This window comes from Desulfonispora thiosulfatigenes DSM 11270 (assembly GCF_900176035.1).
GTDB classification, from domain to species: domain Bacteria; phylum Bacillota; class Peptococcia; order Peptococcales; family Desulfonisporaceae; genus Desulfonispora; species Desulfonispora thiosulfatigenes.
This window is the reverse complement of record NZ_FWWT01000016.1, coordinates 1-115,343: the sequence shown is the minus strand read 5'-3', so window position 1 is coordinate 115,343 and position 115,343 is coordinate 1. Positions and strand designations below refer to the sequence as shown.

Below are 115,343 nucleotides of genomic sequence, written 5' to 3'. Positions count from 1 at the left end.
AGCTCAAGATTTACACAGCATGGAAATTAAATCCTTTAAATCTGGTGCTACAGTGCTAGCAACTGGTGGTATTGGAATGGTTTATGGTAAAAGTACTAACTCTGTAATTAACACAGGTAGTGCTCATAGTGTTACTTATCAATATGGTGCTTATTACGCTAACGGAGAATTTATCCAGGTTCATCCTACTGCTATCCCAGGTGATGACAAATTACGTTTAATGTCTGAGTCTGCTAGAGGCGAGGGTGGTCGTGTTTGGACATATAAAGATGGAAAGCCTTGGTACTTCTTAGAGGAAATGTACCCAGCTTATGGAAACCTAGTGCCACGTGATATTGCAACTAGAGCAATCTTTGATGTTTGCGTTAATCAAAAACTTGGCGTTGACGGAAAAAATATGGTTTTTCTTGATTTATCTCATATTGATTCTAAATTACTTGACCGTAAATTAGGCGGAATTATTGAAATATATGAAAAATTCATTGGTGATGATCCACGTAAAGTTCCAATGAAAATATTCCCAGGTATGCATTATAGTATGGGCGGATTATGGGTTGATAATAATCAAATGACCAATATTCCAGGACTATTTGCAGTTGGGGAAACTGATTACCAATATCATGGGGCTAACCGTTTAGGAGCAAATTCACTTTTATCAACCGTTTATGGTGGAACTATTGCAGGACCTGCTGCAGTTGAATATATGTGTGGCGTAGATGTTAAAGACACTCCTTCTTCTGTATTTGAAAGAGAAACGAAAAAGCAACAAAGATTAGTTGATGATATTTATAAAATGGATGGTAAAGAAAATCCATTCAAATTGCACGAAGAATTAGGAAACATCATGACTGATAATGTGACAGTTGTTAGATATAATGATCGCTTAAAAGCAACAGATGATAAACTACAGGAATTTTTAGAAAGATATAAAAACATTGGTTTAGCTGATACGAGTCGTTATAGTAATCAAAGTGTTCATCTTACTCGTCAACTGAAAAATATGATTGAAATGGCACGTGTTATTACCTTAGGCGCTCTAAATAGAAACGAAAGTCGTGGGGCTCACTATAAACCAGATTTCCCTGAAAGAGATGACGAACAATTCTTAAAAACAACTAAAGCTAAATATACTAAAAATGGTCCCGTGCTTAGTTATGAAGACGTTGATGTTTCTCTTATCCCACCAAGAAAACGTGTTTACGATGTAGATAAACAAGGAACAGAAGCAAAGGAAACAAAGGATGCGAAGGGAGGAAAAAAAGACGATGAAAACTGTGCATCTTAAGATAAAAAGACAAGATAGCCCTGAAACTAAACCTTATTGGGAAGAATTTAAAGTGCCTCAGTCTAGTAATATGAACGTAATTTCATGTCTGATGGCAATCCAGAAAAATCCAGTTAATTTAAAAGGTGAAAAAACAACACCAGTTGTCTGGGAATCAAACTGTTTAGAAGAAGTATGTGGTGCTTGCTCTATGATCGTTAATGGTAAGGCTAGACAGTCTTGTACGGCTTTAGTAGAACAATTAACTCAGCCTATTACCTTAGAGCCTTTAAACAAATTTAAAATAATCAGGGATTTATATGTAGATAGAGCCCCTATATTTGATGCTTTAAAAAGGGTGCGGGCTTGGATATCAATAGATGGAACTTATGATCTAGGCCCTGGACCAAAACAAAACTCTAAACAACAAGAAGTTACGTATAATTTATCTCGTTGTATGTCTTGTGGCGTATGTGCCCAAAGTTGTCCAAACTATAGCGAAAAAACTGACTTTATTGGTCCAGCTGCTGTAGCTCAAGCACATTTAGCAAGTCTTCATCCAACAGGTCATATTGAAAAAGAAGAACGTATCGCTGCCTTAATTCAGCCTGGAGGAATCCAAGAATGTGGTAACTCTCAAAACTGCGTAAGGGAATGTCCAAAGCAAATACCACTTACAGCATCCCTTGCAGAGCTGAAAAAAGAAGTAACAAAACATGCAATTAAATCAATATTCAGAAGTAATTAAATTAATATTTAGAAATAATTAAAAAAAGTCAGAGATATGCCCCTTATCGTAGACAGTATGAAATATAACTGCTTACTATAAGGGGCTTTTTATTGTTTAATTATTTTCCTTATATTCTTTGATTGCTTCTCTTAAAGCATCTATTCCGATGTTAGAGCAATGCATTTTCTTAAGTGGTAATCCACCTAATTCATCAGCAACCATTTCATCAGTGATTTCTAAAGCATCGTCAATGCTTTTTCCTTTAACCATTTCAGTTAATTTACTGCTAGTTGCTACTGCTGCCGCACAACCAAAAGTATCAAACTTTACATCTACGATAATATTATTTTCTACTTTTAAGAAGATTGTAGTAGCGTCCCCACAATCAGGATTTGAAATTTCACCAACAGCATCTGGGTTATCCATTCCACCTTGGTTACGAGGGTTTTTAGCATATTCTATAACTTTTTCATTATACATAAAGACATCTCCTTTAAGCTATATTAAGAATCAAATTTATTTTCATCATTATTAAAACATAATTGCATATTAATATAATACCACTCTTGTACCCATTTTTGCTATGATAAATATCACAATATTTTTTGTAATTTAAAGTTAATTCTTAAATTAAGTTAAATTCTTATTCTAATTTACATTTTTATTCCAGTCTGAATTCTTAATTTAGACGAAATTCTTCAGGCTTTTCACCCTTGCCGAAATAATGTAGGATAGCCTCAACTATGCGTTTTGAAGCCTTACCATCACCATAAGGATTCGCAGTCTGAGCCATTTTTAGATAACTTTCCTCATTAGTTAATAATTCTTTTGCTTCACTATAAATTAATTCTTCATCCGTACCCACAAGCTTTAAAGTTCCTGCACTTACCCCTTCTGGTCTTTCAGTTGTGTCCCGTAAAACCAAGACCGGCTTACCTAAAGAAGGCGCTTCTTCTTGTAATCCTCCTGAGTCCGTTAAAATTAAATACGCCCTATTCATAAAGTTATGAAAGTCTAGTACATCTAAAGGCTCTATTAAATGAATTCTCTCTTGCGTACTTAAATATTTATCAGTAACCTCTCTAACCCTTGGATTTAAATGCACAGGATAAATCACTTCAATATCAGGGAATTCCTCAACTAAGCGTAAAATAGCCTTACAAATGTTTTCTAAAGGTTCACCTAAGTTTTCCCTACGATGAGCAGTCACTAAAACTATTCTCTTATCTTTAGAGATCTTCTCTAAAACCTCATGATGATATCCTTCATCCACAGTAGTAGTCAAAGCATCGATTACCGTATTGCCTGTAATGTAAATTGCGCTTTCTGGTTTGTTTTCCTGCACTAAATTATCCCTCGCCACCCCCGTAGGTGAAAAATGAAGGTCAGCTAAAATTCCAGTCATTTGGCGATTCATTTCCTCAGGATAAGGAGAATATTTATTATATGTCCTTAGGCCCGCTTCCACATGACCAACTTTGATTTGACTATAAAAGGCTGCTAAACTCGATGCAAAGGTCGTGGTCGTATCTCCATGCACTAAAACCATGTCAAACTTGTCCTGTTCAAAGATTTCCTCAATTCCACTTAAAACCTTGTTAGTCACGCCGGTTAATGTTTGACGATCTTTCATAATATTTAAATCATAATCAGGTACTATCTTAAAGGTCTTTAACACCTGATCAAGCATTTGCCTATGCTGCGCTGTCACACATACCTTAGAGTCAATATATTCACTCTTTTCGAGCTCTTTTACCAGAGGTGCCATTTTAATAGCCTCCGGGCGAGTTCCGAAAATTGATAATATCTTTAACATTTGGTTTACCTCATTTCTTCAAAATATTTAATTTTTTCTAAATTTATTCTCTTCTATCTCAAATTTTAGAAAATTTTTATTGTACTTGTAATCTTTAATTAGCTTACACTCTTTCTTTAATGAACAGAAGAATTTTTCGCATATTATAAATATTATTTTAAACCTCTCATATAATTAGTTTTACTATTTATTGAATTAAGCTTATTTTATCATATTTAAGGTTAAATTAAACGTTATACACGGCTTTTATAGTTATAATTTTAAAGCAACTCTCTTTAATAAGGTAGCCACATATTCCCCCTTAACCATACCACCTAACCCCAAGTTTTTATGCCAATACTCCGGTGAATTAATTATCCCCTGTTGATGTAATTTTGTAATAGCACTGCAAACCTCAAAGTAATGAGGATCTAAAAGGTCGGTATCTTCATACTTTTCCTTGTTTCTTTGATTAATCTGCTTATTTAATTGTGCTAAATCTTTCTTAAACTCATGCCACTTCCGCCAATTTTCCGTGCTCATACTCCCAGGGCATATTTTTCTACTAGCATCAAAATGACGCACTACCTTTTCATTGCTAATTCCATGCTTATCTTGCAGAGAATTAATTAAAACTAGTGCATTTTTTAAAGTCTGTTCATAGTCCCCATCAGAATTAAGGCAAATCTCAATCCCTAGTGAATTATAATTTGTAATCCCATATTTACCCTTTCCATCGCCGCAGTGCCAGGCTGCATTACAATCCTCGACTACCTGAATTATTTCTTTATCATCGACAAAATAATGCGCAGAAGCCCCTCGATTGCCACCATTAAAATAATTGAAATGTGCTAAGGCATTTGCACCCTTTCTCCTATTACCAGTATCATGAATCACTAGATACTCTGGCTTGTTTCCTGTGCTGAAATTATATTTAATTAATTTTTTTATGATTTTTGCCATTTTATTCTCCTCCTAATTGATATTTTCATAAAGCTTACTAAAGAAGAAAATAAATAGCAAAAAACGACTCACCCTGGGGTAAGCCGCTTTTAAAATTCAAAACCTATTCCTTTTCGTTACAATATAATACTATATTCACTACTGCATCTATTATATATACAGGTACTTTTTCACAAAATTAGAATTTTCTAGCCGCTATATCTAATGCTTTAGCTTGTTCACACATAAGTACACCAGTAGTTTTTGTGGGTCGAAATCTAAAAGAAAAATATCGCCTTGTTCAGGTAAATATAACATTAGAGTACCTCTTCTCCTTGAGGCTTACCTGTATCCCACTCAGCACATTTATAATCACCGGTATAATTACTAATTCTTTCTTTTAGTGTCTTATGTTTTTTAACAGGAATTAGCACCATTATCCCCTCTTGAACCTTTAATTCTACTTGGTCATTTTCATTTAATCCGGTCATTTCTAATATATATTTTGGTATCCTGACTGCTTGACTATTACCCCACTTTTGTATAGTAGAATACATCATCATCACCCCTGTAAGTCGCTTTTAAAATCAGTTGTGCAAGTTACCAGCAAGTTAAAAATACGCCTTTTTACTTATATTTGACGTCTTTTTACACTCTTTTAGATCAGTTGTGCAAGTTACCAGCAAGTTAAAATTAGAATTTTAATCAGCATTAAGCTATATTTTATGATTAACTACGCCCAGTAAGGAACATATTTCATGTATCTTGGTGCGGTATTAGGATCAAGTGGCTTAACTTTGTTTGCATCTACAGCATCCCTTATAATTCTGGAAGCCGTCGAACTATTTTTATCATCTAATCCAAAACGTTGTCTAAGACTAGCGTTAGTCATATAGTCCTTTGAAACATATTTTAGACATGCGTGAAAATAACAAGCTTGTATCTTTTCCTCTTTCTCCATTTCATTAAATGGCTTATAACTATATAAAGTAACACGTGTATGTTCTTCTGTTACTTCAATTACAGGAGCGGGTAATTGATAAAATTCAGTTTGAGAAACTACCTTATCTATCCCACTTCCTCTTTCCTCACAAACACCTACTCTTCTCATAAAGGACGCTAAAGATTCATTTCTTGATCGTGGAGGACTATCTAAAAAACGTTCTGTATTCACTAAAGGAATTCCTGGATTAGTTATTTCCATTCGATCTGTAAATATTTCAATCATTGGACCTGTCCCTCGTAATGTTAAATCTTGATGAATTATTGCATTTGCTACTAATTCACGGACTGATAATTCAGGATACATAGGAACCTCTTTCCTAAGGGCTTTCTCAATCACTTCATTTCTTGGTAAAAGGTTATCAATAAACCCAATTAATCCTTCAAATCCTGAAGCATAACCCTTGCCTCCCTCTTGTTCACGTACAGTTTCAATTCTATTTTTTCCTTTATAGATTATTACCCGCACTGATTTTCTTTTTAAATTAGGGAATTTAGATAATTCTTTTGCAAGCAAAATCGCTCCTAAATTTGTTATATCATATCCAGCTGCAGAATTTTTCATTATCATTTTATCTTCAACAAGTCTTTCTAAGATTAAATATCTATTTTCTGGTAATGGGATATCCTGTAATTCAAAGTATTTACTATAATCTAAGTAATTGAGCACTTCATCTTCTGGAATATTTTGTAATGATATCAAATCTTCATAGGGTTTCTGATCAAAAATGCGCCAAAGTTCACGCTCCTTTTCAGGATATTCCTTTATATTTTTTTTATAAGACCCTATGCGAATATATTCTTGACCTTGAAACTGAACTGGCTTATTAGAAGCTCTTTCAATTTGTAGTATGACAACTAAACCATCATCAGTCTCAATTTCAAAAAATCTAAACATAATACGTGGTGATAAAAGCCTTAAAAGCCAATTTTCAAGTTCTTCATTACCCTTTTTAACGGCACTTGGACGAAAAGTCGTTCCTATGATATTATGAGTTTCATCTTCTATACCCCATACTAAATAAGCATCCTTTTTTCCTTCTAATGCTGCCGAATTACTTAGAGCTGAGATATACTCACCGATCATTTCAGGCTGCGCATTGTTCTGTTTAAATTCTACCCATCCTGTTTCTTTCGGAAGCCCTCTTAGTTCCGTAAGTAGACTTATCAGAAAACCTCCATCTCGTGACATTTAACTCCCCCTTAAAAAAATTACTTTTTCTTTACTTTTTTAAAGTTTATCTTGAAATATGCAATTTTCTACCACTCAAATAATTAGCTATATTTTAATTTGTTTTAAACTTAATCCAGTTTATCTTATTTCAATTCTATTATATCATATCCAAGTTTAGGTTCTTTAATTTAGTCTAATATATCAATTATTTTGTAATATTTGGTCTATTAGATAAATTACCTCCTATCTAACTTAACTCATGTCTTAATAATTTAAATAATTTCTTTTACCGTAAATCATCCTGAAAGATAACCCTTTAAAGTCCATAAATAGCAAAAAACGACTCACCCATGGTAAGCCGCTTTTAAATTTAAAACCTATTCCTTTTCGCTAAAATATAATACTATATTCACTACTGCATCTATTATATATAGATACATGAACTTTTAAATATTAGCCTATTAAACATTTTAATCATGCTATCCATTTTAAGCCTTTTATTACTTTTATATATTATCCAGCTCCTGCTCTGTCAACTCTTCAAAGGTCTTTAGCCCTGTAACCTTTGCTGCAAGTTCTGTTAACGGCACGATGTCCGTGCGGTCAATATGTTCTAGCATGAATTTACGATTTAAAGCCATTAACTGCTGCACACCTACGGAAACTCTATTTAAATAAGAATATAAACCAATTGCCCCAGGCGAGATTTCTGTGGTTTTATCTCCATAGGTTAACTTTAATTGTCTGATATCATCAAATATTTCTTCCACGGTTGAGCCAAACCTTTGATATTCCTTGGGTACTGTGCCTTTTTCTAGTAAATCACCAATTTGTTTTCCAACTAATGCTGCTGCCATCGCCGCTCTACCTATCCCGACTAAATTAATATAAGGAGCTCCAAAGTCAAATTTCTTAGATTATTATGAACCCTCAAAAAATAATAACCATAATATATCATAGGAATAATTTCAAAGTAATTTCAAAAAGGAGGTTATCAAAATGCAAAAGTATACTGTTCAGTCTGGTGATACTCTAAATAGCATTGCCGAGAAATATAATGTTACTTTAGATCAATTATTACAAGCTAACCCTAATATTAAAGACCCTGATAATATATATGTCGGCCTAGTTGTCATGATCCCTGCGCCAGAAGAAAAGCCACCGGCCTTTTGCCCAACTTTAAGAATGGGAAACCGTGGAGCTGCTGTTAGAAGATTACAAATTGCCTTAAGATATTCTGGTTTTTATTATGGACCAATCACCGGTTATTTTGGCTCTATGACTGATGATGCTGTGAGAAGATTACAACAGGCTAGAGGATTACCAGTTACTGGAGTGGTTAATGTTGCTACTTGGAAGGCTCTAGGAGTTAATTGCGGATATGTCCCTATCCCCCCTATGCCGCCAACACCTGTTTTTAATTATTTAGTTCAGCCTGGCGATACTCTTTATAGTATTTCTCTTAGATTTAATGTACCCATACAGAGCATACTCATGGTAAATCCAGAAATCATAAACCCTAATTTCATTAGCCCTGGACAAATAATTAGAATACCTGCTAGATAATATCTTAAGAATATCTACTAAATAGTATAATAAGAAGAAGTGCTGTATTAATCAGATCCAAGTAAAGAATACAATTAATTTAATTAAGATATTACACAACTGGATGCATGGTGCCGCTACTTTAACGGGCCATGCATCCAGTTTTTTGTTAATTTCCGCTATGGGTCAAGGTAAGCCCTGCCTCAGGTTTTATTTCCTTAGTTAGGGAAAGTTTCTTTTTATAAAATACGGCAAAGCAAATCCCAGTTGTAATACTTGCGGTAATGTCGGCAATTGGAGCTGCTAGTAATACTCCAAAGGGTTTATTTTCACAGAAATGGGGCAAGATAAAGATTAACGGAATTAATAAAATTACCTTTCGCAGTAAAGCAAGTAAAATAGAAATCCGCGCTTTTCCAAGGGCGATAAAGGTCATTTGGCATGATATTTGTACGCCTAAAGCGAAAATGCCAGCAAAATAAATTCGAATACTCCACGTTGCTATTTTTAGTAACGCAGGATCATTATTAAAAATCAACACAAATACATGAGGTAGCGTCATTAATAAAGTATAAATAACAACTGTATAACAAAGTGCACTCTTGACTAAAATTTTAAACGCCGCCTGCACTCGGTCAAATTGTCTTGCCCCAAAATTATAGCTAATAATTGGTTGGGCACCATTACTTAAGCCCACTACAGGAAGTAAAATCATCTGCATAATGCTCGACATAATAGTCATCGCACTTACAGCTAAGTCTCCGCCATGAAGCATTAACATATTATTTAAAGAAATTAAGACAAGGCTTTCTGTGGATTGCATTACAAAAGGCGATATCCCTAGAGCTATCACGGACTTCATAATTTTAAATTCAGGAATTAAATAGGCTTTTCTAATCTTTAATTTACTTTCACCACTAATTAAAAATTTCAAGACCCAAATTGCAGAAAGGGTTTGTGCGATAACCGTAGCAAGGGCTGCTCCCTTTACTCCCATATTAAGGCCAAAAATAAAAATAGGATCAAGAATTATATTAGCCACAGCACCAATCATAACCGTCTTCATACCTATTTTGGTAAACCCTTGCGTATTGATAAAAGGGTTCATGCCAAGGGCTATTTGCACAGAAATTGTTCCTAGCATGTATATAGTTAAATAATCTAATGTATACCCAACGGTCGTGGTACTTGCTCCAAAAAGCCAGACTATTTTACTTTTAAAGAGAATAATCGCTGAAGTCAGAATAACCGAAATAATTATTAAAGTGACAAAACTATTACTGAGTATCTTTTCTGCGCCATCATTATCCCCTTCACCCATTTTAATCGCAACCAAAGGGGCACCCCCCATGCCAATCAGACCACTAAAGGCAGCTACGATAATAATAATCGGGAGCGCTACCCCCACCCCAGCCATCGCAATTTCACCATTTGCCATTCTACCGATATATATCCTGTCAACGACATTATATAAAAGGTTAACTAACTGAGCCATTATTATAGGAAGCGATAATTTAAATAATAAAGGTAAGACTTTATCATTTCTTAAATCTGGTTTATTTTGCACCATTTTATTTCTCATCTCTTTTCATATTTTTAAAATCCTGATCCTTGCTATTTTAATGCCTAATTTAACGCCTATATACAGTATAGCAAATTATCTGAAAACTTATAATTGGCTTGCTAAGTTGGGGGGGGGTTGCTAAGTTAATGGCTTAAGTCATAAAAAAAGGGTACTATAATACAAATGATATTTTAGAGCCTTGCTGCCAAACAATACCCCAGTAGAAAGTAGCAATAGCTTGTTTCACTGGAGTAAAATTAATTCTTCTTTTAGTAATTGTTTTTCATCACTATTCATAGTAAAGACCAAATGTACCTCCCAAAGGATAATTCCTATTAATTCCTTGAATAAAATACTGACATGATTTTATGTTTTTTTGTATAAGTATTTCATATAAGGAAAAAGATATCTATATAAAATTCAAAAGGAAGTCAGTGTAATGTCAGTAGAATATTCGCAAGAAAAGGTTAATATCTTAGCAGAGCTTGCTGAACTTGTAAGTCAAGATGATGCGGGTATCAGCTTTATGACCAATAAACTTCATGATATTATAGTTGGCACAGGGAGCATTTAGAAAAACACCCCTACCCTGGTCTACTTGATGATTTAGTATGGAAGGAGAAAAATAAATGACCAAAGCAAAGGTAGTAGTAATTTCCACAGGCGGAACAATTGCCATGCGTTATGATCCCGTAAAGCAAGGGATTGTTCCCGCAGTGACAGGAGCTGAATTAGTTGAAGCTGTCCCTCCACTAAAAGATATTTGCCCGATTGAAGTAATGGAGTATTCAAATATACCCAGCCCACATATGACACCGAAAATTATGTTTACACTTGCTAAAAGGGTAGATGATATTTTAGCGCAAGAAGATGTAGCAGGCGTTGTCATTACCCATGGTACAGATACCTTAGAAGAAACTGCTTATATGTTAGATTTAGTCATTACTAGTAATAAGCCGGTCTGCTTAACAGCTGCGATGAGAAGCTCAGCTGAAATTAGTCCTGATGGGCCTAAAAATATCCTGGATGCAGTTAAAACAGCCTATTCTAAAGATGCCGCGGGTAAAGGGGTTTTAATCGTATTGAATGAAGAAATACATACCGCGCGTGATGTCACAAAAACTCACTCTGCTAATATTAAAACGTTTGCCTCTCCTTTTTGGGGCCCAATTGGTTATGTAGATAATGACCAGGTTATCTTTAAGCGCTTGCCCCTTGGAGTACAAAAGCTTAACATAAATGATTTAGTAGAAGATGTGCATTTAATTAAATTAGCCTCGGGAGTAGATGATACGATTATCAAATTACTCGTAGAAAAAGGCGTAAAAGGCATTGTGCTAGAAGGTTTAGGACGGGGTAATATTCCACCTGGCGTAATCCCAGGGATAAAACTGGCAATTGCTAAAAACATTCCCGTCGTACTTACTACCAGAGTACATGGTGGGCGCGTACTTGATGTTTATGGCTATGAAGGTGGAGGAAAACATTTAAAAGAACTAGGGGTAATCCTGGCTGGTGAAATTTCCGGGCAAAAAGCGAGATTAAAATTAATGCTAGCCCTAGCACAGACAAATGATCCCAAGGAAATTGCAGAAATTTTTGTGGATTAATGGTGCAGGCGCTTGTCGCCGATGTTTGTAAATTAATCATGTAAGCGCTTGTTACAGAGAATTTATAAGATTTTAAATACTAAGTAACCCCTGTAGAGAGCGGTAATGTACTAATGCACCAACGTGCTGAGTATATTTTATGCTCCCTCTACTGGTTTTTTTGTAATTTTCCATAACAAATATCCAAAAATAATTACTTCTCTATTTCTGGATATTTGCTAACAATAGTCCTACCTTTTTCAATCATATTAATTAACACAATTTTTATACAGTTCCTCTATATTTTCATCAAGGAAAGAAAATCTTGATTCGATTGCAGTTTTTAGTTGCAAAATGGCGTCGTCGTAATTTCTTGGCTCTCTTTCTTGTTCCCCTTTTTTGAATAGTAAGGTTAATCTAAAAGAATAACCCCACACGTCAAAATTCCGATCAATGGCACTACCTAGTTCCATCTGATAATCATCAATATGCTGATGGATATTTTCTGTACTTAAGATATCTTTGCGCAGTTCACGATACCGGTGAACGACCTTTTCGACAAATTGCCGATCCTGTAATAGACGATCAAACCACGGGGAATCTGTTAGGAAAAATTGGTCATATTTATGATAAGACCATTGATAATGATTATACGAGTTATTAAAATCCCACACTGTCATTTTAAGTTTTTCATTAAGGTCTTTATAGGCGTAGACCGAAAATTTACCTGCATCATAATTCATGGTAGCTTCATTAATAATTACATAATCCACGAAGGAATCCACATCAATATATTTTGCATAACCTTTTTCTGGATCAGCAAACTTATCTCCATAAAGCACAGTTTCAAAGGTACTTAGATCATTTTCGATAAATTTTCTTTGAGCATGGGTTAAGTTTTTACTAGCTGGATATTCGATTGAAAGTTCTTGTGACGTATGTCCTGCTATTTCTCCATAAGTTGAAATGCTTTCTATTTCTGTATCTATGCGCTCCCTTTTTACAATATAGGGAGTGTTTCCAGATACTAGACCAAATGTATTTAAGCGAAGTCTTGATGCTCCACTTGTCACGGGTTCTACAGCTAAATAAACACCTTGATAATAGCCATTAACAAATAGTTCCATAAACCTCGAATCAGGTGCCCAGTCCATAATTTCTCCTGCTAGGCCATAAATTAGATGATTTCTCATTAAAGTTCGATCTAAAAAAGGTCCATGCAGCACCCACTCACTATCAGGCTCCATTCCGGCTAATTCATAATTTAGCTCTTTTGTGCTATTAGTATCTTTAAAAAATTTAATTCTATATTGACGCTTGTCAAAGTAGGCATAAGAGGAAGCACCGCGATAATTTATTTGAATATCCATTACTTGATCTGGCTTACTGAGAATACTTTTTCCTCCTGGCACCTTTTCTAAAACAGCTGCCTTTGCCCATGTTTTTGTATCTTTATCTATCATTTGCTTTTTTGTATCAATTATAATAACTGGCAAATTCGTAGTAAAGTCATCTTCTAAAGCCTTTTGGTATTCTATATTCTTATCCGTAAAAGGTGGTTTTACATCTATTTTCTTGATACCTATAATGATTTGCTCCAAGTTAACTGCAAGGATAATAATTAAAAGGGCAAAAAGCAGAAGTGCTATGGTTTTTTTCATGAGGTTTACCTCCTCTTAACGCGAGATGTCATCTAGCTGTTCCACCACATTTACCCGATGCACACCTTCAATTTTAATCAATTTTTGGACAATATCCACCATCTGGATTTGATTTGCCTTTTCTAAAGCTCCCTCGGAGACTGTATAAACCATTTCACATGTTTCCTTGGTTAAGTTTTTCATGGTCAAGCGTACCTTTTTGCCTAAATGTTCCGTAATTGCTCCTTCTACCTTATTTTGAACAGCTGGAATAGTTTGAATTATAATAAGCTGACGATTATCGGGAGATATTTGGCGCATGATTAAAAGAAATACAAATAAAACAAAGCTACCAATAGCAATGAGCATATATTGACTTACCCCACACCCAATCCCTGAAGCAATGGCCCAAAAGATAAAGGCTGAATCCCGTACATCTTTAACTGCTGTACGAAAACGAATAATAGAAAGTGCACCGACCATACCTAGTGAAAGTGCTAAATTATTACTAATAACACTCATAATCATTGTTGTAATAATCGCAATCATCCCAAGAGAAATATTATATTTTTTACTATAAGCTGTTCCTGTATAGGTGATTCGATATGTGAGCATAATAAAAGCTACTACCGCTAAAGCAACAATATTATTTAGTAAAATTACCGAAACTTTTAATGATTCTGTGTTAGTCAAATTTTCAAGAATAAATTCGTTCATCTAAATCTCCCCTTTATACAAATAATCTTGAAACGGCATATTTACTATTTGCTACGGCTACATGATCTAAAGGTGCTATTAATTCTTTAATAATCGTTGGAAGAAACCCACTATATTTCACCTCTAAAACCCCTAAATGTGGCATCATAACAGGTATTCCTAAAGGTGCTGATTCATAAAGTCCAAATGGGGTGCCGCTTGTTCGTATATCTGTGTCAAAAGATATGCGGACATCACTCACAGGATAAATATAAGCTAGCCTTTGATACTCGATAATAGTCTTTGGGGTGTAGGCACCTGAGAGCAGTCTTCTATATATTTCCCAGGCAATTTCTTCTGGTCGATCCATTAAAAATGAATAGTCCATGTGTTCCATTTTATGCACTTCTTCTCGAGTTATTTGTAATCCATTTTTTCTACCATCAGTACCACTTTTACATTTATACTCAAGCTTTGCCTTTTCTTGCTCTGGATTGTATATCCGAATTCGTATCTTTCTTTTTTCTAGGACACCATCTAACACATCATTTAGGTCTCTATCATAGAGTGAGTCAAAATAAAGAGATCTCACCAGATATCCATCAGGCCCACCATGAGCATCCTTTTCTAAGACTGCATCTAGATGCTTTTTAATCCTTAAAAAGTCCGATCTATAAATTATATATTTGATTTCTTTTCGAAAAACTGTTTGCATTCTACACCTCCTATTCTTTATCCATATTTTTATCTTTATCCTAATTTCACCTTTATCCTTAATTCAATCGTTACCTTAATCCTAATTTTTCCCTTTAATATTACGACCATTTATCGTATATTTGACCCTTTTCCATCGTATATACTCCTTCTAAAATCAGAACATCCTTAATATTATATTCCGTAAAAATTTTCTGAAATTCGTCCTTATCACCTTGATAATAAATGCTGTTTGCAAAATATATCTTTTCATAATAAGGAAGCAGCCAGGGAGCAAAAACTTTCGCATCGAAATTACCTATTAGGAGCAAGGTTTTTTTATTGTTTCCACTTCCTTCTAGCATTGAATGGGAAAAGATGCCCCCTACAAAAGTGTCTATACCCGTGCGAGAAATTGAAATAATAGGCTCTCTTGACATCACATACTGATTTTCTTTGTTTCCTACTACAATATTCTGCCAAAAAATGTTCTCAGTATTTCTATAATGATATATTTTATCTTGGAGATTATGAGAGATCTTCCACTCTTTATCTAACTTTCTTGCCCCGGTGTATAAGTTACTCCAAGTCTCCTGATAGTCAGCTAAAGTATAGATAATATCCGTATTACTAGCCTTTAAAAAATCTTGTGCTCCATAATATGCTCCCCTAGCTGTCCAAGCATTATCAGTTCTAAAAAAGAGATACTCTGATTTATGCTGTGCTAAACTTTCTGAAACATCCACTATTTTCACACTAGTATTTAAAAGGTCTTGAAACTTTTCTTTTGTTTGCCACATTCCCTTTGCATATTCTGTGAGACCTGGCTCATATCCTATTCTCCCTGGTACCAACATAAAATACTTTTGCACTGACCCTGGGATCATCTCATAAAATCGATTAATTTCAGAAGCTTTTGTTGTTATTTCTTGTTCATTATAATTAATGCGCTTAATAACTCGTTCTGGATAATAAATCCATTCATCCGTAATGCTATCTGGCTCCATCTTTATTTTATAATCTGCCTCTAGACCTTGATTTTGGTTTGGATTTTGGCTTTGGTTTTGGTTTTGATTTGGATTTTGGTTTACAAGTTCCACGTGACTCACCTTTGATTCCTTTAAAGATTTCGTTTTATCAAGATATGTATGAAGGAGTGAAAAAACAGAGGTCAAAATGATTAAAATAAGGGCACCTGCTAAACCCATCAGGGCTAATTTTTTTCTATTCAGCTCCATCTGCTAAGACACCTCCTTCTTTCTTTATTAATTCTATTTGATCTAAATCCTTTTTCTTTCTTAATTCTACTTGATCTAAACCTTTTTTATTTATTAATTCTGCTTGCTCTAAACCTCTTTCTTTAATCACGGTATCTAGCTGGTCACACCCTCTAAATGCACTGATTCCTATTTCAATTTCTCCTGCGGGCAGTTCTAAATTTTGAAGATTTATACAGTTCATGAAAGCATGGCTTCCAATCTTATAAAGACTTGCAGCAGGTTCCTCGATAATTACTTCTGTTAACATAGTGCATCCAGAAAATGCTGCTATACCAATTTCCTCAAATCCTCCTGGCAAGATGACGCGTTCTAGGCGAGTACAACCTTCAAAAGCAGAAGTGCCAATTTTTCTTAACCTTTTTAAATCAATTAAAGAAAGCTCTTTTAGCTGAGCACATCCTTTAAAAGCAAAATCATGAATTTCTGCTAAAGTTGAAGGCAGTTTAAGTTCCCTTATTCCGCTGCATTCATAAAAAAAGGAACGAGGTATAAAGAGTACACCTTCAGGGATTTCTACTTTTTCAATTTCTTTTTGGCGTCTAAATCCTTGAGGGTCATGATTTACAAAGCTTTCCGCATTCTTAAAGATAAGACTTTTATTTTCTTCTACCTTAGCTAGATAGCTATATTGTCGCACGCCTTCTCCCTGATTTTCTTTAGCTGGCGATGTCCTTCCACCATGTTCACAGCTTACAAGTCCATAAACAAAATTATCTCCTTCAAAAATAATGCCTTCCCGGGCAACAACTGAGGATATCCGCCCCCTTTTCCCTACTACAGCGCCCTTTTCTAGGATAATTGTCTCCTGCGAAAATAAATTGCCCAGTACACAGCTAAATTCACCCAAAATAATTTTTCCTTCTGCAAATACATTTCCACAAATAATAGCACGATCTAAAATTTTAATACTTTTTTGTCCTCTTACATCTCCATGAATAATTGTATCCTCGGTAATCTGCAAATCTTCAGTAGCTATAACTGACCCTAAAAGGATTTCCTCATCTTCAAGATATTGCCATAAAGATGTTTTTACTCGATAAATCGCATCAGGAATTTCTTCTAGACAAAAGTTATTCTCCTTAATACGCTGAGCCACGTTATTTAAAGCTTCCTTTCCAGCATGCTGACCTAACAGAATCTCTGGTGCATAGAGTCTACGAAAAGAACAGTCATAACCAATACTTATCCTTATTGCACTAGTAGCACTGACCCCTAATTGACAACTATCAAAAATAGCTACAGTTCCTTCTGCATCTAACCACCGGAAAATGTGAGTATTATTTCCAATCATCATATCTTTATCACTATAAATGGCTCTTAGCTCCGTTATACCTTCTAGCCACACCTGACCCCTAGCATATATTTCCTTTAAAAAGCGATGCTTCTTTACTGGATGGAATTCATCTTCTTCAGCAATTACAATATCCTCCACATCTTCTAAAGACCCCAGCACCTCTGAACTAATGGTTTTTTCTAGGCGTGAAAGCATCATATAACCTTCCAGGTCCCGTGTATGCCACTTTTCCTTAATCATTCTAGAGAAAGAAATCCCAAAATATCGGGGATCCCTGTCTCTATTTTTATTAATATACGGCGCATTTGCAGAGTCCTTTTTAAAATATATATAAGCAATCCATACTGGCGCCGTCAAAAGCAGGATAAATACCATAATCAGTAAAATCATATTTTCCATCAAGAGCGCACCTCCTCAGAGGGCTGCTTTGTAAATCTATTAGTTTTAGCCCATTTAACATTTCGCCTAGTAATAATATCTACAATAGCATACAAAAATCCTAGACTAATATTCCACATATAAAAGAAGAAATTAAACATGACAAGTGGTAACAGAAGCACTTCCTTTCGAGTTCCATCCATCATCTGTGCACTACCAATTTGATAAAAAGGTGCAAAATTTCCAAATGTACTATAAGCACCGATAAAAAGTAATACCCACCATCCAGCAAAAATATTCATTTCTCCTAGAAGAAAGAGTACCAAGGAGTCTAGGATACCTAGGGCTAGCAAAAAGGGAATCGCATAGACCATTAAAAGAAGAATGCCATCTACCTTTTCCCGAAAATTCATATTAGTAGTAGTAAGTGTCTTAAAAAAATACCTAAACAAAACATTATTGTGCCCACGCGACCATCTTAGAATCTGGCGTGCTCTAACTGACCACGTTTCAGGGGCTTCCTCATAACATTCTGCCGAATTAGCATAAATAACCTTCCAGCCTTTGATATAAAGGCGATAAGTCAACTCAGTATCTTCAGCTAATACCGATGGATTAAAGCCTCCCATTTCCATGAAAATCTCTCTGCGAAATCCTCCTACAGTACCACCATATTGTGGAATTAATCTCATATTGTATCGAGCTTGCTGATCTACCTGATATCCTCCTGAACGCTCTAAAGTTAATAATCTAGTCAAAAGATTAGTATTGGTGTTATATGGTATAACTCGCCCCATTACAGCTCCAACCTCAGGATCTCCAAAAGCTACAGCCAATTGCTTTAGCATATCCTTTGCTGGTCTATAATCAGCATCAAAAACAATAATAATATCACCCTTCGCTATTTCCATAGCATCATTTAGTGCTGCTGGTTTCCCATTGAGCTCTGAATCCCTATTTAGAGGACGGATGAATTCATACTGCTGACTGTACTCCTCTAAGATCTCCCACGTTCTATCGGTTGAGTTGTCATTTATAGGAATTATTTCCATTCTATCCTTGTCATAATCACAAGCAAGAAGTGACTCCATTATATAATGGATAACTAGCTCTTCATTATGCATAGGAATTAGGATAGATATACTAGGCATAACACTAGAAATAATATCATTATAGTAAATTCGTTGTTTCACGAATACTCTATTGTAGGAAAAAACCATATGTCTGCCAGCATAAATAAGCATTATTACTATGATCAAGAACATATATAGTTTTAATACATTTATGACCATATCCATCTTTCCTTTCCACGTTTTAACTCGTAGACATTAATCATTCGATTCATAAAGAAAGAGTAAATGGCAACAAGATACAAAAAGTCAAAAAATGGACCCAAGAAAAAAAACATTATTATCATGTATAATATGGAAAACTCAAGAAGGATGTATAAAGAGACAATGTAGCGAATAACTCCAAAAATAAGTGAATAAGTCATGATGCCTATCACTGTAGCCATTCTGGTTATAAAATATCCACTGCCCATAAATGCTGTAATTATTCCAGTAAGAACTAGGAAAAAAATCCAGATACCCACTTGCTGCTTCATATAAAGTTCTGAAAAATCACTCGTAGAATAGGGAAAGTACTTGGCTGCGAAGAGAAAATATATGCAGCTAACCAAATGGAAAAAAACTAAAATCACAAGATAGATTGAAATGGGTTTTGTCTTTCTTTTACCACTAAATAGGAAAAGTAATAGTACAATATTAACAATAATATTTATATAAATTTCTTTTAAACTAGGCATTACAGTTATAGTCTGGACAGCACTAACATCGGTTAGACCCCTGACGAGCTCAAATTGCGCGATTGAAAAACTCTTATTTGGCCAGATTTCTTTAAGAAAACTTATAGCCATTTTGCTCATAATAATTGTTACATCACCATATAAAAAGAGTAGCAAAACTAAGATGGGAATTATAAAAAGAAAAAGATAAAGCAAAGACTGCTTCAAGTTCCCTTTTAAGTGGCGATATGTCCTAGCATAGTAAATCTGCTGCTTATTTACTTCTTTTCTACTTTCCATCCCATCACCTACCTTTATATGATTAATTAGTATAATTTATGTAGATTAATGTGAAAGATGATAAATAATATTGCATAATTTTATGTACGCATATTTTGTCTTAATAATAATTCAATTTAGTATTGCGTGTCAATAAATATAAATTTAAAGTATTTCTCACATTATCCACCGCACAACACTTTGTCTGCAAATAACAAAAACACCTACCAAAATGGCAGGTGCATAGATGGAATTAAAATAATGTAAAAGGGATACGCTAAACCTAGATAAGATGTATTTTATTTATTCCCCTGCTCAAATCTCCAGGCGTCTTTACACATTTCTTTGATGCCTTTTTTTGCTTTCCATCCTAGTTCTCGTTCTGCTTTAGCTGCATTAGCATAGCAAGTAGCGATGTCGCCCGGACGTCTGTCTACGATTTCATACGGTACATCTACTCCATTTACTTCCATAAAAGCATGAACAAGTTCTAATACAGAGGTACCCTGGCCTGTCCCAAGATTATGAATATGTACACCAGGTGCTAAATGTTCCATTGCTGCCACGTGACCTTCAGCTAGGTCCACCACATGAATATAATCCCTAACCCCAGTACCATCTACTGTATCATAGTCATTACCAAAGACACTTAACTTGTCACGTTTTCCTTTTGCCACTTGGGTCACAAAAGGCATTAAATTATTCGGAATTCCATTAGGATTTTCGCCAATTAAACCACTTTCATGAGCACCCACGGGATTAAAATAACGCAAAAGGGATACGCTAAACCTAGGATTAACCTTTGCAACATCCATTAAGATACGTTCACTCATGGCTTTAGTTTCCCCGTATGGATTAGTGGTTGGAAGTAAATCCATTTCTTCGTGAAAAGGTGAAATATTATCGCCATACACCGTAGCAGAGGAGGAAAAGACAAATCTTGGCACATTATATTTTAGGCATGCCTTGGCAAGAATCAACGTACTTACGACGTTATTATAATAATATTCTAGAGGTTTTGCTACAGATTCGCCCACTGCTTTAAGGCCAGCAAAGTGAATTACGCCATTAAAAGTATGCTTAGAAAATACTTCATCTACTTCACCTTCTTCTGTTACATCTATTTGATAGAATGTTACGTCTTGACCTGATGTTTGTTTTATTTTTTCTAAGCTTTCCGGCTTACTATTAGAAAAATTATCCGCTATAAATACGCTATGGCCTGCTTCTAATAAAGCCACACAAGTATGTGAGCCAATATATCCAGCACCACCAGTTACTAGTATATTCATAATATTAGTTCATCCTTTCTTTTTTTAAAAATAGTGCTTAACTAATATTTTTATCTTTCAAAAATATGCTAAGAAATCTATATATCCTATTGCATTACGGCAATACAGCTTTACTTATATTTAAATACCAGCACTAAATATTTTGATTAAATCTATGTAATATGAGAATTTATGTTTTTTCAAATCTGCTTTTTCAGTAAATAATAAATAATCATAAAAGTACAAATACCCACACTCGCCCCGGCGCTATCAATCAAGACATCCTTTAGCCCTGGCCCCCTGCCTGGTACATACATTTGGTGTAATTCATCTAAAATAGCATAAATAATGCAAAATACTAAGCCAATAAAAAAGGCCTTAAAGCCATGAACGCCGAGGGTTTTTAAGGCATAAGCAACTAATAATCCGAGTACTAAATACACAAAGAAATGCGCATTTTTGCGAATTAAATGATTTATATTTTTTATTTTAAGGTCTGCCTGTGGTACAACCTTTTGCACTGTTTTAGCAATTATTTCTGTGATACCAGTACTTAATTGATTAGATTTGTTAGCAACTTGAGCTGAAAAGCTAAAAATAACTCCCATCCAAATGACAACTAAGACCCAGGCAATAATTTTTTGAAACGACATAGAAAAACCCTTTCTAGGCTAAAATAAAAACACTATATATATTATACACTAAATCTGTCTTAGATGCTAATATATACCAGTTAGTTGCAAATTTACATCACTATTAGTCTTAGACTTTATCTCATTTTTATACATCTAATGCTCACTTCTATACACCTTTGCGCTTAGCTTATATAAATTAACCCTAATATATCGCAAAAATAATCCCCTCTAAGTAGTCAAGTTTTATTTCTTAAACCTTCTACCTAAAGGGGAGCTTATCATTTTTACAATGAGGTAAATCTCCAACCGGTCCTTAAGTGTTTTCTATCTCTAGTTTTAAATCCCGTTACTTTAGTGATAAACCAGGCTGGAATTGCAAATATTCCGAAAATGGAAAGACCTACAATTATAGGCATAATAAATAAAACAAAACAAACTCCAATAAAGGCATTGTGTAAAAGTTTATTTGACATCACTAAAAGTGCTAACCAGTTAAATTCCTCTTTTGCTTTAGGTTCGAAGTATTTTGCTGAATTTTCGGAAATTTCAAATTTCATCATCTTAAATCCCTCCATTTTATAATTAATTCATTAATTCATTAATTCATAGTTCATAATAGTTCACCAGTTCAATAGGAAATGTCTGTAAAGGTAAACGTGTAAATCTCCTTTGTAATTTTTGATCTTTTTAATATCTATTAACTCTTTATCTTATATGTATAAGTAATTCTACTAATTTAGTCTAAGTTCCTACTTATCTATAATCAACTTTGTTAATGCTCATTATAAGTTTTATTATGTTTATATATGAATTATCTTGATTTTCTTACAAATTTGCTATTCTGCGCCAGTTGACGTGGTTTTATACCTAGGTTCTTGTGCAGGAAATGGATAGCATAAAAAAAGACCCCATGGCAATTTATACCTGAGGTCCATCTAATCATTAACTTACTAATACATTATTTGCTTCATTTGATTTAAAGTCTAAATCTTGCTCATTTACTTCTTCTTGCTCGTCAAAGTCGGCTGAATTCTCTGCACATTTTTCTCTAAATGATGGAATTAAATTCTTTAAGTATATTTCAACGCCTGCTTTATTTACAGGTAAATTATCTGTCATGATACCGAGGATTATTTCTTCCATTACAGCTACATCAGGCTCGGACGGCTTTTCGACAAAAATCCTTTTATGCGTAGTAGCATCGCACACGTCATCAGCTGTTAAGAGTTCTTCATATAATTTTTCTCCAGGTCTTACGCCTGAAATCTTTATGTCTATATCGACATTAGGCTCAAAGCCGGATAATTTTATTAAACTATTAGCTAAATCCATTATTTTTACAGGCTCACCCATATCAAGGATAAAGATCTCGCCACCTCTTGCCATGGCTCCTGCTTGGATAACGAGCTGGACTGCTTCTGGTATAGTCATAAAGAAACGCACCATTTCTGGATGAGTCACAGTTACAGGGCCACCATTTGCTATTTGCCTTTTAAATAAAGGGATAACGCTGCCCTTACTGCCTAAAACATTACCAAAACGAACAGCTACAAAGCTTGTCTTACTAATTTTATCCATGTGCTGAATAATCATTTCACCCACGCGCTTAGTTGCTCCCATTACGCTCGTTGGATTTACGGCCTTATCGGTGGAAATCATGACAAACTTTTGCACATTAAATCTATCTGCGGCTTGGGCTACATTATATGTACCCTTAATATTATTTTTAATAGCTTCTTCAGGATTATGCTCCATTAAAGGTACATGCTTATGAGCTGCTGCATGAAAGACTACCTGTGGCGAATAATCACGGAATACATTTTCCATGGATTCTTTTTCTCTGATATCTTTAATCAATGGATAAATTTTAAGTTCTGGAAATTCATTACGTAATTCTATTTCTAAATCATATATAGTATGCTCATAAATGTCTAATAATAACAGCTTTTTAGGTGAAAATCTAGCCACTTGACGGCACAGCTCTGATCCAATCGAGCCTCCTGCCCCTGTTACAAGGACTGTCTTATTATGTGTATACTCTGTTATTTCTTCTAAATCGACCTTCACAGGCTCTCTACCTAATAAATCTTCAATTTGCACTTCCCGAATATTATTTACGGAAATCGTTCCATCGATTAAATCAAACATACCTGGTAATATTTGCACCTCAGCACTTGTTTCTTTACATATTTCGACTACTTTTCTAACTTCTTTTCCCTCGGCTGATGGAATGGCTAAGATAATTCTTTCAATTCCATACTTTTCTACAACCTTCGCTATATTCTCTCTATCTCCTAGGACAGGTAATCCTAATAATTTAAGACCACGTTTAACATGATCATCATCAATAAATCCCACTACATTTATTTGCGTCGAAAAATGATTGCGCATTTCTCTAGCCACCATGACTCCTGCATCTCCAGCTCCATAAATCACAACGGGCTTGCCACCTTTAATATGCCCTCCTGCTTTATGCTCCCTATACAATCTCCAAATTAAGCGAGATCCACCAATCATAAAGATAGTCATAAACCAAGTTAAAAGGAGTACACTTCGTGGTAAAAATGGACCTTCTGTATTTACAATTAAGTAGCCAAAGGTAATTTTTAAAGTAGTCCCTACCGTAACAGCTAACATTATCGTGATTAATTCACCGATGCTAGCGTACTGCCACACACGTTTATACAGCCCAAACATGGCAAAGCAAGCTAAACTAATAATGGTAAAAAGTAAAGCATATTTATTAACTAGTTGTAAATAATTAAGAGGTATTGCCCAGTCAAAGCGAATCAGCAAAGACCCAAATAATGAAATATTAACTATGAGTGCATCAATCAACATCAGCGACAAAACCCTGATGTTTTTATTTATGTTATTAAACATGTTACTTAATACCTCCACCACACTTTATACTAAATAATATTATTTTTGGTTAATATTATATATTTGCAGAGTTAGAATTTAATATTCTCTTTGATAATACTTACTTTTTTACAATATTTAACCTATTATATGCATCATATAACATCTAGTCAAAAAATAATGTCGAATTTTGTATCAATTAGTATTAAATTACTATATAGTTATTATCTAAATTTCGGTTATTGATAAATTAAAATGACCCCTGGTAGTAATAATTATCCAGGGGACCATTTAATTGTAAATTTAACTTACTTTGTTAATGCTCTCATAATTACAGAAGCTGCTTCTGCTCTTGTAGCATTGTTTTGTGGGCCAAATGTATTATCTGGGTATCCTCCAACAATTTTACTTGCTGTTGCAGCACCAACTACGTCAACTGCCCATGCACTTATTTTTGCTTTGTCTGTGAAGTTAAGTTCACCTTTTACATTTTGTAAACTAGCTGCATTAACTACCATTGCTGCCATTTGTTCACGTGTAATTACATCATCTGGACCAAATTTAGTAGCACTATATCCACTTACGATACCATTACTCTCTGCTGCTGCGATATCATTTTTAGCCCAGTGGTTTTGAGTATCAGCAAATACTTTGCCATTTTTATTATCAATCTTATATGCTTTTACTAAGATTTTAGCAAATTCTGCTCTTGTAATTTTGTTATCTGGTTTAAATGTCTTATCAGCATAACCACCGATAGCACCTAATTCTACTAATGCTTTAATGTCTTTTTCTGCCCAATGTCCTTTGATGTCTGTAAGTTCAATTGCTATAGGAATTTCATTTGATGTTGCGATAACAGCAAATTTAGTAAAGTGAGTTACTTCACCGCTTACTACATTCTTATCAGTGTCTACTTTAACATTATCTAATTTAACCCATTTCTTAGTTGTTTCGTTTAACCAGTAAATAGCTACGTCAGACTTAGTTAAATCTACTTTATTGTTGTCATATTTTAAGCTCACAGTTACAGGCTTTTTGAAGTCACCTTTTACATCTTTAGTGATTTCTACTACATCACTTACGAACTTTTGATTAGCTGCATGTGGTAAACTGCTTGTGCTTGTTAATTTCTTGATAGTTACTTTGATATTATCTGCAAAGTCAAATGCATTTGTTAAGAAGTTAACTGTTGCATTTCCGTGAGTGAAGCTACCACCATTATAAGCGCCGATTTCTTGTGTTTTAGAGGTGTCAACTGAAGCGCTTCCGCCTCCACCGCCTCCGCCTGATCCACCAGAGCCGCCACCGCCACTAGATGACTTAGCAGGAACTACTACGGTAAATTCTGGTGTTGTAGCTGTTTCACCTTGCTTATTTTCATTTGTAACTTTAATTTTAAAGGTTACTGTTTGTTCAGAGCTCTGAGGGATTACTTTACCCGCTGTACCATTTTCAATTACGCTCTCATTACTTGATTCTATAACTTCTACCTTAAATCCAGCAAAGCTTGGTAATTTTAAGCTTTCTGCGTTTTTAGCAGGATTTGCAATTTCGGCAATACTATCAGCCATTAACTGAGCTGATTTTGCTAAAGGACCATAGATAGAGAAGTGGTGCACTCTTGCTTCTACATATAATTTTCCATCTACAGTGATAACTTCAGATTTTTCTTGTACTTCCCACTTTTGTCTTTCAGTGTTGAAATATGAAAGTACTGCGTCTTTATTAGTAGTAGGTATTCTAATTACAACACCTTTTTTCTTTTGCTCATCTGTTAATTTAATATCGAACTTTAATGGTTTTCCAGCTGGAGCAATACCACTTGGAACTACTGCTTCATTTGCTGCTGGTGTATTTACTGTAATTGTTATACCTGCTGGAAGTCCTTCAAGTGTTGTACCACCTTCAATCATAACAGGCATTCCCTCTACAACCTTTACAGGAGTACCTAGTTCAACTGGAGCTAAAACGTATACAGTTCTAGTTACTGTCTCAGCTTTATTGCCTAAGCTATCTTCGACATTATATTCGACAATATTCTTACGTACTTTCGATGTATTTACATACTTTACCTTTTCACCGTTAACTGTGCAATATACATCTTCTGTTATGTCTTGCCCAAATACATCTACTGCAGTATATCCGTTAAGCACGTTATAACTAATATCAGAATCAGGGGCTGGCTCTGTTTTTTCTAAATAAACCTTATCTGTTCCCTTATCAAGCGTAATTACTGGTTTTGTTTTGTTTTGGTCATATAAGTTATAGTTTGCTAAGATATTTTTTAAAGTTTGCTTTTGCTCAGTTGTTAATTTGTCATTTACAGCTTTTTCAAATTCATCAGTCATTTCAGTAAAGCTTGTGTACTCAAATCCTCTAACATTAATGCCTTTAAGAGCTGTATCTACGGTATTAATGAACTCAGCTTTAGCCATTTTGCCAATTTTATCTGGAATTACTACCTTAATATTACCTTCTGCTGCATCAGTAATTACTGGCGTTTGTGACTTGCTTTGTAATGTTGTTAAAACAAAGGCATACATACTTAAATCAAACTCTGTATTAAAGCTTTTAAGAGCTTTTTCTAATTCAGGAAGCTTTTCATTTAATTTTTTTACTAATCTTTCTTCATCTTGATTTAAGTTTGCTGGGATTTCTCCATTTTCCATTTGGTTAACCATTGTTATTCTATCTTCAATTGTGAATATGTTAAATAATTTAATTAATTCTAAAGAAGTTTTCAGATCGTCGTCTGAAATACCTTCATTATCCATATAAACGATGAACTTTTTGTTATATGAAGTACTTTTTTCATCATACATATCATTAATCATACCAGTGGCTATGGTGATAAATCCTCCTATTGCATCACCTTCACCTGTTACGCCTGCCTTTAGTGCACTATATAAATAATCTTTCTTTTCACTTTTACTCTCAGCAACTTTAGTTAATAGCTTAGTAACTGTTGCTTTAAGTTCCGAAAAACTCATCTCTGAATTTATACCACCACTGCTTCCTGCGCTACCAGCTGCCTGTACACTAGCTGCCCCACTAATTGCGACAATGTTAAACATAAATAAAAAACATACTACTAATGCAATAACCTTTTTGTTTCTCATTTTCATCCTCCTCATTTTATTAAACTTTAGGCTGTAAAATATTTTTCTTATCGTACAGCCTTAAACCCATCTTAATTTATTGTTTTTATTTTACTAAATTATAAACTCTTTCTAAAATTGTTACAGCTTCTGCTCTTGTTGCAGTTCCTTTGGCCTCAAGTGTTTCTTTTGTTTTACCTGCGATTAAACCTAGGTCTACACCTTGCTGCATTGAATCTAATGCCCAATTTGAAATCTTATTATAGTCTTTGTAAGCTTTTAAATCTTTTGAATTCGTTACATCTAAATTAATATTTTTATACTTTAAACCATTCATAACCATAGCCATCATTTGTTCTCTAGTTACTGGTTTATTTGGTTCAAAGGTAGTAGCTGAGGTACCACTTGCTAATTTAGCCGCGTACGCTGCCTGTACTACATTATAGTCCCAGTCGCCTTTTTTAAGGTCTGTAAAAGGTAGTTCCCCTTGGCCAGTTGTTTCTTTTACATCGAAAATTCTGGCAATTAAGGCAATCATTTGACTTCTAGTTACTGATGACTCGGGAGCAAAGGTGTCATTAGTCATTCCCCCAACTAGTTTTAAAGCCGCCATTTTTTCAATGTTCTTTTGTGCCCAGTGACCTTTGATGTCTTTAAAATTAGTAGCCTGTGGTACATTTGGAGTTACAGTTCCTGGTTTATTTGCTTCTGGTTTGGTTGTATCTGGTTTAGTTGCATCTGGCTTGTCTGCTGGTTTATCTTCTGTTTTGTTATCAGTATTAGCTGCAGCACCGCCTCCACCTGGCTTAGAAGGAGTATTACTTTCTACAAGGCCTTTGCTTTTAATTAGGTCTTTTGCTTTGTCCATTTGATTGTTTTTTACATAGTTAACAAGATCTGCTCTTTCAGAAGGCGCCCAAGATTTTAAATCATCTAAAGAATTTTTAATATCTTGTTCAGAAATTCCTTTATCATTTAATTTTTGTTTTTCTTCCTTAGATAATGTACTATCTATCATTGCTTTAGCAAAATCAATACCACCATCAGTTTTTAAACTTTCCCCAATCACACCTAAAATTTCGTCTTTGCGTGGATGATCACTTGCTTTGTCTAAAACATCCACTAGTACACCTTCACTTACATCTGCAGCATAAGAGACCATCGTTCCGCAGAGGAATATTCCTAAAACTGCTAAAGTTAAGATCTTTTTAACCATAATCATTCTCCTTTTTAATTCAAGTAGTTTTCTTACATTCATAAAAATATTTAAACCTCTTATTTAAGGGTCTAGCATATTTCATGTTAATCCTTCATTTTAATGCTTCATTCTAATACTTCATTTTGTGATTATATCTATAACCCAAACTATTTCTTGCGTCTTTTTTTAGAATGAGTAGGCTTGTCTTCTGTATCATCATTTTCATAATATTCGTGATAATAATAGTAAGAATAATATCCTCTGCTGTCGTTTGGTATTTTATTAAGTAGTACCCCTAAAATATTTGCCTGTACTCTTTCTAAAAGTTCCTTAGAACGCTGAGCTCCTTCAATAGGAACTTGTCTAGCTGCTACTACTAAAATAACTCCATCTGCAAAGCTTGCTAAGATTCCAGCATCTGTTACTACTCCAATTGGCGGGGCATCAATTAGCACTCTGTCATATTCTTTAGACATTTCTGCGATAAAATCCTTCATTGCATTAGAACCTAAAAGTTCAGAAGGATTTGGGGGCTTAGGTCCTGCTGTTAATACATCTAACCCTTCAATTGCAGTTTTTTGAATAATATCTTGATGCGGAATTTTTTGGGCTAGTACATTTGTAAGTCCTTTACTATTACTTAGTTCAAACCTTTTATGTAGCTGCGACTTTCTAAGGTCACAATCAATTAATAATACTTTACTATTTGCCTGAGCCATCGTTACGGCAAGATTACAAATACTCGTAGTCTTTCCTTCTCCGGGTACGGAACTGGTGATAATAATTGTTTTTAAAGCTTTATCAAGGTCAGAAAACTGAATATTTGTTCTAAGAGTTCGATATGCTTCAGCAATTGGTGATTTAGGATTTTTTAGTGATATGATATCTAATAAACTCATTTTGCCTCCCCATTTCCGCGCTATGCTGATCCTGTTTTTTCATCCATCATAGGAATAGCTCCGATAATGGGTAAATCTAAATACTTTTCTACATCACTTGGTGCCTTAAATGTATTATCTAAATATTCTAAAATAAAGATAATTCCGATGCTAATCATTAGTCCTAATATTCCGGCAATAGCAATATTGAGTAGTTTATTAGGCTTAATTGGATTTTTTGGCACTTCTGCCTGGTCTATTACTTGCACGTTATCGACCTTCATAAAATTCGTCACATGCTTCATAAAAACCCAAGACAAATTATTAGCAAGTTTAGCAGCGAGTTCGGGGTCTGTATCTTGTACTTTAATCATGATAATTTCGGTATCTCCTACCGGACTTACAGTAACCTTGTTTTTCATTTGCTCTGGTGTGATGTCTAGACCAAAGTTTGCGATTACTTCTTTAGAAACGGTTTTACTTTTCGCTATCTCCCCGTATGTTTTTACTAGCTTTTGACTTAAGAGCACATCATCATACTCCACCATTTGCTCTGGTGCTTTGGTCTTACCTACCATCATTGTGGCAAAGGTTTCATATACAGGCTCTAATACATAAAAACTTACGATAGCACTTATAGCCATAGCTACTGTTGTGATGATAGCAATGAGCCATTTCCTTTTCCACAGTACTTCTGCATATTCCCTGAGGTCAATTGTGTCCATATCCTCCATCCGTGTTCTTCCCTTCTGTAAATAAACTAGTTAAAGGCTGCCTTTTGCCTTTGAAAACATTTGTGCCTTGGTTGCTTGTTTTTTGTATCTATAATAGCTATCAATTTCCCCTACGATTTTTGTATCATAGGAGTATTTCTTTAACTCACTTTCAAACTGACCTTTTAACGCATTGAATTCGCTATCAGCCTGACCTTCCATTTTATTGATTAGATTTAGATATTTAGTGCCTATTTTCATGACAGATGTACCATTATTTTTGGCTGCTACATACTCTGCCTTGCCTTGAGCAATTACTCCATTTATCTTGCCTTCTTGTTTTGCTTGGAGGCTAGCAAATTTCCCTTTATAGGTACCTACTATTTGCTCATAAGATGGTTTGTTAGAATTAGTGCTTGGTGCATTATTTGATCCGTCATTTGCTCCATTATTTGCATCACCTTGGGATCCTTGTGCTCCATTTTGTGAGCCGTCTATTTGTCCATTTTCATCCTTATCAATCTTGCCCTCATCTGTTCCCTCTATTTTGTCGAAAGGATTTTCCACTACAACATCGCTGGCCTTATCATTAGATGGATCAGCTACGCTTTTATAGATTTGATAATAATTATAAAAGAATCCTCCTGCTACAAGTACAACTACTAGTAAAAGTAGTGATATGTAAGTTCTAGGGCGTTTAAATAAACCTTTCATATTTCACCTCATTTTTTGATCTTTGCTTTTGCTTTTTTGTTTTAATGTCAAATTTAAGCTCGATTACTACTTGTCCAGATGTTTTTGCGTTTTTTGATATTAAATATACTCCTGAATTTTGCTAAAAAGGCGTTCCTATTCTGGTAGATCAAGGGTTCTAAGACAATTATTTCCTCACCACTAATAAGATTATAGCCATTTTTCAGGATTTTTTCTAGATAGTTTTCATCTGTCCATTTTTTCATTTGTTCAATGGCGCCTTGAATCTTTGGCGACCTTGCTCTAGGTGAGTGAGCATCAGTTCCAATAAAGTGAACCATTTTATGTTTTAACAAGATTTGGGCTGTCTTTTTGACCCTTTCGCCTAACCCTCCGGTGATACTCATGCTATTAATTTGCACATAATTTCCTTGTTCAATTAAACTTTTTAAATAATTTGGGTCTTCCATTACCTTGCTATAACGCTCTGGATGAGCTATTACTGGTTTATACCCGAGCAATCTAACTTCATATAAAATATCTTCTGTATAAACTGGGATGTCACGCATAGGAAATTCAATTAAAATATACGGGCTGTTATTTAAAGTAGAAATCTCTCCGGCTTTTAATTTTGCGGGTAAACTAGGTGAAAGGTAAACTTCAGCGCCAGGTAATACTTCTAATTTGATATTCTCTTTTTGAAAGCAAGCATTAACGCGTTTAATTGTTTCTAAAAGCTTGTCCTTTGTGATGGTATACTCGCCTTCGATATAATGAGGGGTGGCAATAATTTTATTAAAACCTTGCGAGGCTGCAATTCTACCCATCTTTAGGGTTTCTTCCATGCTTTTAGAACCATCATCTATTTCAGGTAAAATATGACTATGTAAATCAACCATTATACAATACCTTCTTTTCTTAGTTGTTCGACCTTTTTTAAATGCTATTTTAGGGAAATTGTGACTATATTTGTCAACTATTATAGTATAACAACTAAATTGTGTAAAATCAATTAGTGAAAATTTTAAAGTCTACCATAATTCCCTCATTCTTACTCTTTATTATTTATCTTTACTGCTCGTATATCGCTATCCCATTTAACTTCCATCCCTAAGCTCTCTGCTACAAATCTTATAGGGACCATTGTAGATCCTTCTATTATAAGAGGAGGTGTAAGTAAGCCTACAGATTCTCCATTTACCACGGCCTCTTTGCTATCAATTGTTAATTTATAAGAGTAATCATCTTTTCCCCCGGTAATAGTTGAAGTTGATGGATCCCATTCTATAAATCCACCCAGAGACTCTGTTACTTTTCTTAAGGGTAGCAATGTGGTATTATCTTTAACAATCGGGGTAACCCCTTCAAATGTAATGGGCTCATCGTCAATAAAAACAGAAATACCTCTCTTTGGCGTCACCCTGATTTCTCTTTCTGTTCCGTCATTAAGTTTTAAAACAGCCTTTATATCTCCTTGATTTAAAATATCCTTGTCCAAATTATTAGTTATAAATATAATCTCTTTGTTTTGGACTAAATTTATGTATTTTGGCGTGAAAACGGAAAGAGTATCTGTAGCTATAAATTCAATGGGTATATACTCATCTGAATTAATTAGTGAGTACCCTAAGATTTCTCCTTTTTTTATGACAATTTGCTCTTCAAAATTATTTAAGCCATATTCTAAGAGCCTTTTACTATCATCATTTCTCTCTTTTGCTGTTTTCCCACCCATTATAACTGCAATAAATCTATTATCTGTATCTTTAACTTTCGCACTTGAAACTAAACAAAAACCTGCCAAAGTGGTAAAACCCGTTTTTAACCCGTCTGTATAAGATGTGGTCTCTAATAATTTATTTGTGTTTTTCTGAGAATAATTCCTATAAACCCCATTAAAGTACTTTTGACTTGTAATGCTTATTAAATGATCTCCATACTTATCCAGAGTATATTTAGCTAATAGCGCTAGGTCTTTAGGGGATATGTGATTTTGACTGCCATTTTTTAAAGGTATGCCATGAGGATTAATAAAATAGGCACTAGTTAGTCCAAGCGATTTTGCTTTTTCATTCATTTTTGCAGCAAAATCACCCACACTACCCCCTACATATTCGGCTAAGGCAACGGCAGAATCACTGGCTGAAATTATTAACATGGAGGCTAAAAGTTCATTTACTGTTACTATATCACCCTGTTTTAAATTATAAGCTGAGCCTCCAGAATTTGCTGCATTTTTACTTATTTTCACGTTATCACTTAATTTAATTTTCCCCTCGTTAACTGCCTCCAGAGTCAGTAAATAGGTCATTATCTTGGTTGTACTTGCCATTGGCCTTGGGGTGTTACTATCTTTTTCATATATAATTTTTCCCGTTTTAAACTCAATGAGAGCTGCAGCTGGCGAATTTATATCTAATGCATATACAGCATTAACATTCAAAAATAAGATAGCAAAAATGATTAATGAACAAATAATCTGCTGTTTTCCTTTTCTACTATCTTTCATCCCTAGTATTAAGTTTCTTAACATTTTTAATCCTTTCCTTTCCTTGAACTTTATTAATCCATTCTTATATATCCCTATTATTATCTATTTACAGAGTAATATTGTTGTTTTGGACTCCTAGGTTTATCAGGTATTGTTAGTTTTAATAATCCAACTTTGATCAAAGGATTAAGTATTTTTGTTCTAAAATGTTCCCTGTGATTAATTTTCATAAATACTTGCATTTCACTCCTGGTTTTTGGATCCTTGCAAAAATCTAATAATTTTTTAATTGATTCATCAACTTGCTCGGTAACTTGCTCGGTAACTTGCTCGGTAACTTGCTCAGTCAAAGGAATAATAGTGTTAAATACATCTCCTTCCATAAAAGTAGGATCCGCTCCCGAATAAATCTTATTGTACTTATAAATATTTCTAACTCCCGAACCAAGTTCATCCACCCAACCTATTTCCTTGAAAAATTTTGCGATCGTAGGATTTTTAGGAAACGGTGAAAAATTATCTGGATCAATGATACCATTACCATGTGGCTTATTGCTATTTTCTGTAATAACTCGATTTTTTTCAATTACTAGTTTTGCTGGAAATGGATTTGCAAACTCTCTGTGAATTAATATATTTGATATGACCTCTCGGAATATCTTATCCCTAACACTAATCCTCTGATCATTTTCCAGAAAGAATTTATCGTTAAGGTGTTTTGCAACAAACTGCATTAATCGTTCATAACTATCTATTAAATTAATCCTTATATCGTCCCTGTCATCATAACGGTCAATATTTTCTCTACGCAGAATTGCATCAGTTCTATAGTGTGGTAATGCCGCATGAATTAATTGGTCACTACCAAAGATAAGAATCCCGCCTAAAGTAAGTCCTTCTTTTCCACTTTGCAAATCTTTTAAATATAGACCCGCACTTTTTAAAAGTTCTAAATCGTCCATTGATTTCCATGGATGATTCGGTTTTTGATTAGCTGCTAATTTTCTAACTTTTATAAAAAGCTCACTTTTTAGTTCTGAAATTTCTGCAAAGGGAAATATTTTATTTTCTGTATATGTTCCTTGTTTTCTCATATACAATCCAGACACAATATTTGTATTATTAGTAATATCAATATCCCCATCTTCATTTCGATCAAAAATTCTTCCATTACAGCGATGGACTTGGGAGCTCTCTGGGATAAAGATATAAAGAATTTGTTTTCCATCAATTTCAATCTCTTCGACTGATAAGTAGAAAGTTGGGCTGATTTTTTGAGGATTATTCATAGAGGTTACAAAATCTTTCTTAACCTTTTCAACCGATTCAGGGTCAATACCAGTAATTCCACCTTTATCCTCAACACCAAGAAACAGGTGACCCCCATTCCTATTTAAAAATGCACAGACTGATTCGAAAACGTCTCTGTTTAATTTATCTCTACTTTGCTTGAATTCAACAGTTATGCCTTCACCTTCGTTAAGGATCTCTTGTAATTTTTTCATTTTCACACGCATCAACATCCCACTTTAATTCTATAGAAACACGTACTCTTTTCTTATTATAAGCTATTTATACTCTTTTAAGTCCCCATTAATAATACTAAACTTCTTCATATTTTAGAAACTTCTTAATAATTAAGTTCTATCCTTCAGATTTAAAACCCTTTTATATTTATTTTGCTATAAACTCAATTTGCTATATACTCATCTAAATTAATTTTGGGGAATAGGTTAAATGCCTGGCGCAGTTACCAAAGTTAATTTACTATTGACAAAACCATAATAACCATCTACTATTAATGAAAATATATGTAAACACGATGATGAAGAAAAGTAGGCGATGCCCAGCTTTACAGGGAAGTGGTACCGCGAAATAGAACCTTTCGTCCCTTTTATGGGATGGAGGGTTTTTTTTATTTTTAAACTGAAAATAAGGGGTGAGATAAGTAAATCCAAGAAGTATGCTTTACGTCTAAATTTTCAAAATAGAATGTTAATTTTAAATATTCAAAGGGGTGGTTTTTATGGAGAGACAGGTTAATGTAAAATCTACGGATATTAATGTTAAATCTGGGCATGGTAATATTAAATCTAATCAAATATTATCGAGTCAGGTTAACACAAATCGCTGGTTAATCGTGCTAGCTGGTCTTGCTATTCAATTATGTTTAGGGGTTGCTTATATTTGGGGGGTATTTCAGCCAGAGGTTGTGAAGGTTTTAGATTGGTCACAGAAAAATGCAGCTTTGTCCTTTTCATTTTTATTGGGAATGTTAAGTTTTGGAAGTATGGCAGGTGGGGCTATTCAGGAAAAACTTAGTCCTCGGGTGGTAGTAATTGGGGGCGGGGTGATAATTAGTTTAGGATTTCTCCTTGCATCTTTTGCTAGTCCAAAAGCTCCTTGGATTATGTGGCTGACTTATGGAATTTTAGGCGGATTTGGTAGTGGAACAGTTTACACGGCGACTATTGCTATTTGTCAAAAATGGTTTCCTGATAAAAGAGGATTAATCACAGGCTTAATTGTGTCGGCACTTGGTTTTGGTGGATTAGTTTTAACGCCTTTAGCTCGTAGTTTAATGAAAAATGTGGGCGTACTTGAGACATTTGCTTGGCTTTCTTTAATCTTTTTAGTCGTGACGGTAGTAGGTGGAATGTTTATGAAAAATCCTCCAGAGGGATATAAACCAGTTGGCTGGACACCTCCTCTAAATCAAAGCTCTAAAAAGGGGCAAGACTTCACGCCTGGACAGGTTTTAAGGTCGAGCCAGTTTTATCTCATCACCTTTTCTTTTATGTTAGCTAGTATGGCAGGGCTTATGGTTATTCCTTTTGCAAAGGTGCTAGGCCTATCTGGGGGTCTTACTGACAATGTAGCCACTGTGGGGGTAATGGTTATTGCTATCTTTAACTCTTTTGGTAGGCTTTTTTGGGGCTACGTTTCAGATAAAATAGGCCGGGAAAATACACTCTTAATACTCATGATTGTAGCGGGTGTTAGTATTTTATTTGTTGCTGCTGCAAAATCATACCTTATCTTGTTTTTAATCGCTATTGTAGGGTTTTCATATGGTGGATTTTTAGGGGTATTCCCTTCTTTAGCTGCTGATTTATGGGGCACTAAGCATATGGGCATAAATTATGGGCTGGTTTTAACAGGATTTGGAATGGGGGCAATACTTTCTTCATATGTTGCTGGTTACTTCATGGATTTAACAGGGAAATTTACCACTCCATTCATGGTAGCAGCCATTTCGAGCTTATTTAGTGCGGCAATGATTTTGATGTTAAAAAGAAAAGTGGCAAGGTAATTTTAAGGGAGGCGTAAGATAAATGTACGTCTCCCTTTTTATTAGTTTATCAAAAATAAGTTCAATTTTATCTTCTTATAAATAAAAAAACATAGTCATTTAGTTAATTTTGACTATGTTTCTGCTAAAGCAGATGCTAGTGTAAAGCCTCTGCCTTATATTGTATAAGACTTTTGGATAGGATTTTTTAAATTAAGACAAACTGGACTCTGTGTGTTTTCTCTCTTTGGTTCTAATTCTCAATGTTTTAGTTATAAACCATGCGAAAATTCCAAATATTCCGAATATAATAGCGCCTATAAATACAGGTATAAAAAACCACGCAAGACAAACTGCAATAAGAGCATTGAATAGGTATTTAAAAGGCATCAAGAAAAGCATTGACCAGTTAAACTCATTTTTTACTTCACGTTCGAAATAATTTGCTGAATTTTCGGAAATTTCTAATTTCATCATCTTTAACCCCTCCATTTTTATGATTTATCATATCACCCAAAAAATCAGGAAAATAAACTTAATATCCTCCTTTGTAATTTTTGAGCTATCAGCATTAACTATTAGCTGTATATTATAATATGTATATATATTTCTACTACTTTAGTCTTAAATCCTACTTATTTGGAATCAATGTTCTTAATATGAGAGATAAGTTTTATTAAGTTCATAGTTGAAGATGATTTTTGGGGTTAAAGATTAGGAAAATTATTAATTGAATTTAAAAATTAAGAGCCTGTGAAATTATTTCACAGACTCGGCTTCACAGGCTCTTAATTTAACATTTCCTCTCGTATATCTTCGATTTTTTCTCTACTTAGTTTAGATGCTTTTATTATGAGTTCTATATCTACGCCATCTCTAATTAGGTTTTTAGTCATTTCAATTATTCCTTGCTGTATTCCTTTTTCTATTCCTTTTTGTTCTCGCTCTTGTAAGATTGTCATAATTCTCTCCCCCTTTCCTCCTAGTTCTTGAACTTTCCTTAATATATCTTCTTCTGTTAAGTTTTTATTTACTGACGAATAATATATTAATAATATGTCGATATATTTATTAAATTCTTCTTCTGTTACTGTGGATTCTATTTCATCTACTGATATTACAAATGCTTCTATTAGTTTTTCTTTGTCTTCAAATATATATTTTAATGATCTTAGTACCATTCTGGTAACTGGATTGTATTGTTTAATGTCCTTTTCAGTGTATTCTCGGATATTTATGAATTCATGTCTTAGTACGGGTAACATTTGTAATGTCATGTGGTTTAGATAGTTCGTTTGTGTCTTTTATATTATTTTTATTATTTTCGTTATCCAATGGCTCACCTTTTTTCTTGTTCTACTATTAGTTTAATTTTATCATTACTACTCTATTTTAGGTAGCTGCTTATTAATTATTTTATCGACGTTCTAAGTGGAGATTTTCTATATTTTCTATATGTGCACTTTTAACAGCATCATCAACGCAAGCATAAGATTTTAATTTTAGATAGAGATTGTCCACTTCTTCTTTTGAGAGAATATGCTGTAAATGCTCTAAATCTTTTTTAATAGTTTTAAGTAACTCATTTCGCTTAATCACTTTAATGTCTTGAGAATTAACTGCAATTTTTTTTAAAGTACAACGCTCGCTAAATATAATATAAGATCTAAACAAACATTTATCACAAGAGTCTAAGGTTTTTTTGACTGCGCTAATATGCCCAGCATTTTGCCATATTGGGTTGAAAAATCGATTTTTAGATTTATTTGGGAGAGATTGAGTCCAGGTCTTATTCTTTTCATCACCAAATATCCACCCACTATAATTCTTGGATTCAAAAACAAATATACCCTTCTCAGTGATCATTAGTACATCAACTTCCGTAGTGGTTCCATCTTCTTTTGGTATGTATAAGTTAGCCATGATTTTATGGTAACCTTTTAGCTTTTCAAGATATGAAAATGTTAAAAATTCGCCGTAGTTACCTTTGTCAAATAAGGTCTTAAAAAAGCTATTTCCAGTCTCGGTTTTATAGCTTGATTTTTGGTATGTAAAATACTTAGGCAATAATAGCAGTGCAAAAAATAATAAGGGAAAAAACATTATAAATCCCATCTTTATCCCCCCAATAACACAAATATTTAATACCACGAATATTTAACCCCGTGATATTAGCATAGATTATAAAGAAATCCCTTATAGATTATAAATTAATCTCTTTATATTTATCATTGCCTTTATCTTATTTTTTAATCCATTATTACGCATTTCCTTTTTAGTTAAAGGGTAGTTGGCACCAATACTGGTTTAATCCTTCATATAATAACTAGTTTAAAAGCCCTCGGCATTTAAGGGAATTCTTGGGCCTAGTTAATACTTTTACTCGCCCCATTTTCTAGTTTTAGGCACTACTAAATGTTTATATATCAATGGATAGTTTTTTCATTTCTTCATCTCTTTTGGTTTATTTGCCCTTCACTATCTAGCCTTTAAGGATCAGAGATTCGTAACCCTAGTGCAAATAACCCCAGTAGAAAGCATGGTTAATTTGCTTTCTACTGGGGCTGGGGATTAAAATATACGCTAATTTAGAGAAAATATTGAGCCTGGAAAATTATTTCACAGGCTCTAAAACAAAAATAACGAGGTTTAAGCTGGTAGCCTTTTATAAGTTATTTTTGCCTTTGCCTGCGTCTTTATCTTTACTTTTGTTTTTTGTCTTTATCTTTGTTTTTGCTGTCGTCTTTAAAAACTGTTTTGCCACCTACTATAGTTTCAAGTACTTTAATATCTTTTATGTGCATTTTATCAACTTTTAATGGATTTTCAGCAAGAATTACAAAGTCTGCTCTTTTACCTACTTCAATTGAGCCTGTAATATTTTCTTCAGCGTCTTGATACGCAGCATTTATTGTTATACCACGTAAAGCTTGCTCTGGAGTTATTCTTTGGTCAACTGAACGATATTTTGTGCCTTCTTTATAATTTTCAGTGAATATTTCTTGACCGGTAAAAGAAAGTCTATTTACTGCTCCCCACATTATATGAAGTGGATCTTGTGGAAATACTGGTGTATCACAGTGTAAAGTAAATGGTAAATCGCGATTGGCAGCATCTTTTGTAGCACTCATACGATAAGATCTTTCAGGTCCAAAATATTCTGCCATATGTCTATCACCTAAGTAATAAGCGTGATGCATTAAGAATGAGGGTATGAGACCCAAATCTTTCATACGGTCAAATTGATCTTCTCTACTAAATTGGGTATGAATAAGAGTGTGTCGTAAATCACTAGGCTTAGCTGGCTGTCTATACTCAGGTTTTCTTACCTCTTCGTAAGCATTTATTAAAGCATCTATAGCAGCGTCACCATTAGTATGAACATAGATTTGATTAAAACCAGCTTGATGAGTTTCTATAATTTTTTCATTGAGCTCCTCTTGGGTATAAGTAGGATAAGCAACCCAATCCTCAGGATATTCCCCTGTTGTAAAGTAAGGATCAGTCAAATGTGCTGTCCTAAGCTGGGGTGATCCATCTTGGAAATATTTAACTCCATTTAAGACAACCAAGTCTTTATAGTATTGGTTTTTGCCTCTGACCTCTTTTCCTCCAAACTGATCATAAGCTTTTTTCGCAGCATCTACAGATCCAAACCATAAAGTTGATCTGATTTTCAAATAATTATTATCAAGAGCTTTTTTGAAAAGCTCAAAGTCAGATCCTGCTCCATCATTTGCAGTCGTTACTCCTTTTGCAGCATAAATATCACTAACTAAAGCAATAGCCTCTAACCGCTGCTGCTGTGTAACTGGAGGAATATGATCGCTTACCATTTTCATAGCATTTAGCTCCCATAACTGTCCATTTGGGCTTCCATCAGCAAAGTGACCTATTTCTGAACCACTTGGATTAGGAGTATCTTTAGTGATTCCACCAATTTCTAGAGCCTTACTGTTAACTACAGAATTGTGACCAGAGAAATGAGTAATAACAATCGGAATCTCTGTGGATACTTTATCTAAATCCTCACGAGTTGGATGACGGCCTTCTTCTAATCCTCCATCATCATAACCTCTACCGATAATCCATTCACCTGGCTTTATAGTTTTAGCCCTTTCGGATAAAGCAGCAAGCAATTGATCCATATTTTTTATAGTTCCAATCGGTGGGCTTTGTAGTTGTACAGATGTAAGAAGGCTTATTCCAGTAGACAAGAAATGACTATGAGCGTCATAAAATCCTGGTAACATAGTTTTGCCTTGAAGATTTATCTTCTTAGTATTCTTCCCAGATAAGGGCATTATATCCCCCATTTTACCCACAGCCACAATTTCATTACCAACAACTGCTACTGCTTCGGCAGAACTCATGTTTTTATCAACAGTAACTATATCTCCATTATAATAGATTATATCCGCTTCAATTTTCTGTGATTTTTTCTTTTCACCCTTAGATGGTTCAGCACCTGCGGCAAGGCCAGGAATAGATAATGAGAATATTAATGTCAGAATAAGCATATAAGTAAATACTCTAGATTTCGTAGATTTCATTCGTTTCATCTCCTTAATCATTTTTTATTTACAACCTATTTAATCCTCTGAATATTCTGAATACTACTCCCTCAATAAAACCATCTCCTTAAAATTAATTTTATATTAACTTATTTTTATAACCACAACATTACCATAAAATGTATTAATTGTAAAAATAAGATTCATTGATTTTGGTAGACTATTTTCTATTTCTACTATCAATTATATACGTCAAAGATTCAACGTATATAATTGATAAATATCAAATTAGATTGATGCCATGCTTTTATGAAGTAAAGTTCTATAAGTTATGCGCCAGGCACGGCTTCCTGCTTTGAACTGTTTTAGTATTTTATTTCTTTCAATGTATTTACTGATTTCTTGAATAATTCCTTTTCAGTTTCATTAAGGTCAATTTCAAGTACTTCTTTTATGCCTTGTTCATTAACAATTGCTGGAACTGATAAATAAATGTCCCTTTCACCATACTGACCTTCTAACAAACAGGACACTGGAAGGATACTATTCTCATTATCTAGGATAGCTTTTGTGATTCTTGTTAAACACATTCCTACTCCATAATTAGTGAACCCTTTTCGGTTTATGATCTCATATGCAGCATTCCGGACTTTTATGGATATCTTATCAAGATTTTCTTTATCTTTTGGGTTATTTCTACGTTCCAATAATTTGTCAAGGTTTTCGATGCCAATTGAAGCCTGTGACCAGATAGGAACTTGAGTGTCACCGTGTTCACCTATAATTGCAGCATGTACATTTCTTGGATCGACTTCAAAGTATTCACCAAGTAAGATTTTAAATCTTGCGGTATCGAGTGTAGTTCCTGAACCAATTACTTTGTTTGGTGGAAATTTACTTTCTTTCTGTACAACATATGTTAAAATATCAACTGGATTTGAAGCAATTAAAAATATTCCATTAAAACCGCTTTTTACAACCTCTTGAACAATTGACTTTATCATTGTTGCATTTTTATTAACTAGTTCAAGCCTAGTTTCCCCTGGTTTTTGATTTGCTCCAGCTGTTATAACAACTAAATTTGCATCAGTACAGTCAGAATATGTACCAGCTTTAATTTTTATATTTGTAGGAGCAAAGGCCATGCCATAAGCCAAATCCATTGCTTCCCCTTCTGCTTTCTCATTATTTATATCAATTAAAACAAGCTCAGTAATTAATCCTTGATTTACTAAACTATAAGCATAAGCACAACCAACTGCACCTGTTCCAATCAAAACAACTTTACGCATTTTTCATCACCTTTAATTTCTTATATTTTTAAATAATTTGGATCTGTATGGAGTACTTTGGATGCCCGGCACGGATTCCACCAATTCCGGTAAACAAAAACTAAAGGTACTGCCTTTTTCTTTTTTGATTAACCTCTTCAAATAAATTCTTAAACTCAACTAGGTTTATACAATTAAAAAAGTTTTGTCCAAAACTTAAATCTTGTCCATATTTTGATAAAAACCTTTTTGCCGGAGGATTTACTAGGATTATATTTCCATGTGCATCTAAAGTAATTACTCCATCAGACATACTATCTAATACATTTTCTAATTTTGCTTTTTCATGAGAAAGCTCATTAATATTAAATTTAAGTCGTTCTGACATATTATTTAAACTGGTACCTAATAAGCCAACCTCATCGTTACTTTTAACCGCTATTTTATTCCCAAAGTTAACTTTAGCCATTTCAGTAGCAATTTTATTCATTTGTATCAATGGTCTTGATAGTGTCCTGGATAAGAAAAAACTAACGATACTTGCTAAGATTATTACAGCAAAAGCAGCATAAGATATTAGTTTTCTCATAGAGTTGATTATATCTGTGATAGGAGCAACTGGTTTAAATAGCATTAATGCTTGATTTATTTCTTCTCCATTATATATTGGAATTGCAACTGATAACATCGGTGCATTGAAGTGATGATAATTACCTCTATTTGTTATTATTTTACCCGTAAAAGCGCTTTTAAATTCTTCTGATTCAAAAAAAGAGCAGAACTATTATAATTAACATTACAATTGAAACCCAAAGTTTAGCTATAATGCTTTTCTTAATCATCTGTTACCTCAAATTTATATCCCACACCCCATAATGTACTTATATAATCTAGTCCATCATCACGACCCAATTCTAGTTTTAAACGTGGGAATTTTAATATATTTTGTTCATTATTATTTATATTTAAAGTTCTTTCTAAAAGGACTCTTACTCTATGAACTAATTCCCTAGGGCTAAATGGTTTAACAATATTTGTTGGAAACATCCTTGATTAGGTCCTTGTGAAGATGGTATTTTAGGCTCATTAGTGGAATCAGCAAAAGCTACTGTTGCCAAAAGACCTAATATTAAAAATGTTGATATTATCAAAGCTGGAAACCTTTTCATTTTTAACAACTCCTTTTGTTATTTTTAATTTAATTACATTATAATAATTGTTTTTGTATTTTTTATTATTAAAATGTGAACAATTTGTGAATTATCTATTATGAGTTTGATACGGAAACATTAATTGATTGTATTGTAAAAAAGGATAATAGAAGGTATAAAACATTTTCTGTAATAAGTTAGGTGGCTGGCACGGTTAAGTTACTATATTTCCCATTAAAAAAGCACTTGCCTAAAAGACAGGTGCCAAAACGATAAACTTAAGCGAAGTATGACTCCGCTATTACAAACCGGGCGAACCGATTTTTTCCTTATACTAAGGTTACACGAATTAACTTATGAAGTCAATCAATTTCTTGAAATATTTATATACAGCTATTAAGGATTCTTGATTATTATATGCATTTTTTAATCGTTTTGTGCGCTCCAATAATTTCCTGAATTCTTCATAACGTGCAGCTTTAATACCTTCACTATTAATATACTTATAATGAACATAAATAAGTACAGTCAAATCATGTATTTTTCGATTAGATAATCTTTTTTTCTGGATAATGGTGATAGCCCTTAAATTTGTTTTGTGAATTCAGTTATAGGTTTCACTATTTTTTTAGGATCTATCTGCTGACCTTTTGTAATATCCATTAAAATAGGGCTATTGTGAGCAGCTGTATTTCTAATGTTTTTTACATATCTTAATATTTGTTGAAGTTCCTTGTATCTGTTTAACTTGTTTTTTCGGAAATAATAAAACTCCACAAATTTTACAAAAGCACCAAAGGTCATAACTTCAAATAAAACCCAAATAGGTGTATTAATATGATGTCTTCTATACAAACCATAATTGTAATGACTCTTTTTGTTTAAGGCTTTCATGTAATCCTCAATAGAACTATGATCATGCTCTAAATAGTCAGTTACTATACTGTAACCATCTTCAGCTGAATCATTCGTAATATCTGTAAGAATCCATGTTTTAACTACATGCTCAATGTCTAGACACATGTGCAAGACTAAATATCGAAGGCGCATGTCAATAGTAGCTAAATCTTGCAGCAATTTAAAATCCAAGTTAACATACTTATTAGATTTGTTTTTTTCAAAGTTTTTTCTATAAGCAGTAATTTTATAAAAATAATTTGAAGTCTGAAGAATTTTCTTAGCTTCTTCTTTTGAAATTAAATCAAACTTAACATTTTTCTTAACCAAGTGCTCAATCATTTCATCAAAGCTTAATTTTTTCTTTAAAACTTGCCCTGTACTTTGTTCCAGTAAAATCCCTCCTTCTAATATAGTAATCTATATTTAGGCTATCTTACTAAAGAAAAACTAGAAAGGCTTGTCCTTTTTATTTTAATCTTCTGCAATATTATAATATAAATAAAATGATCTTAAAATTGGTTACAACTCAATTACTCTAATCTACCTAATAGTTTTTCAAAGTGTCATCTAGCAGGGTTTGCCAGATTTGCTATGAATTTAATTACAAAACTTATATTTTGTAATTTTAAAAAACTGTAATTAAAAGATTTTTAGTCTTCTAACCACAGCTTTAGATAGCAACTATGTTTAATTGTCGAAATGTTGAATAGGTTAACAAATTAAATACAAGGCAGAACGTTGCAGGTATATTAGAAATAGAAGAAAAAAGTTTTGGTAGGCCCTGATTTTATTTTCCCTGCAAAAATCAGCTATAACCTCTTCATATGAGGAAAATTTTTGCATTATAACGTCCCAATTAATTTCACCAGATTCCTTTGCCATTAAAAGAGCCTCCTAATTACGTTGTTTTCTGTAATTTTAGCTGGGGGATTTTAATGGATTCTAAGCGGAAAATCTTTGACAGTTACTATTAGAGTAACAAAAACACGGTTTTTAAGTAATCTTTATAAACGACCCCTTTTCCTGTAAGTTACTGGCTAATGAGATTAAGCTATTATTATAGTTGTTTAACTCAGCATCACCAAAAAATCCACCATTATAAACGTCATAACAAACTTGTTTTATAACAGCATATTCTTTTGCAGGGATCTTGCCCTCAAATACTTTAAGCAAATTCGTGATTTTCTTTTCATACTCCATCAATATACCAGACAAGTACTCTGAATCAATCTTATCTACCAAGATGTCTCTTGATATTGAATAAGACCAAAGTAATTCAAATACACTGTCTATACCCTCATATGGTGAGGTTGCTAATTCTAATAAATTCATTTTTTCTTCAAAGCAATTTAAGAACCCTGTAGAGATTTCATACGGAAATGGAGGTGATAACTTTTCCATCACTTCCCAATTCCCGTCATCAATAGCAACTCTTAAATCTTTCAAGAAATTGTATGGTACCTTTAATCCATTTGGCATTACTTGATTTATCCCTGATTTGACAGCTATGACAAGATAATCGTAGTCGATAGAAGTAATAGAGGAACATAAGTATAAAAATTTTGTTAATTCATCAGGATCTTCAACATTTAGATTATTTGCTATTATTGGATAGTGCTTGAGAATACCTACCGAATAATAATCTACTGGAAAAGACACATCATAATTTTCCTGTAGCTGGTTTAATGCTGTGCTTGAATCAATAATAAGTTGCTCTTTCTTTTTGCTATACCATGACCTAATAGAATATTTGTTGAAATATTTACTGGGTTTGTGCTCAATATAATATTCACACGTCATTATTAATAAATTAAGTCTCTCCCTTTCCAATCCACATAGTTTCACAATATCATCATAAATCTCTTCTCTATTAGTAATCCATTTAGGCAAATTAGAAAATAGTTTAGACAAGTATGTTAAATCCGTTAGTTTAATCACATTTATAGCGGTATTATTTATGGAATAAAACTCATGCAATCTTTTAACTATATGCATTGAACGGACAGGATGAAGTCCTTCAACAAACTTTTCATTTTCATCTATACTAATTAAAAATTCATTTTCAACACTTTTAAGTATTTCTCCATAATCACTCGAAGTAGGTTCCTTCAAATTATGGATTATCTTCATAACTGGAAGCCTAATTCCACAAACATCTGCAAAACAAACAATTCTTAATATCTCACACTTAATCCTACCATTCTCTGAAGTACTAATTGTTGATATCTGCTGACTTATTCTTTCTGATATCATCTCACCATGAGTAAGTAGATATACATACTCAATCAGAAGTCTTTTTTCTTCTATTCTTTTCCACGAACCCCTCCAATCACTTACAGTATCATGCAACAAATTCCTCTTCTTTAACTGAAAAAATATATCTTCAGCCTCTTGGTTATTTAGTGATATCTCTACTGTTCTAAGTGATTTAACATTACTCAAATTACCTGAATATCTATACCAATCATCTTCTCTACTTGTGAGTAGTAATTTATAGTTATATGTTATTTCTTCTTGGAGTAACTGAGCTAATCTATTCCACTCGCTCAACTGTGAATCTAAATTATCAATAATAATGAGTGGTTTTTCTCCTAATTTAACTCTTGACTTAAAGTATTTAATAATATTATTGAGTTCCTTAGCATCATTGCACCATGTCAACTGATAAATGTTATACTCATTAGATAGGTTCAATGCAACTTGAAGGGCAATTGTAGTTTTCCCCTGTCCACTTGAAGCCTTAATCACTGTCACTCTATTACTATTTATGGAGTCTTCAACTTCTTTTTCAGTATCAATACGTCTAACCGGTAACTTCAAAGCAATATCCTGTGGCGATGCTTTCTTACCTTCAAAATAGCTCTTCTCATCTGTAGCCTCTAGAACACTAAAGTCAACCTTTTTAATCCATCCATGAGCAGGGTTCTCAATACCCTTACTAATGTCGTCATTAATATTCTGTATTATTGCATCAAGTTCTTTTCTATTTATACTCTCTCGATATTCCATTTTTTCAAGACAACAAACCTTTATACCATTTACATACAACCTAATATTATCTGTTGTAATATCATGTCTCTCAATTAGGAGCTTCTCGATTTCCAATGTAAGATCATCTTTAACTCGTTTCTCAAAAGTTATTTTACCTAAGAAAGCATTACTTGAGAAACCACTCCAATTCCACTGAGTATTTTCCTCCATTATCTTTTCAATTATTCCGACCCAATATTTTTTTGATGCCTCATCAAGATTGTTATTGACAAGTTTATTTAGATTTCCTTTAGCAATATCAAAATCATAGACAAGTTTGAAATCGTGAGTATTATCCAGCAAATAAACTTCCAAATAATTTTTCAGTACATCCTTTAGGAAACTAGCATCTTGCCTTTGTGTAGAATATTTCAGTTGAATATGAGTTATCGTATTTGATGTAACATCACATTTGTATCGGTCAATATCTTCAAGCCCCTCAAGGGTAAAACTCACACTCTCATCTTTTTCAGATAGCATCAGGTAACAAGAATATAAAAATTGATATGTAAAACCAGAAAGTGCAACCTGTCCCCCTGTACGCGACCGTTCTAAATCGGATAGAGATCTATATACTGGTTTAACTACCTTTTTCTTTTTCTTTGATGATTTCTTCGGTGTCATTGGTTACACCTCCACACATTGATTTACAACAAATATTTTTATAAATAAAAAGACCGTTAATCCAATTTATCTATTAACTTCTCAATTTCATACGCTGTTATTTTCCCTTTTAAATAACTATTTTTTATTTCATCTTTTAAATTATTTCCCTCATTAGAAGCCCTTTCCAGTCTGTCGAATTCCTCTTGATTTTGATATCTACTATAAATATTACTTGTAATAAGACCTCTTTCTTTTTTAATTACTTTAGATTTACAATCTATTATTTCTATTAATTTTTCTATGAATATTATAATTGTATTAAATTCATCATCCAATTCTTTTAACTCTAAAAATAAACTTAATTTGTGTTTTACCTTATGTATTTTTTCTATGATTCCTTTAAGATCTTTCATTACATATTTTTTATATTCTATCACCTTTTCATAAAAAAAAATGTTAGAAAACCCTCCAGTATTTATATAACCAAGACTTGATAAAGCTCTAATATACATTTTCAGAAAATTAGCAAAGCATTCTTCATCATTTAAATTTCCTATAACATTCAGTTTATTAAAATTATTTAAAATACCAATATATCCCTTTTTTGTTCCTAAATTACAATAATTAAGGGTTTGAATTAACTCATCATCTATATCTTTTATCTTTTCTACTTTAAAATAAATATTCACTAAACCCACTTGGTGATAATCAGGTACATCTAAAATTCTAAATGATTTAAATAACTCTATAAATGAAGAAACCCCCATTTTAAATATAGTACTATTGTCAGTTTCTTGATCATTCTTATAAAATAAACTGTTGTTAAATTGTTCATATGCCTTCAGTATTTCAGTGTCAGGCCTATTTAGTACTTCTTCAATAAATTTCCTACCTACATATTCATAGTCAGTAAATTGAGATTTACCTTGTGCTAATAGGCTCCAAATTAATCTATCTTTTTTTTCATTACTATCTCTATCTTTTAGGTTTCTAATTGGTTCTTCATATATTAACTTTAATCGTTCTATATAGTTTTCTTCATTAATAACTTGAAGAACTTTATAATCAAAAAGCTTCAAAACACCATAACCAATCTGATTTTCTTCATTTTTAAATAAATTGATTATATCTCCTCTACCAAGCTTACCTGAATTAAACAAGGATATTAATTCTGTAATGGTATAAAAGTTTGAGTTTAAATCGAATTTAATTGTCTCTACCAGTCCTTTTTCAATATTTAGTTTTTCATATATCGTTGGAATAAAATGTTTTAAGAAAAAGAAAGCTATTACTGTTTCTTTATGCTCTTTATATTGATTTTTAGTTAATATTTTAACCAATTCAGATAAAAAGTTCTCAACCTTTCTGATACTAATATTCCTTACCACTAAATTTATTTCCTTATTAATATTAAAGACATTCACTAAAACATTATATCGGAACCCCTGGAAATCTTCTTTTAAAAAATTAAAATCTTTGATTTCTATTATACTTTTATCATAGTTTTTTTCATTCAGTTTAAAGCTTAATATTTCAAAGAAATTAATTTCAGTTAAATTTATCTTAAAAGGCATATATTTTTCTAAATAATCAGCTGTAAAGCCAATTTCCTTCAAATTATCTTCATGATATTGATAAACTATCTTTATCTTTTCGTTAGAAATCTTTTCAGATATTCCGAATATATTTTTAATAATATCGATATCAGTTATTCTATCTATGTCTTCATAAATAATTATTATTTTTTTACCTAGCTTTTCTAACTCTTTCTGCAAACCTTTTATAGTTTCAGAATAAGACTGGTTTTTACTAAAAATTAGATCCTGTACCCTTGAAATAACAGACTCTTTTCCTAAAAATCTTTTTAATTTATTTGAGTACTTCGATATAATTCTATTTTTGTACATTAACTCTTCAATTTCTTTTATTAAAATTAACTGAAGCTCGTTAAGATTACATGATAAGACATCAATTTCAATAATTTCATATTTATTATTTACTTCCTTTTTTAATTCTTTAATTAAAAAAGATTTGCCCGTTCCCCATCTACCATTTAATGCAATTATATCAAATACATCTATATAGTATAAAAGTCCTTCCAGATCTTTCTTTCTTTTCATCATTATTTGGGGTTGTTTTATTATTTGTTTTTTACGAAATGGATTTACTATAAAAATGATTCTTGATATAGTTAGAAGAAATATTAAACATGTTATAATAACTAAAACCTCGATATTTTCTTTTGAAAGCCCATTATAGATCTTATTTTTAATAAAAATATATGTTATTAAATTACCTAAATATACAATTATTATAGTACCAAAAAACTCTACATTCTTTGATATGCTAAAGTTTAAAAAAATTACAATCCAAGTAATTGCTATAATTATAATATATACATCGAAGACAATATCAATTGTATAAAATAATGCTAAAGACATTACTATTGCAACGATAAATTTATTTATCAATATTTTAATACTCTCCATTTTTCCTCCAATTATTTAACTCAATAAAAACTTTTCATAACTCTCGATAACCTTTCTCACCACATTAACTACAGCTGTAGGGTTTTATAGTTCTTTTGTTATATATATATTCCCAACATCATATCTTTTACCGATGAAATTCTAAACATACATGTCTTCTAAATGGTATAAATGCCCTGCCCCTGTGACCTTTTCTTTCAAAGTTGACAGGTTATAGTCACTTTTTCAAAAGAGAAAAGCCCGGAACTCATTATTTGCTTTAAATTTTTTGCATAGAAATGCATAATCTCTTTGAATGCAAAATGATGAATTGGGATCTTCGCTTCTTCAATCGAGGTCTGGGGTTTAAAGTCTACGCACTCTTGTAGTAAATCGGTAGAGGCATACGCCTTGGGGACGTCGCCTGGTTTAACGGGTTCGTATATTTTTTTCAAATTCTACTGTTTTTCCTAGTGCTTTAGTTAGGGCTTTTTCTAAGGCGCTAATAAAGGTCGTAGCTGGGATTTTATACGGGTGGCTATAGGTATGAGCTATGAGTTCGTTTGACCTTTTAGTCGCCTCATAAAGTGATACTGGATTGTCGACAAAGTCAGTCTCAGCAAAGTAAATTAAGTGACTGGCACCGTCATCACATTCATTTAGAACAAGGCTCCATTAAGTAGAAGTTTTATATAACTATTTAAATTATCTTTTGGTTTAATAGAACCCAGAACATCAATTGTAGCTTTATAATTATCCTTCATAGCAGAGAAAATTTCATCAATTGTTTCGTAATTATTGTTATTGAGTTTAAAAATTATTTCTGATAATAGGTTGTTCAAGTAATGATTAAGATGGTTATAAAAAAGGGAAATATTCTCGTTTTTTTCCCCTTAGTAATCTAAAAATATTTCTTGTAAAAATGACATTAGGAACAACACCGCAGATATTTACAATAATACTACTGTAATGATTAGATTTAACAAATGACTCTAATGCAACCCACTGATTTAAAAATTTTGTTTCATTTGATAAAGAATCTTTACTCATACGAATAAATTCAAAGGTCCTTTTTATTTTTATAATAGGTATGCTATCAGGTCTATCGATTTTTATAAATTGATCCAATAAATCTGCAGGAGCTTCATTTTGAGGTTTTTCATCAAATAAGGCAACATTTCTATTGTGAATGACTAAATTTACATTTGGTACAAAGGAAAATGGAGCCATAATTAATTCAGGAATTTTATAACCATAAAAAGAAAGTACATCAAATTTTTTGACCAGGTTTTCCCATGAGTTATCTATTGCCGAAAAATAATCGTAAGAGCATGCTTTTTCAATAATATAATACTCGTCACTTTTTAATCTTCGATTCAAATCGAAAACTTTATGGTAATTATCAATAATATATGAACCTTTCTTCACAGTAATATTAACTTTCTGGAATATATTATCCATTCTAGGTATTTGGTTTTAAGATGATTTAAAGCATGCTTAATATGATACTTAAGTCTATTATAGAGTAAGTTTTTATTCTTGTTTGTTATATCCAAGCTACTAATAATTATTTTTTTGTATGCAGTAGCATATTTATCTAATAGGCTATCTTTAAGAATGATAGTCCTGACTTCTTTTATTACAGGGTTTAGGTGATCATGTTTATATATTTCTTTCATTGTTTTATCACATACATCTAATAATTCTTGTAAGGCTATATGTGAATTTAGAAATTTAATAGAATAGGCGGGTATAGTTTTTGGATCTAAAATTTCCAAAACTCGCTGAATAAAAAATTTTCCCGCTTCATTTAGATTTATATTATTTTTAATCCTGTTATCATTGAATTTTCTTTTCATTATTATCCCCTTATTTTTCTCTTGACAAAAAATGAATATAACCTTAATATATAGTATATACTAAATAATAAATAAAGGGAAATACTCAATGGAACCTCGAATTTTTTCGACCCATTGATTCTTTTTCCCTAAGAAATAAAGACAAAAGAGTTGGTATTTATACCAACTCTTTTGTCTTTATTTCCTGGTCAAGAAAAATTGTAACACTTACGAATAAATTATATAAGATGTAATTTTACTAGTTTTTCTGTAAGCGTCAACGAATTGACGTATAGTATTAACAAATATCAAATGATACAATAATCCCAGTAGTAAGCATAGTTAATATTTGCTTTCTACTGGGGTTTTAAAATGGAGCCTATTTATTAAATATTTTTCTACTATTGGGTCATTGGCTTTTGCGGCCCACTACAAATGGTTTTATAGCTCTTTCAGATGCATTATTATCTATTTCTAAAGCTCCATCTTCTAAAAATGTTTTAAAGTTTGGCAAAAGTTTTTTAGTATAATCTAGGGCTTGTCCTAATGGACTTTTGGGTACTGCACCCAAGATCTCTTTATCTACATAGGCTATAAATTCATCTATTATAGGAGCTTGATCTAGTTTTTTGATAGTCATATAAAATTATTGGGTCTTTGAAGTATCCTGTTTTATATAACCCCTTCATATGAGGAAAATCTTTGACAGTTACGCACATTACTAAAAAGTGGGGTTTAGTTTTTGACACAAAAAATGCGAGTTGGTGCAGGCACCCTCTCGCTAAAAACTCCTATGAGTTTTTGTTCCATATTAATATTATATCCTAGAATCCATAAATATTACTACTTTTTATTTAATATTTATAACATTATAATCCAACACTAATCCACCTATTGATGGGATACTTTGTAAATTACTTTGTTTAAAAGCGGACATCTCTGTTTCCAGCTTATGCCCGTTCTCTTGATGTACTTATATGGATTATCTTTAGGTTAATAAGTTAAGTACCTAGCACGGCTAAATACATAAATTCAACCTCCCTATTTTAATGGGTCTATTTTAAAAGGAAGTTCACTATTCAATGCTAAAGTCCAGTTTGCTAATAATTCTTCCTGCCTTAACTAAGCACAAGCTAAAACGAGTTTAAGCTGCTTTAAGGCCCGCGAAGTGGATTATGCCGTCGATTTTATGGTTTTTGAAGATTTCTTCAACTGCTACTTCTTCTGTCACATCTACCTCATAAAAGATAACATCTTTACCTGATATTTTTTTAATTTTAGTTATTGTTTCAATTTTGCTATTACTTAAATTATCGGCTATGATAATGGAATGGTTATTTTTGAGTAACTCTACGCAAGTGTGTGTGAGCCGATATAGCCGGCTCCGCCAGTTACGAGAATGTTCATGTTTTAAAACATCCTTTCACTTAGAATAAATCGTCTAACCTAGGTTTTACTTCACCCCATAATACCCCACATACCAATCTGTAAACTTCTGCAGTCCTTCTTCAATGGAAGTCTCAGGGGAGTTGTTGCCGATGTTAAATACCCTGTGTGCAGCACTGCCTTCCGATTTTACCGGGGGGTTATTTAGTAATCTTTCCACTCCTGTTTGGGCTGCTAGACTTACAATACTTGTTAACAAATTTATCTTCAAATTCAACTTTGTCATAGGTTTTTACAGTATTTAAATATATTTTACCAAACCTAGCTTCTAATCCAAAAAAATCAATATTTTCATCAGCTAGATTTTCCATTTCTTTAATAAAGTCATCAAAATTTCCACTTTCTTGAACCTCATTCTTACTTAACTTATAATTATTTAATTCTTGCCTCTTTGCAATTTCTTTAGGTTTAAATTAATCATTCTTATACTTCTCAATTTGTAATTTTTCAAGAGGTCTCATTAATTTTTTATATATTTCATCTTGTATTTTTAATTTTATTTTTCCCTCTTCCCCAGGAAAATAAATATTATTAATTTGTCCATTAAACTCCGAATTCATTCTATCCATTATCAATTTTCTTAAAATCCTATCATTTGAAACTTCCAAAATTTCTAGGATTTTTTCTCTCAGTTCATTGATATCTTCTATCTTCCCTATGTTCTTTATTTCTAATTTCATGTTATCCCTCCAATCCCATGAATAATCACATTATAAATCTATTATAAATACTCTAATTATCTAAAATATATATATTAAGAATTATATCATATTATTATAAAGCTTAAATTAAATATACTATATATAAAACCTTGTATAATCCGTTCTTCATTTCTTTGGAATCTATTCAATTCATAAGATATTGTCTTAAATTAGATTAGATACTTTTAGTATACCCAGTTACCTTTTAAATTTAACGGTTTTGTATAAACCTTTAATTTAAATACCTAATTCATCGGAAATATTGGAATAAGTTAAGTGCCTGGCACGGCAAACGACGTTACTGGGGTTATTAGCTATGCTAAAAAGCCCATTATCAACTTCAATAATGGGCGGTGTTAAAATTAAATAAATTATATCTCTTCTTCGTTTTCTACTATAGATTTTAAAGTCCAAGAAATCTTTTCTCTAGAACTACTTTTAGTTATAACCTTCAGCAATGTAGCATTACATGGTTTATCAAGAACAAATGATGCAACTTCCGAAAGAGCATCTTTACTTATTCTTCCTGTGATTTTCTCCCCATTTTCATCACTTATCTCAAAGGTTTTCGTCCTAACATTTGCCCCCATTAACCGTCCGGTTAAGATTATTTCTTCTTCTGATGATTGCGAGAAGTCACTTAGTCTTTTATAAATATTCCATGCCTTTTCAGGATTTATAGCTACTTTTGAATATCCTTTATATGAAGAGGTCCACGCAAGCTCTACTGTTGTATCTAAGTCCTTTATTGACTTCGTCCATTCAGAGTATTTTCTTAATGCACGAGGTCCTAAAAATGAAATTGACTCACTTAAGGATTCTTCACCATCTGATGAAGATAGAAGCTTAAATAGTTCTGCTAAAGTTTGAGACTGAACAGGTTCATCAATCAAGTTTTTGGAAGTATGCTTTAAATCTAATACAGCTATAAATGATCCTGTTCTTGCTTCTTTAAATATCATTTCATTAAATTCCAAAATATCTTGAGGTATCTTTCCTTTTTCACTAGGTTGATTATATAAAGTATTTGCTATACTATCTGAAAGATCTTGAAAACCACCTAAAATAGTTGTTAAAGACCTTACAGATATTTGACCTGATGGTAAATCTTTAGGATGTAAGGTTAATATTAACTCTTCAGATTCACTTGTACGTTGAACCTTTTCACACTCTTTTTTCATCTTCTCCGCTCTTCTATTTAATGAGTTTAATTGAATTTCCTTAGCAAAATCAGGCAATTCCAGTTTGTTAAGTATTTCATCAACCTCCTTAATAAATGTTTCAGTTTCTTTAAGTTTTTCATCAGCCCTATTCAGAGGCAATATCATTTTTAACACCTCCTAACATCTTTTCTATTACTTCTTTATTAATTTCTATGATACCTTTCGGTTTTCTAGTACGATCAAAGCCAAATTGACCCATCCAATATGTTTGCATAATTTTTTCTTGACCCTTAAATTTAGCTGCGACATCTTCTGGTGATAAATGATCTAAAGTATAACAGAAATAAGCATCGCAATCATATTTTAAAGATATTTGGTTTATAATATTTCCTAATTGTCTTGTTCCATCCTCACCTAATTTCATGATATCCTCAGGTCTATAAAAAACAACTAAATCAATATCATTTGGATCTATTTTAGTTGTTAAATAACTTCCATCTAACCAAATATACCTTGGTGATAGGACATCCATTAACAATCGCAACCATTCCTTAAGACCTTTATAAATTTCACCTCTTGTAGATGAAGTTGTAAATTCAGCAACAAATTGCTCTTCAAATGTTTCATAAGAATAAGAGTGTATTCCCGGAAAGAGATTTCCATCTTCCATAAATTCTTTCATATAGCCACATCCATCTAAAAAATAATATATTAATTTTATCTTAAGTCTGCATGAAACACAATTAAAAGATACCCGATGCAAAATAGTCCCTACTTATATTATGCCTGAACTATAGGTTGGTTATGCTCATTTTAAAAATAAACATAAACTTCATTAGATGTCTAGGGAAGATAAACAGTATAAGTTAAGTGCCTGGCACGATTAGGTTTTTTATTTTCACATAAACATAGTCATTTGTCTAATATTTGACTATGTTCTTATTATTTGAGTATGTTCTTAAGCACGTTCTTATTTTAGTTATCTTGCTTGTTTTCTATCTTCTCATAGATTTAAAAACATACTCATTTACTTAATTTTTGACTATGTTTTGGATTTTCAACTATTTTCTCCTACCTACTTATATTAGACAATAAGTCCATATAGTATGCTTATACAACCCCATTTATTATGTAATCTAAGCAATGCAGATTACCAAGTAAATTTACTTGGCAATCTGTATTGCTTACACTTCTATTTGACGGTTACAATTATCAGAATGTTGAATAGGTTAATAAGTTAAGTACCTGGCACGGCTAACTATTTGTGAATTTGTTTCTGAAGATTTTTGTGGGCTCTTTTTAAAGTAGCTCTGATGGCTCCTTCTGTGACACCTTCTTCTTTACCTATTAGGGTATTAGTCTTATTTAAAAAATACTTTTTAAAGATTACTCTTTTCTGCCTTGGGAGTAATGATTGGATAGCTTTACGAAGTGCCTCTGATTCAAGGTCTTTAAGAACCATTTCTTCTACATCATCATCTGAGGCTTGCATGTTAAGAAGGATATCTTGACTTTCTTGCTCCTTTGCGTAAGATCGGTGCTTTTCTATTTGAACTTCATTGTTATTAGTTTCTCTTTTAAGCTCTGTATACAGAAGTTCATCTACCTCTGCACTTAAATCACTTCTAGGTATTACGGCTTTAGTACCATCAACAAAGCTGTAAACATATTCTGTAAAATCCTCTTTCTTAGGTGTCCTTGTAAGAAATCTTCCTAATTTTTTCATATCTTTATTAGTTTTTAACATGTGAATCCTCCTAAAAATTTATTTTGGTAATGGATGTAACTTGCCTGCACAAGGAATAGGCAGGGTTTGTCCTAAAAAAAGACAAAAAAAATAACCAGATAACGGCTAATTAATTAGCGCCTATCTGGCTATCAGGTGTTCAGATTTAATTCTATTGCTCGGTATAAATTATTGCCTACTGGATATTTAACTTTAAGCATAACTGCTCACCTCCTTTCAATGTAGTAATGTTACCCAAACATAGTGGGCAAAAAAAAGCAACACAAGCAAAAGCTCCTGAAGCTATGTTTTTAGAAAATGTGTGGTGTGTTGTAATTAATTGCGTAGGGCTTTTGTGGAACATTTCCATTAAACTTATTTGAATTCATTAATACCCAGCCACTAAAAAGGCATAAGGACTTTTTCCTGGATTGAGCATAGGACTCCATACCTTAGCATTTAGAAACAGCACCCTTTTTTTGTCGAAATAAGACGAAAGTTTTGAGAAGGAGTATGGAATTATTGAAGGAATATTAATATACTTGTAAAGTTTTGTTAATTATTGAATGTATAGTCAATAACTTAGGTTAAATGAAACTTTAATAAATATTATTTATTAAAGTTCAACATCTTTAGATAAATAGCTTATGTCTAAGGATTTATTATTTAAATTATTAGGAGGTCTTGTAAATGAAAAAAAGAATTTTTAGTATTGTACTCGTATTTCTGCTGCTTCTGACATCTCCATCATTAGGACATTCAGGAAGAACTGACGCTCAAGGAGGTCATAAAGACAATAAAAACAAAAGTGGACTTGGTTCATATCACTATCATTGCGGAGGATATCCTGCTCATCTTCATTCTGGTGGTATTTGTCCATATTCTAGTAGATTTCAAAAAAGTGTTCCAGCAATCTCCAGTAATGTCAACAAATCTAGTTCTTCTAATGTAAATGCTATTAATAATAATTCAATAAAGGCTCAAGTCCCTAACTTTCCAGTGAAATTAAATGGGGTTAATATAAACACTAGCACAGCAGAATATCCCCCCATTGTTTACCAGGACATTACATATGTGCCTTTAACTTATGATATTTTGACTTATCTAAATGTTACGTATACATGGGACAATCCTTATAGTATCATAATTAATAGTAAATCAACTGTTCCAACATCAAAACCATTTACTCCTAGTTTTCAAACTGGCACTTCCTATTGGGGAAAAAATGCGACTATTCAAAAAGTAAATAAAACAATTACTATAGATGGGGATAATTTTAATTCTGAGTACCCCGTTATTAATTCTAAAAATATAAATTATTTCCCTCTTACTTATGAAATAATTACAAAATTAGGTCTTAGTAGTAAATGGGATTCTAAAACGGGGTTAGAATTAAATGTAACAAACTAAATATACCATACCAAATTAGTTAAAATTTAACATCTATTATCCAATTTCTTTATTAAAGATATAGCATGAAAGATTGATTTAATTTCAGTTTTTAATTTTTTTCTTCTATAATTGGTGGGGTCTGATTAGATTTTCTCGGCGAAAATTAATTATACCCCTTTAAATGAAGAGTATTTTCGCATGATAACTTCCCAATTAATTTCATTAACTTACTTTACCATTAAAAGAGCCTCTTAATTATTTTGTTTCTTGTAATTTTAGCAAAGGAGTTTAATAGGTTCTAGGCGGAAATTCGTTGACGCTTACCTTTAGTTTATAATATCAACTTGTATGTAAACCTATTTTCCCAAGAATCATATAAAAACTCATCTAATAAACTACTCAGCTTACACATCCTAATGTTTCCACTGTTATAGTTTACCTTGATAATAACATTGCGTCGTTTTTCTAAAAGAATCAATTCTTCTTCAGTTAGTGTCAGCAATTTTATTTCTAACTTTTTATCCATGCTACACGAATCAAATGGTAACATCTGTCTTTTAAAGTTTTGGTATTCATCTAAAATATAAAGTTCAATTTTTCTTATATAATTATACCAATAATCCGACGTCCTAACAGCTTCTATTGAACTTCCATCGCTTGCATAACCACCACCTATTAAGCCATAAACCTTATTTTCACCTATTTCTACGAGAGTGGTTGAATTAGTTTTTCTTAGCACCGAGTAACTTTTATCATCAATTTTCTCAGTTAAACCAACTACACCTTTTAATTTATTCTTCTCTATAAGCTCTGGCCAATTATTATGGATAATCTCTATCATCTTAATATGAGACCACAAATAGGGTTTTTTATGCGGATAGACATCAAGACAATAAATGCCTTCTTCATTAACAAAGGCCAATAACAACCAATCACTTCTTTTAATAAATATAGTATCCTTCTCATATTCTTCATTTAAATGAAAGTGGTGAATATTCCAGTCATTTAGCAGTCCATCATTTTTCGTGGGTTTAATTACTTGTTTGCTCATGTATGGTAATAAGTTCTTCCCATTTTCAATATCTGCAATTAATTTATTCAGAGCACTTTTGCATTCATCAGGACATGAAAACTCTTTAGAGTAATGCACTTTTCTTGGATGGACTGAAATTAATTTCTTCATAGCCTTATGATAATCAAGTGAATTATATCCTCCCTCTTTAGGCTTATAACCCATTTTTAGCATTCTATCATTCAGATGACCATCCCAATCTTTAATTAAATCCATTTCAATTTCATAAGTGCTTGCTAATAAAGCTTTATTTATTTTATTACTATTTTTCATGAGTTATCACCCCATAACAGCCACATACCACTCCACAAACTTCTGCAGGACTTCTTCCATAGAAGTTTCTGGCTTAAAATCTACTGCTTGTTGTAATAAATCTAGCGGAAGCATATACTAGATGGTCTACGGGATTATATCTACAAGCTTCAATAATGTTATAAAACCCAAGGATATTAATTTCTATATAAGCATCTGGGTTTTCAATAGAGTAACGTACTCCTGCTTGGGCTGCTAAATTTACTACTATATTAGGCTTGTACTCTTTAAAGGTATTCATTATCTGATGGAATCATAACTATATCTAATTGTCGGAATGTTAAATAGGTTAATAACTTAGGTGGCTGGCACCGTTTTCCATTAGGTGTAAAAAGTCAAAGACTTCCCAAAGGTTTTTGTAGAACATTCTGGGTTTAGATATAACATCTCGCGGTTTCTAAGAACTATTATTACCTTTTCTCCTTGAATGGAAAAATATTTAAATTTTTTTCTCATAATAAGTCTAGATTGTCAAGTAACTTTACCAAAACCCCAAGTTTATTGTAAGTTAATATAGGTGTTAAAATACTTGTAAAGAAAGGGTGGACTGTAACCTAAATGTTATACAAAGAACTTAAGGAGAGTATTCTAAAAAAACTACATCCACTTGAAAATAAATCTATACCTTAAGTTTTAAAGAAACAAATCTATCTAAAAGTACTAAAAACAGTACTGTCAATTACATCGAATAATGTAAGCTATGATTTTCGATTCCAAATCAAATATATTTTCAGTAAATCTATCATACGGCTGATACTCTGATATTAAAGTCTCATAGATACCGATTATTTTTTTGAACGATCTATTTGTAGTAGTGATACTTAAGTGTCTCATTAATTCAATATGGTCGTTAGGCTTTAGTTTCAGATTAATATTTGTAAAATTACTACTTTCAACTTGGGAATTGATTATTTGAATATCCATACTTAGGAACTCGACGAACCTATATTCCATATCAGTTTTATGAAATTTGTTTTTCCATTTATCAATTAGTGCGTCTAGAAGAATTATTGTCGCGATGGAAGCAGTGCTTGCTTGCATAATATCATCTTGATTTTTCTGAGAATAAATATATAAGGTTGCAAGTAAAAAAATCAAAAAAAGGACTATGTTCTTTTCTTTGTAATTTTGAAAATAGGCCTGTAAAAATTGTCTTTTGGAGTGATAGGATTTAGTAGTGATAATATAAAATTTATACATCCACTTACTCATTGTGTTGAATGACAGTATGAATAATACCATTAATAAGAGCAGAAAGATATAACTTACGCTAAAGTATAGGTCAATTATTGAGTAAAGAGGTATTGCTACACCAAGGTATATAGTAATAATTAATAAAGAAATTGTTGAACTTACCATATAAACCACTAGTTTTATCTCATCAAGTTTAAATCGTGATAGTATCTCTAAAAACTGGTTAAATTTTAATAATAGGCCTATTGGAATTAGAAATGAAAATGTTGTCACCCAGGAAATACAAACAATTATGGTAAGTAGAAATTTAACAAATTTATTGTCGTTTCCATTACTAAAAAGTGTTGCGCTCAATATCAATATAATAGTGCTTATTATGAAATATATCACGCACTTGGAAGCAAAATCAAGAATGAAACCGTAAGTGTTCTTGTTGATAACCCAATTTATATAAGGTATTAATGGAACAAGAAAAAAACAAATCCATAGATTCTGAAGCTTCATTTTTTTTGAACCGTATTCATTTTCTATAAACTCTTTCAACTTAATCATTACGCCATCCCCTTGTGATAGATTTTGTAAATGAAGGGTATTATTTCATGATAACATCCCGATTATTTCATTAACTTCTTTCGCTATTTACAGTACCCCTTAATTTATTATATTGCCTGTAATTTTAGCAAAGGTTGTTAGCGATTGTTTGCGTAATGATTTATCCATCCTTTTTTTACTTCTCATCGTGCTTACTTTCCCCATTAAAATTTCTAGATTCCAAAAGCCTTATCCGAAGTTCTTGCTGCTCAATAAACTTCTTCTTTTTCTCCTCAGATAAACACACCTTTTCATCTTTGGTTAAAAATGCAAACCGTATTATATTCATATCTGTAAAACCTATAGATTCTAGCTCATTTTTGAGATAGGTCTTCCATCTCAAATTAAAATCAATATTATCTTCACAATCAGCATAAAAAGTGTTTTTAACATAAAGATTATCATCTAAGCACAAATATAACTCAGCAATAATATCCAGCAACAAAAAAATTCTTGTATTATTATCCCGTAAAACTCTAGTATCTTCTATGTTGTCCAAAAGGTGTAAAACTCTATTTCTGTTAAACTCTCTCTGTACACCTTCTTCCGAATCTTTAAACCTGAGATAAAAGACTTTATCCATCATAAACTCAAAATATTTAATCTGATTGCTTACCCACTTTTGAAACTTAGGGTTTGACTTTCTTTGCTCATTCTTTTCCTCTAAATAACTGACTAGATTTTTTGAAAAGACGCTTATCTTGAAATCGCCATTCTTATTTGATGATTCAATTTCATCAGATTTTTCAGTAGCCCACTGTCTTAATACCGCTTCAACAACCGGAACTAAGCTTAGATATGAGCAGACGTAATTACCAATCATTAGATCATAAGTAGCACTTTCTATCACTTTCATAGAACCTGTAAATATTTTTGATGGCCTATATTTATATTCAACTTGATATGCTCTTTGCCAAGGATGAATTACCATCCTTAAAATCTCTCCATCTAATCCACCCCAAGCTGGATCTGGATTTTCTAAGCAGTCTAATAATTCCTGAACCTTACTTCCTGAAACACAAGGATATGGAGGAATGGTAAGTAGTTTTTGATTTAAATACCCATCAATTTTATCATAGACTTCCCACAAGTTCATACAATCACCTCCAATTCAATAGTATAGCCTAGGTTATGTATGTGAGGCCTCATCGAAGGATCTGGTTAATCTTATTCGTGGTTGTAATAAGTTAAGTGCCTAGCAAGGATACCTTCATAGATATTCATAATCAAGTCAGTTTTATCGTTTATTCCAATTCATTACATAAACCATATACAAAACAGAAGGTAATATTCCTTCCTTCAAAGCAATGTAACTAACACTGGCTTTTGCCTTAGAAAATTCTGCTAAATCAGTACTTCTATTGTCATGGTTCCTACTTATCAAATCCGTCTTAACCAACATACAAAGCCTATCCATTTCAAATTGAGGAATACTATTCACTTCGTTAATTATTTGTTCTTTAGTAATTGAATCATCAGACATTGCATTTATATTTCTTTTGTTCACATCCTAAATCTGACCATAGTTTCAGCATACTCTTAAATTCATAAATTTCAGATGGAAAACTTTCCTCCGCCTTACGTTTTTCAGATTCTGAAAAATAGTAGAAATAAACTTTTTCGATTTTTTGATTTTCTTTAACGATATCAAATATATGATCATCGTTATTGGGAGACATCCCCAAAATATGCAACTCCCCTTCGATTTTTCTTAATTTGTCAAAATAATAGTCTGATGCCATTTTCAAACCTGGATTATTAATTTTGGTCATAATAATCTCATATTCATTTGGTTTATCTGATTTGCACCCTAATAGATCATTCTTCCAGTTTTGATCCATCCCATATCTAAAACGATATTTTTCTGAATCAATATTTAACATGTGATTAAGATCAGCATTTCTCAGTTTTAATTTTCCACTATAATCGAGTAACGCATTGCAAAAACAGTGTTCATACCCGTTTATTACAACTCTTTTTTTCATGTTTTCCCTAATATATCCACTAACATAATCCAGATTTTCACTACTATGTAATATTGAATAATCACCGTGTAAATGAAACACATCTTTTCCAGTCAATCTTTCTAGATTGTTATCATAATTTAGTGTGAAAATATTATCAAATCTATTAAAGAACCCCTTAACTTTCCTATTCATTTTAGTATGTAGCTTTTGAATATCTCCATCATTATAAATGGCATCTAATATTAATCTTTCAAACCCTTGTTTTGAAGAAGTAGCGTTATCAGAAATATCTTTATTCTTCAAGAAGAACATATGAAAAATAAAGAACCAATCTTCTAACATAATTTCATGCGATGATTGAATCTTACCATATCTTCTCTTGTAATCAATAAGGGCATCCCTCTCATCTGCGTTTTTTACATAATCATCATAATTATTATCTACTATATCATTTGAAATACTTACAAAACCGTTCAAAATTCCCATAATATCTACTTTAGTTAAAGAATTATTAAAGAGCTCATCATATCCATCCATTTCCGCTTTATATTTGACCCTTTTCATTATAAAACTGCTGGAATAAGCCATCCCACCAAATTGAATATTTATCCCATTTCCAACTAAAACTGATTTCAATGTTCATCCGCCCCTTTTTCTACAGATGTTGACCTGCTCTTTATAAATGTCATAATTCTGGTATAAAGATTTGTACTCATGTCAACCTGACAATCCCTCACTTCAACCTTTAACCCAAATATTCTGATAAGTCTATCTAGAAAATAAAACGGCAATATATGCATCTCTGCTTCCAAACTTAAATGCGCGTCTTTTCTTTATCACTTAATAACTTCTCTAAAATCCTTGATAATTTTTTTATTGCCTCTCCACCAGACAGAAATCCAATATCTACATTTATTCCATCAATTACTTTTTCTGATGTTTCAAACGAAAGAAGTTCATCAATACTAAAATCTGAATAGAATGATTTGTCTTCAATAAAATTTTCAATCTGACCTCTTTGATTTTCACCAGCTACTGCAAATTGATATGCTAAAGCTGCAATAATAGCAATGAAAGGTTTCGATCTTATAAAGTCAGAATTAGCAACACCTCCGAAGCCAAATCTATCACATGAAAAAACATCTCTAATAATGTGTTCAATCTCAACTGCATAACTTTGCCCATTCATCATAAAGTCTCCTCCAATTTTTAACAATACAATTTCCATTAATAAATGACTACTTTCAACTAATTATCTTGTAATATTATCTGCATTAACTTCCCATCAACAAAATGTCCCGACAAGTCTATCTAAAAAATAAAACGGGCAATATATTAATCTCTGATTCCAAACTTAAATGCCCGTCTTGTTAATGATCCTCTAAATGTCTTTCCCAGCAGCAACCTCAGCCAAAGATTCTACTTCCTTCTCTACTACTTTCACTAAATAATACGTTAAGTGACAGGGATGATGCTCGTCTTATATGTCTATTCTTTAATTGCTGCAACTTCATCTATTCCTGAATACATCTTATCGTAATAATTAGCATAATCCCCTGAAATGATATTTTCAATCCACTGTGTATTATCTAAATACCACTCTATTGTTTCTTTAATTCCTTGTTCAAATGTGTATGCTGGCTCCCACCCAAGCTCAGTTGTTATCTTAGTGTTGTCTATAGCATATCTTCTGTCATGCCCTGGGCGATCTTTTACGTATTTTATAAGATTCTCTGATTTTCCTAGTGTATTAATGATTAGTTTTACAATTTCGGTATTAGCTTTTTCGTTGTTTCCACCGATATTATATACTTCTCCATCTTTACCTTTATGAAGCACCGTGTCTATAGCAGTACAATGATCTGATACATGAAGCCAGTCTCTGATTTGCATGCCATCTCCGTATATTGGAAGTTCTTTTTCTTTAAGGCAGTTATTAATCATAAGAGGAATAAGCTTTTCCGGGAACTGATATGGACCATAGTTATTACTACATCTTGTAATGTTCATAGGTAATCCAAAAGTTTCATTATATGACCTTACAATCAAATCAGCACTTGCTTTAGAAGCTGAATATGGGCTATTTGGCAGAAGGGGCATTGTTTCTACAAATAAACCTGTTTCACCTAAGGCACCATAAACTTCGTCAGTAGAAACTTGAAGAAATTTAACTCCTGGCTTGTATTCTTTACAATATTTATCATTTGGGTTTACTTTCCAGTACTTCTTAGCTGTATCTAAGAGAACTTGAGTTCCAATGATATTTGTTGTTAAGAATATTTCTGGTTCTTCAATGCTTCTATCTACATGTGATTCTGCTGCAAAGTTAACAACTGAAGTTATTTCATTATTTTTAAAAATTTCATCAATTTTTTCTCTGTCTCTGATATCGACTTTGATAAACTCATAATTAGCGTTCCCGTCTATATCCTTAAGATTTTCTAAATTCCCAGCGTATGTAAGAGCATCTATGTTGATGATTTTATAGTCTGGATGCTTATTAAGCATTAAGTTTACAAAGTTACTTCCGATAAAACCTGCGCCACCTGTTACTAGTATTGTTTTCATTTTATTTTACCTCGCATTTCTCTCTTATACTTCTAACAATGATAAGATATATTGTCCATATTCCGTCATCTTTAAACTTTCACCGACTTCTTTTAATTGACTATCATCAATAAAACCTCGTCTCCAAGCTATTTCTTCTAGACATGCTATATAAAAACCTTGTCTTGATTGAACCGCTTCTACATATTCTGCAGCTTTAAGCATTCCTTCAGGTGTTCCTGTATCTAACCATGCCATACCACGCCCTAATAGAACAACATTAAGATCTTTCTTTTCTAAGTATTCATTATTAATTGAAGTAATTTCTATTTCACCACGAGCTGATGGCTTAATATTCTTCGCAATCTCTACCACTCGATTATCATAGAAATATAAACCTGGAACAGCATAGTTTGATTTTGGATGCTCTGGTTTTTCTTCTATGGAAAGTACTTTTCGATTTTCATCAAACTCTACAACACCAAATGACCTAGCATCTTTTACAGGATAGCCAAAGATAACTGCACCTTCTTTGGCAGCCGTTGCTTGATTTAGTACTTTTGTTAAATCTTGACCGTAGAAAACATTGTCACCTAAAATTAGACATACACTGTCATCACCAATGAAATCTTCTCCTTGTATGAATGCATCTGCTAATCCTCTAGGCTTGTCCTGTACTTTGTATGAGAATTTTAGCCCCAAAGATGATCCGTCTCCCAATAATTTCTCATATACAGGTGTATCTTCTGGCGTAGAAATAATTAAAATCTCTCTAATTGCTGCTAACATAAGCACCGATAGTGGATAATATATAAGCGGCTTATCATATATTGGTAGTAACTGCTTTGATACTGCCTTCGTCATTGGATAAAGCCTTGTTCCCTTTCCACCTGCGAGGATAATTCCTTTCACAACGTTTCCCCCTTATCTCTTTAATCTTTTCACAAATTCTATCTACATCTTCTAAGCTTAAATCTGCATATAAGGGTAAGGTTAAAACTCTTTCTGCTATATATTTAGCTACAGGTGTATCTTCCACATTATATTCACCTTTATAACACTCAAAGCTATTTGTAAGCGGATAGAAGTATTTTCTTGCCATAATATTATGTGCTCTTAATTGCTCAAAGACTTCATCTCTAGTTTTCTTGTAACCCTCAAAAACTACAGGGAAGTAGGCATAATTACTTTTTACGCCTTCTTGTACTTCTGATAATTTTATTCCTATTAAGCCTTTTAAATTTGCAATATATCTTTCCACAACAATTTTTCTTTTAGCTATTTCTTCATCTACATGCCTCAGATTACAAATTCCCATTGCGGCTTGAAACTCATTCATTTTTGCATTACTACCAATATATTCAACTGTCTCTAGTCCCGTAATTCCAAAATTCTTTAAATTATTTAGGACTGATTTAAGAGAAGGATCATTATAGGTGACAGCCCCACCTTCAATGGTGTTAAATACTTTGGTAGCATGAAAACTAAACATAGACGCATCCCCAAAAGATCCTACGCCTTGTCCATTTACTTTAACCCCAAATGTATGAGCTGCATCATAAATTACTTTTAGATTATGTTTTTTTGCAATTTGCTCTATTTTTTCAACATTGCAAATATTGCCATAAACATGAACGGGAATAATTGCCGTAGTTTTTTCAGTAATTAAGCCTTCAATTTTATTGACATCAATTGTATAATCATCTTGATTAATATCACAAAATACAGGTTTTAAGCCATTTCTTACGATTGCATGAGTCGTTGAGGCAAAAGTAAAAGGCGTGGTGATTACTTCTCCTGTTAAACCTAGTGCTGCTATAATAAATTCAAGTGCTAAGTGGCCGTTAGTGAATAAGGTTATATTGTTAACATTTAAATATTTAATGAGTTGTGATTCGAGTTCTTTATGTTTGACACCCATGTTGGTGAGCCAACGGCTGTTCCATAATTCTTTAATTTCTTCGATATATTCATTAAGTTCTGGCATTGATGATTGGGTTACTTGGATTGGTTTACGCATTTTTCACCTACCTCCTTAATAAATTGTTCTTCAAGCTTCAGTATTTCTTTACTTCTATCTTTAATTTTTCTGAAGGGTATTCCTGCATTTATTGTCCAAGGTTCCGAACTTTTATTTATCAGAGACATTGCTCCAAATGAACTGCCTTCACCTAGTACTACCCCTGGCAAAACAACACAACTTGATCCAATTATTACATGTTTTTCAAAAACAACCTTTTCTCCATAGATTTTTTTATACTTATCAGGAATCATTGGATTTGTCATTGACATACCAGAGTAGTCGTCACTTATTGCATAAATAGAGTTTTTTGAAGATATATTAGAATAATCATTAATTTCAATTCCACATTCCCCTCCGTATAATGCCGAATAGGCAGCAATGTGAATGAAATTTCCTATTGATATTGTCCCGCTTAGTATACAAAAGTCATCAATCCTTACATTATTTCCAATAGAAATTTTGCTTGCATTATATATGCTAGCCTTTTTACTAATAAGTACATTACTTCCGATCTCACAAAATCCCAAACCAATTAGTTCTTCTTTAGAATAAAAACTGTTATTCATCTTGCACCTCCCCAATTTCAACTAGAACATAAAGCAAATTAACGATTTTTATAAATACTGTTTGCAATATTATTAGCCATTCCTAAAAATAAACCTTTTTCAAAATTATTCAGCCCTAATTTCCAGATTAATATTGAGTACGATATACTAACTATGGTCACTTTAATCAAAAATCCAACCCACCCACCTAAAGGAAAGTATAGTTGAACCAAAAACCCAATTAGTATCGTTAAAACTATTGGCATGAATAATTTTAGATGGCACTCTCGAAAGAATACAGCTAGATTTATCCTTAAAACTCTTGAATATACTAAATTCATCACCACTACCCCACCTAGAATGGTACCAATAAAAATACCTATTCCTGCTCCAGTCGCTCCAAGTTTTGGTGAAAGAACTATTGAAAGTACTATACTAGTCATGCTCATAATTACCACACCAAAACAATGATATTTAACTAAGTTTTTAGCTACAAGTGCTGTATTTGCAATCTGTTGTGTTAATACTACAAGTGATGGTGTTATTAATAATAATGTTATAATGTATGCACTGGAAAAATTATTCCCAAGCCATAATTCAACAAAGTCTTTACCTAGAGTTAGAAACCCTGCATATAATAATCCAACTATTATCAGTTGAATTCTCCCAACTTTAATCATAAGAGCTTCTACTTCTTCATAAGCATTTTTATTTAATAGTAAACTTGTAACCTTTGGTAGGAACAATCCATTTAATGCTGAAGCTATCATCCAAACATAGCCCTCCATAGTTGATGCAATAGAAAATACTGCAATCTCAGCAGTTCCTGAAAAGGCGCCTAGTACAGAAGGTGTAATGGTGAATATAAACCTTTGAGAAAAAACAATAATAGCTATCCATATTGAAAAAGAAAAAAGCTCCTTTAATAATCTTTTGTCCCAAGCACTAAAATTTATTTCCAACATTTTATTTTTTCTAAATATATAATGTATTTTGAGGATTATAGCTATAAATCCGGTAAGCGCATTAACAATTACTAATCCGTATAAACGAAAACCCAATAGCAAAACTACAATCATTGTTATTACTGTTAATAACCGATGAAATAAATCCATTGCTTTTAAAAACACAAACCTCTCGTGAGAAATAAGGATACCATTTAAAGGCTGAAATGGAAATGATCCTAGGGCATAGAAAGCAGCTATAATAAAAACTATTTTAAACTTTTCCAGTTCCTCAGGAGTTAACTCTGAATAAATTGTATCTGCCAACAAAAAAACCGTTAATAAGGCGATAAATATAATCATATCAATTACTATATACAGCTTAAATGTTACACCTAAGAAATCCCTTTTTTTCTCAACTTGATTTTCTGCATTGTATTTGGATAAGAATCGTGATACTGACTCTCCTAAACCAAAATCTATAGTGAAAAACATAATTACTGATAGCGCTAATGCATATAGCCCATAATCAGCTTGTCCTATTTGCCTGATCATCCAAGGTGTAAACAGCATACCTGCAATAATATTTACGAATACAGCTGTATATGACATTAAGGCACCGTACTTTATTTGCCGCGATGACTGATTTTTATTGTTTATCTCAGTGCTCATTTTATTACGGCACCTCCTAGTGAACTTAAACTATTATTTATTTTTGAATTTTTTAGCAGTGTCATAATATATCTTCCTAGTTAAAACCTCTATCCTTCTAAATATCTTAACCGCTACACTCCTACCCATCATTCTATATAGTAGCTTTTCATAGTTTTTGTCTTCAATTATATATTTAGGATGTTTAATTGGCATGTCTATTTCATATGTCTTCATATTAAACATTTTTTGCACAGCTTTAGGTAGCTTTCTAATATCATCAGAGAAATGAGTGTTTCCTTCACCATATCCTATATTACAGACCATATTTTTCTTTGGTACTATGACTAATTGACTTTGAGCGTAAATATTCAACCCAAAAAAGAACTCAGGCCCAGGTATGTGACCATTGAAATTTGAATCGTTTACATAGCCTTCTAGTGAATCACAAAAGTTCTTGTACAACCTTGCATTAAGCTTTATATTCTTAAGATAGTATTTGCTATCTCCGTATTCAAAATCATAAAATAGATCATAAGTTCTTTTCCAAAAAGCAAAGCCCCAAATTGAACCTGTTTTGCAAAAAAAGTAGTCATCAGGGGTATCTTCATATATGTCCCTATGGTTCATTCCACATATACTATTGATTCTTAGATCATCCTTGTATTTCTCTAGTAATTCTTCACAATAATAGAAAAAACTCTTAGATGGCACCACATCATCCTCTAAAAAAATACACCTATCAACATGAGAAAATACAAAATCTAAGGCTTTCTTAAAAGTCACATACATTCCTTGATTTGTATCAAAATACATTTTTTCCACTTTGCAATCCCAATCAATATTCTCTACTATTTGTCTGCACCGAAATATTTTTTGTTCATCTATTTTATTTCGTGGCCCATCAGAGATCAGAAATAATTTGCTCGGCTTAACTTCTCTAATCCTCTTAAACACAACTTCTAGGGTATGAGGCCTCACAAATAAAAACAATACCACTGGCACATCAATTTCAAATTTCTTCATAATACGCCTCCTGTCTCTAACCCATTTTCCTTTAATCCCCAAACACCTTTCATCAATTCTTAATTCATTTTGGTTAATTTTAAAAAAGCAAGAAGCTTTTCAGGATAAGCTCTCTTTAGTTTCTTTATGCTTATAATTTAGACATCCTCAATAAGTTTACTAATCTATCTGGAATTAAGCTATAGATAGTTTCTCTTGTTTTTAATACGATTTCTTTTCTGTGCATTTTTAGGATTCTATCTGCTTCAGATTGATTAGTTATGATTTCTGTTTTTTCGAATATCTCATTAACAGTTTGACTGTTTTTGTTCCAATCAAGATTTAACTCAGCAAAGAGTCGCGCATTTTCCTTTAGCGATTTTAAAGTCTTAGAATTATTAATAAAGTACTTCATCCCCTCATATAAGGAATCAAATCTACATATTGATAGTGGCCAATAATATCCATCACTTCTCGAGTAATATTTTTCGACTTCAACCAAAAAACCAATCTCAGAATTGACAATTTCATTCATAGGCGCATTATCCGTTGTAATTACTGGAAGACCGCATGACAATGCTTCATAAATTGTTAAACCTAGTCCATCAAGTGTTGTAGGATATACATACACATCCCCTACACTATATAATCCTGGTGCACCCACTGTCTTTTCAACGAGTTCAATATTGAAATCCTTCAATTGATGACATGAATAACCAAAGTGTTTTTCAAAATCTAACTGACTATGAATTATCAACTTAGAGTATTTATATAGTTCTTTTTCAATAAAAACTTTGAGCAGTATATCAGTACCTTTTCTTAGAGACATTCCTACCGAATGAAAGAAAATTAATTCCTGGCCATCGTGTTCAAAGCTTGGTTTAAACAAATCAATATTAGTGCCCCACGGGACATAATAACATTGAGGATGCTCATTAAAAACAGAAAAATGTCTTTTAGTATTACATATTAGAAAATCATAAATCCAAAAGTTCTCAATTTCATTTTCTTTATAATAATCAATATATGATCCAATTTTAATATTTGGAAATTCTTTTTTTAGTAAAGCTAATATCTTATAATCTCTTTGCTCATTAAAAAAAATAATTTCAAGTCTACTTTCTTTAACCCAATTAAAAAAATGATTTTTGTTTATTGTTGTTCCTAATAAATTTAATCCCCAGGTAACATAACTTAAATTCCATTTTGGATCATTTTTAGCATTCTCTTCTCCGCCTCGAGCGTATACATAGACATCATGTTTATTCTTTAGCACATCTATATATGACTTAGTAACATAAGCTGCGCCTCTCTCAAACCAAGTACTTACAAATCCAATCTTCATAGTTATATCTCCTCGATATTTCAATTATAGTCTCCAATAACTATATCCTTTTTCTTCAATTTCTTTTCTATCTAAGATACTCTTAACATCTATTAATACCTTATCTTTATTCTCAAAGTTTCCGTATAAAGCATCGATTTCATTCCAGCTCAATTTTTTAAAAGTATCATGAGCCACTGCCAACACCAGACAATCAGCATTATAAACGTTTTTAATATCTACTAAATCAATACCATACTCATGCTTAGCTTCATCAGCATCAGCTTCTGGATCAACGATGATTGGTTCTATTCCATATTCTCTAAGACTATCAATAATGTCTACAACTTTTGAATTTCTAGTATCAGGTGTATTTTCTTTGAATGTTAAACCTAGAATAACAACTTTAGCTTGTCTTACTACTTTGTTTGCCAAGATAAGTTTTTTTATTATTGCATCTGCCACAAACTTACCCATACCATCATTAATCTTTCGTCCTGATAAAATAATCTGACTGTGATAACCAAGCTTCTCTGCTTCATATACAAAGTAGTAAGGGTCCACGCCTATACAATGACCACCAACAAGACCAGGAGTAAAACCAAGCGCATTCCACTTTGTATTCATTGCCTCAACAACTTCTTTTGTGTTAATTCCCATTCGGTCAAATACCATTGCGAGTTCATTCATAAAAGCTATATTTATATCACGTTGACTATTTTCAACCACTTTTGCTGCTTCAGCTACTTTTATTGATCCGGCTCTATGAACACCTACTTCTATTACTAGCTCGTACACTTTGGCTATTTCTTCAAGGCTTTCCTCATCCATACCCGAAACTATTTTTATAATATTTTCAAGTCTATGCACCTTGTCACCTGGATTAATACGTTCTGGAGAATAGCCTATCTTGAAATCAACTCCACACGTTAGGCCTGATTCTTTTTCTAATATGGGTACACATATATCTTCAGTTACACCTGGATAGACAGTAGACTCATATACCACAATAGAGCCTTTAGTTAAGTTTCGACCTACAATCCTACTAGCACCTTCTACAGGAGACAAATCAGGTGTTTTGTCGGAATTGATTGGTGTGGGTACAGCAACTATATGGAACTTTGCTTCCTTAATCTTTAATTCATCTGCTGTAAATTCTACCATCGTTTTCCTTATTTCCTCGTTACCAACTTCATTAGTTGGGTCAATGCCGTTTTTATATAATTCAATTTTCTTTTCATTTAAATCAAACCCTATTACATCCACCTTTTTAGCAAAAGCAACTGCTATCGGCATCCCTACATAACCAAGCCCAATGACTGCTATTTTATCTCTTTTATGAATTAAATTTTTAAATATTTGCATATCATTTCTCCATTCTCTATTTTAAATCTACCGTTAGCATATCAATTACGACTTTCCTTAACATAGTTTCAGATTTTTCTCTTGTATGATTTTGTAAAGTTAATTCATAATTTTTTCTACCTAATTCATGAGCAAGCCCTGGATTGTCAATCAACTTTTTAATTGCGTTAGCCAAACTTCTAGCGTCTCTTTTTTTAAATATCAGACCATTCACATTATCCTTAACATACTCTACTGTATTTTCAAAATCTGGCATTATAACAGGTTTTCCTTGTGATCCTGCTTCAAATGCAGGACGAGCTTGATGTGGCTTGGTTGCTGGAAAAATTAAGACATCAGAGATTTTATATATCTCAACCATTTCATGCTGTATGCCAATTTTGAAAATTTTGTCTTCTATACCGTTCTTTAAAATGGTTTTCTCAATGCTACGTTCATATCGCCTTTTTAGGGAATTATAGAAAGTAAAATAAATATTTGTTGACGAAATATATGCAAATTGAGGGTTACCAACAATAATTAAGTTGATCTCGTGTTCTTTTAAGAATGCTATAGACTTAATCGCAATATCAACCCCTTTTAACTTTGCCATCCCCCCCACAAATAGTATATTAAATCTTCCATTTGGTATGTTGAACTTTTCTAAAGTCTCATCATTGTTTTTCTTGCTTTTATAATTATCAAAATCCACAAAATTAGGAATAACTACACTCTTTTCTTTATCTATACCTTCTACCTTTTCATCATATTTAGAAATGAAAATTACTTTGTCGAACTTATTCAAAAAGTATTTAGTGAGATAATTAAAAATGTTAAGTGGGTTTTTCTTTTTCGTTTCCCTAACATAACATATACTTTTAATTCCCAATTTTTTAGTGATGATTGAAAACCAAGCTAAAATCTTTGAATTAACTAAAACTAAATCCGGACTCTCTTCTCTGATTATTTCTTTCCAAATATTTTTATACTTAAATATGTCAATTATTTTTTTAGTGAATGTAGGATTGCAGATAGATGGACCACCACTAAAGTTATATACTGAACCTAAGGGAAAATTATATGTTTTGGTTTTTATCCCTTTTGAAATTAAAAAATCCTTAAACTTTGAAGGATCTTCAGGACAATATACAACTACATCAGCTAATTGTTCAATTGCACGTATTGTATTAAATAAGCTTACTCCCGCTCCTCCTATATCACCAGAATGATGAATAACCATTATTTTACTCATTATGCAAACCCCTTGCTTGAATTTGGTTGCCTAACTTTTCACCCCAAACCACTCTATTTACATAATCTGTATAAGATAAAATAATCCTCAACACTTTATCTGAAACATTAGGCATACTATAATCCGCTACCAATCTCAATGTATCTTTCTCTTGAGTCTCTAACACTTCTAATCCCTGAAGAATTCTTTCTTTCTTTAATCCCACCATCATCACTGAAGCTTCTTCCATCGCTTCAGGTCTCTCGTGGGCTTGTCTAATATTTAGTGCTCTAAATCCAAGAATGGATGATTCTTCACTAATTGTCCCACTATCACTTAATACCGCCTTTGCATACTTTTGCAGTTTCACATAATCGTTAAATCCAAGTGGTTTCATAGTTTTTACTAGTGGATTAAACTCAATTCCTTTTACTTCAATCATTTTTCTAGTTCTTGGATGCGTACTTACGATTAATGGCATCTGATATTTCTCAGCAATCGTATTTAAGCTATCTACTAAATCCCTAAAATTCTGTTCTGAGCTTATATTCTCTTCTCGATGTGCAGATACGACAAAATATTTACCTTCTTCAAGCCCTAGTCTTTCAAGTACATCTGATTTTTCAATATCTTCTTTTCTTGAATTAAGCACTTCAAACATAGGGCTTCCTGTCTTAATAATCCTATCTGCAGGTAAACCTTCTCTTAAAAGATACTCTCTTGCAATATCGCTATATGTTAGGTTAATATCTGCTATATGATCGACAATTTTTCTATTTGTTTCCTCTGGGACTCTTTGATCAAAGCATCTATTGCCTGCTTCCATGTGAAAAATCGGAATATGTCTTCTCTTTGCCGCAATTGCACAAAGACAACTATTTGTATCACCTAATACAAGAAAGGCATCGGGCTTAACTTCTTCAAGAATAGGATCAATCTTTACTAGAATATTTCCGATTGTCTCTACCGCTGTACCCGTTGCCGCGTTCAGAAAATAATCTGGTTTTTTTAAATTAAAATCCTTGAAAAAAACCTCGTTAAGTTCATAATCATAATTCTGCCCTGTATGAACTAATACATGTTCAATTGCTTCTGATTCCTCTAATTTATTTATAACAGCTGACAGTCTAATAATCTCCGGTCTAGTCCCTACAACTGTCATCACTTTTAATTTCTTCATCTTCTATGCCTCCAAAAAGTAAGTATCCGGCTTCTTAGGATCAAAGGATTCATTAGCCCACATTATCGTCACCATATCGGAATCTCCAAGATTTTCAATATTATGTGTGTAACCTGTTGGAATGTCCACAACTTCCATCTTTTCATCGCTTACAAAGTACTCTATAATATCCTCGGAATCGATTTTTCTAAACCGAATAACTCCTTTACCACTTACCACAAGAAATTTTTCATTCTTCGTATGGTGCCAGTGATTTCCTTTTGTGATACCTGGTTTAGATATATTAACTGAAACTTGTCCTCTATCTGGAGTCTTAATGAACTCGGTAAAAGATCCTCTATTATCAATATTCATTTTAAGATCATAACTAAATTTATCCTCTGGTAAATAGCTTAGGTATGTGCTATAAAGCTTTTTGGTAAATTCATCTGACATTTTCGGAATTGAGCGTTCTTCTCTACTCTTTTTAAAGGAATAGATTAAATCAACGATTTCGCCTAAAGTTATAGTGTGTACTACCTGCACTTCGCAAAATTGATCAATCCTATTTTCTCTACCTTCAAGGGCATTAATTAATTCCTCTACTACATTATCTATATAAACAAGATTCATCACTACACTTGGATCATTCACTTTTATCGGTAAATCATGCGCTATATTGTGGCAAAATGTTGCCACGGCACTATTATAATTAGGCTTACACCATTTACCAAATACATTAGGATAGCGATAAATTAATACTTTTGTACCAGTTTCCTCACTGTACTTTAATAATAAATCTTCCCCTGCCTTTTTACTCTCACCATAAGGGTTATCAAACTCAGCTTGGATTGAAGATGAAATCATCACTGGGCAGGTATTGTTATACTTTTTGAGCATATCAAGTAAGACAGAAGTGAAGCCAAAGTTTCCTTCCATGAACTCTGATTGTTCTTTAGGACGATTCACCCCTGCCAGATGAAAAACAAAGTCTGCTTCTTTGCAATACCCTTCTAACTCCACTTGACTTGTATCTCGGGTACATTCAAAGATATCATCGTATTTTCTATTTTTAAGTTCAGCTATCAGGTTTTTACCAATAAAACCTTTGGCTCCTGTAACTAATATCTTCATTATTTATTCCAACTTTCAAGCTGTTCTCTTACATAGTCAAGTTGTAATAATTTTTCTTTAATTTGCTCTATATTAAGCCTTTCAGTATTGTGTGAATTGTACTCTTCTTCTGATGATAACTTTTGATCACCTTCTACGAAATATTTATCATAGTTAAGGTCTCTTTTATCCGCAGGAACTCTATAAAATCCACCCATATCATGAGCTACTACATGTTCTTCTTTTGTAAGAAGTGTTTCATATAGCTTTTCACCATGACGAGTTCCAATAATTTTAATCTCATTATTACCCTTAAATAGTTCTAGCATAGCCTGTGCTAAATCTCCTACTGTGGAGGCTGGTGATTTTTGCACCATGATATCTCCTGCTTCAGCGTTTTCAAAGGCAAATACTACAAGTTCCACAGCTTCCTCAAGGCTCATTAAAAACCTTGTCATGTTAGGATCTGTAACTGTTAAAGGTTGTCCATTTTTTATTTGGTCAATAAATAAAGGAATAACAGATCCTCTAGAGGCCATTACATTTCCATAACGAGTACAACAAATTAAGGTTTTTTCTGGATCTACTGTTCTTGCTTTGGCCACAATTACCTTTTCCATCATTGCTTTTGAGATTCCCATAGCATTAATTGGGTAAGCAGCTTTATCCGTGGAAAGACAAATAACCTTTTTTACTCCGCATTCTATCGCAGCAGTAAGTACATTGTCTGTACCTAATACATTGGTTTTTACTGCTTCTAGAGGGAAAAACTCACATGAAGGTACTTGTTTTAAGGCTGCAGCATGAAATATATAATCAACGCCATTCATAGCATTCTTTACACTTGCTAAATCTCTTACGTCTCCAATATAAAACTTTAATTTATCATTCTTATATAGCTTTCTCATATCATCTTGTTTTTTTTCATCACGCGAAAAAATACGAATTTCTTTAACGTTTGTATTTAAAAATCTTTCCATCACAGCATTTCCAAAAGATCCTGTGCCGCCTGTGATTAAAAGCGTCTTAGTATTTAAAAATTTATACATCTTAGCCTCCACCTTTCTATTCTTTTACCAGAAAAACTTGTAGTTATCTATCCTTAGGAAATCACCCGGTGTAGATATTAAAAATTGAGAGAGAGAAATCATTAATGCACCTGAAATCATAAGTAATCTCACCCATTTATCTCTAATCGTTGCTATCGCATTTGGAAGAAGAATTATATTGCATATTGAAAAATAATACCCCACCCTGCTAACAATCGCTAAGTCTAGAGAGATAATTAATGTTATAATATTGAGACATGACATAATAAATAATATATCGAAAGAATTCTTAAACTTATCCTCTAAGTTGCCAGCATTTCTTTGATATAAAATTAAACTAACCGTAGATATTCCTAGAGCTACAACTACAACTAATGGATTAGTTTGCACATTGCCTACACTACTTTCATAAACACTATATCTTGACATCACATTAAATGAAAATATTAATCTGAGAATTATATCTTTCACTAGAAATCCTAGAATTACAGAAACAAACAAAATACCTATTTTACCCTTTTTATTCAAATGAATTTTTCTTAAATAATAAATTGGAATCATCACTATAGCAGAGAAGTGAAACATTACGGCTATTAATATAGTTATAATATACTTGACCCAATTTCCATTTATAAGATACTTAAACCCTAAGAAAGTTATAGATATGGCTAGCATTTGTCTTAGCCCAGACATAGAAAGTCCCAAATATCCCAAGGTAACATACAGCCAAAAGCTAATCATCGGAAATTTCGAATGCCTAATAATAAAAATTGATAGTGAAAAAATCATAATTAAAGCCATAATAGCGAAATACACTCTATCAGAACCTACAACGAATTGAATAATAGCTGCCGTTAACCAAAATAATGGCTCCTTTCTTAAACTTAGCATCTCTGTTCCATAATGCTTTAGATTAAATATAGAACGTTCAAACATTATTTGATACATAAAAGTATCTGTCCCTACAGAAAAATCTCTCAGCGCAATAATTAAAAAGATAGGTATTGCATATAGGTAAATTATGGTGTTTCTGTTAAGTGGAATTTTTATTTTTTTTAATGAGTAAATAAATATAAAATAAAATAATAGCAAATAATATATTCTCATATAAAGTCCTCTATTCTATTACTTTCTGAATATCTTTTGTGAAATTTGTAAGTTTAAGCCTGTTAATTCTTCTCGTTGTTTCATGCATTTCACTAATACTTTTAGAATTTAGTTCATGTAATTGTTCAATTAAATCTTTGAGAGACTCAAATGAAATCTCTTTAGTTAAGAAGCCATTTTGAGCATTTATTACGTAATCAGATATATTACTTGATGGGGTTGTAATAACAGGGGTTGAACAAGCGTAACTCTCGCTTAATTTAGTTGGAAAACCAGCTAGATTTACTAATGTATTTTCTCTTATTATTACGCTGAAATCAGATGTTGCTATCATATCCAGGCAATCTTTATGTGGTATTCTACCTAAGAAAACTATTAACTCATCGTTATCAATAATACTTTTTAAGTGAGGCAAGTTATTAGCTATTTTTTCTTTATTGACACCTGCCATCAGAAGCTTGATCTTTTTATCCTTTTTGTTCATTTGTGAGACTATTTTGATCAACCAGTCCAATCTCTCCCTTTCGAACTTTTCACCTGGATCTCCTGCATATCCTAAAGTAAGAAATTCATTTTCTTTATAACCCGAAAGTTGACTCCACTTACAATCTCTTACATCTGCAATGCTCGGTATTATAACTATATTTTCTACTTTACCTTTGTAATAATTATATAAATATTTACTAATCGAAATCATATAATTTGCTTTTTTATGAATAAATCTCATCCTTAAAGAAGTATCAATGTCTTTTATTATATTTTTAGGAAATCTATATTCTGATTTATTAAACCAATCTACAGTGTCTATAACAAATCTAATTCCCATTCTTTTTGAATATTTCATTAACTTCCAAAGAGCTATAGACATGTAGTCCATGATAACAAGTGAGTGAATATTTTTTTCTCCATATTCATCTATTACTTTTAGTATTGGATTGATATCTACTAATCTCTTTAACCATTCTACATTAGATCTTGGATATGCCATTGAGTATGTATCAAATCCGAAATAGTTTGCATAAGTATCTACTATAGCAGTTGAACTATCTATATCCTTACAAGCGCCTATAATAATAGGAGTGTAACCATTTTCTTTATACAATTTACTTATCATGATTGCCCTTTGCGCTGCTGCATTTTTATCGGGCAAAAAAATAGTTCCTATATAAATGACATATTTTTTCATATCGTATTATTCCCCTATACACGGTATTTAGAATTACAAATGTTTCGTTAGCATTTACAATTCTTTAGTATATATTTCAATCATTTTTTCCATTGAATTGGATAAATCAAATTTTTCAATTGTTTCAAAAGCATTCTTTTTTAATTTATTTCTTAATACATCATTATTAATTAAATCCATTATAGAATTTTTGAACTCTGATGATTTTAGTGGATCACATAACAGAGCCGTTTCTTTATGAATGGCATAATCCTTTATTCCATGTCTACTCGAAGCTATAACTGGCAATCCTACCGCCATAGCTTCAATTCCCGCTATCCCTAAACCTTCCCATAAAGATGGAAAAATGAAAATATCAGACACTCGTAATATTTCTTTAACATCCTTTCTATGACCAAGAAATATTACTTTATCTTCAATCTTTAACTTTTTTGCAAGAGTCATTAAGTATTCTCGTTGATCTCCTTGTCCACACAATACATATTTAATTTTTAATCCCTTAACCTTTGCAATTGCCTTAAAAACAATTTGGTGATTTTTTCTTTTTGTCAAATCTCCTACAGAAACTAATAATACATCGTCACTCTGAACCCCTATATCCATTCTTTTTTTTATAGGTTTTTCATCCTTTGAACAACGCTTAAATTTCTCAATATCTAATCCTATCCCTGGAATGTAATACTTTTTACTAATGTCAAATTTTTGAGATAATTGGTAGTCTTCGTTATTGATCGTAATTATTACATCTGTGTATTTTGCCATAAACCTTTCAACAGGGTAATACATCAACCAATTAATAACTGGACCCTTCTTACAGAAATGAAATCCATGACATGTATAAATTACTTTCATACCTTCTTTTCGTGGGCCAATTGAAGCTAATCTACCAATAATACCACCCATAGGAGTATGACAATGAATTACATTATATTTTTCTTCTTGTATTATTTTTTTTAGTTCTCGATAAGCACCAATATTCGCTACTTTATATGGTGACCTATCAATATTTATTGTGAACTTTTTGTCTGCTTCTGGCACTACTTCTTCCCCATTTGCAGCCACATGAACTTCATGACCATTATCTTTAAGCCACTTGATATAGGGGATATGAAAGGCATTAAAGTGCCTGTGAACATTCGCAACATATAATATCTTCATTTCTAATTCTCCTATCAATATAATTTAATCTTTCTTCCTAACTGGAACCCCAACATATGTCCCAGGTTCAGTAATATCCTTAACCAATACAGCACCTGCACCTACTTTACAGCCATTACAAATGTTCACGTTATTACTTACCGTACTTCCTATTCCTATCCAACTTCCCTTACCAACCTTAACCGTTCCAGCTAAATTAACTCCAGGCGAAATATGAACATAATCTTCAATTATATTATCGTGATCCAAGCTAGAACTTGTATTGATGATACAACCCTTACCAATTCTACTTGAGCTATTAATAACAACTCCTGCCATAATTACAGTTCCAATCCCAATCTCAACATCAATTCCAATAATTACACTTGGATGAATTAAAGTTACCACATTTAAGCCTTCATCTATCAACTTCTCTTGTAATCTTTCTCTTGTATCATTGGTTCCAATAGCCACAAAAAAATCAGCATTATCTTTATATGTAAAAGCATCAGCAGTTTTGCCGATGACTACTAATCCCATAGATGTCTTAATAGACTCATCATCATCAAGGAATGCTATGCTTTGCCACTTATTCATTTTTATTGCGATGTCAGCGACAACCTTTCCATGTCCACTGGCACCTATTATGATTAACTTATCTTTCATTATTGGTACATTCCCCTCTGAAATAAAAAATGGATGATTATAGAAATTCTAAATTATATTTATCTCAATTATCAGGTTTACTTCCTCTAAATGGTTCCATCGTTACTGATGTATCTGAGCTAATACCTTCCTTAACAAAAACTTTCTTAATAGTAAGAAAGATAATCCTCCAGTCTCCTATGAAACTCATATTATCAACGTATTCAACATCTAGGTTGAACTTATCTTCCCAGCTGATTGCATTACGCCCGTTTACCTGGGCATGTCCTGAAAGACCTGGTCTAACTTCATGCCTTCTCTTTTGGTGGTCGTTATATAGAGGCAGATACTGTACAAGCAAAGGACGTGGCCCAATGATCGACATATCGCCCTTTAATATATTAAAAAGCTCTGGTAGCTCATCAAGTGACGTAGACCTTAACATCTTTCCGAACTTGGTCAGTCTTACTGAGTCTGGAAGTAGTTCCCCATTCTCGTCCTTTTCATCTGTCATAGTCCTAAACTTATACATAGTAAATATCTTCTCATGAAGCCCTGGTCTCTTTTGCTTAAACAACACTGGACTACCTAGCTTCAACCTAACAAGAATTGCAACTATTATAAGTACCGGACTTAAAACGATAATGGCCATCAAAGACAAAATGAAGTCCATTGGTCTTTTAATAAATCTTCTATAAACCCTACCCTTATCAGGCTTAATCCCTATATTCCGTTTAATCTCAGTTTGCATCTATTTCCACCTACTTCTTCTTAAGACCAAAGCCCCTTTATAATACCACAAATCCTCTCAAGATCCTCATCATTCATCTTGGTATCACTTGGCAAGCACACCCCATTTTCAAACAGCTTCTCACTTACATCTGAACCGATGTAATCATACTCAACAAAAAATGGCTGCATGTGCATTGGCTTCCAGACAGGCCTTGATTCAATATTCTCAGCTTCTAGTGCCTCCATTACATCAAGAGGTCTAACTTTACCTTTCAACGTAATAACACTTAACCAATAATTCGGCTCATTCCAGTCATTGATAGGCATGAATTCTACACCCTCAAGAGAGCCTAGCTCTTTTTTGTAATATTCAAAGATATATTTCTTCTTTTCCACTCTTTGGTCTAACACCTTAAGCTGTCCTCGCCCAATACCAGCCACGACATTGCTCATACGATAATTAAACCCTAATTCGCTATGTTGGTAGTGCCTTGCTGGATCTCTACTTTGAGTAGACCAGAATCTTATTTTCTTAATCTTCTCTTCATCATCAGAAACTAGCATCCCGCCACCAGAAGTCGTGATAATCTTATTTCCGTTAAAACTAAATACTCCAAATTTACCGAACGTTCCTGTAGGTTGTCCTTTATAAAGTGCTCCTAAAGACTCAGCTGCATCTTCTATAACAGGAATATTATATTTATTACAAATCTTCATAATCTTATCCATATCAGCTGATAGGCCATATAAATGCACGACTAAAACAGCCTTCACCTTATCACCGTACTTTTCAAAAGCTGCCCCTAATGCCTTTGGACACATATTCCAAGTTTCATAATCACTATCGATAAATACAGGAGTTGCATTTTGATAAATGATGGGATTTGCAGTAGCAGAAAAAGTAAGGGTAGGACAAAGGACAATATCCCCTGTACTAACCCCAACAGCTTTAAGTGCTAAATGAATTGCACTAGTTCCGGATACTAATGCTGCAGCATGTCCACTACCAACTTTTGTAGCAAGTTCTTTTTCAAATTCATTTACATTCGTGCCAAGAGGAGCAATCCAATTAGTATCAAATGCTTCTTTTATATATTCTTTTTCATATCCCTCATCGCTCATATGGGGAGATGAAAGCCAGATTTTATTAGACATTTTAGTCGAGCCTCCTTCAATTTAGTTGGAAAGTAGAAAGTTGGTAAGTTGGAAAGGTAAAAACTTCAACCCAAAGACTTAATCAATCCAGCCAAAAGTCTTCCTGTTTCCATTGCTAAGTTCAATACTTCCTTATATTTCTTTTCATCTATATATTTCAAATCTTTTGCTAATAGCAGCTGATACTTTGTTTCTTCCAAAGAACCACGTGCCATTAGCAAAAATCGTTTATATTCTTTGCTAGATCCCCTTGCTTTTCCCTCTACAATATTACTAGGAACCGAAACAGCAGCTCTTCTTATTTGTGAAGTCAAGCCGAACTGCTCGTCTTTTGGAAAGTCTTTAGTGACTTCATATATATTCAAGACCAGCTCATGTGATCTTTGCCATACTAATAATTTACTTGTATCACTGTACATAAACTTCTCCTTTCCAACTGTCAAGGATTCCTTGATAGTTCATTTTTTAATTTGTTCGAATTCGAATACTATTAAATATCCCACTTATTCTTTTTTATAACTACCGCTTTCCAAATATTTTTTTATCTGCTTATCAAAATCTGAATGTATTGGCTGATGCTTGTTATACTCTTTGTATTCATTCAATGCTTTCTGATCAGCTTGTGCTTTTGAAATCTTTCCTTTTCCTGTGAGAATCTTATATTCATTGAATTCTAAGAAGCGCACTACACTGTTAGCAAAAGCTTCCATGGTAAAAGTCTCTCTATTCTCAATGATGTTTTCTATATAGTCAAAGAAAGATGAGATGGTTCTTTCCAATCTTTTAATTTCTTTCTCAGAAAGATAATTTTTAGCTATTTTTACATCTGATGCTAAAATTCTGCCATCAGGTGCGTTTTTCCATGTTAAAAGCCCCATATTAGGCTCATCTTTGTTTGCTTTTGAATGTATTATCTCAGCAGCAGTTTTTCCTGTAATAGCATAATGAAATTTGTTTTGAACTGTTGCATAGAATTCTTTTGTCATTTCTGAGTTAGGATCATAGTCAATACTACACTCAGCAAAGATATCTGTAATCTGTTGGTAGATTCTTCTCTCGCTGGCACGTATCGAACGAACTCTTTCAAGAAGCTCTTTAAAATAATCTTTATTAAATACTCTTTCGCCTTGTTTCAATCTTTCATCATCCAAGACAAATCCTTTAATCATATATTCTTTTAATACTTTAGTTGCCCATATTCTAAACTGAGTAGCTCGCTTTGAATTAACTCTATATCCAACAGCAATGATAACATCTAAATTATAAAAAACAACATCTCTTGAAACGTCTCTGTTGCCTTCTTTTTGAACTACTCGAAATTTTCGAGTAGTTGCCAACTCTTCCAATTCACCACTTTTATAGATTTCCTTAATATGATAATTGATGGTGTTAGATTCTACCTGGAACAACTCGCCAATGAGTTTTTGAGATAACCATAGTGTTTCTTCTTCTAAAAATATCTGGAGTTTTACATTTCCATCATCACCTGTATAAAGAACAAATTGATTAATGTTTTCCAAGCAATTCACCCTCTTTCTTATTTGAACTTGTAAGCAATTCTTACAGGTTCATAAATAGTTTATCATATCATTTTGAACTCATCGAAAAATTCGAGTAGTTGAGTAAATCTATATATTGCATAACAAACTCATTTCTTAATAATTCTTATGCTGCGTCTTGTGGTTCTGATTCTTTCGCCATTCTTCAGTCAATTCCCTAATTTTCCCACATTCCTTCTTTTTCTACCTTTTTTATGCCCTATTTTCCATACATTTCAATTCTAGTATTTTAGTCCGTGCGTGTCAACCGAACATTCCCGTATTATCGGGGGCAATCTTTCGACAAATTCTGCACAAAAAAGGGAAATAACTAAATAACTAACTAAACCCAAATTTCCCTATACGCAATACGCGTATATGCATGTATGCGAAATTTGCTGTTTTCTCCATATTCATATCATCTCTATATAGGATTATAGTTATTTAGTTATTGTAGTTAGTTAATGCTTTGGTATGTAAGGGCTTAAGGTGAATAACTTAACGATAACTAAAACATAACTAAAAATTCTTGTTATGATTTTCGCTTCCATATTCTTCTATTTCCATAAATTCCACCGCTTGCTAATTTATCTGATTGCTCCCATCCTTCTATTCTTCGTAACATTTTAGTTATTTCGTAGGATTTTGCTCTCTTTAAATCTGCCTTATTTTTGCCAAAAGCTTCGCACCAAATTTCGATTACTGATATTTTTTTTCTCTTATTTGTGCCTTTTGGAATGATACTATTTTTATTATGGTATTCATTTATATACTCCCTTCTAGCAAATAAATCCATGTCTTTCCAGTTATCTGGAAGGAGCATTTCCATATAGTTTTCAATAATTCCTTGTCTTTCGTCTACTTCTAGGGCTTCATCTTGCATTTGATTTGCATATATTTCTAGCTCTTCTGATAGCTGAAGTTTTTCACTTTCTTGATATTTTAGGAGAGCTTCGGCCCAGATTTGTTCGATTTCATTTTTAGTTATATTCCAAGGTTTCTTTTTTCCCCGATATACTTTTACTGGCCAAAATCTCCTATTTCCAGTAGCATCTCTTAGATATCCTTTTTCATTTGTTGTCCCTATAAATATACATTGCCTTGGATGAGGGGTGGCTCTTTTACCAAAGCTTGCCCTATAGACATCATTTTGTGAGGAGAGGAAGTTTTTTAGTTCATTTTCTTCAGCTTTTCTCATTCCAGCTAACTCTCCTATTTCTAAAATCCAGTATCCTTGAAGTTTTTCAGCTGCTGTTTTATCTTTGGTATCAGATAGCCTTAGAGAGTCATTAAACCACTCACCTGCAAGCTTTTGGATTAAGGTGCTTTTTCCTATTCCTTGTTCACCGCTTAAAACGAGCATCCAGTCAAATTTTATTCCTGGATTATATACCCTTGCAACTGCTGCAACAAATACCTTTCTAGTTACTGCTTTTACATAATCATTATTTTCTGCACCTAAATAATCAATTAATATTTGATCTAATCTTTCTACCCCATCCCATGCAGGTAAGGCTTCTAAATATTCTCTAATAGGGTGATATGACCTATCATCTGCTACCTTTGTCACGGCAATATCAAAATTTCTTATAGAAAATGATCCATAATTCATATCTATATAACTAATGAGCTGAGCATCATCTGCGTCCCTCCACCATTTACTAGGGTGTTTCCAAGGAACTTTTCCTTTGATTTCCATACCATCACTTAATTCATTAAAGACAATTCCTTTTAATTTAGGGTCATTTTGAATAATGGTTATTAAATTTTTTAAACTATTTTTAATTTCACCATTTTTATTAATCTCTAGATTTGCCTGCCAATTTTCATTAGTTAAATTTTCTTTACTTGCCCCTTTTTCCATAACAATTCGTTTTTTCACTTCTATATCTTTTAAAGCAAATCGCTGCATAGCAAGATATGAAGGCACCTTTGCCATAGGGGTATCTTCTTTTGCTTTTTTATCTAAATAGGAAAATTTATGAATCCTCACAAGGTCAAAGGCATTACACAGTCTCCCACTTATCGGGTCTGTGCCATGGTGTGAGTAGGCAAAGTCCCCCTCCCCATAGATAATAAGCCCATTAGCTGAACTACCAGGTATATAGGTATATCTATTTGGATCAATACTAGGGGTGTAAATTTCTTTAAGATATTTATCTATTACATCTGTAACTTTATAAGTCCTACAAAATGCTCCGATTATTCCCTTTTTTTCACGAGGACTTTCCTGTTTATCAATTTGTCTTTTTCGCTCAAGATTAGTGCGTGATGATTCAGGCCAAAAAGATGAATCTGTCCAATCATCATATCTATTTAGTACTTCATCTGGATCTAGCCATTTTTCATCTAAAAAATTAAAAATATATTCTCCATCAATAGAAGTCGAGGGCCAGTACATTAATCTATGAGGTTCGTATGTTGTATCATCAAAAAAATCTATTCCTAGGTCTTCTGCTATTTTTCTAGATACTGCTTGATATTCATCAGGTGTTACTGGCCTTACTAGAGGGATTACTAACCTTAACCTTGGACTAGTAGGGGTATGGGAGTGGGTCGAGTACATTACCCCGCTACAGCCTATTTTTACCTCAAATCTAGCCCATAAATCTCCTAAGACAAAGTCAGCATCAAGAGTTACTATTTGCCTTCCGATGATATTTTCTGCTTTTCTACGGCCTTCTTTTAAAGCTCCTCCGACAAATCCCCCGACATCTTTTATTTCATCTCTTTTGGCTTTTAGTGCGTTTTGATATTCGCTAACGGTTTCATGGGTTCTGTGTGTTTTACTTAACCTTTTTACTAACTCTGACCACATAATTTTTATATTTTTCCAATTAGTTTCTCTGCGGCTTCTACCTGTTGCAATATTTAATAAAAAGTCATGTTTTAATTCTAAGTGTGCTTGTTGAGATATTTTTTTAGGATCTATCATTTTTATCTACTCCTTATTTATTTTTTTGGGCGGAATAATATCTTATAATTAGAAATTTGCTATTCTTTCATATAATAATTTGTTTCAAAGCTTTCAGCGTTTAAAGGAAGACCTGGTGCCCAGCTAATACTTTTTGCCATGATTTTTTCTACTTCTTCTTTTGAGCCTGTCCCCTTTGGAACATCAAGGATAACCTCATCATGGACGTGAAAGCTTATTTTATATCCTGCCTTATCAAGCCTTAACATGGCTATAGCTAGGCAGTCTCTTGCAAGGCCTTGAATAATATTTTCCACTAATTTACCTCCATAGGTGTCTACTCGTCCCCATTTTCTACTTCCTGGGACTACTCCTTCATAGGTTAATTTTTCTGTATTAAATTTTCTATTTATTTCTACTCTTGGCCTAAGATAAGCAAGGCTTCTACCTGAGGGTAGGGTGATAAATAAAATTCCACCTTGATAGCTAAATTTAAGTCCAAACTGTATTTTAATAGTTGTTCTTTCTGTTACTGCTTTTATGGCTGCATTTTCCACGTCGCGCCAGAGCTTTACTATTTTTGGATTTGAACTTCTCCAGGTATCTACTAATGGTTTTAATTCTTCTTCAGCTAGTCCCATGCCTAATGCTCCCATGGCTTTAAGTGCGCCTGTGCTACCTTGATACCCTAGGGCTAGTTCTGCGATTTTACCTTTTTGGCGCAGCTCACTATCTTTGGTGATTTCTGCTAGTGGTACGTTAAACATCTCTGATGCTGAGGCTTCATATATTTTTCCATGGTCGTTAAAGACATCTATTCTCCACTTTTCCCCTGCTAGCCAAGCGATTACCCTTGCTTCAATGCTAGAAAAGTCTGACACGATAAATCTAGCATGAGGTGAGGGGATAAAGGCTGTTCTAATTAATTGGGACAAGGTATCTGGCACAGAGTCAAAGGTTAATTCTAATTCTTTATAATCTTTAGACTTTATGAGACGGCGTGCTAGATCAAGGCTTTCTATCTCGTTTCTTGGGAGGTTTTGGGGATTTATAACTCTACCTGCCCATCTGCCTGTAGCTGCCCCATAAAACTGCAGCATGCCTTTAATTTTCCCATCGCTGCATACTACTTTATCCATGGCTTCATATTTTTTAACGGATGTTTTTGACATTTCCTGCCTAAGTTCTAATACTCTGATGATTTTAGGGTCCGTTTCTGTGGCTAATAATTCTTTTACTTTGTCTTTTGCAAGGCTAATTACTTCTATACCTTGCGCAGCGAGCCAGTCCTTTAGCTGGGCAGGGCTATTAGGATTAGCTAGTCCTGTTAGGGAGGCGGCTTCAGCTAGTCTTTTTTTGTGATATATTTCAGCGCATTCAATTGCATTTTCTACTAATTGCCCGTCTATTCTTACCCCGTTATCGTTTATCTTTTGGTCTAGCTCCCAGAGTTTTTGCTCAGGCGCTGGGATAGGAAAGACTTCTAGTTTTTTTCTAATCTCGCGCTCCACTACGACGTCTTGTTTACAATATTCTTTAAAGGTCTGCCACTTTTTTAAATTATGCTGGGGTAGATTTCGGGCGCAGGAGGCAGATTGGGGTGATTGAGCTGTTTGGGCCGCCTTCATTGTCTGAATATTCTGATTTTTATTTATGGGAATAGAGAAAAATTTAATTAAATCTTTACCTTCTTGCATTTTTTCCTCTGGTAATTTTAGGCACTTTGTTACTCCCGCAAGATTTCCTGGAAGACCGAGCGTTAAGGCTAAGACAGCGGTACACCTCCACTGGCTAGGTGGCATAGGTTTATTAAAGTATTTTTTTAAGCAAGTTCGTTCAAAGTTTGCATTAAATGCTGTTTTGATTACATTAGGATCGGTTAAGGCCTGCTCGACTTTTTCTGGGATTTCTTCATTTTGGGCTAGGTCTATGACCTCTACTTTTTCATCATTAAAGGCATAGGCAAAAAGTAGTATTTTAAAATCAGCTGAGTCGCAATATTTATAAACGCCACATCTAGCGAGGTCTATGCTACTAAATGTTTCGATATCAATTGATAGTTTTTTCATTTTTTATCTCTTCCTCTCTTTAGGCTCTCACTATATAGCCCCCCAGAATAGGAAATTCGTAACATTTTTACCTGACTAACTTGGCGTAAGTCTCTCGCCTCTTTAGGTGGGAGGCAAAAAAATAACCAGTTACCTACTAAAATTAATTAGCTGGTAACTGGCTTCTGATTAAGTTTGCTTGTTGCAGGGCTATGGTTACATTTTCCATGGACTGCATTACAATAATTTCTTGATCATTCTTAAAGATAATTCTCGCGCTGCTTTTGTTACATGGCTGCCAGCTCTTGACTTGCGTTCGTGAGCTGTAGCATAAGGCTCCTTCGTCCTTACCAATTGGTGAGCGAAATTTTAATTGGATAGATTATTACATCATGCCCATATTCTAAAAATAGTTGGCTAATATTTGGTCTGGATCTAGCCACTTTTCATCTAGGAATTTAAAGATATATTCGCCATCAAACTTTGTCAATTAAGCGAGGTGGGTTCTATTATCAAGGATTGTTCAGCAAATTCTTCACACATGAAAAAAAGGCTGTCCCCTTTTACTTGGACAAACCCTTTTAAGAATATTATTAAATTAAAGTAGATTCTGGATAGATTTTAAATCAAGATTTTTTATGTATTCCATTCTTATCATGTCGGCTTGTTTTAGGGCTAAGGTTACCGAGTCGATGCTTTGCATTACTTCAATCTCTAGCTCATTTTTAAAAATTATTTTTGTGCTAGTTTTACCGCAGGCCTTCCAGCTGGCCACTTGGGTTTGAGAGATGTAGCATAATGCGCCTTCGTCTTTACCAATTGGTGAACGGAATTTTAAAGGAACCAAGATTAAATCCGGAATCAATGGTAGCGGTGCTTGATGTTTGCGGCCAATTAGGGACCCATACTTTCTTCTAATCAGGCTCACGTCTTTGGTGTATGACTCTGCTATGTTTTTTAGAATGGTTTTAGTTTTTTTCGGACTTATGAGGCGCTTTCCATTTACCAGGCACACTTCTGTGCTATTTCCCCCATCTTCTGTATAAATAGGCAGCAAAGCCTGAATTTCCGGTAAATTGTTGCAAATAGCATTTGCACTATGATTCATGCTCTGTGACCTCCTTTGATTTTAAGATACATTTATTATTCATGGACAATGACCTCTTTTAGTCTGAGAATTACGCTGGATAAATCGTTTATTGAACATGATAGATGCTCTAGACGTCCTTCTACGCGTACTAGTAAATAAATACTAACCACGATAGGAAATCCGAAATTTGCTACTTGTTGCATTAATTCCTCCACCCTATTCACTCCCTTCTTTTGCTATTACTACTATTATAGCCTATTATTTCAAAAGGTGTAATGACTATTTGGGCGAAAAGGGGAGCATTTGGTTCTAAATGGGCCTTATTGTAGGCAGGTCGTGGTATTTGAGGATAAATGGGGCGTAAAGGGGGTAGGGGCTGGAATATTGGTGGGTTTTTTGAGGCGAAAAGGAGGTGGGAGCTGGAATATTGCCAGGGTTTTTCTTTGATATTGATTGAATATAGAAAAAAGCTGCTCATCAAAAATGAACAGCTATGCTTTCCTTAATTTACTTTATTCACTCTATTCCTTTGACATCTCTTCCTTTGCCAGTTCTTCAATCTCAGCCCTAGATAACTTTGTAGCTTCCTCAATTTTATCTATCTCTATTCCTAATAAAATTAGTTTTTTTGCTATATCCCTTTTGACTTTTAGCTCTCCTTCTTTGATTCCTTCTTTGATCCCTTCTTTAATTCCTTCTTCTCGGCCTTTACTGAGAAAATACTTCTCACTTGATACCTTATCCAAATACCATTTACGTCTTTGCTGGTAGATTGCTCTAGCTTTTTCATCTTGACTTAATTTTTCTAAGATTTCACCTGCCATGTCAATCACCTCATTTTCTTTTCGTATTTGATTTATTATTTTTTTTCTCTTATATTGAAAATACTATGATAGTGTTCATTTATTAAAGCAATTTTTTAATATTAATCGAGCAGAAAAAAGGCTGCTCATCAAAAATGAACAGCTAAGATTTCCTTAATTCACTTTATTCATTTGCTATCTCTTCAATCTCTGCCCTAGATAACTTTGTAGCTTCCTCAATTTTATCTATTTCAATTCCTAAGGAAATAAGTTTTTTTGCTATATCCCTTTTACCTTTTAGTTCTCCTTCTTTTATCCCTTCCTTAATTCCTTCCTTGATTCCTTCTTTAATTCCTTCTTTAATTCCTTCTTTAATTCCTTCTTCTCGGCCTTTACTTAGAAAATACTTCTCACTTGAGACCTTATCCAAATACCATTTGCGTCTTTGTTGGTAGATTGCTCTAGCCTTTTCATCTTGACTTAATTTTTCTAAGATTTCTCCTGCCATGTCAATCACCTCATTTTCTTTTCGTATTTGATTTATTTTGTTTTTTTCTCTTATATTGAAAATACTATGATAGTGTTCATTTATTAAAGCAATTTTTTAATATTAATCGAGTAGAAAAAAGGCTGCTCATCAAAAATGAACAGCTAAGATTTCCTTAATTCACTTTATTCCTTTGCTATCTCTTCAATCTCTGCCCTAGATAACTTTGTAGCTTCCTCGATTTTATCTATTTCAATTCCTAAGGAAATAAGTTTTTTTGCTATATCCCTTTTGCCTTTTAGCTCTCCTTCTTTAATTCCTTCTTTAATTCCTTCTTCTCGGCCTTTACTTAGAAAATACTTCTCACTTGATACCTTATCCAAATACCATTTGCGTCTTTGTTGGTAGATTGCTCTAGCCTTTTCATCTTGACTTAATTTTTCTAAGATTTCTCCTGCCATGTCAATCACCTCATTTTCTTTTCGTATTTGATTTATTATTTCGCGTTTATTTTCATTGCCTGAATCTTTAAGGAATATTAACCACTGCTCTAAACCTGTAAACTTTTCTTCGCCTGTGCTTTTCAAAAACTTCTTTAATTCCAGGTAGTGGATTTCTAAATCATGATTTAAGGCAAAGTTTTTGTTTTTTTCTCTTACATTAAAAATACTATGATAGTGTTCATTTTCTGTAATTAAATTAAAATTCAGGATATTTATTACTATGCATCTTTTTAATTCATTATATGCTTCGCCTTCAACTATTTGCTCCCCATAAATAGTTGACCAGTAATACAAGGAGCGTTTGCGATAATTATCAGAATTTCTAATTTGTATTTCAATATCGATTAATTCCTCTTTATTTGTTTTGACCTTAATATCCAGGATTGATTGTTTGGATTCTTCATATTCCTTATCCGTATAGGGGTTTAAATATAGAATGTCGGTAATTTTTACCGTTTCCTCGAACCCTAAAATAGAATTTAGTAAATCTATTAGGACAATTTTACTTTCTTTAAATTTCCCTGCAAAGATTTGTTTGAATGCAAAATCAATTTTCGGATCCATTAAATCATATTTCTTATTTTTCTTCATTTACCAGTATTCCCTTTCTCTTATTATAGCAATTTTTTGATATTAATTGAATAGCAGAAAAAACTCTTCCTTATATATAGCTGTATTATTACCCTGCTCAATTTCTATCTTAAATATGCATATAATTAAAAGTCTGGGGCATAATAAAGAATGAAATCCAGAAATTATTACTGTGGTTAACGAAAAGTATTGTAAAGAGAAAAGAAAAGCCGCTCCAGCTTTTTACCAGAACGACCTTGTATTACTAATTTATTACTAATTTATATAATTAACCTTATTACTTAAATTTATTACTAATTTATTACTAATTTATATAATTAACCTTATATTATTAATGATAACTAAACCTATATTTTTATATATTACTAACCTGTATTATTAATTATGATTAACCCTATATTATTAATATTTTTGCTTACACATTTACTTGATTTACTCTTTGCATGACTTCTACTTTGATTCCTTCTAGCTTTGTGGTCGCTTCTTCAGCTGTGTTACCTTTTACCCCAAAGTAAATTTTAAGTTTAGGCTCTGTGCCAGAAGGACGAATGCAAAACCATGATCCATCAGAGAGGCGATACCTTAAGACATTGGACTTTGGCAGGGTGGTTTTTGTTGCTATTTTTTCAATCATGTCCACTTCCGTACATGTTAAATAGTCACATACCATTAATACCCTTTCCCCATGAACCTCATGTGGGGGATTGTTCCGGAAATCTTCGATGATAGCAGCAATTGTTTTTTCTCCGGCAATGCCTTCTAAGGTGATATTTACCAGGTCCTCTTGATAATAGCCAAGTTCTGTGAATAACTGGTGTAAACGCTCGTACAAGGTAATACCCTTATCCTTATAAAATGCAGCCATTTCAGAGGCTAATAAACAAATTTGCACGGCATCTTTATCGCGTACATAATCACTGGCTAAATAACCATAGCTTTCTTCGTAGCCAAATAAATAGGTGGAGCTTTTACTGTGTGTAAATTCATTTATTTTTTCACCGATATATTTAAAACCGGTTAAAACATCAATATGACCAATTCCATATTTACGAGCAATATCCACGCCTAAGCTAGAAGTAACGATTGTTTTAATAATTACGCCATCTGCGGGCAGGGTGTTTTTTTCCTTACGACTACTTAAAATATAGTCAACTAATAATCCACCTAATTGATTACCCGTTAAGGACACATATTCACTACGCTCATTTTTCACAATTACGCCTACTCGGTCAGCATCAGGATCAGTTGCTAGGAGAATATCTGCATTATTTGCCTTGCCTAGTTCAATCGCAAGGGCAAAGGACTTAATATCCTCAGGATTTGGATAAGACGCTGTTGGAAAACTACCATCTGGCTCTGCTTGCTCTGGAACAATTGCTACTTCTTTAAAGCCGGATTCCTGTAACAGCCTCATTACCGGAATATTGCCCGTCCCATGTAAAGGAGTGTATACAATTTTTAGGCTATCTTGCATTTTTTCAATTATTTCAGGATTTAAAATTAACCCTTTTGTTCTCTCGATATATCTATCCAATAATTCACTACCAAGCCACACTAATAATTCCTGTGCCTCGGCTTCTTTTTGTGCCATCACGGCTACACTTAATTCTTCCTGGATATTTTCTACTTGTTCGATAACAGCTCTAGAATCTTCATCTGTCATTTGTCCTCCATAATTACCGTAAACCTTGTACCCATTATATTCCTTAGGATTGTGACTTGCTGTAATAACAATGCCTGCGTCTGCTCCAAGTTCACACACCGCATAAGAAAGTAATGGGGTAGGGGCAATTTCTGCAAAAACATAAGCCTTAATACCATTTTGTGCTAGAACAAGTGCTGATTCTAAGGCAAATTCCCGTGACTTAAACCGTGAATCGTAGGCAATAACTACCTTTAGAGGCGTGGTTTTATTAGTGTTCGTCTGCCCAGATGCCTTTACAGTAGGGTGATCTATATTCCGCCAAGTGCCCTTTGAAGCCGCACGATCTTCAGTTTTCGTAGTGCACGGGGTTAAATTCTGCTTTTTTAAGTAATTAGCTAGTCCCTGAGTAGAACGGCGCACGGTATAAATATTAATGCGATTAGTCCCTGCCCCCATTAGCCCCCGAAGACCACCTGTGCCAAATTCTAGGTTTTTATAAAATCTTTCCTCTATCTCGGCCTTGTCATCTTTTATCGCTAAAAGCTCAGCTTTCATTTCCTCGTTTAAAGAATCCGTATTAATCCATTTTTGATACTGCTGTAAATAATGCTCCTTATGTGCTATTTTTTCCATATGCTCCTCCTTATTTTAAGTACATGAATAAATAAAGGTAAAGTTGACCACAATACTAATATATTTAGATGCGCTGCTTTTTATGTTAATTATCTTAAATGATAACATTTTGGGTAAATATTGGCAATTAAAAAAGGCACAAAAAAGGTAGCTCCTGCCTAACTACTTAAATGACCCCTATATCTAGGACATTTAATTAAGAAGGACAAAGCCACCCTCATTCTAATTGTTCATTCAACTTTGGTCATACACTTAATCTTACTCACTTATTAATTTTTTAATCTCTTCCCTAGATAATTTAGTCGCTTCCATAATTTTATCTATCTCAATTCCTAGTAAAATAAGATTTTTTGCTACTTCTTTTCTTCCTTCTTTTTCACCTTCTCTAATTCCCTCTTCACGACCTTTTTCATGGTAAGATGTAGTTATTTCTATCACACTACTCACCTCCTGAGGAGTTAACTCTTCTATTAGCATTTTATTATATTGATCTTCTTCTGTAGTTAATTTAACGTAGTTTTCAAAAAATGCGGTTAAAATTGTACTTCTCGCTATATCTAATTGCATATTTGCCAGCATTCTTGTAAACTCTATCTTTACAGATATTTTTTCTTCTTTAGAATAATTCATCTTACTAATTAAAGCTGCTGCTACAGGGTTATTACTTCTAATATAATTTCGCCATGGTTCGTTATTTAATTGTAATCTCATAAAGTTAAATTCTAATACCTTTAAAAAAGAAAACTCAAGCTTATAATTATCTGGTTCCTTTTCTTTATTATCATGCGAGTATATGACAATCGGTAATATTTTTCTTTGGTATTTTTCATGGAGTCTTGCAAAATATTTAAACATCTTTCTATTATAATCATCTTTTCTTGATGTTAATTGTATCGTAGAAAGAAATCTTCCTTATATATAGCTTTTATTATTACCCTACTTCTAAAATATCTTCACCACTATCAATTCTACTATTACTCTCGATCTTTAGCCCGGGACCCAAGGTAACATTACTACCTATTTTACAACCACATCCCACTACTACTTGAGAATTAATGGTGGAACCCTCTCCAATAAGACACTTTGAGCCAATAATTGCATTTTCAATTACAACATTATCTGCAATGATACAATCATCCCAGATAATACAGTTCTTAAGCCTTACATTATTACCAATATAGCAGCCAGAGCCAATGACCACATTTCCTTCTTGCTTAGCACTATCTTGCACCACGGTATTTTTGCCTATAAGGTTTTTGTCATTAGCTAAAAAATCCCAATTGGAATCTTTATAAACTTCTAAACTCCCTACATCTGACCAATAATCCGTAGTATTAAAACCATAAATTTTCGCATTCATTTCTACTAATTTCGGGAATAGCTCTTTACCAAAATCATAAAAACCATCAGGAATATAATCAAATATTTCCGGCTCAAAAATATAAATCCCAGTATTAACTAAGTTGCTTACAGCTTCCGAAGCTTTTGGCTTTTCCTGAAATGCCTGAATCTTGCCCGCTTCATCTGTAACTACTACCCCATATTTACTTACATCTTCAACAGACTTTAGGGCAAGAGTTACCAGAGCATTATTTTCCTTATGAAACCTTGCCATCTCGGTTAAATTAATATCAGTTAAGGCATCGCCGCTCACGATAATAAATGTTTCATCTAAAAACCATCGATTATTTTTAACTCCCCCAGCCGTACCTAGTAATTCCTCTTCGTATGAATATTCTAAACGTACGCCTAAATTACTCCCATCTCCAAAATAATTAGAAATAGCTTCCGGACGATAATGAGTATTAGCAATAATTTCCTGAACACCATGTTCTTTTAAAAGTTCAATACAATACTGCATCACAGGTTTATTTAATACGGGTACCATCGGCTTAGGTATATTTTCTGTTAATGGCATTAAACGAGATCCTAGACCTGCCGCCATAATCATTCCTTTCATTTGTTCACCTACATTTCATTATTTTCAAAACTTTATTTTATTTCTTAATCTTTATTTTTATCTTATATCTTTATTTTGTATCCCTAATTTTATCTCCCTAATTGGGTCAATTTTCTATATATCCTTTATTTTAGCGTATAAAGGGCAAAATTCCAACCTTAATTACTCGTTACGGAAAAAGACCAAGACAATTACATTAAAATTATAAAGGCTGAGAAGCTAAAAGTTTTAGCTGCCACAACACAATACATCATAAAAAAGAATAAAAAAAAGGCGGCTCCTGCCCCCACTATTTAAATGAACCCTATATTCAGGACATTTAATTAAGAAGGAGAAAAGCCACCCTTTGTTCCAGTTATTCTGAAAATTTAGAACTAAATACTTTAATGCCATTATATTTTAAGGTTTATGCACATTTTTATTTAGTCATTTACTCAGCCAAAACGCAAATCTATCTCTATTTAATCACTTTTACCTTTTCCTACTCTACTCTCCCGAGACTTCTAACTCAGTTACATCGCGATCAATAATTCTTGCTCCCGAGATAGCTACGAGATCTTTATTTTTTGATGACGTAAAAATATTTTGCGCAATTATTTGATCCATCGCAGCCTTAACTTCCAGCCCCGTTAGGTCTTCCCTAGGGTCGTTAACAGTCATAGATACCTTTTTATTGTCCGCATCTACAAAGCTTAGTTGTAATGTCTTAGCCAAGCCAATTACCTCCTTTCTCTACTTTCATATAATTTGAAAGATTAAGCATAAAAAATACTATTTGAACTAATTCTTTCAACATCAAATAATGTCTCACATGTTGTTAACCCAGCAAAAACAGTTCCCACTTCATATAATGCTTCATCTTCAGCGTCTTCCTTTACATTAGAAAAAGTCTTTGCCTTCAGAATTTCCTTTTCATTTTCGTCCATTCCGAAATCCAATGTAATGCGTAATTTGGAATAATTATGCATTCTCTCAACCATCATGTGCTTCACCCCCTTTCCCTAACTGACTTCATTGTATAAAAAGTTAGGGAAAAAGGAAAAAGCCGCCCCTATGTTAAATAGGAACGACTTCTTTAAAAATGAGAGTATTTAAATATTATTGGGTATATCCTTTGTGCCCTCGGGGGAAACTAGCTTTAAACCCTCTGGTTAAGAATATTTTTATGCACTAGTTACTTTTTGATTTTCTTTGCTTTTAGATTTACCTTGCTGTTGCATTAACCTTACTTTTAAATATACCTTGCTTTAAAGTTTACCATGCTTTTTAGACTAACTTTATATTCTAGATATCTAAGTAGCCGCTAACCAGCTACGAATTGTTCGGCTTGACTAGTAATGAAAGAAGCGTTTTCTATCTCAAGGTGATTATTACTTGCACATTTATCTCTAAATTGTGGAATTATAGCCTTTAAGAACTTTTCTGTTTCTTCTTTGCTATTTGGTAATTTATCTGTAAGAATAGACGCTATAACCTCTTCAATTAATGGAATATCTAAGAAATTAGGTTTTTCTGCATAGATTCGTTTATGCTTAGTAGCATCACAGCCTTCTTTAGATATCAGTAGTTCTTCATATAATTTTTCTCCTGGTCTGATGCCTGAAATTTCTATATCTATATCGACTTCTGGTTCAAATCCCGAAAGTCTAATTAATGTTCTGGCTAAATCAATAATCTTAACAGGTTCACCCATATCGAGGATAAATATTTCTCCACCTTTGGACATGGATCCTGCTTCAATTACTAATTGTACAGCTTCAGGGATGGTCATGAAAAATCTAACCATTTCTTCATGAGTAACCGTTACTGGTCCGCCTTCACGTATTTGCTTTTTAAATAAAGGTACAACGCTTCCTTTACTTCCTAAAACATTACCAAAACGGACTGCCATAAAATTTGTTTTACTTGTTTTATCCATGAACTGAATAATCATTTCAGCAACCCTCTTAGATGCACCCATTACACTAGTGGGATTAACTGCTTTATCTGTTGAAATTAAGACAAATCTTTCAGCACCGAACTTATCTGCTGACCGGGCCACATTATATGTTCCTCTAACATTATTTTTAATGGCTTCTTCTGGATTATGCTCCATTAAAGGAACGTGTTTGTGGGCTGCAGCATGAAAAACTACTTTCGGCTTAAATTGTCTAAATACTCTTTCCATGGAATCCTTTTCTCGGATATCTTTGATTAAAGGATAGATTTTTAAATCAGGATGAGTGCTACGTAATTCTAATTCTATTTCATAAATCGTGTTTTCAGAGATATCTAATAATAATAATTCACTAGGGGAAAATCTTGCTATTTGTCGACAAAGTTCAGAACCGATTGATCCCCCTGCGCCTGTAACTAAAACTACGCGATCATTAATATATTCCGAAATACCTTGTAAGTCGACCTTTATGGGATCTCTTCCTAATAAGTCTTCTACCTGAACTTCCCGAATATTATTAACTGTGACATTTCCTTCAATTAAATCATACATGCCAGGCAGTATTTGAATTTCCGCATTTGTTTGGTTACAAATTTCTACTATTTCTTTGATTACCTTACCCTCTACTGAAGGAATGGCAATAATCACCCGTTCAATGTTATACCTAGAAACTATCTCCGGAATGTCTCCCCTATTTCCAAGAACTGGTATATTTAATATTTTCGAGCTTTGTTTTGTTGCACTATCATCGATAAAGCCTACTACATTTACTTTGCCTGAAAAATGATTTTTCATCTCTTTGGCCACCATAAATCCAGCATCACCCGCACCTATAATTAAAATAGGTTTGCCACCTCTGATAGTATGCATATTTAAGGCTTGATCTCTAAAAAGACGCCAAGCTAATCTCGACCCACCGACTAAAAAGATCGTAAAAAAACAACTTAAAATGAAAATACTTCGTGGAAGAGGAAAGCTAGCACCTTCCATAAAAAAATAGGCTAAAGTAACTTGCATTGTGGTAGCCACACCTACAGCAACTACTACGATTAATAGTTCACCAATACTGGCATACTGCCAAACTCTTTTATATAATCCAAATAAATGGAAACATATTACAGCCACAACAACAAGGTGAATGGCTATACTATGAAATCCAGTTAAATTTGTAGCAGGTATGTCAAAATCAAATCGTACTAATAAGGCCATATAAAAGGCTACATAGATTAAAAACGCATCAATTATAGTCAAAAGAAAAATGCGTATAGGTTTAGACATATAAACACCTTCTTTTCTTGGTTAGACTTTTGCCCCTTTGCCTTCCATGCTTGTTGATTGCCAATATGATTTTGCAAAAGCAGCAAATACACCAATCATAAGTCCCAATACTAGGGCAATCGCTACATTCAATGTTTTATTTGGAGATACAGGACTTTTACTTTCATAAGCTTTTGAAGATACTACGATAGCTGCTTCTCCTATATCAAAGGATTGGGCTAATTTAATTTCTTCTTTTTTTGCTAGTAATGCTTTAAATTTGTTACGTGCATTTTCTACTTTTAGGTCAATCATTTCAAGCTCTACTTGTTTATCTGCTGCAGCCTTTTGAATATTTTGATCATCCACTCCAGCTTTAGCCAACTCTGTTCGATATTGAGCCAAAACTTCTTTTAAGTTTTTCTCTTCTATTTCAAGTTGAGTTTGAATATAAGTTAAAGATTGATTAGTTTGTTTGGTTGCAAGTTCTGAGATAAAGCCGGAAAACTTAGTGGCTAAGGAATTGGCTATGTTAGCTGCTTGTTTAGGGTCCCTATCTTTAACCTTAATTGATAGTATATTTATCTTCATTTAAGGATAGATCTTTGATTACACTAGTTAAGATTTCTGGATTTTTTATTTGTTCCATATAACTTTGTAAATTTAGACGTGATTGATTAGATACAGAGTCAATTATTCCTTTAATTTGCTCTTCTCCAATTATATCTCCTTTAGGATCAGAGAGCATAACACTAATATTTCCATTTATAGAATTAGCATTAAGGTCTGCCACAATTAATTTAGCCTCTGCTTCATAGCTTGGCTTTAAAACAAAAAGACTAACTAAGGCAGTTAGTAAAACGCTTGCTAAGGTAATTGTCATAATCATCTTCTTGTTTTTTAATAAGATCTCGATTAGTTCTCGTAGTGATATTTCTTGTTCTTCCACGGGTAAACCTCCATATAAATAATTTCAATTTCGTTTCTAAAATTAGGAATTCAAATACTACTATAATTAGTGCACTGAAATGCAAAAAATAACGCAACATGTCAATTATATAGCTAATCTGTAAAAATTTCAATTTATTAGTTAATTTGGCTCGCACTTAAAAAAAGCCCGCTCAAAGATTCGGGCTTACTCACTCTTCACTTTAACAATCCAACTAGCTACCCAGCCAGTTTTCCCGTCTTGCAATTTAATTTGATACCAGCTATTTTGTTTAGTCACGATGCTAAATTCTTGATCTGGATAGATTTTTGTAATTATATCATATTTTTCGCTAGGTCCTGAACGCATATTAACATAGGTGTTCTTTTGAATAATCTGAGCTTTCTGAGGTTTTTGTTTTATTTCTTCGATCGGAATTTCTTTTATATCCTCAGGTGGCTTTTTATTTTCAGTTACAGGTTTTTTAGCTGGTTCTTTTTTTACAGGCTCTTCATTTACGGGTTTTTCGTTTGTTGGCTTTACATTAGCTGGATCCTCTGATATTGGTTCTTCGTTAACCTGATTTTCCATCTTTTCTAATATATCTGGAGTAATACTAGCAATTTGTTTGCCAGTAGCCCTACTTAATTCTTCTTTTAAAAGTCCTACTTCTGCTTTTAAGATTAAAATTTGATCGTTAATATTGGTCATGGCTGCCACTTTATTAGCTGTTTGTGTTTCTTTAAAGGCAGATGTCAAAAAGTTAAAACTAAATACTTCTTGGGACTGTTCATTAATCTTTGAGTGTCCAATATAAATACCGGCAAGCAAGGTCAAAATAAGTGCTGGAACAATTAATTTAGGTCTCATTTTATCACCTCTTTATTTTAACCCGTTATAATCTTCGACTATTATAATAAAACTTATATCAAGAATAGTATAAAATCGCAAATACGATAAATGGTATTAGAAAATTTATACATGATAATTCTAGATTATTAATATATCCTTTTATTTTTCGGCAACCTTTTCTCTCAGTTGTTCAGTGGTCTTTCTTTTACCCATGACGCCGATTTTTTGGGCTCCCCAAAGAATAAATAAAGAAACAAAGGCCAAGATTAACATTCCTTGATTAGTGGTCATTTTACTTAATAAAATTCCCACCACGCCTAAGAAAATATTAATTCCATAGATTGTAAGCACTGTTTGTTTATGACTTAATCCTTTATTCAACAGGCAATGGTGTAAATGTTCTTTATCTGCTTTAAAAATTGGCTGATTATTAATAAATCTACGCACTATCGCAAATAATGTATCAAAGATAGGTATTCCGATTATTAAAATAGGTACAAATACGGAAATTACCGTTATACTTTTAGTTAAGCCCATCATAGAAAATGCTGCTAGGTTAAATCCTAAAAACATTGATCCACTATCGCCCATGAAAATAGTTGCTGGGAAAAAGTTATAGCGTAAAAAGCCTATGGTGGAAGCTGCTAAAATTAAAGCCAGGCTTGCCATGACTAATTCTCCATGCATAAATCCAATAGCAGCTAGAATTAATGCGGCAATAGTTGAAACTCCACCAGCTAATCCATCTAATCCATCAATTAAATTAACTGCATTAGTAATTCCTACTACCCAAAATATGGTCACTGGCAAACTAAAGTAACCCAAGGAAAATGTATTACCAAAAATCGGGTGAGTAATAAAATCCACATCGACCCCAAATAAAGCAAGGACTAAGGCTGCTAGGATTTGCCCTAGTAATTTGATTTTAGGTGAAATATCTTTTACATCATCTAAAACACCGATAGCCACAATGATAGAGCTACCAAGGATTAAGCCTATAATTTGACTTGTTAATTCTTGCGTTAATAAAACCATAACCGTAAACCCTAAATAAATAGCTAAACCACCTAAGCGCGGCATTATTTTGCTATGTACTTTTCGGTGATTTGGCTTGTCAATGGCCCCTATTTTAAAGGCTAGTTTGGCCACTTGGGGTACAAGCATATAAGTGATAAAAAACGCCCCTATTATCATTAGCACCAAATTCATTATTAAGACTCCTCTGCAATTACAAACATTAATTCACCCTGTACTGCTAATTCTTCGCCGACAAATGCTTTGGCATCACATTTACCTACTTTGCCTCTTAACTTTGTTACTTCGATTTCAAGTCTTAATTGATCTCCCGGTACGACTTGTCTTTTAAAACGGACTTTGTCGATACCTGCAAATAAAACTAATTTCCCTTTATATTCTTCCATGCATAATACACCCACGGCTCCAGTTTGAGCTAGAGCTTCGACAATTAAAACCCCTGGCATTACTGGGAAATTTGGAAAGTGCCCATTGAAAAATTCTTCATTAGCACTGACATTTTTAATCCCGATTACTTTTTTGCCCGGGTCTAGTTCGATTATTCTATCTACTAAGAGAAATGGGTATCTATGTGGTAGGATTTCTTTTATTTGATTTATATCTAACATTTAAATTCCTCCAAACTTATTCAGTTTAATCTAGGGGCAGATAATTTATTATCAACGCTGCGCACGCTCAAACAGTTATAAGGAGGAGCTACGGCAGTTTTTGGAATTTGCCGAACTCGCTATCACTCAGACAGCGGTCAAATTCTTATCTAAAACAACCTTCGCTCTTTTTATTTAAGCTCGCTATTGCTTCGCTTTTGATAATAAATTGTCTTTAAGTAGTTCTTGCGCCTTCTCGGCTGGAATCAGCGCCCTTATTTTTAGTTCCCTGCTTTTGACTTTTAAGTCGCTGATAATGGTATCTTTTTGATCCCAGGCGGTTTGTATTTGCCCTGTTAATTTATTTTCTTTTAAGTTATTTATCTGTAATATATCATAAAATCCCAAACTTTGCATGAAACTATCTATTTTCGGGTCGTAGGATATGGCCACTATGGGCTTTTGGACTACGGCTCCCATGATTAGAGCGTGTAATCTCATGCTGACAATTAGGTCGCATTTTTTTAAAATACATAATGTTTCATAAGGAGAATAATTTTGCTTTAAGAGTACGGCTTCTTCTTTCATTTCTTTTAGCACTTCTCGTCCTGCGCTGATGTCGTCTGGAAAGTGCATTGGCAAGAATATTATTTCCCAGCCCTCGGCAGCAAAGTGATCACAAGTACGCGCGATAGCTTCGTAATTTTCCCTTTCGACTGGCCATTCTCTCAAGGAAACAGCCAAAAGCTTCTTATTAATATCGACGTTTGCTAGTTCTAAAAGTTCCTGTCCGATATTTTCATCTATTTCTTCGGCTTCATTTCCCAGAACAGGGTCTGCAGCTAGAATTATTTCCTGTTTAATTTTCATGTCCTCAAGGTCTTTTTTTGATTCTGTATCTCTAACAGTAATCGCTGCTACTTTATTTAAAATTATTCCTGTTAAGAGGCGATTTCTTTTGTCTGTTACCGGTCCTATGCCTTGAGAATAAATTAATATTTTTTTGCGCAAAAATTTAGCTATTCCTATTATGCCCAAATAATATAAAATACCATTTTTTGCTGGTCACATCCTGTAAAAGGCTGCCACCTCCGCTAATTACAAGGTCTGCTTCCTTTATTGCCGGATATATTTCCTTTACTTTCCAACGATTAATTGCTTTAACTTGATAGGCTTTAATGGTATGTTCTGGATTATTTGATAAAACGGTTATTTCTAAATTTTCATCTAAACCCCGTAAAGCTGCAATTATGGAATACAATACGGCTTCATCTCCAGCATTGTTAAACCCATAATATCCGCTTAGGATTACTTTTTTCATATATATACCTCATTTTGAGATTTTTATTAGTTAAAATACCCTTTTTTAAAACTGTTTTTAAAAAGCTGTCTTTTAATAATATCTTTTAATAATATCTTTTAATAATATCTTTTCATAATATCTTTTAATGCTAACTTTTAATGATAATTTTTAATACTGATTTTAATGCTTGCTATTTAATACTTACTATTTAATGCTTACTATTTAATGATCGCTATTTAAGAGCATCAATTATTTATGTGTGGTTAAATATTTACTAAACCATTTCCACATTATTATTAGTATAAACCCGATTATAATTCCTATCCATAATCCATTTAAAGAACGGATTGCGGAAATTAAAAACGGTGTGTGAATATGTGCATAGGTGTTTACAAGGGAAACTTGTCCAATTACTGCTGGAATTATTAATAGCCAATTCTTTTTGTTTAATCCATAATACAGTAATAATAAGGTTAAAGGGTGGCCTATTAAAAATTCTTTTGTCCTTGGTCTGACTCCTAAAATCTCCCGTAAGCCTTCTCTAATCTGGATTTCAAGCCCTGAGACCATATTTTCTCCGACATTACCTGTCCTAATTACATAAATTACCAGGAATAAAATACCGATAGCTGAGACAATAATAACCTTGTAAGTAAGTGCTTTATCCAGTAACTCTTTTGCTTTACTTAAACTATTTTTCCGGCTAAAAAGTAAGGCTGGAATAACCACTAATGGAATAATATGGGCTAATTTAACTCCTATAAACTGGTCAAGTTTTAACATAAATAGTTTATCTGATAATAACCCTACCATAAATAGGGCTCCTAAAAAGCTGATTGCTGATAATTTTAAAAGAGCAAAAATACTTGCTACTAGGTTTCTGCGTTCTTCTTTCATTACTTTTAAAAATGCTAAAATTGGGAACACCATGACACTTGCTAAAGCCATTAATTTTCGGGCTAAAATTGGGGATTTATAGTACAGCGCACCCCATACTAGTGCTCCTAAAACTATTTTTATTAATGCTAAGAAGGACAGATTAAGTTCTAATAAGATTAAAGCTGCGCCTCCTAGAACTCCTAGTCCAATGATTAGGATCATCCATTGGTAATATACCATAGAAGGGTAGCTCTCTGCCTTTTCAATGGTAAAGCCAGCGTGTTGTAAGTTTTCTTTTATATTTTGTAAGTAAGTCAAATTTGTCTCTAAAGCTTCAGCTGGATTTTCCATGCCAAAAAAGCGGACAAATAAAGTTCTAATATTTCTTTCGCTAACTGCTAGTTCAAAGCGTTCAATGAGTTCACGTGGACTTTTGGTAGCCATTTCGCCTGAGCTAATAGAATGAACTCTTACTGCATCTTTATTTAAGTAAGTAGCTAAATTAGTGATCCCTTTTTGGTTGAAAAACTCCACATCACCAATGGGTGCAATCGGAATGCCTTGCTCATTTTTTAATAATTCTCCTAGGTACTGAATTTTTGTCGGGTAACCGGGTACCTTTTCATCGTTAAAAAGAATAAAGCTTAAATTAGGAATGGATTTTATTTCATCTGCAACAAATTGTAAAGACTTGTCATTGACACCTTTCCAGTCCCTAATTTGTGGAACAATCATTAAATCTAGGTTGGCTAATTCAGTTAATTCTTCTGTATCAAAGCCAACACCATAAGAGTCAATATTTTCATAGATTTTTTCTTTTTCCTTGTCAGAATTAGGAATATTAATCGGTACAGCAATAACATTAATTTCCCCATTATATACCTTTATCCCTTTAAATTTTGCTGTTAAATGATCAATTATTTGTTTATTTAATTTAGGCTCATTTAAAGTAATAAAAAGATTAGCATCGCTTAAAGGAATGTCCCCAGCTAAGTAACTATAATCTGGTGCTGTTTTTAATTCTTCACCTTGATAATATTTGATTTTACCTGTTCTACGAAGGTCACCTAAACTAATTTCTTTTTCTAAAACACCAGTGATACCACGTTCTTTTAGCTTTGCGACTAAAGATTCTAGTTCTATATCATTTGCCTGAGCTAGTGAACTAAGCTCAGAAGAACTGACAATCATCTCTACATTTTTATTGTTTCTTTCATTGGTAACTCTTTGATTTAATATATAGAGAGAAGAAATAATCGACAAAGCAATAAATAAATAAGCTACAACCTTGATGTACCCTTTAGATTTCAAATTAACGCCTCCAATTTCGACATTTACTATAAAAGTTTACACTTGTATTTAAAGTACCACAGCGTGTACGAATGTTCAAGAAAAAAGAGCGACCCACGGCCGCCCTACACTTAAATTAAAATTGCTCATAAAACTTAAATGGATATTTGTTAGCATAAGCGTAGCAATAGCGAGTTTAAATAAAAAGAGCGCAGGTAGCTTTAGATAAGAATGGAACTGCTGTTTGAGCCTTAGCGAGTTCAGTCCATTCCTAAAGCTACCTGCGCTCCTTCCTTTTTCTTGTTCGAGCGTGCGTTGTGCCTGCTAACAAATATCCTTAACCTTTCATCCCATTAATAAATAGGTCTAATATCTTATCTGCTATCTCTTCTGGCTGATACGAAATATTTAAAAACATCATGGAATGGCCCATTCCAGCAATTGAACTTAACAAGAAATTGGCAGCAAGGCTAGAATCCAAATTTCTAAATTCGCCTTCATTAATCCCAGTTTCAATTATTACCTTTATCTCATTAAAATTATTATGATAAATATTATGCAACTGGACTTTTATCTTAGGACTTAAATCCATATTACAACTATGGTCCGCTTCCAGCCTCATGAATAAATTCTTAGCTTTATGCAGATGATAAAGATGATTCTTGATGATTATTCTAATTTTATCTGTAGCCGTATTTTGACTATCTAGATTTTGACCAAGACTATTAAAATATTTTTCAATGTACCATCTGTACATTTCTTCATATAAGTCTTTTTTACTTTTAAAATATTCATAAAGGGTGCCTTTGCCGACACCTGCTTTTTCAGCTATTTCTTCCATCCTTGCCTTTTGAAATCCTTTATTCCCAAAAACCTCATAAGCAGCTTCGATGATAATTTGGCTTTTAGTTTTTTCACACATAATTACATCGCCTCTGTATTCTTATCACCAGTAATAATTCTTGTAAAGAAGTTTTTGATCTTTTGCGCAAATGAATCTAAGATCGAATACACTACTGGGATTAAAATTAAGGTAATGATAGTTGAAAAACTAAGACCAAAGACAACTACTATCGCCATAGGTGCTGAAACTTCTGAACCTTCACCTATTCCTAGGGCTTGAGGTAAAAGGGCAAGTACTGTAGTTAGAGTAGTCATTAAAATTGGTCTTAAACGAGTTGGACCAGCTTTTAAAATTGCTTCTGTTTTTTCCATGCCACGACTACGTAATACACCGATATAATCCACAAGCACGATGGCATTATTTACTACGATACCGGCCAGCATAATTACCCCGATAAAGGAAATTACACTAAATGTTTTACCTGTTAATAATAATCCTCCCACTACCCCAATTAAAGTTGGTGGTAAGCTAAACATAATGATGAAAGGATATAATAATGCTTCAAACTGAGCTGCTAAGACCATGTAAACTAAAAATATTGCCATGATTAAAGCAAGTCCTAAGCTAGTAAAAGACTCAATCATGTCCTTATTTGAACCACCAAATTCTACTTGATAACCTGATGGCAGGGGAATTTCTTTTACTGCTTTTTGAATATCTTCAGTTACACTTTTTAAGTCTCTGCCTGCAATATCTCCAGTTATTGAAACGGTTCTTGATTGATCTACCCTGGAAATTGTTGTTGGTCCTGTTTCATATTTTAAAGTAGCTATTTCCTCAACTGGCACATTCACACCCATCGGGGATGAAACCATCAGTCTATTTAAATCATCAATTCTACCTCTGTCTTTTTCTGGTAAAAATACTTTAATATTTATTTCATCGCCACCGGTACGATATTTAGAACTTGTCGCACCTTGTAGCCCCATCCGAATTGCCCCAGATAATTGACTTGAAGTAATGCCATATAAACTTGCTTTTTCTCGATCTAAATTTACCGTTAATTCTGGCACGCCTTCTTCTAAGCTAGTTGTTATTTCTCTAGTTCCTTCTACGGTTTCAATTTTTTGTGCAAATTGTTCTTCTAAATTCTTTAAGACATCTAGATCATGCCCTTTAATTGTAATATCAATCGGAGAACCAGAGCCCATGGAACCACCTTCAGCAGTTACGGAAAGGGCTACTCCAGCAAGGTTTTTATTCTTTTCTCTAATTTCATCCATAATATCTTGGACACTTCTAGTTCTTTCTGTTAAAGGTACTAAATTACCTGTAATACTAATCATATTACTTCCAGAGCCAAAGTTTCCGGTAGCCATTCCACCACCACTACCTACACTCATAAAGATAGAATCAACTTCTTTAATTTCAGCAATACTTGCTTCCACCTGTGTGGCAATTTTAGATGTTTCTCCTAAAACTGTGCTATTGGGTAATTTTGCCTGTACAGTAAACATGCCATTATCTTGAGCCGGCATAAACTCCATTCCCACTTTAGGAATCAAAAAGGCACTACCCACAAGCCCGGCAATTGTCACTACTATAACGATAAACTTATGATTAATAGCCCATTTTAAATTCATACTATAAAAATTATCCAAGCCATCTAAAAACTTAACCCATAATCCTCCAATCTTTTGGAAGATATTTTTAGGTTTTTCTTTTTTAATATCAACTACTAAAAGCTTAGATGACAACATCGGCACTAGACTCAGTGCTACTAATAAAGAAGCAATTAAAGAAAATGTTACGGTTAAAGCTAAAGGCCTAAAGATTTGCGACGCTATACCTTCTACATAAACTATCGGTAAAAATACACAAATTGTTGTAATCGTAGAAGCTACCACCGCTGAACCAACCTCGGAAGCTCCTAGTTTAGCTGCTTCAAATCTGCTATAACCTTCTTCACGATAACGGTAGATATTTTCTAATATTACAATCGCACTGTCCACCATCATACCAATACCTAAGGCTAATCCTCCAAGAGACATCATGTTTAAGGTTAAGCCCGAAAAATAAATTAAGATAAAAGTCGCAATAATAGAAATTGGAATTGCTGTTCCAACTATTAAAGTACTTCTAACACTTCTTAAAAATAAGAATAGTACAACTACAGCAAGAAGGGCACCAATATAACCATTTTGCTTTACTCCGTCAATGGATTTTCTAATAAATTCAGCCTGATCCATTGCCATTTCTATTTTAATATTACCTGGTAATTCATTCTTTAAAGTTTCCAATTCCTCTTGAACAGCATCGGATACCTTTACCGTATTGGCATCACTTTGCTTTTGAATATTTAAAGAAATACTAGGCTGTCCATTTAAGAGCGAATAACTCTTTTGTTCTTCATAGGTATTTTTGATTTGCGCTAAATTCTTAAGTGCAATGGTTTCACCCGTTTTTAAAGGGATTAAGATTTCTTCTATTTCCTTGATCTCTTTAAATTCTCCCTTTACCCTTACAAGATAATCTTTTTTACCTTGTTCGACACTACCTACAGAAAAGTTGTTATTTTCTCCTCTGATAATATTAGAAATATCCTGAATACTAAGGCCATAAGCCTGTAACATATAAGGGGATACTTCTACCTGAATTTCCCTCGTTTTTCCTCCTGATACATCAACAGAGGCTACCCCTGCAATTCTTTCTAAGCGAGGTTTAATTTTGTTTTCTACTGTTTGTTTTACTTGGGCGAGATCTCCATCACCTGTTACACCTAGCATCATAATCGGGAACATATTTAAATCCATTTTAAAAATCATCGGCTCACTTACATCCTCTGGTAAGTATGCTTTGATGAAATCAACCTTTTCCCGCATTTTGATTGTATTATTATCCATATCAGTACCCCAGTTAAATTCTGTAATAACAACAGAACTTCCGAGCGTACTTTGAGATCTAACTGTTTTTACACCATTAATTGTGGATAATTGTTCCTCTAAGGGCTTGGTTACGAGTTTTTCCATTTCCTCTGGCCCCACGCCATCATACTCTACAATGGTCAAGGCAACAGGCACATCCATTTCTGGAAAAAGGTCTATTGCAAGCTGCGTCATAGACACTGCCCCTAGCATTAAAATTGCTAGGACAATCATGAATATTAAGACAGGTCTTCTAACGGATAAATCCGATAACTTCATTATTTATCACCTCGTTTAGTGACAACTACTTCATCACCATTCACCACGTCTTCATTACCATATGTGATTACTTGCTCCCCAACCTTAAGGCCTTTAGTGATAATAGTTTCATCTCCATTTGATAATCCTAATTCTACCTTTACAGCTACTGCTTTATTATCCCTCACTACAAAAACTTTGCTTTCATTTTCCCGGGTAATAATTGCTTGCGCTGGGATAATAATTCCCTTACTAATGCTATCTGTGATTAATTCAATTTCTGTATACATTCCAGATTTAATTTTGCCATCTGTGTTCGAAATATGAATAGTTACAGGATAAGCTTTGGCTTTTTCATCAATTAATGGGTTAATTGTCACAATAGTTCCTGTTAAGGGCTTTCCCCCTAAGGCTGGAATATACATTCTCACCTTGTGACCCAATTTTACTTTATTTATTTGCATTTCATTGATATTTGTTTTTACTTCTATAGTAGATAAATCCGTAACTACAGCTATTGGAGTTTGTCCGCTAGCCATGCCACCCTTTTTCGCGATAAGCTGAGTAACTGTGCCACTAATTGGAGTTGTCACAATCGAGTTATCAAAATTAAGATTTTGAGCATTTAGATTATTCTCTGCATTTCTTAAAGCGGTTTCACTTTGTTCTAAATTTATTTGAGGTAAAGCTCCACTTTCAAAAAGCACCTTATTACGCTCATAATTTTTTTGGGCATCTTCATACGCAATTTGCGCTGAATTCATTTGCACATCAGTAGACCTATGATCTAATACAGCAATAGTTTGACCTGCTGACACCTTGTCCCCTTCTTTAATATGAAGTTCAATAATCTTTTCCATCCCCATTGTTTTAGGGATTACTGATACTTCATCCTTGGCCTTGGTTACACCGCTTAAAACCAATGCTTTATTAAAATTACCTTGCTTTACTGCTACCGTTTCCACGGGGATTTTAGTCGTTTCTTCCTCTACCACTTCTTTTATTTCCTCTTTTTTCTCACAACCTATGGAAAAAATTAAGCTAGAAATAAGCAGAAGAATAATAGCTAGATTCTTTTTAGTCACGGATTGATTCTTTTTTTGCATTGTCTAATCTCCTCGTTATATAAATTCACCGACCGACCAGCCAGTCAGTTGTATTCATTGTAATATTTTGTGAATTTTGTGTCAACAGGTAAATACTTCGGAGCAAGATATTTTACTGCACTAAATTCGTATTGTAGCTTATATAGAAAAAAGGCGACCCTCCGGGCGCCCCACAATTTTTACAGTTTAATTTACTCTTTTAAAAATACTTTATTTTTCAAGTTCTCGCTTAATTTTCTTAACCTCTTCTAGGGTTAGTTCAGATATTTGAGCCACTTGTTCTAAAGGAATGCCGAGTTTTAACGAATTTTTAGCTGTTTTTATTTCTCCTTCTTTGATTCCCTTTTGTATGCCTTTTTTAATTCCTCTTTCTTCTATTTGTTCTAATATACCCATGGTAACATCCCCCTTTCCGTCTAATTTTCTTATTTCTTCTCGTATGTCTTCTTCTTTTAGTTGGCTATTTGTAAGTTCGATGTATTTTAAATATATTTCTCCGTAGTAAATTAATGTATCTAATGATTCTTCTTTTTCTGCTTCTTTTATAGCTAATAAAAATACCCTTAATACTACTTCAAGGTTTTCTTCAAAGGCATATTTAAATGCCTTTAGCATCATTGCCGTTAATTTTGTGTATTTTTCAAAATCATTTTCTTCATATTCTTTTATATTAATAAGTTCATGTTTAAAGACAGGTACTCTTTCTTTAAAATATTCTGGTAGGTCATGAAATCCTGGAATCATTTCTCGTAAATCTGTTTTTAAGTTCCATTTTTCTTGTTCCATTGATATATTACTATTGGAATAATTATGGGTAATTCCTTTTACCTTCTTTTTTAACCTATTGTTCGTTCCAGAATTCTAAAATATATTATGCACTTGGAATATGGTTAATTTGTCTTTATATG

The 115,343-nt window shown here is 33.1% G+C and carries 104 protein-coding genes and 2 pseudogenes (1 of these 106 running past the window's edge); 7 read left to right on the top strand and 99 right to left on the bottom strand.

What is annotated here, in order from left to right:
* Both sdhA and sdhB read left to right on the top strand, forming a co-directional pair.
* Positions 1 to 1,285, top strand: partial view of a succinate dehydrogenase flavoprotein subunit gene (gene sdhA / locus B8965_RS06060; protein WP_084052962.1) — the 3' portion only. The gene continues 524 nt to the left of window position 1, outside the view; the window shows 1,285 of its 1,809 coding nt (coding positions 525-1,809); its start codon lies beyond the left edge, outside the window; it ends in the stop codon at positions 1,283 to 1,285.
* Entirely contained in the window at positions 1,266 to 2,012 is a 747-nt protein-coding gene (gene sdhB / locus B8965_RS06055; protein ID WP_200805884.1) for a succinate dehydrogenase iron-sulfur subunit, read from the top strand. The genes sdhA and sdhB overlap by 20 nt, the downstream gene beginning before the upstream one ends.
* A 96-nt stretch (positions 2,013 to 2,108) precedes the next feature.
* Here the strand turns inward: sdhB and B8965_RS06050 are convergent, their stop codons facing one another.
* The 6 genes from B8965_RS06050 to B8965_RS06025 form a co-directional block, all read right to left on the bottom strand.
* Positions 2,109 to 2,474, bottom strand: coding sequence for an iron-sulfur cluster assembly scaffold protein (locus B8965_RS06050; RefSeq protein WP_084052960.1), 366 nt, complete (start codon positions 2,472 to 2,474; stop codon positions 2,109 to 2,111).
* A 199-nt stretch (positions 2,475 to 2,673) separates the two neighbouring features.
* Entirely contained in the window at positions 2,674 to 3,810 is a 1,137-nt protein-coding gene (gene wecB / locus B8965_RS06045; protein WP_084052959.1) for a non-hydrolyzing UDP-N-acetylglucosamine 2-epimerase, read from the bottom strand.
* Positions 3,811 to 4,062: 252 nt separating this feature from the next.
* A complete protein-coding gene (locus tag B8965_RS06040) occupies positions 4,063 to 4,752 on the bottom strand; it encodes a peptidoglycan recognition protein family protein (protein WP_084052958.1) in 690 nt (229 codons plus the stop codon).
* 296 nt (positions 4,753 to 5,048) lie between these two features.
* Positions 5,049 to 5,288, bottom strand: a complete 240-nt coding sequence (locus tag B8965_RS06035; protein ID WP_084052957.1) for an AbrB/MazE/SpoVT family DNA-binding domain-containing protein — start codon at positions 5,286 to 5,288, stop codon at positions 5,049 to 5,051.
* A gap of 176 nt (positions 5,289 to 5,464) precedes the next feature.
* Complete coding sequence (locus tag B8965_RS06030) at positions 5,465 to 6,925, bottom strand: ATP-binding protein (protein ID WP_084052956.1); 1,461 nt, start codon at positions 6,923 to 6,925, stop codon at positions 5,465 to 5,467.
* Positions 6,926 to 7,413: 488 nt separating this feature from the next.
* A complete protein-coding gene (locus tag B8965_RS06025; protein WP_084052955.1) occupies positions 7,414 to 7,764 on the bottom strand; it encodes a hypothetical protein in 351 nt (116 codons plus the stop codon).
* A 142-nt stretch (positions 7,765 to 7,906) separates the two neighbouring features.
* On the opposite strand from B8965_RS06025, the gene B8965_RS06020 reads away from it, so the two are divergent.
* Entirely contained in the window at positions 7,907 to 8,473 is a 567-nt protein-coding gene (locus tag B8965_RS06020; protein ID WP_084052954.1) for a LysM peptidoglycan-binding domain-containing protein, read from the top strand.
* Positions 8,474 to 8,621: 148 nt separating this feature from the next.
* On the opposite strand, the gene B8965_RS06015 is transcribed toward B8965_RS06020, so the two are convergent.
* Positions 8,622 to 10,034, bottom strand: a complete 1,413-nt coding sequence (locus B8965_RS06015) for an MATE family efflux transporter (protein WP_242941939.1) — start codon at positions 10,032 to 10,034, stop codon at positions 8,622 to 8,624.
* A 421-nt stretch (positions 10,035 to 10,455) separates the two neighbouring features.
* On the opposite strand from B8965_RS06015, the gene B8965_RS12945 reads away from it, so the two are divergent.
* Both B8965_RS12945 and B8965_RS06010 read left to right on the top strand, forming a co-directional pair.
* Entirely contained in the window at positions 10,456 to 10,590 is a 135-nt protein-coding gene (locus tag B8965_RS12945) for a hypothetical protein (protein ID WP_278336340.1), read from the top strand.
* Between the two features lie 55 nt (positions 10,591 to 10,645).
* Positions 10,646 to 11,626 (top strand): asparaginase, encoded by a 981-nt coding sequence (locus B8965_RS06010; protein WP_084052952.1) that lies wholly within the window; start codon positions 10,646 to 10,648, stop codon positions 11,624 to 11,626.
* A gap of 248 nt (positions 11,627 to 11,874) precedes the next feature.
* On the opposite strand, the gene B8965_RS06005 is transcribed toward B8965_RS06010, so the two are convergent.
* The 19 genes from B8965_RS06005 to B8965_RS05915 all read right to left on the bottom strand — a co-directional run bounded on the left by B8965_RS06005 (position 11,875) and on the right by B8965_RS05915 (position 34,998).
* Positions 11,875 to 13,266 (bottom strand): CotH kinase family protein, encoded by a 1,392-nt coding sequence (locus B8965_RS06005; protein ID WP_084052951.1) that lies wholly within the window; start codon positions 13,264 to 13,266, stop codon positions 11,875 to 11,877.
* A gap of 15 nt (positions 13,267 to 13,281) precedes the next feature.
* Positions 13,282 to 13,962 (bottom strand): DUF4956 domain-containing protein, encoded by a 681-nt coding sequence (locus B8965_RS06000; protein ID WP_084052950.1) that lies wholly within the window; start codon positions 13,960 to 13,962, stop codon positions 13,282 to 13,284.
* Positions 13,963 to 13,975: 13 nt separating this feature from the next.
* Positions 13,976 to 14,656 (bottom strand): polyphosphate polymerase domain-containing protein, encoded by a 681-nt coding sequence (locus B8965_RS05995; protein ID WP_084052949.1) that lies wholly within the window; start codon positions 14,654 to 14,656, stop codon positions 13,976 to 13,978.
* Between the two features lie 100 nt (positions 14,657 to 14,756).
* Entirely contained in the window at positions 14,757 to 15,872 is a 1,116-nt protein-coding gene (locus B8965_RS05990) for a DHHW family protein (RefSeq protein WP_084052948.1), read from the bottom strand.
* Positions 15,859 to 17,607 (bottom strand): leucine-rich repeat protein, encoded by a 1,749-nt coding sequence (locus B8965_RS05985; protein ID WP_084052947.1) that lies wholly within the window; start codon positions 17,605 to 17,607, stop codon positions 15,859 to 15,861. The genes B8965_RS05990 and B8965_RS05985 overlap by 14 nt, the downstream gene beginning before the upstream one ends.
* A complete protein-coding gene (locus B8965_RS05980) occupies positions 17,607 to 18,779 on the bottom strand; it encodes a glycosyltransferase family 2 protein (protein WP_242941938.1) in 1,173 nt (390 codons plus the stop codon). Before B8965_RS05980 ends, B8965_RS05985 begins: the two co-directional genes overlap by 1 nt.
* 89 nt (positions 18,780 to 18,868) lie before the next feature.
* The gene (locus tag B8965_RS05975; protein WP_084052945.1) at positions 18,869 to 19,672 is read right to left on the bottom strand and encodes a hypothetical protein; all 804 of its coding nucleotides are present in this window, start codon (positions 19,670 to 19,672) and stop codon (positions 18,869 to 18,871) included.
* Positions 19,673 to 19,950: 278 nt separating this feature from the next.
* Positions 19,951 to 20,943 (bottom strand): UDP-glucose 4-epimerase GalE, encoded by a 993-nt coding sequence (gene galE / locus B8965_RS05970; RefSeq protein ID WP_084052944.1) that lies wholly within the window; start codon positions 20,941 to 20,943, stop codon positions 19,951 to 19,953.
* Between the two features lie 179 nt (positions 20,944 to 21,122).
* The gene (locus tag B8965_RS05965; RefSeq protein ID WP_084052943.1) at positions 21,123 to 21,575 is read right to left on the bottom strand and encodes a VanZ family protein; all 453 of its coding nucleotides are present in this window, start codon (positions 21,573 to 21,575) and stop codon (positions 21,123 to 21,125) included.
* A 266-nt stretch (positions 21,576 to 21,841) separates the two neighbouring features.
* Entirely contained in the window at positions 21,842 to 22,117 is a 276-nt protein-coding gene (locus B8965_RS05960) for a hypothetical protein (protein WP_084052942.1), read from the bottom strand.
* A gap of 382 nt (positions 22,118 to 22,499) precedes the next feature.
* The gene (locus B8965_RS05955; RefSeq protein ID WP_200805883.1) at positions 22,500 to 24,440 is read right to left on the bottom strand and encodes a polysaccharide biosynthesis protein; all 1,941 of its coding nucleotides are present in this window, start codon (positions 24,438 to 24,440) and stop codon (positions 22,500 to 22,502) included.
* 287 nt (positions 24,441 to 24,727) lie between these two features.
* The gene (locus B8965_RS05950) at positions 24,728 to 27,541 is read right to left on the bottom strand and encodes an S-layer homology domain-containing protein (protein ID WP_159446285.1); all 2,814 of its coding nucleotides are present in this window, start codon (positions 27,539 to 27,541) and stop codon (positions 24,728 to 24,730) included.
* Between the two features lie 85 nt (positions 27,542 to 27,626).
* On the bottom strand, positions 27,627 to 28,736 hold the full coding sequence (locus B8965_RS05945; RefSeq protein WP_159446284.1) for an S-layer homology domain-containing protein: 1,110 nt from the start codon (positions 28,734 to 28,736) through the stop codon (positions 27,627 to 27,629).
* Between the two features lie 149 nt (positions 28,737 to 28,885).
* Positions 28,886 to 29,617, bottom strand: a complete 732-nt coding sequence (locus tag B8965_RS05940; RefSeq protein ID WP_084052939.1) for a CpsD/CapB family tyrosine-protein kinase — start codon at positions 29,615 to 29,617, stop codon at positions 28,886 to 28,888.
* A gap of 20 nt (positions 29,618 to 29,637) precedes the next feature.
* Positions 29,638 to 30,330, bottom strand: coding sequence for a YveK family protein (locus B8965_RS05935; protein WP_084052938.1), 693 nt, complete (start codon positions 30,328 to 30,330; stop codon positions 29,638 to 29,640).
* A 30-nt stretch (positions 30,331 to 30,360) separates the two neighbouring features.
* Positions 30,361 to 31,023, bottom strand: coding sequence for a hypothetical protein (locus B8965_RS05930; protein ID WP_084052937.1), 663 nt, complete (start codon positions 31,021 to 31,023; stop codon positions 30,361 to 30,363).
* A 53-nt stretch (positions 31,024 to 31,076) separates the two neighbouring features.
* Entirely contained in the window at positions 31,077 to 31,901 is an 825-nt protein-coding gene (locus tag B8965_RS05925; RefSeq protein WP_084052936.1) for a tyrosine-protein phosphatase, read from the bottom strand.
* Between the two features lie 152 nt (positions 31,902 to 32,053).
* Positions 32,054 to 33,535 carry a stalk domain-containing protein gene (locus B8965_RS05920; RefSeq protein WP_084052935.1) on the bottom strand — a complete coding sequence of 494 codons (1,482 nt, stop codon included), beginning with the start codon at positions 33,533 to 33,535 and terminating at the stop codon, positions 32,054 to 32,056.
* Positions 33,536 to 33,591: 56 nt separating this feature from the next.
* Complete coding sequence (locus tag B8965_RS05915) at positions 33,592 to 34,998, bottom strand: RNA-binding domain-containing protein (RefSeq protein ID WP_242941937.1); 1,407 nt, start codon at positions 34,996 to 34,998, stop codon at positions 33,592 to 33,594.
* A gap of 521 nt (positions 34,999 to 35,519) precedes the next feature.
* Here B8965_RS05915 and B8965_RS05905 point away from each other — a divergent pair.
* Complete coding sequence (locus B8965_RS05905) at positions 35,520 to 36,806, top strand: L-lactate MFS transporter (RefSeq protein WP_084052933.1); 1,287 nt, start codon at positions 35,520 to 35,522, stop codon at positions 36,804 to 36,806.
* A 192-nt stretch (positions 36,807 to 36,998) separates the two neighbouring features.
* On the opposite strand, the gene B8965_RS05900 is transcribed toward B8965_RS05905, so the two are convergent.
* The 21 genes and pseudogenes from B8965_RS05900 to B8965_RS05810 all read right to left on the bottom strand — a co-directional run bounded on the left by B8965_RS05900 (position 36,999) and on the right by B8965_RS05810 (position 57,620).
* Positions 36,999 to 37,262 (bottom strand): hypothetical protein, encoded by a 264-nt coding sequence (locus B8965_RS05900; RefSeq protein WP_084052932.1) that lies wholly within the window; start codon positions 37,260 to 37,262, stop codon positions 36,999 to 37,001.
* A 311-nt stretch (positions 37,263 to 37,573) separates the two neighbouring features.
* Positions 37,574 to 38,062: an RpnC/YadD family protein gene (locus B8965_RS05895; RefSeq protein WP_143334231.1), complete on the bottom strand. Its 489-nt coding sequence runs from the start codon at positions 38,060 to 38,062 to the stop codon at positions 37,574 to 37,576.
* A gap of 139 nt (positions 38,063 to 38,201) precedes the next feature.
* On the bottom strand, positions 38,202 to 38,900 hold the full coding sequence (locus B8965_RS05890) for a nuclease-related domain-containing protein (RefSeq protein ID WP_084052930.1): 699 nt from the start codon (positions 38,898 to 38,900) through the stop codon (positions 38,202 to 38,204).
* A 587-nt stretch (positions 38,901 to 39,487) separates the two neighbouring features.
* Entirely contained in the window at positions 39,488 to 41,338 is a 1,851-nt protein-coding gene (locus tag B8965_RS05885) for an amidohydrolase (protein WP_159446283.1), read from the bottom strand.
* A gap of 326 nt (positions 41,339 to 41,664) precedes the next feature.
* On the bottom strand, positions 41,665 to 42,591 hold the full coding sequence (locus B8965_RS05880; protein ID WP_084052928.1) for an L-lactate dehydrogenase: 927 nt from the start codon (positions 42,589 to 42,591) through the stop codon (positions 41,665 to 41,667).
* Between the two features lie 100 nt (positions 42,592 to 42,691).
* Positions 42,692 to 43,258 (bottom strand): HAMP domain-containing protein, encoded by a 567-nt coding sequence (locus B8965_RS05875; protein ID WP_084052927.1) that lies wholly within the window; start codon positions 43,256 to 43,258, stop codon positions 42,692 to 42,694.
* A gap of 146 nt (positions 43,259 to 43,404) precedes the next feature.
* The gene (locus B8965_RS05870; protein ID WP_084052926.1) at positions 43,405 to 43,617 is read right to left on the bottom strand and encodes a hypothetical protein; all 213 of its coding nucleotides are present in this window, start codon (positions 43,615 to 43,617) and stop codon (positions 43,405 to 43,407) included.
* Positions 43,572 to 43,739: a hypothetical protein gene (locus tag B8965_RS12445; protein ID WP_159446282.1), complete on the bottom strand. Its 168-nt coding sequence runs from the start codon at positions 43,737 to 43,739 to the stop codon at positions 43,572 to 43,574. Before B8965_RS12445 ends, B8965_RS05870 begins: the two co-directional genes overlap by 46 nt.
* A gap of 567 nt (positions 43,740 to 44,306) precedes the next feature.
* Entirely contained in the window at positions 44,307 to 44,960 is a 654-nt protein-coding gene (locus tag B8965_RS05865; protein WP_084052925.1) for an Abi family protein, read from the bottom strand.
* A 654-nt stretch (positions 44,961 to 45,614) separates the two neighbouring features.
* Entirely contained in the window at positions 45,615 to 48,275 is a 2,661-nt protein-coding gene (locus B8965_RS05860) for a P-loop NTPase (protein ID WP_084052924.1), read from the bottom strand.
* 56 nt (positions 48,276 to 48,331) lie between these two features.
* A complete protein-coding gene (locus B8965_RS05855; protein WP_084052923.1) occupies positions 48,332 to 50,746 on the bottom strand; it encodes a P-loop NTPase fold protein in 2,415 nt (804 codons plus the stop codon).
* A 197-nt stretch (positions 50,747 to 50,943) separates the two neighbouring features.
* Positions 50,944 to 51,370 (bottom strand): annotated as a pseudogene (locus B8965_RS12940) (hypothetical protein); the annotation flags it as partial.
* A 213-nt stretch (positions 51,371 to 51,583) separates the two neighbouring features.
* Positions 51,584 to 52,153, bottom strand: a complete 570-nt coding sequence (locus B8965_RS05845; RefSeq protein WP_084052922.1) for a hypothetical protein — start codon at positions 52,151 to 52,153, stop codon at positions 51,584 to 51,586.
* Complete coding sequence (locus B8965_RS05840; protein WP_084052921.1) at positions 52,150 to 52,584, bottom strand: hypothetical protein; 435 nt, start codon at positions 52,582 to 52,584, stop codon at positions 52,150 to 52,152. Before B8965_RS05840 ends, B8965_RS05845 begins: the two co-directional genes overlap by 4 nt.
* Positions 52,585 to 52,972: 388 nt before the next feature.
* Positions 52,973 to 53,203: an IS66 family transposase gene (locus B8965_RS05835; protein ID WP_084052920.1), complete on the bottom strand. Its 231-nt coding sequence runs from the start codon at positions 53,201 to 53,203 to the stop codon at positions 52,973 to 52,975.
* Between the two features lie 504 nt (positions 53,204 to 53,707).
* The gene (locus B8965_RS05830; RefSeq protein ID WP_242941947.1) at positions 53,708 to 53,884 is read right to left on the bottom strand and encodes an NAD-dependent epimerase/dehydratase family protein; all 177 of its coding nucleotides are present in this window, start codon (positions 53,882 to 53,884) and stop codon (positions 53,708 to 53,710) included.
* Between the two features lie 265 nt (positions 53,885 to 54,149).
* A complete protein-coding gene (locus tag B8965_RS12440; protein WP_159446281.1) occupies positions 54,150 to 54,320 on the bottom strand; it encodes a hypothetical protein in 171 nt (56 codons plus the stop codon).
* Positions 54,321 to 54,422: 102 nt separating this feature from the next.
* Positions 54,423 to 54,689, bottom strand: a complete 267-nt coding sequence (locus tag B8965_RS05825) for a hypothetical protein (RefSeq protein ID WP_084052919.1) — start codon at positions 54,687 to 54,689, stop codon at positions 54,423 to 54,425.
* 392 nt (positions 54,690 to 55,081) lie between these two features.
* Entirely contained in the window at positions 55,082 to 56,038 is a 957-nt protein-coding gene (locus tag B8965_RS05820; RefSeq protein WP_084052918.1) for a hypothetical protein, read from the bottom strand.
* The gene (locus tag B8965_RS05815) at positions 56,019 to 56,555 is read right to left on the bottom strand and encodes a DUF6932 family protein (protein WP_084052917.1); all 537 of its coding nucleotides are present in this window, start codon (positions 56,553 to 56,555) and stop codon (positions 56,019 to 56,021) included. Before B8965_RS05815 ends, B8965_RS05820 begins: the two co-directional genes overlap by 20 nt.
* 576 nt (positions 56,556 to 57,131) lie before the next feature.
* Positions 57,132 to 57,620: a sigma-70 family RNA polymerase sigma factor gene (locus tag B8965_RS05810; RefSeq protein WP_084052916.1), complete on the bottom strand. Its 489-nt coding sequence runs from the start codon at positions 57,618 to 57,620 to the stop codon at positions 57,132 to 57,134.
* 669 nt (positions 57,621 to 58,289) lie between these two features.
* Between B8965_RS05810 and B8965_RS12770 the strand changes: the two genes are divergently transcribed.
* Complete coding sequence (locus tag B8965_RS12770; RefSeq protein WP_242941936.1) at positions 58,290 to 59,009, top strand: YHYH domain-containing protein; 720 nt, start codon at positions 58,290 to 58,292, stop codon at positions 59,007 to 59,009.
* A 313-nt stretch (positions 59,010 to 59,322) separates the two neighbouring features.
* Here the strand turns inward: B8965_RS12770 and B8965_RS05800 are convergent, their stop codons facing one another.
* The 52 genes and pseudogenes from B8965_RS05800 to B8965_RS05545 form a co-directional block, all read right to left on the bottom strand.
* Positions 59,323 to 60,336 carry a hypothetical protein gene (locus B8965_RS05800; RefSeq protein ID WP_084052915.1) on the bottom strand — a complete coding sequence of 338 codons (1,014 nt, stop codon included), beginning with the start codon at positions 60,334 to 60,336 and terminating at the stop codon, positions 59,323 to 59,325.
* Positions 60,337 to 60,415: 79 nt separating this feature from the next.
* A pseudogene (locus B8965_RS05795) lies at positions 60,416 to 60,619 on the bottom strand (GDP-mannose 4,6-dehydratase); the annotation flags it as partial.
* Positions 60,620 to 61,050: 431 nt separating this feature from the next.
* Positions 61,051 to 61,473, bottom strand: a complete 423-nt coding sequence (locus tag B8965_RS12275; protein ID WP_143334229.1) for a hypothetical protein — start codon at positions 61,471 to 61,473, stop codon at positions 61,051 to 61,053.
* Between the two features lie 823 nt (positions 61,474 to 62,296).
* Positions 62,297 to 63,256, bottom strand: coding sequence for a hypothetical protein (locus B8965_RS05785; RefSeq protein ID WP_084052913.1), 960 nt, complete (start codon positions 63,254 to 63,256; stop codon positions 62,297 to 62,299).
* Between the two features lie 141 nt (positions 63,257 to 63,397).
* Entirely contained in the window at positions 63,398 to 63,643 is a 246-nt protein-coding gene (locus B8965_RS05780) for a hypothetical protein (RefSeq protein WP_084052912.1), read from the bottom strand.
* Positions 63,636 to 64,763 carry a hypothetical protein gene (locus B8965_RS05775; RefSeq protein ID WP_084052911.1) on the bottom strand — a complete coding sequence of 376 codons (1,128 nt, stop codon included), beginning with the start codon at positions 64,761 to 64,763 and terminating at the stop codon, positions 63,636 to 63,638. Before B8965_RS05775 ends, B8965_RS05780 begins: the two co-directional genes overlap by 8 nt.
* 178 nt (positions 64,764 to 64,941) lie before the next feature.
* Positions 64,942 to 65,319, bottom strand: a complete 378-nt coding sequence (locus tag B8965_RS05770) for a hypothetical protein (protein ID WP_084052910.1) — start codon at positions 65,317 to 65,319, stop codon at positions 64,942 to 64,944.
* Between the two features lie 296 nt (positions 65,320 to 65,615).
* Positions 65,616 to 66,695: a dTDP-glucose 4,6-dehydratase gene (rfbB, locus tag B8965_RS05765; RefSeq protein WP_084052909.1), complete on the bottom strand. Its 1,080-nt coding sequence runs from the start codon at positions 66,693 to 66,695 to the stop codon at positions 65,616 to 65,618.
* A gap of 24 nt (positions 66,696 to 66,719) precedes the next feature.
* On the bottom strand, positions 66,720 to 67,586 hold the full coding sequence (gene rfbA, locus B8965_RS05760; protein WP_084052908.1) for a glucose-1-phosphate thymidylyltransferase RfbA: 867 nt from the start codon (positions 67,584 to 67,586) through the stop codon (positions 66,720 to 66,722).
* Positions 67,498 to 68,694: a DegT/DnrJ/EryC1/StrS family aminotransferase gene (locus B8965_RS05755; RefSeq protein WP_084052907.1), complete on the bottom strand. Its 1,197-nt coding sequence runs from the start codon at positions 68,692 to 68,694 to the stop codon at positions 67,498 to 67,500. The genes rfbA and B8965_RS05755 overlap by 89 nt, the downstream gene beginning before the upstream one ends.
* Positions 68,673 to 69,263, bottom strand: a complete 591-nt coding sequence (locus B8965_RS05750; protein WP_084052906.1) for an acyltransferase — start codon at positions 69,261 to 69,263, stop codon at positions 68,673 to 68,675. The genes B8965_RS05755 and B8965_RS05750 overlap by 22 nt, the downstream gene beginning before the upstream one ends.
* Before the next feature lie 38 nt (positions 69,264 to 69,301).
* Complete coding sequence (locus tag B8965_RS05745; protein ID WP_084052905.1) at positions 69,302 to 70,858, bottom strand: oligosaccharide flippase family protein; 1,557 nt, start codon at positions 70,856 to 70,858, stop codon at positions 69,302 to 69,304.
* Between the two features lie 33 nt (positions 70,859 to 70,891).
* Positions 70,892 to 71,863 (bottom strand): hypothetical protein, encoded by a 972-nt coding sequence (locus B8965_RS05740; RefSeq protein WP_084052904.1) that lies wholly within the window; start codon positions 71,861 to 71,863, stop codon positions 70,892 to 70,894.
* 130 nt (positions 71,864 to 71,993) lie between these two features.
* Positions 71,994 to 73,187 carry a glycosyltransferase family 4 protein gene (locus B8965_RS05735; protein ID WP_084052903.1) on the bottom strand — a complete coding sequence of 398 codons (1,194 nt, stop codon included), beginning with the start codon at positions 73,185 to 73,187 and terminating at the stop codon, positions 71,994 to 71,996.
* Positions 73,188 to 73,211: 24 nt separating this feature from the next.
* On the bottom strand, positions 73,212 to 74,531 hold the full coding sequence (locus tag B8965_RS05730; protein WP_084052902.1) for a nucleotide sugar dehydrogenase: 1,320 nt from the start codon (positions 74,529 to 74,531) through the stop codon (positions 73,212 to 73,214).
* Between the two features lie 16 nt (positions 74,532 to 74,547).
* Complete coding sequence (locus tag B8965_RS05725) at positions 74,548 to 75,762, bottom strand: glycosyltransferase family 4 protein (RefSeq protein ID WP_084052901.1); 1,215 nt, start codon at positions 75,760 to 75,762, stop codon at positions 74,548 to 74,550.
* Positions 75,755 to 76,921 carry a non-hydrolyzing UDP-N-acetylglucosamine 2-epimerase gene (gene wecB, locus B8965_RS05720; RefSeq protein WP_084052900.1) on the bottom strand — a complete coding sequence of 389 codons (1,167 nt, stop codon included), beginning with the start codon at positions 76,919 to 76,921 and terminating at the stop codon, positions 75,755 to 75,757. Before wecB (B8965_RS05720) ends, B8965_RS05725 begins: the two co-directional genes overlap by 8 nt.
* Before the next feature lie 3 nt (positions 76,922 to 76,924).
* On the bottom strand, positions 76,925 to 78,034 hold the full coding sequence (locus tag B8965_RS05715; protein ID WP_084052899.1) for a capsular polysaccharide biosynthesis protein CapF: 1,110 nt from the start codon (positions 78,032 to 78,034) through the stop codon (positions 76,925 to 76,927).
* Positions 78,034 to 79,062, bottom strand: coding sequence for a nucleoside-diphosphate sugar epimerase/dehydratase (locus B8965_RS05710; RefSeq protein WP_084052898.1), 1,029 nt, complete (start codon positions 79,060 to 79,062; stop codon positions 78,034 to 78,036). The genes B8965_RS05715 and B8965_RS05710 overlap by 1 nt, the downstream gene beginning before the upstream one ends.
* Positions 79,063 to 79,086: 24 nt before the next feature.
* Positions 79,087 to 80,169 carry an EpsG family protein gene (locus tag B8965_RS05705; protein ID WP_084052897.1) on the bottom strand — a complete coding sequence of 361 codons (1,083 nt, stop codon included), beginning with the start codon at positions 80,167 to 80,169 and terminating at the stop codon, positions 79,087 to 79,089.
* A gap of 10 nt (positions 80,170 to 80,179) precedes the next feature.
* Positions 80,180 to 81,355 carry a glycosyltransferase gene (locus tag B8965_RS05700; protein ID WP_084052896.1) on the bottom strand — a complete coding sequence of 392 codons (1,176 nt, stop codon included), beginning with the start codon at positions 81,353 to 81,355 and terminating at the stop codon, positions 80,180 to 80,182.
* 54 nt (positions 81,356 to 81,409) lie between these two features.
* Positions 81,410 to 82,513 (bottom strand): glycosyltransferase family 4 protein, encoded by a 1,104-nt coding sequence (locus B8965_RS05695; RefSeq protein ID WP_084052895.1) that lies wholly within the window; start codon positions 82,511 to 82,513, stop codon positions 81,410 to 81,412.
* A 24-nt stretch (positions 82,514 to 82,537) separates the two neighbouring features.
* Positions 82,538 to 83,158 carry an acetyltransferase gene (locus tag B8965_RS05690; protein WP_084052894.1) on the bottom strand — a complete coding sequence of 207 codons (621 nt, stop codon included), beginning with the start codon at positions 83,156 to 83,158 and terminating at the stop codon, positions 82,538 to 82,540.
* A 64-nt stretch (positions 83,159 to 83,222) separates the two neighbouring features.
* Entirely contained in the window at positions 83,223 to 83,888 is a 666-nt protein-coding gene (locus B8965_RS05685) for a sugar transferase (RefSeq protein WP_143334228.1), read from the bottom strand.
* Positions 83,889 to 83,908: 20 nt separating this feature from the next.
* Positions 83,909 to 85,024 (bottom strand): DegT/DnrJ/EryC1/StrS family aminotransferase, encoded by a 1,116-nt coding sequence (locus B8965_RS05680; RefSeq protein ID WP_084052893.1) that lies wholly within the window; start codon positions 85,022 to 85,024, stop codon positions 83,909 to 83,911.
* Positions 85,025 to 85,089: 65 nt separating this feature from the next.
* Positions 85,090 to 85,443 (bottom strand): four helix bundle protein, encoded by a 354-nt coding sequence (locus tag B8965_RS05675; RefSeq protein ID WP_084052892.1) that lies wholly within the window; start codon positions 85,441 to 85,443, stop codon positions 85,090 to 85,092.
* An 84-nt stretch (positions 85,444 to 85,527) separates the two neighbouring features.
* The gene (locus tag B8965_RS05670; RefSeq protein WP_084052891.1) at positions 85,528 to 86,544 is read right to left on the bottom strand and encodes a virulence RhuM family protein; all 1,017 of its coding nucleotides are present in this window, start codon (positions 86,542 to 86,544) and stop codon (positions 85,528 to 85,530) included.
* Positions 86,545 to 87,094: 550 nt separating this feature from the next.
* Positions 87,095 to 89,497, bottom strand: a complete 2,403-nt coding sequence (locus B8965_RS05665; RefSeq protein ID WP_084052890.1) for a virulence-associated E family protein — start codon at positions 89,495 to 89,497, stop codon at positions 87,095 to 87,097.
* A gap of 59 nt (positions 89,498 to 89,556) precedes the next feature.
* Positions 89,557 to 91,545 carry a DNA polymerase gene (locus B8965_RS05660; RefSeq protein ID WP_084052889.1) on the bottom strand — a complete coding sequence of 663 codons (1,989 nt, stop codon included), beginning with the start codon at positions 91,543 to 91,545 and terminating at the stop codon, positions 89,557 to 89,559.
* A gap of 577 nt (positions 91,546 to 92,122) precedes the next feature.
* Positions 92,123 to 92,632 carry a competence protein ComK gene (locus B8965_RS05655; protein WP_084052888.1) on the bottom strand — a complete coding sequence of 170 codons (510 nt, stop codon included), beginning with the start codon at positions 92,630 to 92,632 and terminating at the stop codon, positions 92,123 to 92,125.
* Positions 92,633 to 92,667: 35 nt separating this feature from the next.
* Positions 92,668 to 92,829, bottom strand: coding sequence for a YvrJ family protein (locus tag B8965_RS05650; RefSeq protein WP_084052887.1), 162 nt, complete (start codon positions 92,827 to 92,829; stop codon positions 92,668 to 92,670).
* Positions 92,830 to 93,135: 306 nt separating this feature from the next.
* Positions 93,136 to 93,438 (bottom strand): hypothetical protein, encoded by a 303-nt coding sequence (locus B8965_RS05645; protein WP_084052886.1) that lies wholly within the window; start codon positions 93,436 to 93,438, stop codon positions 93,136 to 93,138.
* Positions 93,439 to 93,601: 163 nt separating this feature from the next.
* Positions 93,602 to 93,925, bottom strand: a complete 324-nt coding sequence (locus tag B8965_RS05640) for a hypothetical protein (RefSeq protein WP_084052885.1) — start codon at positions 93,923 to 93,925, stop codon at positions 93,602 to 93,604.
* A gap of 164 nt (positions 93,926 to 94,089) precedes the next feature.
* The gene (locus B8965_RS05635) at positions 94,090 to 94,998 is read right to left on the bottom strand and encodes an Rpn family recombination-promoting nuclease/putative transposase (protein ID WP_084052884.1); all 909 of its coding nucleotides are present in this window, start codon (positions 94,996 to 94,998) and stop codon (positions 94,090 to 94,092) included.
* 415 nt (positions 94,999 to 95,413) lie between these two features.
* Positions 95,414 to 97,276 carry a phospho-sugar mutase gene (locus B8965_RS05630; RefSeq protein WP_084052883.1) on the bottom strand — a complete coding sequence of 621 codons (1,863 nt, stop codon included), beginning with the start codon at positions 97,274 to 97,276 and terminating at the stop codon, positions 95,414 to 95,416.
* A gap of 258 nt (positions 97,277 to 97,534) precedes the next feature.
* Entirely contained in the window at positions 97,535 to 98,131 is a 597-nt protein-coding gene (locus B8965_RS05625; protein WP_084052882.1) for an RpnC/YadD family protein, read from the bottom strand.
* A gap of 76 nt (positions 98,132 to 98,207) precedes the next feature.
* The gene (locus B8965_RS05620) at positions 98,208 to 99,236 is read right to left on the bottom strand and encodes a nucleotidyltransferase family protein (RefSeq protein WP_084052881.1); all 1,029 of its coding nucleotides are present in this window, start codon (positions 99,234 to 99,236) and stop codon (positions 98,208 to 98,210) included.
* Positions 99,237 to 99,722: 486 nt separating this feature from the next.
* Positions 99,723 to 99,950, bottom strand: coding sequence for a DUF2922 domain-containing protein (locus B8965_RS05615; protein WP_084052880.1), 228 nt, complete (start codon positions 99,948 to 99,950; stop codon positions 99,723 to 99,725).
* A 41-nt stretch (positions 99,951 to 99,991) separates the two neighbouring features.
* Entirely contained in the window at positions 99,992 to 100,219 is a 228-nt protein-coding gene (locus tag B8965_RS05610; RefSeq protein ID WP_084052879.1) for a DUF1659 domain-containing protein, read from the bottom strand.
* Positions 100,220 to 100,539: 320 nt separating this feature from the next.
* The gene (locus B8965_RS05605; protein WP_479723338.1) at positions 100,540 to 102,423 is read right to left on the bottom strand and encodes a polysaccharide biosynthesis protein; all 1,884 of its coding nucleotides are present in this window, start codon (positions 102,421 to 102,423) and stop codon (positions 100,540 to 100,542) included.
* Between the two features lie 48 nt (positions 102,424 to 102,471).
* Complete coding sequence (locus B8965_RS05600) at positions 102,472 to 103,020, bottom strand: GNVR domain-containing protein (protein ID WP_084052877.1); 549 nt, start codon at positions 103,018 to 103,020, stop codon at positions 102,472 to 102,474.
* Positions 102,995 to 103,378: a Wzz/FepE/Etk N-terminal domain-containing protein gene (locus tag B8965_RS05595; RefSeq protein ID WP_084052876.1), complete on the bottom strand. Its 384-nt coding sequence runs from the start codon at positions 103,376 to 103,378 to the stop codon at positions 102,995 to 102,997. The genes B8965_RS05600 and B8965_RS05595 overlap by 26 nt, the downstream gene beginning before the upstream one ends.
* 186 nt (positions 103,379 to 103,564) lie before the next feature.
* Positions 103,565 to 104,227, bottom strand: a complete 663-nt coding sequence (locus B8965_RS05590) for an SH3 domain-containing protein (RefSeq protein ID WP_084052875.1) — start codon at positions 104,225 to 104,227, stop codon at positions 103,565 to 103,567.
* A 141-nt stretch (positions 104,228 to 104,368) separates the two neighbouring features.
* Positions 104,369 to 105,418 (bottom strand): MraY family glycosyltransferase, encoded by a 1,050-nt coding sequence (locus B8965_RS05585; protein ID WP_084052874.1) that lies wholly within the window; start codon positions 105,416 to 105,418, stop codon positions 104,369 to 104,371.
* 2 nt (positions 105,419 to 105,420) lie between these two features.
* Positions 105,421 to 105,852 carry a 3-hydroxyacyl-ACP dehydratase FabZ gene (gene fabZ / locus B8965_RS05580; protein ID WP_084052873.1) on the bottom strand — a complete coding sequence of 144 codons (432 nt, stop codon included), beginning with the start codon at positions 105,850 to 105,852 and terminating at the stop codon, positions 105,421 to 105,423.
* Between the two features lie 183 nt (positions 105,853 to 106,035).
* The gene (locus B8965_RS05575) at positions 106,036 to 106,842 is read right to left on the bottom strand and encodes a polysaccharide pyruvyl transferase family protein (RefSeq protein ID WP_159446279.1); all 807 of its coding nucleotides are present in this window, start codon (positions 106,840 to 106,842) and stop codon (positions 106,036 to 106,038) included.
* A 4-nt stretch (positions 106,843 to 106,846) separates the two neighbouring features.
* On the bottom strand, positions 106,847 to 107,152 hold the full coding sequence (locus B8965_RS12935) for a polysaccharide pyruvyl transferase family protein (RefSeq protein ID WP_084052871.1): 306 nt from the start codon (positions 107,150 to 107,152) through the stop codon (positions 106,847 to 106,849).
* 231 nt (positions 107,153 to 107,383) lie between these two features.
* On the bottom strand, positions 107,384 to 109,324 hold the full coding sequence (locus B8965_RS05565; protein WP_084052870.1) for a DUF5693 family protein: 1,941 nt from the start codon (positions 109,322 to 109,324) through the stop codon (positions 107,384 to 107,386).
* A 316-nt stretch (positions 109,325 to 109,640) separates the two neighbouring features.
* Positions 109,641 to 110,225, bottom strand: coding sequence for a TetR/AcrR family transcriptional regulator (locus B8965_RS05560; protein ID WP_084052869.1), 585 nt, complete (start codon positions 110,223 to 110,225; stop codon positions 109,641 to 109,643).
* A 2-nt stretch (positions 110,226 to 110,227) separates the two neighbouring features.
* Entirely contained in the window at positions 110,228 to 113,350 is a 3,123-nt protein-coding gene (locus tag B8965_RS05555; RefSeq protein ID WP_084052868.1) for an efflux RND transporter permease subunit, read from the bottom strand.
* Positions 113,350 to 114,435, bottom strand: a complete 1,086-nt coding sequence (locus B8965_RS05550) for an efflux RND transporter periplasmic adaptor subunit (RefSeq protein WP_084052867.1) — start codon at positions 114,433 to 114,435, stop codon at positions 113,350 to 113,352. The genes B8965_RS05555 and B8965_RS05550 overlap by 1 nt, the downstream gene beginning before the upstream one ends.
* A gap of 210 nt (positions 114,436 to 114,645) precedes the next feature.
* The gene (locus tag B8965_RS05545; protein WP_084052866.1) at positions 114,646 to 115,221 is read right to left on the bottom strand and encodes an RpnC/YadD family protein; all 576 of its coding nucleotides are present in this window, start codon (positions 115,219 to 115,221) and stop codon (positions 114,646 to 114,648) included.
* Positions 115,222 to 115,343: the final 122 nt, after the last annotated feature.

Bases quoted from the DNA above. Each gene is read 5' to 3' on its own strand.
- sdhB (WP_200805884.1), top strand. From the start codon at position 1,266: ATGAAAACTGTGCATCTTAAGATAAAAAGACAAGATAGCCCTGAAACT.
- B8965_RS06050 (WP_084052960.1), bottom strand. From the start codon at position 2,474: ATGTATAATGAAAAAGTTATAGAATATGCTAAAAACCCTCGTAACCAA.
- wecB (WP_084052959.1), bottom strand. From the start codon at position 3,810: ATGTTAAAGATATTATCAATTTTCGGAACTCGCCCGGAGGCTATTAAA.
- B8965_RS06040 (WP_084052958.1), bottom strand. From the start codon at position 4,752: ATGGCAAAAATCATAAAAAAATTAATTAAATATAATTTCAGCACAGGA.
- B8965_RS06035 (WP_084052957.1), bottom strand. From the start codon at position 5,288: ATGTATTCTACTATACAAAAGTGGGGTAATAGTCAAGCAGTCAGGATA.
- B8965_RS06030 (WP_084052956.1), bottom strand. From the start codon at position 6,925: ATGTCACGAGATGGAGGTTTTCTGATAAGTCTACTTACGGAACTAAGA.
- B8965_RS06025 (WP_084052955.1), bottom strand. From the start codon at position 7,764: ATGGCAGCAGCATTAGTTGGAAAACAAATTGGTGATTTACTAGAAAAA.
- B8965_RS06020 (WP_084052954.1), top strand. From the start codon at position 7,907: ATGCAAAAGTATACTGTTCAGTCTGGTGATACTCTAAATAGCATTGCC.
- B8965_RS06015 (WP_242941939.1), bottom strand. From the start codon at position 10,034: ATGAGAAATAAAATGGTGCAAAATAAACCAGATTTAAGAAATGATAAA.
- B8965_RS12945 (WP_278336340.1), top strand. From the start codon at position 10,456: ATGTCAGTAGAATATTCGCAAGAAAAGGTTAATATCTTAGCAGAGCTT.
- B8965_RS06010 (WP_084052952.1), top strand. From the start codon at position 10,646: ATGACCAAAGCAAAGGTAGTAGTAATTTCCACAGGCGGAACAATTGCC.
- B8965_RS06005 (WP_084052951.1), bottom strand. From the start codon at position 13,266: ATGAAAAAAACCATAGCACTTCTGCTTTTTGCCCTTTTAATTATTATC.
- B8965_RS06000 (WP_084052950.1), bottom strand. From the start codon at position 13,962: ATGAACGAATTTATTCTTGAAAATTTGACTAACACAGAATCATTAAAA.
- B8965_RS05995 (WP_084052949.1), bottom strand. From the start codon at position 14,656: ATGCAAACAGTTTTTCGAAAAGAAATCAAATATATAATTTATAGATCG.
- B8965_RS05990 (WP_084052948.1), bottom strand. From the start codon at position 15,872: ATGGAGCTGAATAGAAAAAAATTAGCCCTGATGGGTTTAGCAGGTGCC.
- B8965_RS05985 (WP_084052947.1), bottom strand. From the start codon at position 17,607: ATGGAAAATATGATTTTACTGATTATGGTATTTATCCTGCTTTTGACG.
- B8965_RS05975 (WP_084052945.1), bottom strand. From the start codon at position 19,672: ATGGAAAGTAGAAAAGAAGTAAATAAGCAGCAGATTTACTATGCTAGG.
- galE (WP_084052944.1), bottom strand. From the start codon at position 20,943: ATGAATATACTAGTAACTGGTGGTGCTGGATATATTGGCTCACATACT.
- B8965_RS05965 (WP_084052943.1), bottom strand. From the start codon at position 21,575: ATGTCGTTTCAAAAAATTATTGCCTGGGTCTTAGTTGTCATTTGGATG.
- B8965_RS05960 (WP_084052942.1), bottom strand. From the start codon at position 22,117: ATGATGAAATTTGAAATTTCCGAAAATTCAGCAAAATACTTCGAACCT.
- B8965_RS05955 (WP_200805883.1), bottom strand. From the start codon at position 24,440: ATGTTTAATAACATAAATAAAAACATCAGGGTTTTGTCGCTGATGTTG.
- B8965_RS05950 (WP_159446285.1), bottom strand. From the start codon at position 27,541: ATGAGAAACAAAAAGGTTATTGCATTAGTAGTATGTTTTTTATTTATG.
- B8965_RS05945 (WP_159446284.1), bottom strand. From the start codon at position 28,736: ATGGTTAAAAAGATCTTAACTTTAGCAGTTTTAGGAATATTCCTCTGC.
- B8965_RS05940 (WP_084052939.1), bottom strand. From the start codon at position 29,617: ATGAGTTTATTAGATATCATATCACTAAAAAATCCTAAATCACCAATT.
- B8965_RS05935 (WP_084052938.1), bottom strand. From the start codon at position 30,330: ATGGAGGATATGGACACAATTGACCTCAGGGAATATGCAGAAGTACTG.
- B8965_RS05930 (WP_084052937.1), bottom strand. From the start codon at position 31,023: ATGAAAGGTTTATTTAAACGCCCTAGAACTTACATATCACTACTTTTA.
- B8965_RS05925 (WP_084052936.1), bottom strand. From the start codon at position 31,901: ATGGTTGATTTACATAGTCATATTTTACCTGAAATAGATGATGGTTCT.
- B8965_RS05920 (WP_084052935.1), bottom strand. From the start codon at position 33,535: ATGTTAAGAAACTTAATACTAGGGATGAAAGATAGTAGAAAAGGAAAA.
- B8965_RS05915 (WP_242941937.1), bottom strand. From the start codon at position 34,998: ATGAAAAAATTACAAGAGATCCTTAACGAAGGTGAAGGCATAACTGTT.
- B8965_RS05905 (WP_084052933.1), top strand. From the start codon at position 35,520: ATGGAGAGACAGGTTAATGTAAAATCTACGGATATTAATGTTAAATCT.
- B8965_RS05900 (WP_084052932.1), bottom strand. From the start codon at position 37,262: ATGATGAAATTAGAAATTTCCGAAAATTCAGCAAATTATTTCGAACGT.
- B8965_RS05895 (WP_143334231.1), bottom strand. From the start codon at position 38,062: ATGACATTACAAATGTTACCCGTACTAAGACATGAATTCATAAATATC.
- B8965_RS05890 (WP_084052930.1), bottom strand. From the start codon at position 38,900: ATGGGATTTATAATGTTTTTTCCCTTATTATTTTTTGCACTGCTATTA.
- B8965_RS05885 (WP_159446283.1), bottom strand. From the start codon at position 41,338: ATGAAATCTACGAAATCTAGAGTATTTACTTATATGCTTATTCTGACA.
- B8965_RS05880 (WP_084052928.1), bottom strand. From the start codon at position 42,591: ATGCGTAAAGTTGTTTTGATTGGAACAGGTGCAGTTGGTTGTGCTTAT.
- B8965_RS05875 (WP_084052927.1), bottom strand. From the start codon at position 43,258: ATGTTATCAGTTGCAATTCCAATATATAATGGAGAAGAAATAAATCAA.
- B8965_RS05870 (WP_084052926.1), bottom strand. From the start codon at position 43,617: ATGTTTCCAACAAATATTGTTAAACCATTTAGCCCTAGGGAATTAGTT.
- B8965_RS12445 (WP_159446282.1), bottom strand. From the start codon at position 43,739: ATGAAAAGGTTTCCAGCTTTGATAATATCAACATTTTTAATATTAGGT.
- B8965_RS05865 (WP_084052925.1), bottom strand. From the start codon at position 44,960: ATGATTGAGCACTTGGTTAAGAAAAATGTTAAGTTTGATTTAATTTCA.
- B8965_RS05860 (WP_084052924.1), bottom strand. From the start codon at position 48,275: ATGACACCGAAGAAATCATCAAAGAAAAAGAAAAAGGTAGTTAAACCA.
- B8965_RS05855 (WP_084052923.1), bottom strand. From the start codon at position 50,746: ATGGAGAGTATTAAAATATTGATAAATAAATTTATCGTTGCAATAGTA.
- B8965_RS05840 (WP_084052921.1), bottom strand. From the start codon at position 52,584: ATGAAAAGAAAATTCAATGATAACAGGATTAAAAATAATATAAATCTA.
- B8965_RS05835 (WP_084052920.1), bottom strand. From the start codon at position 53,203: ATGACTATCAAAAAACTAGATCAAGCTCCTATAATAGATGAATTTATA.
- B8965_RS12440 (WP_159446281.1), bottom strand. From the start codon at position 54,320: ATGGAAAATCTAGCTGATGAAAATATTGATTTTTTTGGATTAGAAGCT.
- B8965_RS05825 (WP_084052919.1), bottom strand. From the start codon at position 54,689: ATGAAATTAGAAATAAAGAACATAGGGAAGATAGAAGATATCAATGAA.
- B8965_RS05820 (WP_084052918.1), bottom strand. From the start codon at position 56,038: ATGATATTGCCTCTGAATAGGGCTGATGAAAAACTTAAAGAAACTGAA.
- B8965_RS05815 (WP_084052917.1), bottom strand. From the start codon at position 56,555: ATGAAAGAATTTATGGAAGATGGAAATCTCTTTCCGGGAATACACTCT.
- B8965_RS05810 (WP_084052916.1), bottom strand. From the start codon at position 57,620: ATGTTAAAAACTAATAAAGATATGAAAAAATTAGGAAGATTTCTTACA.
- B8965_RS12770 (WP_242941936.1), top strand. From the start codon at position 58,290: ATGAAAAAAAGAATTTTTAGTATTGTACTCGTATTTCTGCTGCTTCTG.
- B8965_RS05800 (WP_084052915.1), bottom strand. From the start codon at position 60,336: ATGAAAAATAGTAATAAAATAAATAAAGCTTTATTAGCAAGCACTTAT.
- B8965_RS05785 (WP_084052913.1), bottom strand. From the start codon at position 63,256: ATGAACTTGTGGGAAGTCTATGATAAAATTGATGGGTATTTAAATCAA.
- B8965_RS05780 (WP_084052912.1), bottom strand. From the start codon at position 63,643: ATGTCTGATGATTCAATTACTAAAGAACAAATAATTAACGAAGTGAAT.
- B8965_RS05770 (WP_084052910.1), bottom strand. From the start codon at position 65,319: ATGATGAATGGGCAAAGTTATGCAGTTGAGATTGAACACATTATTAGA.
- rfbB (WP_084052909.1), bottom strand. From the start codon at position 66,695: ATGAAAACAATACTAGTAACAGGTGGCGCAGGTTTTATCGGAAGTAAC.
- B8965_RS05755 (WP_084052907.1), bottom strand. From the start codon at position 68,694: ATGCGTAAACCAATCCAAGTAACCCAATCATCAATGCCAGAACTTAAT.
- B8965_RS05750 (WP_084052906.1), bottom strand. From the start codon at position 69,263: ATGAATAACAGTTTTTATTCTAAAGAAGAACTAATTGGTTTGGGATTT.
- B8965_RS05745 (WP_084052905.1), bottom strand. From the start codon at position 70,858: ATGAGCACTGAGATAAACAATAAAAATCAGTCATCGCGGCAAATAAAG.
- B8965_RS05740 (WP_084052904.1), bottom strand. From the start codon at position 71,863: ATGAAGAAATTTGAAATTGATGTGCCAGTGGTATTGTTTTTATTTGTG.
- B8965_RS05735 (WP_084052903.1), bottom strand. From the start codon at position 73,187: ATGAAGATTGGATTTGTAAGTACTTGGTTTGAGAGAGGCGCAGCTTAT.
- B8965_RS05730 (WP_084052902.1), bottom strand. From the start codon at position 74,531: ATGCAAATATTTAAAAATTTAATTCATAAAAGAGATAAAATAGCAGTC.
- B8965_RS05725 (WP_084052901.1), bottom strand. From the start codon at position 75,762: ATGAGTAAAATAATGGTTATTCATCATTCTGGTGATATAGGAGGAGCG.
- wecB (WP_084052900.1), bottom strand. From the start codon at position 76,921: ATGAAGAAATTAAAAGTGATGACAGTTGTAGGGACTAGACCGGAGATT.
- B8965_RS05715 (WP_084052899.1), bottom strand. From the start codon at position 78,034: ATGAAGATATTAGTTACAGGAGCCAAAGGTTTTATTGGTAAAAACCTG.
- B8965_RS05710 (WP_084052898.1), bottom strand. From the start codon at position 79,062: ATGTATAAATTTTTAAATACTAAGACGCTTTTAATCACAGGCGGCACA.
- B8965_RS05705 (WP_084052897.1), bottom strand. From the start codon at position 80,169: ATGAGAATATATTATTTGCTATTATTTTATTTTATATTTATTTACTCA.
- B8965_RS05700 (WP_084052896.1), bottom strand. From the start codon at position 81,355: ATGAAAAAATATGTCATTTATATAGGAACTATTTTTTTGCCCGATAAA.
- B8965_RS05695 (WP_084052895.1), bottom strand. From the start codon at position 82,513: ATGAAGATATTATATGTTGCGAATGTTCACAGGCACTTTAATGCCTTT.
- B8965_RS05690 (WP_084052894.1), bottom strand. From the start codon at position 83,158: ATGAAAGATAAGTTAATCATAATAGGTGCCAGTGGACATGGAAAGGTT.
- B8965_RS05685 (WP_143334228.1), bottom strand. From the start codon at position 83,888: ATGCAAACTGAGATTAAACGGAATATAGGGATTAAGCCTGATAAGGGT.
- B8965_RS05680 (WP_084052893.1), bottom strand. From the start codon at position 85,024: ATGTCTAATAAAATCTGGCTTTCATCTCCCCATATGAGCGATGAGGGA.
- B8965_RS05675 (WP_084052892.1), bottom strand. From the start codon at position 85,443: ATGTACAGTGATACAAGTAAATTATTAGTATGGCAAAGATCACATGAG.
- B8965_RS05665 (WP_084052890.1), bottom strand. From the start codon at position 89,497: ATGATAGATCCTAAAAAAATATCTCAACAAGCACACTTAGAATTAAAA.
- B8965_RS05660 (WP_084052889.1), bottom strand. From the start codon at position 91,545: ATGAAAAAACTATCAATTGATATCGAAACATTTAGTAGCATAGACCTC.
- B8965_RS05655 (WP_084052888.1), bottom strand. From the start codon at position 92,632: ATGAATCATAGTGCAAATGCTATTTGCAACAATTTACCGGAAATTCAG.
- B8965_RS05645 (WP_084052886.1), bottom strand. From the start codon at position 93,438: ATGGCAGGTGAAATCTTAGAAAAATTAAGTCAAGATGAAAAAGCTAGA.
- B8965_RS05640 (WP_084052885.1), bottom strand. From the start codon at position 93,925: ATGGCAGGAGAAATCTTAGAAAAATTAAGTCAAGATGAAAAGGCTAGA.
- B8965_RS05635 (WP_084052884.1), bottom strand. From the start codon at position 94,998: ATGAAGAAAAATAAGAAATATGATTTAATGGATCCGAAAATTGATTTT.
- B8965_RS05630 (WP_084052883.1), bottom strand. From the start codon at position 97,276: ATGGAAAAAATAGCACATAAGGAGCATTATTTACAGCAGTATCAAAAA.
- B8965_RS05625 (WP_084052882.1), bottom strand. From the start codon at position 98,131: ATGTTTAAATATTTTGCAAGACTCCATGAAAAATACCAAAGAAAAATA.
- B8965_RS05620 (WP_084052881.1), bottom strand. From the start codon at position 99,236: ATGAAAGGAATGATTATGGCGGCAGGTCTAGGATCTCGTTTAATGCCA.
- B8965_RS05610 (WP_084052879.1), bottom strand. From the start codon at position 100,219: ATGATGGTTGAGAGAATGCATAATTATTCCAAATTACGCATTACATTG.
- B8965_RS05600 (WP_084052877.1), bottom strand. From the start codon at position 103,020: ATGAAGATAAATATACTATCAATTAAGGTTAAAGATAGGGACCCTAAA.
- B8965_RS05590 (WP_084052875.1), bottom strand. From the start codon at position 104,227: ATGAGACCTAAATTAATTGTTCCAGCACTTATTTTGACCTTGCTTGCC.
- B8965_RS05585 (WP_084052874.1), bottom strand. From the start codon at position 105,418: ATGAATTTGGTGCTAATGATAATAGGGGCGTTTTTTATCACTTATATG.
- fabZ (WP_084052873.1), bottom strand. From the start codon at position 105,852: ATGTTAGATATAAATCAAATAAAAGAAATCCTACCACATAGATACCCA.
- B8965_RS12935 (WP_084052871.1), bottom strand. From the start codon at position 107,152: ATGAAAAAAGTAATCCTAAGCGGATATTATGGGTTTAACAATGCTGGA.
- B8965_RS05560 (WP_084052869.1), bottom strand. From the start codon at position 110,225: ATGTGTGAAAAAACTAAAAGCCAAATTATCATCGAAGCTGCTTATGAG.
- B8965_RS05555 (WP_084052868.1), bottom strand. From the start codon at position 113,350: ATGAAGTTATCGGATTTATCCGTTAGAAGACCTGTCTTAATATTCATG.
- B8965_RS05550 (WP_084052867.1), bottom strand. From the start codon at position 114,435: ATGCAAAAAAAGAATCAATCCGTGACTAAAAAGAATCTAGCTATTATT.
- B8965_RS05545 (WP_084052866.1), bottom strand. From the start codon at position 115,221: ATGGAACAAGAAAAATGGAACTTAAAAACAGATTTACGAGAAATGATT.